At 72.6% G+C, this 112732-nt stretch carries 107 protein-coding genes and 1 pseudogene (1 of these 108 cut by a window edge); 42 read left to right on the top strand and 66 right to left on the bottom strand.

The features are described 5' to 3' along the window. The first annotated feature begins 1140 nt into the window (after positions 1-1140). From dhaK to HEK131_RS13835, 3 genes are read left to right on the top strand one after another with little or no spacing between them, the layout of a single operon-like run. Complete coding sequence (dhaK, locus tag HEK131_RS13845) at positions 1141-2133, top strand: dihydroxyacetone kinase subunit DhaK (RefSeq protein WP_244335326.1); 993 nt, start codon at positions 1141-1143, stop codon at positions 2131-2133. 46 nt (positions 2134-2179) lie between these two features. Continuing rightward, positions 2180-2791 (top strand): dihydroxyacetone kinase subunit DhaL, encoded by a 612-nt coding sequence (gene dhaL / locus HEK131_RS13840; protein ID WP_244335324.1) that lies wholly within the window; start codon positions 2180-2182, stop codon positions 2789-2791. Further along, a complete protein-coding gene (locus HEK131_RS13835) occupies positions 2784-3194 on the top strand; it encodes a PTS-dependent dihydroxyacetone kinase phosphotransferase subunit DhaM (RefSeq protein WP_217464203.1) in 411 nt (136 codons plus the stop codon). The genes dhaL and HEK131_RS13835 overlap by 8 nt, the downstream gene beginning before the upstream one ends. Before the next feature lie 42 nt (positions 3195-3236). Here HEK131_RS13835 and HEK131_RS13830 read toward each other — a convergent pair whose 3' ends face one another. Then, positions 3237-3938, bottom strand: a complete 702-nt coding sequence (locus tag HEK131_RS13830; RefSeq protein WP_244335322.1) for a glycoside hydrolase family 75 protein — start codon at positions 3936-3938, stop codon at positions 3237-3239. 373 nt (positions 3939-4311) lie between these two features. Here HEK131_RS13830 and HEK131_RS13825 point away from each other — a divergent pair, with 373 nt between their 5' ends. Both HEK131_RS13825 and HEK131_RS13820 read left to right on the top strand, forming a co-directional pair. Then, positions 4312-5286 carry a fibronectin type III domain-containing protein gene (locus HEK131_RS13825; protein WP_244335320.1) on the top strand — a complete coding sequence of 325 codons (975 nt, stop codon included), beginning with the start codon at positions 4312-4314 and terminating at the stop codon, positions 5284-5286. A 160-nt stretch (positions 5287-5446) separates the two neighbouring features. Continuing rightward, the gene (locus HEK131_RS13820) at positions 5447-5992 is read left to right on the top strand and encodes a hypothetical protein (protein WP_244335318.1); all 546 of its coding nucleotides are present in this window, start codon (positions 5447-5449) and stop codon (positions 5990-5992) included. Positions 5993-6004: 12 nt separating this feature from the next. On the opposite strand, the gene HEK131_RS13815 is transcribed toward HEK131_RS13820, so the two are convergent. From HEK131_RS13815 to HEK131_RS13795, 5 genes are all read right to left on the bottom strand, one after another. Beyond that, positions 6005-6556 carry a PadR family transcriptional regulator gene (locus HEK131_RS13815; protein WP_244335316.1) on the bottom strand — a complete coding sequence of 184 codons (552 nt, stop codon included), beginning with the start codon at positions 6554-6556 and terminating at the stop codon, positions 6005-6007. A gap of 25 nt (positions 6557-6581) precedes the next feature. Continuing rightward, positions 6582-8597, bottom strand: a complete 2016-nt coding sequence (locus HEK131_RS13810) for an NADPH-dependent 2,4-dienoyl-CoA reductase (protein WP_244335314.1) — start codon at positions 8595-8597, stop codon at positions 6582-6584. Between the two features lie 62 nt (positions 8598-8659). Next, positions 8660-8869 carry a hypothetical protein gene (locus HEK131_RS13805; RefSeq protein WP_244335312.1) on the bottom strand — a complete coding sequence of 70 codons (210 nt, stop codon included), beginning with the start codon at positions 8867-8869 and terminating at the stop codon, positions 8660-8662. Positions 8870-8960: 91 nt separating this feature from the next. After that, the gene (locus HEK131_RS13800; RefSeq protein WP_244335311.1) at positions 8961-9335 is read right to left on the bottom strand and encodes a hypothetical protein; all 375 of its coding nucleotides are present in this window, start codon (positions 9333-9335) and stop codon (positions 8961-8963) included. 85 nt (positions 9336-9420) lie between these two features. Next, on the bottom strand, positions 9421-10302 hold the full coding sequence (locus HEK131_RS13795) for a hypothetical protein (RefSeq protein ID WP_217464195.1): 882 nt from the start codon (positions 10300-10302) through the stop codon (positions 9421-9423). Between the two features lie 307 nt (positions 10303-10609). On the opposite strand from HEK131_RS13795, the gene HEK131_RS13790 reads away from it, so the two are divergent. Beyond that, complete coding sequence (locus HEK131_RS13790; RefSeq protein ID WP_244335310.1) at positions 10610-12691, top strand: SpoIIE family protein phosphatase; 2082 nt, start codon at positions 10610-10612, stop codon at positions 12689-12691. A 6-nt stretch (positions 12692-12697) separates the two neighbouring features. Here HEK131_RS13790 and HEK131_RS13785 read toward each other — a convergent pair whose 3' ends face one another. Together HEK131_RS13785 and HEK131_RS13780 are read right to left on the bottom strand one after the other, a co-directional pair. Then, positions 12698-13486, bottom strand: coding sequence for a putative protein N(5)-glutamine methyltransferase (locus HEK131_RS13785; RefSeq protein WP_244335308.1), 789 nt, complete (start codon positions 13484-13486; stop codon positions 12698-12700). 256 nt (positions 13487-13742) lie between these two features. After that, the gene (locus tag HEK131_RS13780; protein WP_244335306.1) at positions 13743-14804 is read right to left on the bottom strand and encodes a hypothetical protein; all 1062 of its coding nucleotides are present in this window, start codon (positions 14802-14804) and stop codon (positions 13743-13745) included. 137 nt (positions 14805-14941) lie between these two features. Between HEK131_RS13780 and HEK131_RS13775 the strand changes: the two genes are divergently transcribed. Further along, the gene (locus HEK131_RS13775) at positions 14942-15379 is read left to right on the top strand and encodes a MarR family winged helix-turn-helix transcriptional regulator (protein ID WP_244335305.1); all 438 of its coding nucleotides are present in this window, start codon (positions 14942-14944) and stop codon (positions 15377-15379) included. A gap of 13 nt (positions 15380-15392) precedes the next feature. On the opposite strand, the gene HEK131_RS13770 is transcribed toward HEK131_RS13775, so the two are convergent. Continuing rightward, entirely contained in the window at positions 15393-16160 is a 768-nt protein-coding gene (locus HEK131_RS13770; protein ID WP_432215701.1) for a GNAT family N-acetyltransferase, read from the bottom strand. 170 nt (positions 16161-16330) lie between these two features. Here HEK131_RS13770 and HEK131_RS13765 point away from each other — a divergent pair, with 170 nt between their 5' ends. From HEK131_RS13765 to HEK131_RS13755, 3 genes are all read left to right on the top strand, one after another. Then, on the top strand, positions 16331-16936 hold the full coding sequence (locus HEK131_RS13765; protein WP_244335302.1) for a sulfite oxidase-like oxidoreductase: 606 nt from the start codon (positions 16331-16333) through the stop codon (positions 16934-16936). 64 nt (positions 16937-17000) lie between these two features. Beyond that, positions 17001-17720, top strand: a complete 720-nt coding sequence (locus HEK131_RS13760) for a ferredoxin reductase (protein ID WP_244452013.1) — start codon at positions 17001-17003, stop codon at positions 17718-17720. 69 nt (positions 17721-17789) lie between these two features. Further along, complete coding sequence (locus HEK131_RS13755; protein WP_244335300.1) at positions 17790-18371, top strand: Rv1733c family protein; 582 nt, start codon at positions 17790-17792, stop codon at positions 18369-18371. Positions 18372-18395: 24 nt separating this feature from the next. On the opposite strand, the gene HEK131_RS13750 is transcribed toward HEK131_RS13755, so the two are convergent. From HEK131_RS13750 to HEK131_RS13740, 3 genes are all read right to left on the bottom strand, one after another. Further along, positions 18396-19115 (bottom strand): class I SAM-dependent DNA methyltransferase, encoded by a 720-nt coding sequence (locus HEK131_RS13750; protein ID WP_244335298.1) that lies wholly within the window; start codon positions 19113-19115, stop codon positions 18396-18398. 30 nt (positions 19116-19145) lie between these two features. After that, the gene (locus tag HEK131_RS13745; protein WP_244335296.1) at positions 19146-19985 is read right to left on the bottom strand and encodes an alpha/beta fold hydrolase; all 840 of its coding nucleotides are present in this window, start codon (positions 19983-19985) and stop codon (positions 19146-19148) included. 86 nt (positions 19986-20071) lie between these two features. Continuing rightward, positions 20072-20959 carry a hypothetical protein gene (locus HEK131_RS13740; protein WP_244335294.1) on the bottom strand — a complete coding sequence of 296 codons (888 nt, stop codon included), beginning with the start codon at positions 20957-20959 and terminating at the stop codon, positions 20072-20074. A 298-nt stretch (positions 20960-21257) separates the two neighbouring features. On the opposite strand from HEK131_RS13740, the gene HEK131_RS13735 reads away from it, so the two are divergent. Next, positions 21258-22442, top strand: coding sequence for a D-alanyl-D-alanine carboxypeptidase family protein (locus HEK131_RS13735; RefSeq protein WP_244335292.1), 1185 nt, complete (start codon positions 21258-21260; stop codon positions 22440-22442). A gap of 23 nt (positions 22443-22465) precedes the next feature. Here the strand turns inward: HEK131_RS13735 and HEK131_RS13730 are convergent, their stop codons facing one another. The 4 genes from HEK131_RS13730 to HEK131_RS13715 form a co-directional block, all read right to left on the bottom strand. Then, entirely contained in the window at positions 22466-23485 is a 1020-nt protein-coding gene (locus HEK131_RS13730; protein ID WP_244452012.1) for an asparaginase, read from the bottom strand. A gap of 38 nt (positions 23486-23523) precedes the next feature. Continuing rightward, entirely contained in the window at positions 23524-24279 is a 756-nt protein-coding gene (locus HEK131_RS13725; RefSeq protein WP_244335290.1) for a FadR/GntR family transcriptional regulator, read from the bottom strand. A 128-nt stretch (positions 24280-24407) separates the two neighbouring features. After that, on the bottom strand, positions 24408-25244 hold the full coding sequence (locus HEK131_RS13720; protein ID WP_244335288.1) for an undecaprenyl-diphosphate phosphatase: 837 nt from the start codon (positions 25242-25244) through the stop codon (positions 24408-24410). A gap of 304 nt (positions 25245-25548) precedes the next feature. Then, positions 25549-25857 carry an ArsR family transcriptional regulator gene (locus HEK131_RS13715; protein ID WP_244335286.1) on the bottom strand — a complete coding sequence of 103 codons (309 nt, stop codon included), beginning with the start codon at positions 25855-25857 and terminating at the stop codon, positions 25549-25551. Between the two features lie 232 nt (positions 25858-26089). On the opposite strand from HEK131_RS13715, the gene HEK131_RS13710 reads away from it, so the two are divergent. After that, the gene (locus HEK131_RS13710) at positions 26090-26491 is read left to right on the top strand and encodes a MarR family winged helix-turn-helix transcriptional regulator (RefSeq protein ID WP_217464182.1); all 402 of its coding nucleotides are present in this window, start codon (positions 26090-26092) and stop codon (positions 26489-26491) included. A 268-nt stretch (positions 26492-26759) separates the two neighbouring features. On the opposite strand, the gene HEK131_RS13705 is transcribed toward HEK131_RS13710, so the two are convergent. Together HEK131_RS13705 and HEK131_RS13700 are read right to left on the bottom strand one after the other, a co-directional pair. Next, the gene (locus HEK131_RS13705; protein WP_030804053.1) at positions 26760-27164 is read right to left on the bottom strand and encodes an SseB family protein; all 405 of its coding nucleotides are present in this window, start codon (positions 27162-27164) and stop codon (positions 26760-26762) included. A 588-nt stretch (positions 27165-27752) separates the two neighbouring features. Continuing rightward, positions 27753-29258: a purine-cytosine permease family protein gene (locus tag HEK131_RS13700; RefSeq protein ID WP_244335284.1), complete on the bottom strand. Its 1506-nt coding sequence runs from the start codon at positions 29256-29258 to the stop codon at positions 27753-27755. 147 nt (positions 29259-29405) lie between these two features. On the opposite strand from HEK131_RS13700, the gene HEK131_RS13695 reads away from it, so the two are divergent. Next, positions 29406-29876, top strand: a complete 471-nt coding sequence (locus tag HEK131_RS13695) for a MarR family winged helix-turn-helix transcriptional regulator (protein ID WP_244335282.1) — start codon at positions 29406-29408, stop codon at positions 29874-29876. 72 nt (positions 29877-29948) lie between these two features. Further along, positions 29949-31670, top strand: a complete 1722-nt coding sequence (locus HEK131_RS13690; RefSeq protein ID WP_244335280.1) for an MFS transporter — start codon at positions 29949-29951, stop codon at positions 31668-31670. Positions 31671-31731: 61 nt separating this feature from the next. On the opposite strand, the gene HEK131_RS13685 is transcribed toward HEK131_RS13690, so the two are convergent. Both HEK131_RS13685 and HEK131_RS13680 read right to left on the bottom strand, forming a co-directional pair. After that, complete coding sequence (locus tag HEK131_RS13685) at positions 31732-32439, bottom strand: FAD binding domain-containing protein (protein WP_244452011.1); 708 nt, start codon at positions 32437-32439, stop codon at positions 31732-31734. Between the two features lie 276 nt (positions 32440-32715). After that, positions 32716-33513 carry an SAM-dependent methyltransferase gene (locus HEK131_RS13680; RefSeq protein WP_217464177.1) on the bottom strand — a complete coding sequence of 266 codons (798 nt, stop codon included), beginning with the start codon at positions 33511-33513 and terminating at the stop codon, positions 32716-32718. A 379-nt stretch (positions 33514-33892) separates the two neighbouring features. On the opposite strand from HEK131_RS13680, the gene HEK131_RS13675 reads away from it, so the two are divergent. The 4 genes from HEK131_RS13675 (at position 33893) to HEK131_RS13660 (ending at position 39660) form a co-directional block, all read left to right on the top strand. Further along, the gene (locus HEK131_RS13675; RefSeq protein WP_432215628.1) at positions 33893-36232 is read left to right on the top strand and encodes a transglycosylase domain-containing protein; all 2340 of its coding nucleotides are present in this window, start codon (positions 33893-33895) and stop codon (positions 36230-36232) included. Between the two features lie 64 nt (positions 36233-36296). Further along, the gene (locus HEK131_RS13670) at positions 36297-37574 is read left to right on the top strand and encodes a hypothetical protein (protein WP_244335278.1); all 1278 of its coding nucleotides are present in this window, start codon (positions 36297-36299) and stop codon (positions 37572-37574) included. A gap of 196 nt (positions 37575-37770) precedes the next feature. Next, positions 37771-38883, top strand: coding sequence for an amidase domain-containing protein (locus HEK131_RS13665; RefSeq protein ID WP_244452009.1), 1113 nt, complete (start codon positions 37771-37773; stop codon positions 38881-38883). 150 nt (positions 38884-39033) lie between these two features. After that, complete coding sequence (locus tag HEK131_RS13660; protein ID WP_244335276.1) at positions 39034-39660, top strand: pyridoxamine 5'-phosphate oxidase family protein; 627 nt, start codon at positions 39034-39036, stop codon at positions 39658-39660. 79 nt (positions 39661-39739) lie between these two features. Here the strand turns inward: HEK131_RS13660 and HEK131_RS13655 are convergent, their stop codons facing one another. The 12 genes from HEK131_RS13655 to HEK131_RS13600 form a co-directional block, all read right to left on the bottom strand. Then, positions 39740-40564, bottom strand: coding sequence for a class I SAM-dependent methyltransferase (locus HEK131_RS13655; RefSeq protein WP_244335274.1), 825 nt, complete (start codon positions 40562-40564; stop codon positions 39740-39742). A 56-nt stretch (positions 40565-40620) separates the two neighbouring features. Then, complete coding sequence (locus HEK131_RS13650; protein WP_244335272.1) at positions 40621-42012, bottom strand: aldehyde dehydrogenase family protein; 1392 nt, start codon at positions 42010-42012, stop codon at positions 40621-40623. Beyond that, positions 42012-43121, bottom strand: a complete 1110-nt coding sequence (locus tag HEK131_RS13645) for a phenazine antibiotic biosynthesis protein (RefSeq protein ID WP_244335270.1) — start codon at positions 43119-43121, stop codon at positions 42012-42014. The genes HEK131_RS13650 and HEK131_RS13645 overlap by 1 nt, the downstream gene beginning before the upstream one ends. A 21-nt stretch (positions 43122-43142) precedes the next feature. Continuing rightward, the gene (locus HEK131_RS13640; protein WP_244335268.1) at positions 43143-43559 is read right to left on the bottom strand and encodes a VOC family protein; all 417 of its coding nucleotides are present in this window, start codon (positions 43557-43559) and stop codon (positions 43143-43145) included. Next, positions 43556-44194, bottom strand: a complete 639-nt coding sequence (gene phzG, locus HEK131_RS13635; protein WP_217464169.1) for a phenazine biosynthesis FMN-dependent oxidase PhzG — start codon at positions 44192-44194, stop codon at positions 43556-43558. Before phzG ends, HEK131_RS13640 begins: the two co-directional genes overlap by 4 nt. A gap of 25 nt (positions 44195-44219) precedes the next feature. Continuing rightward, positions 44220-45053, bottom strand: coding sequence for a PhzF family phenazine biosynthesis protein (locus HEK131_RS13630; protein ID WP_244335266.1), 834 nt, complete (start codon positions 45051-45053; stop codon positions 44220-44222). Then, positions 45053-45379 carry a hypothetical protein gene (locus tag HEK131_RS13625; RefSeq protein WP_217464167.1) on the bottom strand — a complete coding sequence of 109 codons (327 nt, stop codon included), beginning with the start codon at positions 45377-45379 and terminating at the stop codon, positions 45053-45055. The genes HEK131_RS13630 and HEK131_RS13625 overlap by 1 nt, the downstream gene beginning before the upstream one ends. Further along, positions 45376-47277: an anthranilate synthase family protein gene (locus HEK131_RS13620; protein ID WP_244335264.1), complete on the bottom strand. Its 1902-nt coding sequence runs from the start codon at positions 47275-47277 to the stop codon at positions 45376-45378. Before HEK131_RS13620 ends, HEK131_RS13625 begins: the two co-directional genes overlap by 4 nt. Continuing rightward, positions 47274-47897 (bottom strand): isochorismatase family protein, encoded by a 624-nt coding sequence (locus tag HEK131_RS13615; protein ID WP_217464165.1) that lies wholly within the window; start codon positions 47895-47897, stop codon positions 47274-47276. Before HEK131_RS13615 ends, HEK131_RS13620 begins: the two co-directional genes overlap by 4 nt. A 58-nt stretch (positions 47898-47955) precedes the next feature. Then, positions 47956-49116 carry a 3-deoxy-7-phosphoheptulonate synthase gene (locus tag HEK131_RS13610; protein WP_244335262.1) on the bottom strand — a complete coding sequence of 387 codons (1161 nt, stop codon included), beginning with the start codon at positions 49114-49116 and terminating at the stop codon, positions 47956-47958. Positions 49117-49178: 62 nt separating this feature from the next. Further along, positions 49179-49640, bottom strand: a complete 462-nt coding sequence (locus HEK131_RS13605; RefSeq protein ID WP_217464163.1) for a PhzA/PhzB family protein — start codon at positions 49638-49640, stop codon at positions 49179-49181. 114 nt (positions 49641-49754) lie between these two features. Further along, positions 49755-50951 (bottom strand): acyl-CoA dehydrogenase family protein, encoded by a 1197-nt coding sequence (locus HEK131_RS13600; RefSeq protein ID WP_244335260.1) that lies wholly within the window; start codon positions 50949-50951, stop codon positions 49755-49757. A 377-nt stretch (positions 50952-51328) separates the two neighbouring features. Between HEK131_RS13600 and HEK131_RS13595 the strand changes: the two genes are divergently transcribed. The 8 genes from HEK131_RS13595 to HEK131_RS13560 all read left to right on the top strand — a co-directional run bounded on the left by HEK131_RS13595 (position 51329) and on the right by HEK131_RS13560 (position 58761). After that, entirely contained in the window at positions 51329-52039 is a 711-nt protein-coding gene (locus HEK131_RS13595; protein ID WP_244335259.1) for a class I SAM-dependent methyltransferase, read from the top strand. A 48-nt stretch (positions 52040-52087) separates the two neighbouring features. Next, a complete protein-coding gene (locus HEK131_RS13590; RefSeq protein WP_217464160.1) occupies positions 52088-52966 on the top strand; it encodes a diiron oxygenase in 879 nt (292 codons plus the stop codon). Beyond that, entirely contained in the window at positions 52963-53211 is a 249-nt protein-coding gene (locus HEK131_RS13585) for an acyl carrier protein (RefSeq protein ID WP_244335257.1), read from the top strand. Before HEK131_RS13590 ends, HEK131_RS13585 begins: the two co-directional genes overlap by 4 nt. Beyond that, the gene (locus tag HEK131_RS13580) at positions 53211-54050 is read left to right on the top strand and encodes a hypothetical protein (protein WP_244335256.1); all 840 of its coding nucleotides are present in this window, start codon (positions 53211-53213) and stop codon (positions 54048-54050) included. The genes HEK131_RS13585 and HEK131_RS13580 overlap by 1 nt, the downstream gene beginning before the upstream one ends. A 31-nt stretch (positions 54051-54081) precedes the next feature. Beyond that, on the top strand, positions 54082-54933 hold the full coding sequence (locus HEK131_RS13575; RefSeq protein WP_217464158.1) for an alpha/beta fold hydrolase: 852 nt from the start codon (positions 54082-54084) through the stop codon (positions 54931-54933). Between the two features lie 10 nt (positions 54934-54943). Continuing rightward, the gene (locus HEK131_RS13570; protein WP_217464157.1) at positions 54944-55558 is read left to right on the top strand and encodes a 4'-phosphopantetheinyl transferase superfamily protein; all 615 of its coding nucleotides are present in this window, start codon (positions 54944-54946) and stop codon (positions 55556-55558) included. A gap of 174 nt (positions 55559-55732) precedes the next feature. Then, the gene (locus HEK131_RS13565; RefSeq protein WP_244335255.1) at positions 55733-57154 is read left to right on the top strand and encodes an FAD-binding oxidoreductase; all 1422 of its coding nucleotides are present in this window, start codon (positions 55733-55735) and stop codon (positions 57152-57154) included. 38 nt (positions 57155-57192) lie between these two features. Next, on the top strand, positions 57193-58761 hold the full coding sequence (locus HEK131_RS13560) for an MFS transporter (RefSeq protein ID WP_244335254.1): 1569 nt from the start codon (positions 57193-57195) through the stop codon (positions 58759-58761). A gap of 63 nt (positions 58762-58824) precedes the next feature. Here HEK131_RS13560 and HEK131_RS13555 read toward each other — a convergent pair whose 3' ends face one another. Next, on the bottom strand, positions 58825-59739 hold the full coding sequence (locus HEK131_RS13555; RefSeq protein ID WP_217464154.1) for a LysR family transcriptional regulator: 915 nt from the start codon (positions 59737-59739) through the stop codon (positions 58825-58827). A gap of 102 nt (positions 59740-59841) precedes the next feature. Between HEK131_RS13555 and HEK131_RS13550 the strand changes: the two genes are divergently transcribed. The 5 genes and pseudogenes from HEK131_RS13550 to metK all read left to right on the top strand — a co-directional run bounded on the left by HEK131_RS13550 (position 59842) and on the right by metK (position 65027). Further along, the gene (locus HEK131_RS13550) at positions 59842-60207 is read left to right on the top strand and encodes a YybH family protein (protein ID WP_161149662.1); all 366 of its coding nucleotides are present in this window, start codon (positions 59842-59844) and stop codon (positions 60205-60207) included. A gap of 534 nt (positions 60208-60741) precedes the next feature. Beyond that, a complete protein-coding gene (locus HEK131_RS13545) occupies positions 60742-61806 on the top strand; it encodes a ParB/RepB/Spo0J family partition protein (RefSeq protein ID WP_244335253.1) in 1065 nt (354 codons plus the stop codon). A 94-nt stretch (positions 61807-61900) separates the two neighbouring features. Further along, entirely contained in the window at positions 61901-62755 is an 855-nt protein-coding gene (locus tag HEK131_RS13540) for an NAD(P)H-binding protein (RefSeq protein WP_244335252.1), read from the top strand. Between the two features lie 44 nt (positions 62756-62799). Then, positions 62800-63771, top strand: a complete 972-nt coding sequence (locus HEK131_RS13535; RefSeq protein WP_217464151.1) for an aldo/keto reductase — start codon at positions 62800-62802, stop codon at positions 63769-63771. 69 nt (positions 63772-63840) lie between these two features. After that, a pseudogene (gene metK, locus HEK131_RS13530) lies at positions 63841-65027 on the top strand (methionine adenosyltransferase). A 57-nt stretch (positions 65028-65084) separates the two neighbouring features. On the opposite strand, the gene HEK131_RS13525 reads toward metK, so the two are convergent. The 4 genes from HEK131_RS13525 to HEK131_RS13510 all read right to left on the bottom strand — a co-directional run bounded on the left by HEK131_RS13525 (position 65085) and on the right by HEK131_RS13510 (position 70979). Beyond that, positions 65085-65819 (bottom strand): isocitrate lyase/PEP mutase family protein, encoded by a 735-nt coding sequence (locus HEK131_RS13525; protein ID WP_244335250.1) that lies wholly within the window; start codon positions 65817-65819, stop codon positions 65085-65087. Between the two features lie 78 nt (positions 65820-65897). Beyond that, a complete protein-coding gene (locus tag HEK131_RS13520; protein ID WP_244335248.1) occupies positions 65898-67289 on the bottom strand; it encodes a class-II fumarase/aspartase family protein in 1392 nt (463 codons plus the stop codon). Continuing rightward, a complete protein-coding gene (locus HEK131_RS13515) occupies positions 67286-69226 on the bottom strand; it encodes an FAD/NAD(P)-binding protein (protein ID WP_432215700.1) in 1941 nt (646 codons plus the stop codon). Before HEK131_RS13515 ends, HEK131_RS13520 begins: the two co-directional genes overlap by 4 nt. 7 nt (positions 69227-69233) lie before the next feature. Continuing rightward, positions 69234-70979 carry an AMP-binding protein gene (locus HEK131_RS13510; protein ID WP_244335244.1) on the bottom strand — a complete coding sequence of 582 codons (1746 nt, stop codon included), beginning with the start codon at positions 70977-70979 and terminating at the stop codon, positions 69234-69236. Positions 70980-71371: 392 nt separating this feature from the next. Between HEK131_RS13510 and HEK131_RS13505 the strand changes: the two genes are divergently transcribed. Both HEK131_RS13505 and HEK131_RS13500 read left to right on the top strand, forming a co-directional pair. After that, entirely contained in the window at positions 71372-72352 is a 981-nt protein-coding gene (locus HEK131_RS13505; protein ID WP_244335242.1) for a LuxR family transcriptional regulator, read from the top strand. Next, a complete protein-coding gene (locus HEK131_RS13500; protein ID WP_244335240.1) occupies positions 72349-73335 on the top strand; it encodes a histidinol-phosphate transaminase in 987 nt (328 codons plus the stop codon). The genes HEK131_RS13505 and HEK131_RS13500 overlap by 4 nt, the downstream gene beginning before the upstream one ends. A gap of 4 nt (positions 73336-73339) precedes the next feature. Here HEK131_RS13500 and HEK131_RS13495 read toward each other — a convergent pair whose 3' ends face one another. The 10 genes from HEK131_RS13495 to HEK131_RS13450 form a co-directional block, all read right to left on the bottom strand. Continuing rightward, positions 73340-74536 carry an MFS transporter gene (locus HEK131_RS13495; RefSeq protein ID WP_244335238.1) on the bottom strand — a complete coding sequence of 399 codons (1197 nt, stop codon included), beginning with the start codon at positions 74534-74536 and terminating at the stop codon, positions 73340-73342. Between the two features lie 133 nt (positions 74537-74669). Then, entirely contained in the window at positions 74670-75875 is a 1206-nt protein-coding gene (locus HEK131_RS13490; RefSeq protein WP_244335237.1) for an ATP-grasp domain-containing protein, read from the bottom strand. After that, positions 75872-77131 carry an MFS transporter gene (locus HEK131_RS13485; RefSeq protein WP_244335235.1) on the bottom strand — a complete coding sequence of 420 codons (1260 nt, stop codon included), beginning with the start codon at positions 77129-77131 and terminating at the stop codon, positions 75872-75874. The genes HEK131_RS13490 and HEK131_RS13485 overlap by 4 nt, the downstream gene beginning before the upstream one ends. Beyond that, on the bottom strand, positions 77128-79746 hold the full coding sequence (locus HEK131_RS13480) for an ATP-grasp domain-containing protein (RefSeq protein ID WP_244335233.1): 2619 nt from the start codon (positions 79744-79746) through the stop codon (positions 77128-77130). Before HEK131_RS13480 ends, HEK131_RS13485 begins: the two co-directional genes overlap by 4 nt. Positions 79747-79851: 105 nt before the next feature. After that, positions 79852-80502: a DsbA family protein gene (locus tag HEK131_RS13475; protein ID WP_244335231.1), complete on the bottom strand. Its 651-nt coding sequence runs from the start codon at positions 80500-80502 to the stop codon at positions 79852-79854. Continuing rightward, the gene (locus HEK131_RS13470) at positions 80499-82184 is read right to left on the bottom strand and encodes a class I adenylate-forming enzyme family protein (protein ID WP_244335229.1); all 1686 of its coding nucleotides are present in this window, start codon (positions 82182-82184) and stop codon (positions 80499-80501) included. The genes HEK131_RS13475 and HEK131_RS13470 overlap by 4 nt, the downstream gene beginning before the upstream one ends. A gap of 77 nt (positions 82185-82261) precedes the next feature. Then, positions 82262-83134 carry a prephenate dehydrogenase/arogenate dehydrogenase family protein gene (locus HEK131_RS13465; protein ID WP_217464138.1) on the bottom strand — a complete coding sequence of 291 codons (873 nt, stop codon included), beginning with the start codon at positions 83132-83134 and terminating at the stop codon, positions 82262-82264. Further along, entirely contained in the window at positions 83131-85218 is a 2088-nt protein-coding gene (pabB, locus tag HEK131_RS13460; protein WP_244335228.1) for an aminodeoxychorismate synthase component I, read from the bottom strand. The genes HEK131_RS13465 and pabB overlap by 4 nt, the downstream gene beginning before the upstream one ends. Continuing rightward, positions 85215-85517 carry a chorismate mutase family protein gene (locus HEK131_RS13455; protein WP_217464136.1) on the bottom strand — a complete coding sequence of 101 codons (303 nt, stop codon included), beginning with the start codon at positions 85515-85517 and terminating at the stop codon, positions 85215-85217. The genes pabB and HEK131_RS13455 overlap by 4 nt, the downstream gene beginning before the upstream one ends. 160 nt (positions 85518-85677) lie before the next feature. Then, on the bottom strand, positions 85678-86379 hold the full coding sequence (locus HEK131_RS13450) for an alpha/beta hydrolase (RefSeq protein ID WP_244335227.1): 702 nt from the start codon (positions 86377-86379) through the stop codon (positions 85678-85680). Positions 86380-86621: 242 nt separating this feature from the next. Between HEK131_RS13450 and HEK131_RS13445 the strand changes: the two genes are divergently transcribed. Then, on the top strand, positions 86622-87194 hold the full coding sequence (locus HEK131_RS13445; protein WP_217464134.1) for a Dps family protein: 573 nt from the start codon (positions 86622-86624) through the stop codon (positions 87192-87194). 79 nt (positions 87195-87273) lie between these two features. On the opposite strand, the gene HEK131_RS13440 is transcribed toward HEK131_RS13445, so the two are convergent. Then, positions 87274-88779, bottom strand: a complete 1506-nt coding sequence (locus HEK131_RS13440) for a cryptochrome/photolyase family protein (RefSeq protein WP_244335226.1) — start codon at positions 88777-88779, stop codon at positions 87274-87276. A gap of 249 nt (positions 88780-89028) precedes the next feature. Continuing rightward, entirely contained in the window at positions 89029-89514 is a 486-nt protein-coding gene (locus tag HEK131_RS13435; protein WP_217464132.1) for a MarR family winged helix-turn-helix transcriptional regulator, read from the bottom strand. Between the two features lie 161 nt (positions 89515-89675). Between HEK131_RS13435 and HEK131_RS13430 the strand changes: the two genes are divergently transcribed. After that, the gene (locus tag HEK131_RS13430) at positions 89676-90824 is read left to right on the top strand and encodes a PP2C family protein-serine/threonine phosphatase (RefSeq protein ID WP_217464131.1); all 1149 of its coding nucleotides are present in this window, start codon (positions 89676-89678) and stop codon (positions 90822-90824) included. Between the two features lie 62 nt (positions 90825-90886). Here HEK131_RS13430 and HEK131_RS13425 read toward each other — a convergent pair whose 3' ends face one another. Genes HEK131_RS13425 through HEK131_RS13415 form a run of 3 tightly spaced genes read right to left on the bottom strand, consistent with a single transcriptional unit; the run spans position 90887 to position 92870 of the window. Further along, a complete protein-coding gene (locus tag HEK131_RS13425) occupies positions 90887-91789 on the bottom strand; it encodes a MauE/DoxX family redox-associated membrane protein (protein WP_244335224.1) in 903 nt (300 codons plus the stop codon). 23 nt (positions 91790-91812) lie between these two features. Next, positions 91813-92436 (bottom strand): cell wall protein, encoded by a 624-nt coding sequence (locus HEK131_RS13420; RefSeq protein WP_244335221.1) that lies wholly within the window; start codon positions 92434-92436, stop codon positions 91813-91815. 11 nt (positions 92437-92447) lie between these two features. Further along, positions 92448-92870, bottom strand: a complete 423-nt coding sequence (locus HEK131_RS13415) for a septal ring lytic transglycosylase RlpA family protein (protein ID WP_217464128.1) — start codon at positions 92868-92870, stop codon at positions 92448-92450. A gap of 199 nt (positions 92871-93069) precedes the next feature. Between HEK131_RS13415 and HEK131_RS13410 the strand changes: the two genes are divergently transcribed. Next, a complete protein-coding gene (locus HEK131_RS13410; RefSeq protein ID WP_217464127.1) occupies positions 93070-93456 on the top strand; it encodes an STAS domain-containing protein in 387 nt (128 codons plus the stop codon). Between the two features lie 80 nt (positions 93457-93536). Further along, positions 93537-93938, top strand: a complete 402-nt coding sequence (locus tag HEK131_RS13405) for an ATP-binding protein (RefSeq protein WP_244335219.1) — start codon at positions 93537-93539, stop codon at positions 93936-93938. A 3-nt stretch (positions 93939-93941) separates the two neighbouring features. Here HEK131_RS13405 and HEK131_RS13400 read toward each other — a convergent pair whose 3' ends face one another. The 4 genes from HEK131_RS13400 to HEK131_RS13385 form a co-directional block, all read right to left on the bottom strand. Next, the gene (locus HEK131_RS13400) at positions 93942-94361 is read right to left on the bottom strand and encodes an STAS domain-containing protein (RefSeq protein WP_244335217.1); all 420 of its coding nucleotides are present in this window, start codon (positions 94359-94361) and stop codon (positions 93942-93944) included. Then, the gene (locus tag HEK131_RS13395) at positions 94358-95452 is read right to left on the bottom strand and encodes a cobalamin B12-binding domain-containing protein (RefSeq protein ID WP_244335215.1); all 1095 of its coding nucleotides are present in this window, start codon (positions 95450-95452) and stop codon (positions 94358-94360) included. Before HEK131_RS13395 ends, HEK131_RS13400 begins: the two co-directional genes overlap by 4 nt. Next, positions 95449-97122 carry a SpoIIE family protein phosphatase gene (locus tag HEK131_RS13390; RefSeq protein ID WP_432215699.1) on the bottom strand — a complete coding sequence of 558 codons (1674 nt, stop codon included), beginning with the start codon at positions 97120-97122 and terminating at the stop codon, positions 95449-95451. Before HEK131_RS13390 ends, HEK131_RS13395 begins: the two co-directional genes overlap by 4 nt. Positions 97123-97335: 213 nt before the next feature. After that, on the bottom strand, positions 97336-97563 hold the full coding sequence (locus HEK131_RS13385) for a DUF5133 domain-containing protein (RefSeq protein ID WP_217464122.1): 228 nt from the start codon (positions 97561-97563) through the stop codon (positions 97336-97338). Between the two features lie 119 nt (positions 97564-97682). Between HEK131_RS13385 and HEK131_RS13380 the strand changes: the two genes are divergently transcribed. After that, entirely contained in the window at positions 97683-98084 is a 402-nt protein-coding gene (locus tag HEK131_RS13380) for a PPOX class F420-dependent oxidoreductase (RefSeq protein ID WP_217464121.1), read from the top strand. 34 nt (positions 98085-98118) lie between these two features. Here the strand turns inward: HEK131_RS13380 and HEK131_RS13375 are convergent, their stop codons facing one another. Further along, positions 98119-98316: a hypothetical protein gene (locus HEK131_RS13375; protein WP_244335214.1), complete on the bottom strand. Its 198-nt coding sequence runs from the start codon at positions 98314-98316 to the stop codon at positions 98119-98121. A gap of 330 nt (positions 98317-98646) precedes the next feature. Between HEK131_RS13375 and HEK131_RS13370 the strand changes: the two genes are divergently transcribed. Then, the gene (locus HEK131_RS13370) at positions 98647-100317 is read left to right on the top strand and encodes a purine-cytosine permease family protein (protein WP_244335212.1); all 1671 of its coding nucleotides are present in this window, start codon (positions 98647-98649) and stop codon (positions 100315-100317) included. Here the strand turns inward: HEK131_RS13370 and HEK131_RS13365 are convergent. Continuing rightward, positions 100291-101154, bottom strand: coding sequence for an NAD(P)H-binding protein (locus HEK131_RS13365; RefSeq protein WP_244335210.1), 864 nt, complete (start codon positions 101152-101154; stop codon positions 100291-100293). The genes HEK131_RS13370 and HEK131_RS13365 overlap by 27 nt on opposite strands. An 89-nt stretch (positions 101155-101243) precedes the next feature. Here HEK131_RS13365 and HEK131_RS13360 point away from each other — a divergent pair, with 89 nt between their 5' ends. Then, positions 101244-101963: a TetR/AcrR family transcriptional regulator gene (locus HEK131_RS13360; RefSeq protein ID WP_244335208.1), complete on the top strand. Its 720-nt coding sequence runs from the start codon at positions 101244-101246 to the stop codon at positions 101961-101963. Between the two features lie 67 nt (positions 101964-102030). Here the strand turns inward: HEK131_RS13360 and HEK131_RS13355 are convergent, their stop codons facing one another. The 3 genes from HEK131_RS13355 to HEK131_RS13345 form a co-directional block, all read right to left on the bottom strand. After that, entirely contained in the window at positions 102031-102771 is a 741-nt protein-coding gene (locus HEK131_RS13355; RefSeq protein WP_244335207.1) for a class I SAM-dependent methyltransferase, read from the bottom strand. Positions 102772-103060: 289 nt separating this feature from the next. Next, positions 103061-103609, bottom strand: coding sequence for a pyridoxamine 5'-phosphate oxidase family protein (locus HEK131_RS13350; protein ID WP_217464115.1), 549 nt, complete (start codon positions 103607-103609; stop codon positions 103061-103063). Between the two features lie 94 nt (positions 103610-103703). Further along, positions 103704-104201, bottom strand: coding sequence for a MarR family winged helix-turn-helix transcriptional regulator (locus tag HEK131_RS13345; protein ID WP_244335205.1), 498 nt, complete (start codon positions 104199-104201; stop codon positions 103704-103706). Between the two features lie 127 nt (positions 104202-104328). Between HEK131_RS13345 and HEK131_RS13340 the strand changes: the two genes are divergently transcribed. Beyond that, positions 104329-105525, top strand: a complete 1197-nt coding sequence (locus HEK131_RS13340; RefSeq protein WP_244335204.1) for an FAD-dependent monooxygenase — start codon at positions 104329-104331, stop codon at positions 105523-105525. Positions 105526-105528: 3 nt separating this feature from the next. Here the strand turns inward: HEK131_RS13340 and HEK131_RS13335 are convergent, their stop codons facing one another. Genes HEK131_RS13335 through HEK131_RS13315 form a run of 5 tightly spaced genes read right to left on the bottom strand, consistent with a single transcriptional unit; the run spans position 105529 to position 111245 of the window. Further along, positions 105529-106551: a LacI family DNA-binding transcriptional regulator gene (locus tag HEK131_RS13335; RefSeq protein WP_244335203.1), complete on the bottom strand. Its 1023-nt coding sequence runs from the start codon at positions 106549-106551 to the stop codon at positions 105529-105531. 54 nt (positions 106552-106605) lie between these two features. After that, the gene (gene rhaS, locus HEK131_RS13330; RefSeq protein ID WP_244335201.1) at positions 106606-107691 is read right to left on the bottom strand and encodes a rhamnose ABC transporter substrate-binding protein; all 1086 of its coding nucleotides are present in this window, start codon (positions 107689-107691) and stop codon (positions 106606-106608) included. A 14-nt stretch (positions 107692-107705) separates the two neighbouring features. Beyond that, on the bottom strand, positions 107706-108701 hold the full coding sequence (locus tag HEK131_RS13325; RefSeq protein ID WP_244335199.1) for an ABC transporter permease: 996 nt from the start codon (positions 108699-108701) through the stop codon (positions 107706-107708). Next, positions 108694-109752, bottom strand: a complete 1059-nt coding sequence (locus HEK131_RS13320) for an ABC transporter permease (protein WP_244335197.1) — start codon at positions 109750-109752, stop codon at positions 108694-108696. The genes HEK131_RS13325 and HEK131_RS13320 overlap by 8 nt, the downstream gene beginning before the upstream one ends. After that, positions 109749-111245 (bottom strand): sugar ABC transporter ATP-binding protein, encoded by a 1497-nt coding sequence (locus HEK131_RS13315; RefSeq protein ID WP_244335195.1) that lies wholly within the window; start codon positions 111243-111245, stop codon positions 109749-109751. The genes HEK131_RS13320 and HEK131_RS13315 overlap by 4 nt, the downstream gene beginning before the upstream one ends. 189 nt (positions 111246-111434) lie before the next feature. Here HEK131_RS13315 and HEK131_RS13310 point away from each other — a divergent pair, with 189 nt between their 5' ends. Continuing rightward, positions 111435-112732, top strand: partial view of an alpha-L-rhamnosidase gene (locus HEK131_RS13310; protein WP_244335193.1) — the 5' end (the start) only. It continues 1891 nt past the right edge of the window; 1298 of the gene's 3189 nt are visible here — the first part of the coding sequence; its start codon is at positions 111435-111437; its stop codon lies beyond the right edge, outside the window.

Here is a 112732-nt window from a genome sequence, read left to right as displayed (position 1 = left end):
AAGGGATGATGGTCACCGTCCCTGGTCGCCGAGCAGACGACGCGCATCCACCGGGCTGCAGGGCCGATGCGCACACCGGCGGCCGCCTGGTCGTCGGAGAGCGAGGCTGGCTCAGCTTGCAGACGCCAGGAGGGCGCCGGGGCGAGGGCAGGCGTGGACCGGGCGGCCGAAGCGGGGCTGGTGCGAGCCAGCGGCCGCCGAGTACCACTGTGCAGCCAAGCTGAGCGAATGAGCGGGGGGGGCAGGATGGCCGCCGGGGCCAGGATCTACTCTTGACCGGGAATGTCGCGGTGAATCAGGCTGACTGTCTCCTGCTCTGGCACCCGAACCAACCTCATGGCCCGTCGCTGGTGTCGGTGGGCCGGACGTGAGAAGGCTATCCGCGCGAGCAGCAGAACCACTTCCCTTCAGCAAGACGACCGGCCGGTGGCCCCGCTCGTCCCTTATGCGGGGCTCGTAACGGGGTTGGTTGACCTGCATCGCACTACGCTGCGGTGCTGGTCGCATGGATGGGGAGCAGGTTCGGTGATGCTTCTTCAGCTCCTTCCCTGCCGGGGCCCCTACGCGGGGAGCAGGCCCCGTGAGCTGCCGCTTTACTCGGACTGGGGACCTATTTTTAGAACTTCCAATGAAACCGGCTTTTTCGTAACAAGGCCCGCCACACCGGCCATTTTCCGCATAGCGCCCACGCACTCACCGCCAAGATCACCCAAATGGCCGATGCGGAGTTTACTGGGGCAGAGAGCGATTCTGTCGGATCGGCGCACTCACTGCACGGCCCGCGCTTCTCGAATCCCCTGCAGGTCGAGCGCAGCAGGAGACACCACGCGATGCTTGAGCTGACCCTGCCCCACGCACGACGGAGACAAGCGGAGCGAGCACAAGCACCTGTCCCCCTCCACGTGACCTTCGCAGCCGCAAGGTCGATACTGCCGACAGTAGTACTGCGATCCCGACGTCACGGACCACCCACCGACACCTGACGACCCATCACGAAAGTCAGCACGAAGTCAGCATCAGGACCGCCGGAGCCCGCCTCAGGCCACCAAGGACCACCAAGATCAAAAAGCGAGCTCACCCAATCTGACCAGCGAAGACGCTGCTCAGAGGCCCGCCTGCTAGCCTCACCAGGAGACACCGATGAAGATGTTGATCAACGTCCCCGAGACCGTGGTGGCGGATGCGCTGCGGGGGATGGCTGCCGCGTATCCGGATCTGAACGTGGACGTGGAAAACCGGGTGATCGTCCGCCGGGACGCGCCCGTGGCCGGGCAGGTGGGGCTCGTCTCCGGGGGCGGGTCGGGGCATGAGCCGCTGCACGGCGGGTTCGTCGGGCCGGGCATGCTCGCGGCGGCCTGTCCGGGAGAGGTGTTCACCTCGCCGGTGCCGGACCAGATGGCGCGGGCCGCGGCCGCCGTGGACAGCGGGGCCGGGGTGCTGTTCATCGTGAAGAACTACACCGGCGACGTGCTCAACTTCGACATGGCCGCCGAACTCGCCGAGGACGAGGGCATCCAGATCGGCAAGGTCCTCGTCAACGACGATGTCGCGGTCACCGACAGCCTCTTCACCGCCGGCCGGCGCGGCACCGGTGCGACCCTGTTCGTGGAGAAGATCGCGGGCGCGGCGGCGGCCGAGGGGCAGCCGTTGGAGCGAGTGGAGGCCATCGGCCGCCAGGTCAACGACAGCTCGCGGAGCTTCGGCGTGGCCCTGAGCGCCGTCACCACCCCGGCCAAGGGCTCCCCCACCTTCGATCTTCCGCCCGGCGAGCTGGAGTTGGGCATCGGCATCCACGGTGAGCCGGGGCGGGAGCGGCGCCCGATGATGACCTCCGGGGAGATCGCGGACTTCGCGGTGAACGCCATCCTGGAGGACATGCCGCCGCGTGGCCCGGTGCTGGTCCTGGTCAACGGCATGGGGGCCACTCCGCTGCTGGAGCTGTTCGGCTTCAACGCCGAGGTGCAGCGGGTGCTGGCGGAGCGGGGTGTGGCCGTCGCCCGCACGCTCGTCGGCAACTACGTCACCTCCCTCGACATGGCGGGCGCCTCCGTCACGCTGTGCCAGGTCGACGAGGAACTCCTGCGGCTGTGGGACGCGCCGGTGCGGACCCCCGCACTGCGCTGGGGTATGTGATACGGCGGAGGCAGTGGTCAACATCCCTACCAGCCAAGGAGATCCAGTGCTCGACGCCGACTTCTTCCGCCGTTGGATCACGGCTGCCGCCGCGTCCGTGGACCGGGAGGCGCAGCGGCTCACCGCTCTCGACTCGGCCATCGGCGACGCCGACCACGGCAGCAACATGCAGCGCGGTTTCACGGCCGTGCTCGCCACCCTGGAGAAGGAGGCGCCGGACACTCCGGGTGCCGTGCTGACGCTTGCCGGGCGCCGGCTCATCTCCACGGTCGGCGGCGCGTCCGGACCGCTGTACGGCACGCTGCTGCGCCGGGCCGGGAAGGCGCTCGGGGAGGCGCCCGAGGTCAGTGAGGCGCAGTTGGCGGAGGCGTTGCGGGCCGGGGTGGACGGGGTGACGGCGCTCGGCGGGGCCGCGCCCGGCGACAAGACGATGCTGGACGCGCTGATCCCGGCCGTGGACGCGCTCGGCGACGGCTTCGACGCCGCGCGCCGGGCCGCCGAGTCCGGTGCGGTGGAGACGACCCCGATGCAGGCCCGCAAGGGCCGGGCGAGCTATCTCGGGGAGCGCAGCATCGGTCATCAGGACCCCGGTGCCACCTCGTCCGCCCTGCTGATCGCGGCGCTCGTGACGGCCGCGGAAGGAGCTTCCGATGAGTGAGGAACAGCGGGTCGGGATCGTGCTGGTGTCGCACAGCGCCGAGGTCGCCGAGTCGGTGGCCGGACTGGCGAAGGCCCTGGCAGGCGGTGCCACGGCCGTACCGGTCGCCGCGGCGGGCGGTACGGAGGGCGGCGGTTTCGGCACCAGCGCGGAGCTGATATCCGCGGCGGCCGCCGCCGTGGACCAGGGCGCGGGGGTCGCGGTACTCACCGACCTGGGCAGCGCGGTGCTGACGGTGAAGGCGCTGCTCGCCGAGGGCGACGAACTCCCCGACGCCACCCGTCTGGTGGACGCGCCGTTCGTCGAGGGCGCGGTGGCCGCCGTGGTGACGGCGGCCACGGGTGCCGATCTGGACGCGGTGGTGGCCGCCGCGACGGAGGCGTATGCCTACCGCAAGGTGTGAGCGCCGGGCCGGCTCCCATCACGGGGGCCGGCCCGCACACCGTCAGCCTGTGCGTCCGACGAACTTCCTGGCCAGTTCCTCCCCCTTGGCCACCGCGTCCCCGTGGTCCTCGATGGGACGCGCCCGCGCGTCACGGAAGACGATGTACGTGACGCCGGACGGGGTGCCGCCGTCGCGCGGGTCGGGGTCGATGCCGAGGGCGCGGGCGGCGGCGTAGGAGGCTTCGCCGATGAGGTCGCGGGGACCGGTGTCGCCGACGACCGCGTATGTCACCCGGTCGCGGTAGAGCACGGCGGCCACGGAACCGCCCCGGACGCCGTGGGCACTGTGGTCCCAGATGGCGCTGGTGGGCGGGATCACGATGTAGGGCAGCCGCTCGGCGTCGAGCGGGCGGCCGTCGGACTGCGGGAAGGCGGTGGCCGGGGAGAAGTAGGGGTCGGTGCGGCGGTTGCAGCGGGTGCCGGGCCGGCCGTCGCAGTCGATGTCCAGGTCCGCCTTCCAGAACACGGCGTCGCGGGTGCCGCACACCGGGATCTTGGCGGGGCCTCCCGCGTCCTCGCGGTAGCGGCCGTGGGAGACCTGTGCGCAGTCGCGCGTCCTGGCCCGTAGTTCGGCCGCGGTCACCGGTGTCTCTCGGCGGGCCGCCGGCCGTTCGCCGAGGGGTACGGCAGCGGCGGCGGGCGGCAGCGCCGGGGCGAGCAGGACGGCACCGGCCAGGACCGGCGTCAGCGACGGAACACGCACGCTGGAGAACCTCCCGTTGGGGACATTTCAGACACCATCACCCACGCGGGTGGCGCGAAGGGCGCACGGTTGCCGTCATGAGGCCGGACGGGGCATGTTCTGCGGCCGGATGGAGCAGTTCACGGGGGTCCGGAGGGCCGGACCGGCGAAGGCCCGCCCCCCGGCCGCCCGCGTCGGCGCGGGTTCGGCGACGACAGCGTTTCCGCGCCACGGGCATGAACTCGACCCCGTCTCGGGGCAGTTCACGCCTCAGGAAGACCACAGCATACGTAACGCCCGGACGCTTCCACCACCGCGACCCCCTTGCCACGAGAGCCTCGCGGGCGCCATATTGGTCCGGACCTTTGCCGCCGGGCCTCCGGGAGGCAGCGCCGTGCGACGTGTTCCCCTCCGCCCCGGCCGCCGGGTGCCGGTCTGCGCGGTCCTTCTCCTGGCCCTCTCCTGCGGTCCTGCCGACAGCGGGGCCGACGCCGGCCCGGCTCCTGGGGCGCCGACCGGGGTCACCGCCGACGCGGGGAGCGCCACCAGCATCCATGTGATGTGGAACGCGGCCGGATCAGGCGTCCACACCTACGAGGTATATCGGGGCACCACGAAAGTCAGCGAAGTACCGGCTGCGCAGCACATGGTGGATGTCACCAGGCTCAAGCCGTCCACCCCGTATGTCTTCACCGTACGGGCCCGGAGCGCGGACGGGCGGCTCGGGCCGCCGAGCCGTGAGGCGCGGGCCCGGACACCCGCTTCGGTGGCGGCGGACCACTCGGCGCCGAGCCGCCCCGAGCACGTGACCGGACGCGTGGTGGACGGCCGCGCGGTCCAGCTCTCCTGGGCGGCCGCGCACGACGACCGGGGCGTACGGTCGTACGCCGTCCAGCAGGACGGGGTGAAGATCCACGGCGTGGGCGGGGGCCAGACGGCGACCGTGGTCACCGGACTGCGCCCCGGCACCCGCTACACGTTCACCGTCCGGGCCCAGGACGCGGCGGGCAACCTCTCGCCCGTGAGCGCACCGGTCCGTCTCACCACGCCGGGCACCGGCGAGCGCCGGGGCACCGCGCCGACCGGCTTCACGGTGACCTCGCGCCGCTCCGCCGGGTCGTACTACCTCGATCTCGCCTGGGACCCGCCGGAGGTGGACGGAGTGATGACCGAGTACCAGATCCGGCTGGACGGGGGCACGGACAGTTCCCTCGTGTGGGGCGGCACGCCGCCGCGCGGCCGGGCGCACCACAGCCTGTACGCCGGGCGGGAGGCCGGGGAGGTCCACCGGGTACGCCTGCGGGCCCGGCTGCCCGACGGCACCTGGGGCGGCTTCTCGGCGGAACGGACGGTCACGACGGGCCGCTGACGGCGGCGAACGCCCGGACGGCGCAGTGCTTCACCTGTGCGGACGCCCTGCGCATGCGGCGCCTCACGGGGCCGCGTTGGCTGCTTCTGGGGCAGCACGGATGTTCCCGACCCCGGCGGCGCATGGGACGTACCGCCACCGTGCCGCCGGAGGCGAGCCCATGCGCTACTCCCGAATCATCTCCCGTTCCGCCGCACCCTTGGCCGCCCTCGCGCTGCCGCTCGTGCTCGCCGGGCCGTCCGCAGCCGTGTCCGGCATCTCCGTCAGCACCTCGGGCGCCAACGTGTCGGTCGTGACCAGCGCCTGCGCCCAGAACAACGGCAGTTGGGGCACCGCCTCGCTGCTGAGCAGCGGGCGGACGAGCTTCGCCCAGGGGCGGCAGGTGGCGCTGTCGGGGACGACGGTCAGTCAGTCGGCCGCCTGGTCGGGGGTGGCGCCGGGGACGTACACGGTGATGGTGGTGTGCTCCAACGGCGTGTCGGCGGGCACCCAGGTCGTCATCGTGTCCGCGGCGTCCACCCCGACCGCCGCGGCCAGCGCCGCGGTCAGGCCCGCGCCCTCCCGGGGCGTGCTGGGCGGTCTGGGCGGCTCCGCCCGCGACTACGGCGCGCTCACCCTGGGGGTGGGCGCTGCGCTGGTGGGGTCGGCGGTCATCACGGGCGCCTGGTTCCTGCGCCGCCGGCCGCGATCCCACCGGCGGTACTGAGTGGGGACCGCATCAGTGCTCCGGCTCACCGGGCGGTTCCGGGAGCTCCTTCAGCGCCTCGGTGAGCCACTGGGCCCAGAAGGTCTCCAGGTCGATCCCGGCCCGCAGGACCAGATGGCGCAGCCGGTCCTGCGGGGAGTCCCGGCCGGGTGGGAAGTCGCGCTTCTCGATCTCCCGGTACTCGGCCAACTGGCTTTGATGCAGGTCCAGATGGCGGCGCATGTCGGCGGCCAGGCCCTCCGTGCCGACCACTGCCGCCGCGCGCAGCCTGAGTAGCATCGCGTCCCGCATCGGCTTGGGGTCCTGGGGCACGGCGGTCCAGCGGGCCAGCTCGGCGCGGCCCGCGGGCAGAACCTCGTAACTCTTCTTCTGCCCACGGGCCGGCTGTGTGGACGCCAGCGCGCGGATGAACCCCTCGCCCTCCAGCTTCCCCAGCTCGCGGTAGATCTGCTGGTGGGTCGCCGACCAGAAGTAGCCGATCGACTTGTCGAACCGCCGGGTCAGTTCCAGACCCGAGGACGGCTTCTCCAGCAGGGCGGTGAGGATGGCGTGCGGGAGTGACATGGGGTCATCCTAGGGACGCTAGGGCCTAGAAGGACGCCGCGAGCTCGGTGCCCTGCTTGATGGCCCGCTTGGCGTCGAGCTCGGCCGCCACGTCGGCGCCACCGATCAGATGGGCGCTGTGTCCGGCCGCGATCAGCTCGTCGTACAGGTCGCGGCGCGACTCCTGGCCGGTGCACAGGACGACGGTGTCGACCTCCAGGACGCGGCTCTCCTCGCCCACGGTGATGTGGAGTCCGGCGTCGTCGATCCGGTCGTAGCGCACGCCGGGGACCATCGTGACGCCCCGGTGCTTCAGCTCGGTGCGGTGGATCCAGCCGGTGGTCTTGCCGAGTCCGGCGCCGACCTTGCTCGCCTTGCGCTGGAGGAGGTGGACGGAGCGCGGGGTCACCGGGCGGCTGGGCGCGGCGAGGCCGCCGGGGGCCGCGTAGCCGGTGTCGACGCCCCAGGCGCGGAAGTAGGTCTCGGGGTCCTCGCTGGCCTTGTCACCGCTGTCGGTGAGGAACTCGGCCACGTCGAAGCCGATGCCGCCCGCGCCGAGCACGGCGACCCTGTCGCCGACGGGGGCGCCGTCCCGCAGCACGTCGAGGTAGCCGACGACCCGCGGGTGGTCGATGCCGGGGATCTCGGGGGTGCGCGGGGTGACGCCGGTGGCGACGACGACCTCGTCGAACCCGGTGAGGTCGCCGGGGGTGATCCAGGTGTCCAGGCGTACGTCGACGCCATGGGCGTCGAGCTGGTGGCGGAAGTAGCGCAGGGTCTCGTCGAACTCCTGCTTGCCGGGGACCTTGCGGGCCACGTTGAGCTGGCCGCCGATCTCGCTCGCGGCGTCGAACAGGGTGACCTGGTGGCCGCGTTCGGCGGCGGAGACCGCGCAGGCCAGGCCGGCGGGTCCGGCACCGACGACGGCGACGCGCTTGCGCAGCCGGGTCGGGGTGAGCACGAGCTCGGTCTCGTGGCAGGCGCGGGGATTGACCAGGCAGGAGGTGATCTTGCCGCTGAAGGTGTGGTCCAGGCACGCCTGGTTGCAGCCGATGCAGGTGTTGATGGCCTCGGACCGGCCCTCGGCGGCCTTGGCGACGAAGTCGGGGTCGGCGAGCATCGGGCGGGCCATCGACACCATGTCGGCGCGGCCGTCCGCGAGCAACTCCTCCGCGAGTTCCGGGGTGTTGATGCGGTTGGTGGTCACCAGCGGCACGGACACCTCGCCCATGAGCTTCTTGGTGACCCAGGTGTAGGCGCCGCGCGGCACGGAGGTGGCGATGGTCGGGATACGGGCCTCGTGCCAGCCGATGCCGGTGTTGATGATGGTCGCGCCGGCCGCCTCGACGGCCTTGGCGAGGGTGATGACCTCGGGCAGCGAGGAGCCGCCGGGCACGAGGTCCAGCATCGAGAGCCGGTAGACGATGATGAAGTCCTCGCCGACGGCCTCGCGTACCCGGCGGACGATCTCGACCGGGAAGCGCATCCGGTTCTCGTACGAGCCGCCCCAGCGGTCGGTGCGCTGGTTGGTGCCGGAGGCGATGAACTCGTTGATGAGGTAGCCCTCGGAGCCCATGATCTCCACGCCGTCGTACCCGGCCTGGCGGGCGAGGCGGGCGGTGCGGACGTAGTCCTCGATGGTCCGCTCGATGTCGGCGTCGGTCAGCTCGCGGGGGACGAAGGGGCTGATCGGCGCCTGGAGCGCGCTCGGGGCGACCAGGTCGCGGTGGTAGGCGTAGCGGCCGAAGTGCAGGATCTGCAGCGCGATGCGGCCGCCCTCGCCGTGGACGGCGTCGGTGACGACGCGGTGCTGCTCCGCCTCGGCGTCGGTGGTGAGCTTGGCGCCGCCCTCGTAGGGGCGCCCCTCGTCGTTGGGGGCGATGCCGCCGGTGACGATGAGGCCCACTCCCCCTCGGGCGCGGGCCGCGTAGAAGGCCGCCATCCGCTCGAAGCCGCGCTCGGCCTCCTCCAGGCCCACGTGCATGGAGCCCATCAGGACGCGGTTGGGCAGGGTGGTGAATCCCAGGTCGAGCGGGGACAACAGGTGCGGGTAACGGCTCATCGGGCCCTCCGTGGGGGTGTGGTCGCCTCTTGTTTGTAGAGCAAGCGCTCACCTTTTTGCAACTAGTTGCATAAGGGTGGGACGGAGGGCACATGGGCTGGGGGTACATGGGCGTGGTGCACGTGGGCCGAGGGCACGTGGGCCTTGGCCACATAGGCGGTGGGCACATGGGCCTTGGCCACATGGGCGGTGGACACATGGGCCTTGGCCACATGGGCGGTGGGCACATGGGCCTTGGCCACATGGGCGGTGGGCACAGAGGTGGCGGGCACATGGGCGGAAGCCACGTGGGCCGGGCCCACACAGCAGAGCGCCCCGACCGACGGGGGTCGGCCGAGGCACCTCGTACAAGGGGGGGTTCGGTCAGCGGCTGCCCAGCAGCAGGTGGAGTTCCCGCTCCTGGTCGCCGGAGGCCTTGACGGTCTCCTGGACGGTGAACATCTCGTCCAGCGCCTCCCGGAACCGGTTGACCGCCCAGTACCCGCCCTGCACATCCGCCTGGACGGACGAGCTGAGCTTGGCCGGCGGGCACGTCCCGGTGTGGGACTCCGCGATGTCGTACGTACCGAGCCACACCATGGGGCGAGTCTCGTCCTGCTGCTGCGGGGTCTCGCCCGCGTCACGGTCCGACGCGAAGCAGGTGCTCAGCACATCGAAGACCACACGTGCGTCGTCCGGCGAACACCCGCTGATCTCCACCGAGACGGTTTCCGGGTGCGATGCCTCCGTATTCGTCATGTCCGCTCCTTTCCTGGCCGTGCGCGCTGGTCGGGTACCCCGGCCCACGCCGGCCATCCCCCTGGAAGTCGGCGGACCCGGGAAGTCAGCTCCGGGTGAACTTGTACGTCTTGCTGTCCGTGATCACACAGAACCCTGGCGAGACGACGATCACCCGCAGGACACCGCTGCGCCGGTCGTAGTCGATGCCCTCGGTCTCGAAGCTGCCCGAGCAGGAGCTGCGCAGCGGCAACTGGCGCAGGGCCGTCACATGACCGGAGACGTTCGAGGTGCCGTTCGGCGCCGCCGACAGGTCGATCTGGAGGAGCGGCTTGGTCATGCCGAACAGCGTGCCCTCCGGGTCGTCGGAGGAGCAGAGCAGCGTGGTGGGCCCGGAGAAGTCGCAGCCCTGCACATCGCGTACGGGGTGGTCCAGGGTGACGTTCGAGGCCAGCTTCAGGTCGGCCGAAGGCGAGGTGGCCGCGTTGACGCCGGGGGTGGGGAAGACCAGCAGGCGGTTCATGGTGCCCCACTCGCCGGAGAGCATCCACTGCCCGTCGGGCGAGATGGCGGACCAGGAGTTGTTCATGGCCTCGCCGGGGGCGAGCGTGTGCACGTACTCCGACCAGGCACCGCCGGGCGCCTGCACCCGGTACATCTTGGAGTTGCCCGAGTCCCGCTGGTAGGGCTCGATGTAGTAGCCGTTGTACGAGGCGTCGGGGTCGCCGACGTGGTTCCAGCCCCGGCTGGAGACGCCGACCGGGATGGTGCCGATGCCGGTGTAGCGGTTGGGGCTGTTGGCCGGGACCTCCACGGAGGTCAGGCCCTGGCTCTCGGTCAGCGGGTCGGCGCGGTCGGAACCGGTCTCGGTCCAGACGTCCGCCGCCGAGGCGGGGGCGGCGGAGCCCAGGGATACGACGGCGGCGGTGGCGAGGGTGACGAGTCCGGCGAGTAACGCGCGGCGGCGTTCTCGGGCAGGGGCGGGCATGGGCCGACTCCTCGGTGAGGGGGGTGGGGACACTCGGTCGGCGCACAGTCTGGCCCGCCCAGGTAGGCATGTACAGACCAACCAAGGAAGATGGCGGTGAACTCTCCCGGCTCAGTGGGCGACGGGCGCCGCACGCGTCGCACGGGTGCGGCGGCCGGGGAGTACGCGGGAGGCCGGAGTGAGAGATGGTGGACGCTGAGGCCGCGGAGGACCACGGCCTCGGCGAGGCAGGTGTGAGCGCGGTACGACAAGGGGAGTCGGCACGGGGGACGGCGTGCCGTGCGGACGGGCGAAGGCGGTGCGTGGCATGAGTGCAGCCGAGACTCAGGCGGCCGGGAACGGCGAGCCCGAGCGCGGCCCGGTGCGGCCCGGCGGCCTGCTCGACATGCTGGGCGTGGCCTCCGTGGTGCTGGACGACCGGGGCCGCATCGTGCTGTGGAGCCCCCAGGCCGAGGAGCTGTTCGGTTACACCGCCGGGGAGGCGCTCGGCCGGTACGCGGCCCGGCTGATGGTGCACGAACGGCACATCGAGCTGGTGGGTGAGCTGTTCGAGGACGTGATGCGGACCGGGCAGAGCTGGGCGGGCGGCTTCCCCATCCGCCGCAAGGACGGCACCACCCGACTGGTCGAATTCCGCAACATGCGCCTGCTGGACGAGCGGGGCGACGTCTACGCGCTGGGCCTGGCCGCCGACCAGTCGACGGTACGGCGGCTGGAACACGACGTGGCGCTCTCCGAGCGGATGGTGCACCAGTCCCCCATCGGGCTGGCCGTCCTGGACACGGCGCTGCGGTTCGTGTCGGTCAACCCGGCGCTGGAGCGGCTCAGCGGGGTCCCGGCCGAGCGGCACGAGGGGCGCATGCTGCGCGAGGTGCTGCCGCTGCTGGACGCCGACGTGATCGAGGAGGCGCTGCGGGAGGTGCTGGCCACCGGGGTCCCGGTGATCGACCGGATGGTGGTGGGTCGTACCCCGGCCGACCCGGACGCCGGGCACACCTGGTCGCTGTCCCTGTACCGCCTGGACGACACCCTGGGCAATGTGCTCGGCATCGCCCTGTCGCTGGTCGACATCACCGAGCAGCACCGGGCGGCGGTGGAGGCGGAGAACGCGCGGCGCAGGCTCGCCCTGATCGCGGACGCCTCGGCCCGTATCGGTACGACGCTGGAGCTGGAGCGCACCGCGTGCGAGCTGGCCGAGGTCGCCGTGCCGGCGCTGGCCGACGTGGCCGCCGTCGATCTGCTGGACGCGGTGGTGGAGGGCAGGCGCAGCACGCTCGGTCCGTCCGAGCCCGCCGTGATCCGGGCCCTCGCGATACGCCCGGACGACGGCGGCGACGCCGTACAGGCGGCGGACAGGCCCGGCGGGATCGCCTGGTACGGCCCGGACCGTCTGGTCACCGAGTGCGTGCGGACGGCCGAGGCGGTGCTCGTGTCCCGGGTGAAGGACGAGGACCTGCCGCGCATCGCCCGCTCCCCGGAGGCCGCGGTGATGCTGAGCCGGGCGGGCCTGCACTCGTATCTGGCGGTGCCGTTGATCGCGCGCGGGGAGGTGCTGGGCGCGCTGGACCTGAAGCGGACCCGGAATCCGGCGCCTTTCGACGAGGACGACGTGCTGCTGGCGCGGGAGCTGGCGGCGCGGGCGGCGGTGCAGATCGACAACGCGCGCTGGTACCAGAACGCCCGCAGCACCGCGCTGACCCTCCAGCGCAGCCTGCTGCCGAGCCATCCGCCGGTGACGGCGGGGCTGGAGGTCGCGTCCCGCTACCAGCCCGCGGGGTCGACCAGCGAGGTCGGCGGTGACTGGTTCGACGTCATCCCGCTGGACGGCGACAAGACCGCTCTGGTCGTCGGCGACGTGATGGGCAGCGGCATCAGCGCGGCCGCCACGATGGGCCTGCTGCGCACCGCCACCACCACGCTGGCCTCGCTCGACCTCGACCCGTCACTGCTGCTGCAGCAGTTGGACAAGGCCACGGCGGCGACGGAGCACTCCATCGCCACCTGTGTGTACGCCGTCCACGACCCCCGACAGCGCCGGTGCCTGATCGCCAACGCCGGGCACCTGCCGCCGGTCCGGATACGTCCGGGCCGGGAGCTGGAGCTGCTGGACCTGCCGACGGGGGTGCCGCTGGGGGTGGGCGGGGTGGGGTTCTCCACCGTGACCGTCGACTTCGAGCCCGGTGACGAGCTGGTGCTGTACACCGACGGTCTGGTGGAGACCCGCAGCCACTCGCTGGACGAGCGGCTGGAGCGGCTGTTGTCCCTGCTGGCGGGCGCCCCGGACCGCCCGCTGGAGGAGGTCTGCGAGCGGCTCCTGGACACGCTGTACCAGCCCGACAACCACGACGACGTGGCTGTGCTCATCGCCCGGGCCCGCGAGCTGTCGTAGGCCGCGTCACCGCACGCCGATCACCACGTGTGCGTCCCACTCATGTGAGACCGCCACATGTGTGGTCAGACCCGCCTGGGCGAAGACGTCCGTGGCGGCGGACGCCTGGCGTGCGCTGGTCTCGGAGAGCAGGCAGCCGCCGGGGGCCAGCCATTCGGCAGCTTGGGCGGCCACCCGGCGCAGTACGTCGAGGCCGTCCGGGCCGCCGTCGAGCGCGGCCGTGGGTTCGTGGTCGCGGGCCTCGGCGGGGAGCAGGGCCACCTCGGCGGTGGGCACGTAGGGCACGTTGGCCGTCAGGATGCCCACGCGACCGCGCAGATCGGCGGGGAGCGCCGCGTAGAGGTCGCCGGTGTGGGCGCGTCCCCTGTGGGGAGCGAGGTTGCGGCGGGCGCAGCGCACGGCGGCCGGGTCGATGTCCGCGGCGTGCACCTCGGCGCCGTCGAGGGCGACGGCCAGGGCCGCGCCGAGTGCGCCGGAGCCGCAGCACAGGTCCACGACCACGCGGGCGTGCGGCGCTCGGGCCAGGGCCTGGTCGACGAGGAACTCGGTGCGGCGGCGGGGTACGAACACGCCGGGCGCCACGGTGATGCGCAGGCCGTGGAACTCGGCCCAGCCGAGGACGTGTTCGAGCGGGAGTCCGCGGGCGCGGCGCTCGGCCATCGCGGTGGCCTCGTCGGGGGTGCGGGCGGTGGCGAGGATCAGTCGGGCCTCGTCCTCGGCGAAGACGCAGCCCGCTGCGCGCAGGGCTGCGACGAAGGCGGACGGGTCGGCGAGCGGGGAGGGTGATGCGGGCATGGCGGTCATGAGAGCCATGAGCCTTTCGGGACCTGGGGCCTCAGGGCGCTCCCGCGGTCACCGTCGCGTGGTTCCGTACCGTCACACGGCACGGGTGCGAGGGGAGAGCACCCTGGCTGACACAGCGTTGATGGGTCTCACCTCCTCGGTCGCGTCCGGCCGCGCACTGCGCGCGATCGGACGGCCACCATACCGTGCCGGGTCTCCGGGCGGCACCGGGTTCCCGGCCCGGTCGGGGCCGTGCGTCCGTGGCCGCTCAGACGGCCACGGACTCCTCGGTCTCTTCCTCGGCCGCGCGCTCGGCCTCGGCCGCGGGGGTGTCCGGGGCGTCCGTGGTGGCCGGCACCTCTTCCTGGGTGCGGCGGGCCGGGCGCTCCCACAGGGCGGCGATGCCGGTGACGGCGATGCCGACGACCAGCCAGGCGACGAGCGTCCACATGTTGCGGGCGATGCCGTCATCGCCGAAGTACAGCAGGGAGCGGATGCCCTCGACGAAGCCGGCGCCGTTCCAGAAGGCGTGCAGGGTGCCGAAGAAGCCGTTCTGGAGCTCGGGTCGGAACAAGCCGCCGGAGCTGGTGAAGTTCAGCATCACGAACAGCACCATCATGGCGAGCGTGGTCCAACGCTTGAGGAAGGTGTGCAGGCCGACGCCGATGAGCAGGATGCCCGCCGAGTAGAGCCACGCCATGGCCCACAGGGTGCCCAGGTCGTGGTGGGCGAGGTGGAAGATCGGCCCGGCGAGCAGGGCGCCGATGCCGCCGACCACGGCGGCCACGCCCACGGCGATCAGCGCCCGCAGCCGCACGGCGAGCGCGGCACCGGCGGCGCCGATGGCGGCGACGGAGGCGTAGGAACCGATGCTGATGGCGATCAGCAGGAAGAACAGGCCCTGTCCGGTGGGGTCGTCGGAGACCGGCTCGGCGATATCGGTGACCTTCAGCGGGGCGCCCTGGTGCGCGGCGACCGGCGTGAAGACCTTCTCCACGGCGGTGGCGCCCATGTCGGAGGCGGCGGTCGCCACGATCAGTTCGGGCTCATGTGCGCTGGGCACATAGGCGCCGGTGACATGCCGGTCCTTCAGCAGCTCGACGGCGGCGGCTCGGGTGGAGACGGTACGGACGTCGAGCTTGTCCCCCGCGGTGTCCTTCACCGTCTGCGCGAACACCTTCGCCTCGGGGCCGGCGCCGACCACGGCCACGGGCATGTGGTGGGGCTCCGGGGTGACGAAGGCTCCCATATAGGCGAGCCCCATACCTATGCACATCAGCAGCGGGGTGATCAGGTGCGTGAGCACATGACGCAGTGCCGGTGACTTCATCGGCCGGAACCTCCATTGGTTGTCTTATACAACTCACGTTCAAGTTGTACTATACAACCAGAATGGTTCGGGTGGGTCCGCGGAGTTCCGTGAGGGGGCTCTCATGGCGAAGGTGTTCTCATGACCAAGGTGTTCTCATGACGGCGGCGGAGTCGGCCGTCGAGACGATCCAGCGCGAGATGACGGCGTTCGCGCGCCGGGCCCGCGCCTCGGCGGGGCGCATGCACCCCGAACTGTCGCTGGTGTCGTACACGCTGCTCGGGCATCTGGAGGAGCGCGGCGGCTGCCGGGCGACCGACCTGGCCACGCACTACGCGCTGGACAAGTCGACGGTGAGCCGTCAGGTCGGCGCGTTGGAGCGGACCGGGCTGATCGAGCGGCGGCTCGCGCCGGACGACGCCCGCGTCCAGGTGCTGCATCTGACCGACGCGGGCCAGGAGATCCTGGCCCAGGTCACCCGCAGCCGCCGGGCCGCCTTCCGGGAACGGCTCGCCGACTGGCCCGAGGACGACCTGATCCGCTTCGCGGCTTACCTGGAGCGGTACAACGCGGGGGCCTCCGGCGGCACCGAGTAGAACGGCCGCGCCCTCACCCGAGGGGGACGCGGGCGCCGAGGAACCTCGTGTCCAGCCGGTGCCGGAAGCCCAGGGACTCGTAGAGACGGATGGCGCCGGTGTTGCCCGCGCCGGTGTGCAGGAACGGGCGCTCCCCGCGCTCGCGGACGCCGTGCGCGACGGCGAGGATCAGCCGGGTGGCGAGACCCTCGCCCCGGAAGGCCGGGTCGGTGCAGACAGCACTGATCTCGGTCCAGCCCGGCGGGTGCAGCCGCTCCCCCGCCATCGCGATCAGCGCACCCTCGCGGCGGATGCCGAGGTAGGTGCCCATCTCGATGGTGCGCGGCATGAACGGACCTGGCTGGGTGCGCGCGACGAGGTCCAGCATCTCGGGCACGTCGGCCGGGCCGAGCGGCACGGCTTCCGGCTCCGGCGCCGCGGTCACGCCGTCGTCCACCATCTGCACGCCCGCCACGTCGAAGGTGATCTCCCAGCCGTCCGGCACCCGGCCCCGGTGACCGAGCAGCGGTACCTCGGCGCCGGGCCCCGCCATGCGGGCGATGCCGGCCCAGTCGGCGGCCTCGACGTCGTCGGGCAGGGCCAGCCAGGGCGAGACCTCCACCGGGTACCGGAGCACCCGGCCGTACCGCTCGGCGAAGTGGGCGTGCGGGCCGGTGAGGGAGGCGCGCGCGGCGTTGTCGAGCGGGTGCGGGACGCTCGTCCCGGCCGGGCCGGTGTCAGCGCCGGCCGGGGTGTCGGCCTCCCGGCCCTCGTACCGCGTGGAGACGTACGCCTCGGGCATCCTCAAGTCCTCGCTTCCCTCGTCCTCCACCGGCGCTCCGGCGTCGGCTCTCCACCCAAGTCCGGCGGCGGGACGGCTATTCCCGACCCGGTCCGGAGTGTGGGCGATCTCGCCCGCCGGGGGCACTGACCAGGGACGGGGCGCCCGTGGCGAGAGCGTACGGTTGAGCCATGAACGTCACCCGAGGCTTCACGGGCCGTCGGCGCGTCTCCCGACCGGGACTGCCTCCGGGGCAGTACGACGCGGGCGACGACTGGCCCGTCCTGTCCGCCGAGGTCACCCCCGACCTCGCGCCCGCCGACTGGTCCTTCCGCGTCGACGGACTGGTGGAGCAGCCGCACACCTGGGGCTGGGACGAGGCGCACGCCCTGCCCGGTTCGGTGTACGAGGGTGACATCCACTGCGTGACCGGCTGGTCCAAGTTCGGTGTGCGCTTCGGCGGGGTCTCGCTGGACGCGTTCTTCGCCATGGCGCGGCCACATGTGTCCGCCACACATGTGCTGGCCCGCTCCCACACCGGGTACACCGCGAACCTGCCGCTCGCCGACCTCACCGGCGGCCGCGCCTGGATCACCTGGGACCACGACGGCGTGCCGCTGGCCCCGGAGCACGGCGGACCGGCCCGGCTGATCGTGCCGCACCTGTACTTCTGGAAGAGCGTGAAGTGGATCGCGGGGCTCACCCTCCTCGACCACGACGAGCCGGGCTTCTGGGAGGGCAACGGCTATCACGAGCGGGGCAACCCGTGGGAGGAACAGCGGTACCGAGGTGACTGAGCAGGCATACGAGACCCTGGCCGCGCGCGACTCCGCGCCCGCCGCTCCCCCGGCCCGCTTCGCGGTGCCCGGCCGGATCGCGGTGAGCGAGCAGGTGGCGGCGGCGTGGCAGACGGCGACGCTGACCGAGGTCCGGCGGGAGACGCCGCACGCGGCGACGTTCCGGCTGGCGGTGCCCGAGTGGGCGGGTCATCTGCCCGGCCAGCATCTGATGCTGCGGCTGACCGCCGAGGACGGCTATGTGGCTCAGCGCCACTACTCCATCGCTTCCGCGCCTGACGACTCCGGGCACATCGAGCTGACCCTGGACCGCGTCCCGGACGGCGAGGTCTCGGGCTGGTTCCACACCGTGGCCCGGCCCGGCGACCGGATCGACGTGCGCGGTCCGCTGAGCGGTTTCTTCGCCTGGCCGGGCGACCGTCCGGCGCTGCTGCTCGGCGCCGGTTCGGGGATCGTCCCGCTGATGTCGATGGTCCGGCACCACCGTGCGCGGGGCATGTCGGTGCCGCTGCGGATGCTGGTGTCGGCGCGCGGCCCCGAGGAGCTGATCTACGCCGGGGAGCTGGGCGCGGAGACGACGGCCGTGTTCACCCGCACCGCCCCGGCGGGTGTGCCCGTGGGCCGTATGTCGGCCGCACATGTGGCCCCACTCCTGGCCGAGCAGCCGCCTGGTGGGTGGGAAGCCTATGTGTGCGGCTCCAACGGCTTCGCCGAACATGCCTCCCGGCTCCTCGTCGCCGCCGGTCAGCCGGTGGACCGTATCCGCATCGAACGCTTCGGCTGAGCCCACGGGAGTTCGTGGCGCGCCGGACGCTCCAGGCCGGGGCGGGGTGGGTACCTGACCGGTGTGGACATGCGTACTCGGTCGCACCGTCGACGTCGGCGGCACAATCCGCTGCGGCGGCGGTCGGACGTGGTGGAGGCGTGGGTGGCGGTGGTCGTCGCCGTCCTGCTGTGCGTGGTCGCGCCGCTGGCCGGGACGGCGGCCGGGCTGTTCACCTACGACCGGGCACGGACGCATGCCACGGAGCAGCGGGCCGAGCGGCACGCGGTGCGGGCCGTGGTGCTCGGCCGTCCCGCGGCCCGGCCCACGGTGCAGGGGGACCGCGGGCACGGCTACCGGGCCGAGGTCCGCTGGACGGAGCCGGGACGGCGGACACATACCGCCGTCGCCGATGTTCCGGCCGGGACGCGCGCCGGGGACACGATCACCGTCTGGTTCGACAGCCGGGGACGCACGACGACGCCGCCTCCGAACGACGTGACGGTCTGGCAGCACACGGTCGCGGTCGGCCTGGGCACGGCGGGAGGCGCGGCCGCGATCGTGCTCCTGGCCCGCGCGGTGGAACGCCGGGTCGCGCTGCGGCACCGGCTGGACGAGTGGGAGCGGGCCTGGGCCCGCACGGGCCCGAGGTGGACGCGGCGGCGCGCGTGAGGTGGCCCGACATCCCCTGCCTGCCTACGAGTTGGAGCGCCGCGCCGTCACCAGCCGGGCGCGGGGGCTGCCGTCGGCGCGCAGGCCGAACTCGGGCAGGGGCCGCAGCTCCACCGTGAAGCCGGCACGTTCCAGTTCCCTGCGGACGTCACCGAGGCGGAACGCGCGGTAGTACATGACGAACGGTGGCCGCCACACGGCGTTGCGCACCCGCATCACCGCGTCGAAGCCGAGCAGCGCCCAGTACGCGGCGCTCGACGGCCGGGGCGGGGCCAGCACCGGGAAGGCGAACCGGCCGCCCGGCCGGAGCGCCGAGTGGACCTGGGTGAAGAGGCCGGGCAGTTCCCGTGGCAGGAAGTGACCGAACGCACCGAAGCTGACGACCAGGTCGAAGGCGGCCGTGAAGGGCAGCGCGCGGGCGTCCGCCCGAACCAGGGCGACCTCCTCGCCCTGCCCGCGCCGTGCCACGTCGAGCATGCCCGCGCTGAAGTCGACCCCGGTGACGCTCCGGCGGCACAGCCCGCCCAGTACGGACAGCCCGGCGCCGGTGCCGCAGCACAGGTCGAGCCCGTCCTCGAAGGGGCCGAGCGGCCCGAGTGCCTTCGCGACGGCGTCCAGCACCGAGCCGGGCGTCCGGAAGGGGGTGTGGTCGAACTTGGGCGCGAGCAGGTCGTAGCCCCGCTCGACGGACGACAGCGCCTGGACGGCCAGTTCGCGTGTGCTGGGACCCTCGGGGCTGAACATGGCTCCAGCGTAGGGCGTACGGGCGTCGGGTCAGGGCCGGCGCAGGAAGTCGCCGGTGACCGTCACGAATCGTTCGGGGTCGTCGAGCCAGGGGTAGTGCCCGGCCCCGCTCTGGACGACCAGCTCGGCGTCGGGGAAGAGGTCGGCGAGTCCGGCGACGACCTCGGGCGGGCTGTTCAGGTCGAACTCCCCGGTGAGCAGCAGCACGGGAGCCGTGACACCGGCGAGCGCCGCACGGGTGGCCGGCGGGTCGAAGGCGCCCTTCTCCCCGAAGCGGGCGACGGCTTCCGTGTCGGCCGGGCGGCTGTCCGCGTGGTGGCGCTCGGCGGCGTTGTCCCAACGGCCGTAGAAGAAGGGGCTGATGGCGTCCCAGTCCGTGCCGGTGCCCTCGGTGATCGCCTCCAGCGCGGCGAACGCCGCCGGGAACCATGGCTCGCCCTCGCGGAGCCGGGCGGCCCGGCGCCGGGTCTCGCCCGTGACGTCCAGGCCGACCGCTCGGGTGCCGGGCCCGATCAGGGCGAGGCGGCGCAGCCGGTGCGGGTGTCGGGCCGCGTACTGCGTGACGATGTTCGCGCCGGCGGAGTGGCCGAGCAGGTCGATCCGGTCCAGGCCGAGGTGGAGGCGCAGGGCCTCGATGTCGTCGACGAGCCGGTCGCAGCGGTAGGAGGCCGGGTCGTCGGGGATCGCGGACCGGCCGGTGCCGCGCAGGTCGGGGACGGCCAGCCGTCGGCGCCCGGACAGCCCGCCGAGGTCGCCCAGGTAGCGGGAGTCCGTCGGGCCGCCGGGGACGCAGACGACCGGGTCGCCGTCCCCTTCGCCGTGGACGCGCAAGGCCAGCCGGGTGCCGTCGGGCGCGGAGTAGGTGGACATGACAGGAAGTCTGCCCGAGCTCGGCGTCCGGCGCGGCGGAGGAGCGGTGACCGGCGCCCCCCTCAGTCCTTCAGTCCTTCAGCCTGTCAGTCCTTCAGCCGGTCCAGCGTGTTGCGGGTGTCCGTCTTCAGCCAGTCCGAGATCTCGTCGATCTTCGGCGGGTCCTTGTCCGGGTCGTAGGAGCTGAGGTAGGCGCTGTAGCTCATGGTGTAGGTGACCCAGCCGTCGCGGACCGCCAGGGTGGCGTAGCGGGAGCCGCTGGACGTGCCGCTGGTGGTGTCGCGGGTGACCAGGTAGGCCTCGTCGCCGATGTCCTCGACCGGGCCGACGTCGTAACCGGAGTGGCTCTCGTCGTAGTTCTTCCAGGTGGCCGTGAACTCGGGCCCCGGGTCCGTCTTCTTGTGCAGGTCGACCTGGAGGGAGAGGTAGGCGTCGGCGTAGGAGGAGCCGGACTTCTTCAGGCTCGCGCTGCAGTAACTCTCGTCCAGCGCAGCTTCCTTGAGGGAGCTGTGGGTCGGGGAGGAGTCACTGGCGGAGTACTCGTCCTTGAACGAGGTGTAGTCCGCGCGCGAGCAGAGATCGGACGGGGCCGCATAGCCGCCGAGGTCCGCCGCGCCCGCTGTCGCACCGATCAGGAAGATGCCGGCCGCCCAGGCAGCGGAGGCGACGACGGCTCCGACGACGGCCCACAGCACCGCCCGTCCGGCGGCACCGCTCCCGCCGGGCGCGGGCGGGAACGGCGGTGGTCCGTACTGCGGGGGCTGGGCGTAGGGGTTGCCCGGCTGGGGCCCGCTCGGCATCGTGGGCGACTGGAAGGGGCCCGGCGGCGCGGACCGCGGAACCGGCGGCGGGGACTGCGGGCTCGGGTAGGGATACGCGGTCGGCTGGGGCGGGACCGAGGGCGGCTGCGCGGGCGGTCCGGGCTGCGGCGGCCGGTCGGCGGGCTGCGCGGGCTGCTGCGGTGGCGTGGACATGTCGTGACGATAGGGCACAGTTGGCGCCCAAGTACCCTGCTCGTCAGGGATCGTTACGGCATCAGGACATGGGCCATGGGGCCGGGGTACACATGACGCCACACCATGTCGCCCCGCCCTACGCGGCAGTGCGCAGAGGTGTGGTCCCGGACCACCCGCAACCACCCCCCGACAAGGCCGCCCGCCCGCACAGGCGGCACCCCGCCGAACGGACCTCAGTGCGGCATCCGGGTTGCTCGGGTAAGCCGTCCGGCGCGGGCAGCTCGCCGCATCCGGCCGACCTTCCTACGTTGATCATATGAGCACCGGATTCTCACGTCGGGCGACCGTTTCCGTCTGTTCCCTGTGCGTGGCGGGAGCGCTGGCCCTCGCGCCCGCGGCCGCCGCCACCGGGACCGGCGGGGAACCCGCACCGCCCGCACCACGGGCGGCCGTCCCGCAGCCGTCCCTGCTCTACGGCTCCGGTGTCCAGGTGCGCCCGCGCGCCGGCGCCCCGGAGACACCTCAGCTCTCGGCGCTGTCCTGGCTGGTGGCCGACGCCGACAGCGGTGACGTGCTCGCCGCCGACGGGGCGCACCGCAAGCTGCCGCCCGCGAGCACCCTGAAGACCCTGTTCGCCCTGACCGTGCTGCCGACGCTGCCCGCGACACAGCAGCACAAGGTGAGTTACCAGGAACTGGCGGACGTCGGCGAGGGCAGCAGCCTGGTCGGTGTGGAGGAGGGCCACACCTATCAGGTGGCGGACCTGTGGCGCGGAGTGTTCCTCAGCTCGGGCAACGACGCCGTGCACGTACTGGCGGCCCTGGACGGCGGCGTGCCGAAGACGGTCACCCGGATGCAGACCAAGGCCCGCTCGCTCGGCGCGATGGACACCCATGTCATCTCCCCCGACGGCTACGACTCCCCCGGCCAGGTGTCCTCGGCGTTCGACCTGGCGGTGTTCGGCCGGGCCGGGCTGCACAACCCCGACTTCGCACGGTACTGCTCCACCGCGCAGGCCCAGTTCCCCGGCGACGGCTGGCCGTTCGCCATCGAGAACACCAACCGGCTGCTGAGCGGCGAGGACGGCGTCGCGCCGTATCCCGGGATCATCGGCATCAAGAACGGCTACACCAGCAACGCGGGCAACACGCTCGTGGCCGCTGCCCGCCGGGGCGGTCGCACCCTGGTCGTCACGGTGATGAACCCTCAGGAGGGCGGGGGGCTCGCCGTGTACGAGGAGGCCCGCCAGCTTCTGGACTGGGGCTTCGCCGCGGCGGGACGGGTGGACCCGGTCGGCTCGCTGGACGGACTGCGCGCCACGCCGGAGCCCACGCATTCCGCCGTCCCCGTGGCCGCGGCCACCTCACCGGCACCGGACGACGACACCGACTGGACGCGGACCGCGACCATCGCCGGGATCGTCGTCCTCGGCGCGGCCGGTGTGACCCTGGCCCTGCGAGGCAAGAGCGGCAAGGACACCGGGAACGGCACCGGAGCCTGACCCGGGACGACCTCCCCGGCCCGTCAGACGCAGGGCACCAGCGGAGCGGGCTCCAGCGCGCGTACCGTACGCACCGCTCCCACCGGCCTGCCGCCGCCCAGCAGGGGCGCGCCCGCGAACCCGGTGAGGAGGGCGGGGTCGACCCCGGCGTGGGCGAGCGCGGCCGCGGCGACGGGGACGCGGGCCCGGTCGGCGCCGTCGGCGATCTTCACGGCGATGGCGCGGCCGTCGGGCAGCGCGGCCACCTGGACGCCCTCGAAGCCGTCCTTGGCGAGCAGTCCGGGCACCGTCCGCATCAGCGCGGCCACGTCGCGCCGGACGCCGGAGGCCATCTCGGCGTGCTCGCGCATGGCGTCCGCCACGCGCGCCTCGGGCGTGCCGGGGGCGGCGGTGGTGATGCGGGCCAGGGCGCGGGCGAGACCGTGCAGGGAGACGGCGAAGAGGGGCGCGCCGCAGCCGTCCACGGTGACGTGGGCGACCCGCTGACCGGTGAGGTCCTCCACGGTCTCCGCGATGGCCTGCTGGAGGGCGTGGGCCGGGTCGAGGTAGTCGTCGAGGGACCAGCCGTTGAGCTCGGCCGTCCACAGCATGGCGGCGTGCTTGCCGGAGCAGTTCTGGGCGAGCCGCGAGGGACCCCTGCCGTCCCGTACCCAGGCGTCCCGGACGACGGGGTCGAACGGCATGTCGGGGGTGTTGCGCAGGTCGGTCTCGCCGAGCGAGGCGAGGTCGAGGATGCGCTTGGTGCCGTCGAGGTGGCGTTCCTCGCCGGAGTGGCTGGCGGCGGCCAGGGAGAGCAGCTCACCGTCCAGGGGCAGCCCGGCCCGCAGCATGGCGACGGCCTGCACGGGCTTGAGGGCCGAGCGCGGGTAGAAGGCGGCCTCGGTGTCACCGAGCTGGAACCGCACCTCGCCGTCGGTGCCGAGGACGACGACCGAGCCGTGGTGGACGCCTTCGACGACTCCGCCGCGCACCAGGTGGGCGACGGGGGCGTGGCGGGGTTCGCGGACGACGGGGGCGTCGAGGGGGAAGCTGTCGTGCGTCACTGCCTGCGTCACGGGGTCGGGGGTGGCCTGGGTGCGGGTCACGTGTCGGCTCCGGTGGTCTTGGGTCCGCCCTGTGCGGGCAGCGCCGGGGGTGTGGCGCCCGCGGTGCGGACGATGCGGGAGAGGGTCGTGGCGACCCGGTCCAGATGGTGGGTCATGGCCGCGACGGCGTCGTGTTCCGAGCCGGCGGCGAGCGCCTCGACGATGGCGCGGTGCTCGCGGTCGGACTGCTCGCGGCGGCCGCCCAGCTCGGTGAGGAACGCCGACTGGCGGGCGAGGGCGTCCCGGATCTCCTCGATCACCTTGCGGAAGACCGGGTTGCGGGCGGCCTCCGCGACGGCGAGGTGGAAGAGGGTGTCCATGGCGACCCACGCGGTGGTGTCCGTCTCGCGCTCCATGCGGCCCAGGAGACGGGTCAGCCGGTCGAGGTCCTCCGGGGTGTGGCGCCGTGCGGCGTACCCGGCGACGGGCACCTCGATGTGCCGGCGCACCTCCAGCAGGTCGCTGGCCGCGTAGTCGCCGAAGGTGGGGTCCTCCACGGCGTCGGCGACGACGAAGGTTCCCTTGCCGGTACGGGAGACCGTGAGCCCCATGGTGTGCAGGGCGCGCAGGGCCTCGCGCACGACGGGCCGGGAGACCTCGAGGGTGCGGCACAGCTCGGCCTCGGAGGGCAGCTTGCCGCCGATCGCGTACTCGCCGCGCTCGATGGCGCCGCGGAGGTGGCCGAGGACCGCTTCCATGGCGCTGACGCGTCGCGGGGCCGGACCACCTGTCTGGCTGTCTGACAGGTTCACGGAGCGATCGTGCGGGCTGAGGGCAGAAACTGTCAAGGCGTGACGATCCGGGACGCGCGCGCAGACGCAGACGGGGTGCGGACGCCCGTGTGCCGGAACGTCCGCACCCCGTGCGGTGGCGCGGTCTCTCAGTTGCTGAGCGTGCCGGTGGCCAGCAGGCCGATCAGGAGCGCGCCGACGACGATCCGGTAGATCACGAAGGCGTTGAAGGAGTGCTTGGCGACGAACTTCAGCAGCCAGGCGATGGAGGCGTAGGCGACGACGAAGGAGACGACGGTGCCGACCACCAGCGGGGCGGCGCTCACGCCCGCGCCGAGGGCGTCCTTCAGCTCGTAGACACCGGCGCCGGTGAGGGCCGGGATGCCGAGGAAGAAGGAGAGGCGGGTGGCGGCGACGCGGTCGAGGTCGAGGATGAGCGCCGTGGACATGGTGGCGCCGGAGCGGGAGAAGCCGGGGAAGAGCAGCGCGAGGATCTGCGAGCAGCCGACCAGCATCGCGTCCTTGAACGAGGTGTCGTCCTCGCCCCGCTTGTGGCGGCCCATCTGGTCCGCGGCCCACATGACGCCGGAGCCGGCGATCAGGGAGCCGGCGACCACCCAGAGCGAGGCGAGCGGGCCGTCGATCAGCGGCTTGGCGGCAAGGCCGACGACGACGATCGGGACGGTGGCCGCGATCACCCACCAGGCGAACTTGTAGTCGTGCCGGTAGCGCTTCTCCGGGTTGACCAGGCCCTGGAACCAGGCGGAGACGATCCGCTTGATGTCCTTGAAGAAGTACACGAGCACGGCCGCGATGGCGCCGACCTGGATGACCGCGGAGAACCCGACGACGGACTTGTCGTCCACGGGGATGTCCATGAGCCCCTCGGCGATCTTCAGGTGGCCGGTGGAGGACACCGGGAGGAACTCGGTCACCCCCTCCACTACTCCGAGGACGACGGCCTGACCGACAGAGATGGCGCTCATGGATTCCAGTTCTGGGGAGAGGGGGTCGACGGCGGTGCGGGCGAGTCTGACCACGCCCGTACGGCACCGGCGCGGACCGCTCCGGAGCGCGCCCGCGCGTACGGCAGCGTAGAGGCACCGCGGGTGTGGGACGGCACGGGGGCGCGCGGGTCCGGGCCGGACGCGCGGCGCCCGTACGGGGCCCGTGCGCCCCGGTCATGCGGTGGCCGCGTGCGAGCGGGCCGCGGCCGCGAAGGGGACGGAAGTCGGCTCGCTCACAACGATTTCTTACCGTCGGTGCCCGTATTGCCCCGAGAACGGAACGTCACCAGTTCTTCTCGAAGAGCTGGGCCACCTCGGCGATACGGGCCTCGTCGCGACGGTAGTAGGTGCGCAGGAACCGGCGGCGGGTGCGCAGCAGGCCGAGGCGGGTGAGGAAGTCGAGGTGGGCGGCGGCTGTGCGGCGGGGTACGCCGAGCTTGGCGGCGACGGCGCGCGCGGTGACGCCGGTGCCGGCGGGGTCGGCGGGGTCGGCGGGGTCGGGATGGAGGCTCGTCGGCGGGAAGTGGACCGCGGGATCTTTGAGCCAGTCCAGGACGCTCTGCCGTATGCGGCCCGAGGGGGTCCCCATCATGCGTACGCCTCCCCTCCCCCGGGCTCCTCGTGTGTCCCGTGGCCCCACTGTGGCGCAGGGGGCGGGGGCGCGTCGGGCTCTCCGCTCGTGTTGTCCGGTACCGGACGGCGGCGCGGGCGGGGGCCGTGAGGGGGCGGGGTGAGGCCGGAGGGCCGGGGTCGCCCGTACGGCGGCTTGCGCACGCACTAGTTGCACAGTCAACGATTGGCTGGATCGGTGCTACGGTGCGGGTATGGCAGTGAAGACGGGTGAGGGCACCCGGCTCGAAGAACGTTGGCGGGACATCCTCGCGGTGCACGCGCGCACGATGTGCGAGATAGACCGCGCCCTGCATCCGCATGGGCTGGGTGCCAGCGACTTCGAGGTGCTGGACATCCTGGCGGCGGAGACCCCCACAGAGGGAGATCACTGCCGGGTGCAGAACCTGGTCGGCCGGGTCCACCTCAGCCAGTCCGCGCTGTCGCGGCTGATCGGACGGCTGGAGAAGGAAGGTCTCGTCCAGCGCACGGTGTGCGCGGAGGACCGGCGCGGGGTGTGGGTGAACCTCACCCGCAAGGGCCGCGAACTGCACGCGGAGGTGCTGCCGCTTCAGCGGTCGGTGCTGGGGCGGATGCTGACGGAGTCCACGGACTGACGTCCGGCTCACATAGGTGCGGCACACGTAGGTGCGGCACACGTAGGTCCGGCTCACACAGGCGCGGCGCACACAGGTGCGGCCCACATAGGTCTGGCGCACGTAGGCGCATCACCCATGGACGCGACACCCGTGTGTGCGGTACACGTAGGAGCGCCGCACACGGGCGCGACACCCATGAGCGCGGCGCACACAGGTAGGAAACACAGGGCGGACACGCCCGTATGGCGGAGCCGCCCATGTGCGACTCCGCCATACGTGAGACCGCTCAGCGCGCCAGCAGTGAGCGCACGCCCTGCGAAGTGAGCGTCAGCCCGTGCTCCGAGCTGCCGTCGATCGTGAGCGAGAGCTCCTCCTCGGGCCACTGGGAAGCGAGGGCGCCGAGCTGGATCAGCCGGTAGCGGGAGACGGAGGGCAGCAGCCCTGCCATCTCCAGTTCCGAGGTGAAGACGGGAACCACCTGCTCGCCGCCGGGCTGCTCGAGCACCGGCAGGGCGACCATCGTGGAGTCGGCACCCTCCGCGTCCACTGCCTCGTCGGGCATCGGGACGAGCACATCACTGTGCGCGAGGGTCTCAAGGGCGGCCTGGTCGTCGGTGTTGACGGCCAGCACGTCCAGCGCCTGCTGCGCGGGCGTCGGCGTCGGAAGGTCGTCGTGTGCGGGTGTCTCCATGGCACATCCCCAGGTAGTGCGGTCGAACGGGCTCGCGCCGGGGCCGGGCCCCGAGCGCGCTCCCGGCCGCGTACCCCTCCGGGCCCGGAGCATGCGCACGGGTTTTCAGCGGCGCGGTACTCCAGCCCGGCCCCGGCCCCGGCCGTTCCTGAGGCCAGGGGGTGCGTGGGCCGGTGAGCGGTTCACCCGATCAGACGGCAGGCGCACGGTCGAGGCGGGCGCAGCCGACACCTTGTCAGCGGTGCTCAGTACGCGGCACTCGGTGCTGACCCCGGCCGGGACCAGGCGGGCGCCGGGGGCGAGACGGGCGGCAAGGCCGACGAAATCAAGGCTGCGAACTCCTCCGTAAGCCGCCACAGGGTCGGCGTCCGGGGGCCGGCGGGCGAAGGGCCACCACTCGTAACAGGCGCGCCAGGGGAAGGCCGGGCGGGGCAAGGAACCGGGTGAGGACGACACGGTCGCCGAAGTCGGGCACCAGCCGCGCCACCCCTGCGGCGGCCCCGGCACAGCGCGGCGTGGCCCAGGGGCTGTCGGGTTCGGCGAAGACGCGCTGCATCTCGGTGACCGCGAGCAGTCCCCGCGCCACCCTCACGCGCCGTACATCCCCGGGGCCGGGGCGGGGCTCGGCGGGAGTGCCTCCTGCGCGCGGACCCGGCCGCGGCCCAGCAGCAGGGTGCCGAGGAAGGTGAGGGCCAGGGCGACGAGGACGCCGAGGTTGGCGTAGGCCCACTGCCCGGACCGGCCGCCCAGGCCGAGTGGGCCGAGGAGGTAGCCCTGCCAGCTCAGCCAGGCCGCGGCGGTGTTGGTGACCAGGCCCCAGCCGATGACGGTGGCGCCGACGGTGAGGACGAGGGGCAGGACGGGGGCGTCGCCGTAGCGGCCGTCGGGGCGGTACAGGTCCCCCTCGTCGTAGTCGCGGTGGCGCAGGGCGAGGTCGGCGAGCATCACGCCGCACCAGGCACCGATGGGGACGCCGAGCGTGGTGAGGAAGCCCATGAACTCGCCCAGGAAGGCACCGCCGAAGAACACGATGTAGATCGACCCGGCGATCATCAGCAGGCCGTCGACGAGGGCGGCGAGGTACCGGGGGACGTGCAGTCCGGCGGAGAGCAGGGCGAGGCCGGAGGAATAGATGTCCAGCACGGCGCCCCCGACCAGGCCGAGCACGGCCACCAGCGCGAAGGGGACGAGGAACCAGGTCGGCAGGATGGTCGTCAGCGCCCCGATGGGGTCGGCCGCGATGGCCTCGCTCAGCCGCTCCGAGGACCCGGCGAGCAGCAGGCCGAACACGAGCAGGAGCAGCGGGGCGGCGGAGGCGCCGAAGGTGGTCCAGCCGATGACGCCGCGGCTGGAGGAGTCGCGCGGCAGGTAACGGGAGTAGTCGGCGGCCGCGTTGACCCAGCCGAGCCCGAAGCCGGTCATCATGAACACCAGCGCGCCGATGAACTGCTGGGTGGAGCCGGCCGGGACGGCGCTGACGGTGGGCCAGTGGATGTGGTCGGCGACGAGGGCGACGTAGACCAGGGTGAGCACGCCGGTGACGACGGTGATCACGGTCTGGATGCGCATGATCAGGTCGAAGCCCATGACGCCGCCGACCACGGTGAGCGCGGCGACGACGAGGAGGGCGACGGCCTTGGTCTCGGTCCCGCCGCCCCAGCCGAGGCGGCTGAAGACGGTGGCGGTGGCAAGGGTGGCGAGCGAGGCGAGGGCGGTCTCCCAGCCGACCGTGAGTATCCAGGAGACGGCCGAGGGCAGCCGGTTGCCGCGTACTCCGTAGGCGGCGCGGCTGAGCACCATGGTGGGGGCGGAGCCGCGTTTTCCGGCGACGGCGATGAGGCCGCAGAGCAGGAACGAGGCGACGATGCCGAGGACTCCGGCGGCAAGGGCCTGCCAGAAGGAGATGCCGAAGCCGAGCGCGAAGGCGCCGTAACTGAGGCCGAGGACGGCGACGTTGGCGCCGAACCAGGGCCAGAACAGGGTGCGGGGAGTGCCTTTGCGGTCCGCGTCCCCGATGACGTCGAGCCCGTGGGTCTCCAGTTGGATCTGGCGGCCGTCGGCTCCGCTGTCGTAGGGGTGCTGCGGCTGCGTCATCGGCGACCCACCTGTCCTGACGTGTCGCGTCGAGGCTAGGCCGGTGGGTTACGGGGTGCAAGGAACGACCCCGTGTCTTCGTCGGCTCTCCTGCAGGACAGCCGTCCAAAACTTGCTTCACCGTACACGCATCTACATAATGAGCTTATGCATAAGCGGGTTATGGACACTGGTCCCGCCGACACCACCACCGACGCCTCGGCCGAAGACCTGATGGCCGCCGTGGAGCAACTGGTGCGTCATGTACGGCGCAGCGCCACGGCCGGCGGGCTCAGCACCGCCGCGTCCTCGGCGCTCGGCAGGCTGGGCCGCGAGGGGCCGCAGCGGCTGACCGAGCTGGCGAGGGCGGAGAGCGCCACCCAGCCGAACATGACCCAGCTCGTCACCCGGATGGAGCGTGCGGGGCTGGTGCGGCGCGCTGCGGACCGCACGGACGGGCGGGGCGTGCTGGTGGAGGTCACCGAGCTGGGCCTCGAGGTGTTCCGGGAGCGCCGGGCCGAGCGGACCGAGGCGCTGGGACAGCTCGTCGAGGAACTGTCCGAGCCGGAACAGCGGGCCGTACGACTCGCCTTGCCGGCGCTGGCCCGCGCGATACAGGACCGTCAGGAGCGTTCCTGACCCACCCGTCGGATCTCTCCGGCGCCGCCATGGCAGGTCCGGGGAGGGCGACTTGACTGGAGAGAAGCGGTAATGAGTGCACCGCGTGGAAGGGCCGCGAGCCCGTTCCGGCAGCCGAAGGCCGTCTGGGCCGTGGCGTTCGCCTGCGTGATCTCGTTCATGGGCATCGGCCTGGTCGACCCGATCCTGCCCGCCCTGGCCGACAGCCTGCACGCCACGCCGAGCCAGGTGTCCCTGCTGTTCAGCAGCTACCTGATCGTGACGGCCGTCGCCATGCTGTTCGTCGGCTGGTTCTCCAGCCGGTTCGGCGCCAAGCGCACCCTGGTCGTCGGCCTGGCCGTCATCGTGGTCTTCGCGGCCCTGGCCGGGACCACCGACTCGATCAACGGCATCGTCGGGTTCCGGGCGGGCTGGGGCCTGGGCAACGCCCTGTTCATCGCCACCTCCCTGGCCGTGATCGTCGCCTCGGCCAGCGGCGGCTTCGGCGGCGCGATCATCCTGTACGAGACCGCGCTCGGCCTCGGTATCGCCGTGGGACCGCTGCTGGGCGGGGAGTTGGGGGCGATCAGTTGGCGCGGGCCGTTCTTCGGGGTGGCCGTGCTGATGGCCGTGGCCCTGCTCGCGACGCTGGCCTTCGTCCCCTCCATGCCGAAGCCGGCGCGGCCCACCTCACCCATCGCCCCGCTGAAGGCGCTCAGGCACCGCGGTCTGCTCACGATGGGCGTCATGGCGCTGCTCTACAACTGGGGCTTCTTCACCATGCTGGGCTACGCGCCCTATCCGATGAAGCTGAGCGCCCATGAACTCGGCCTGGTCTTCACCGGCTGGGGTCTGCTGGTGGCCGCGTTCAGCGTGTTCTTCGCCCCGCGCCTCCAGGCCCGCTTCGGCACCGCGCCGGTGCTGTACGCCAACCTGCTGGGCCTCGGCATCGTGATGGCGGTCATCGCCGCCGGGGTCGGCAGTCCCACGGTGGTGATCGTGGCGGTCATCGTCTCCGGCGCCTTCATCGGCATCAACAACACGCTGACCACGCAGGCCGTCATGCTCGTCTCCCCCGTCGAGCGCCCGGTGGCCTCCTCGGCCTACGGCTTCCTGCGCTTCATCGGCGGCGGTCTCGCGCCGTTCGTCGCGGGCAAGCTGGCCGATGCCACCGACCTGAGCGTGCCGTTCTACCTGGGCGCGGCGACCTTCGTGCTCGCCGTCCCGGTGCTCGCCAGCGGGCACGGGCTGCTGCGGAAGGCGGAGGAGCAGCCGGAGGAGGCCCCGGTGGCCCTGCCGTCGCTCACCGCTGTGGGTGAACCGGCCGAGCCGGACACGTCTCGGGTCATCGTGGCGGTCGGCGCGCACGGCGGGGCTCCGGCCACCGTGGACGCGGCGGCGCGGCTCGCGCGGGAGACCGGCAGCGCGCTGGAGGTCGTGCACGTCCGGGAGACGGTCGTGGTGGAGGAGCAGGCCGTGGAGCCGGAGGGCGCCGAGGAGGCGCGGGCGGCCGTGAGTGCCCATCTCGCCCGGCTGGCCGCGCACGGTGTGGCCGCCTCGGGGCAGGTCCTGACCAGCGTCGGCGACCACGCCGCCGCCGGGCGGGTGCTGGCCGAGCATGCGGCGCGGGTGGGCGCGCGGGCGGTGGCGGTGGGCCGTTCGCCGCGCGGGCCGCTGGCTCAGTTCGCGGACGGCAGCCTCACCTCCGCCCTCACCCACGGCGCGCCCTGCGATGTGCTGCTGGTGGACGCGGAGTCGGTGCCCAGGCAGCTCACCAAGGGCTCGCTGGCGGAGCTGCGGGACAGCGCGGTCTGATCCGGCGTACGACAGGAGGGGGGCCGCGGCGAGTGCCGTGGCCCCCTTCTCCGTGTCCGGGTCAGCGGGTCAGCAGTCCGGTGATCTGGTCGTGGACGGTCGTGCGGGCGGCCGGGATGTCGTTAAGGAGCGTTGCCCCCAGGGCGGACAGCGGTTCGTCGGGGTCGGTGCCGCATTCGACGGTCTCGCTGACCACTTCGTAGCCGTCGCGTACGGCGATGTTCAGCCGGTGGCGGCCCTCGCCGAGGGCGTGCAGGGCGGAGGCGACGACGAGGGGCGGCGGCCCGCCCGGCTCCCCCTCGTGCTTGCGGTAGGCGCTGGCGACGGGGGTGCGCCAGCGCAGGCTGAGCAGGACGGGGCTCTTGGCGACGACCTCGGCCAGGTCGGTGTCGTGGACGCCGGTGGAGGTCAGGATGGTGGCGCGGGTGTCCAGTACGAGGGCCGCCGGGAGCAGGCAGCGCAGGGTGCTGCCAGCTATGTTGCCGCCGACCGTGGCGGCGCGGCGCACGGCGCCGGTGCCGACCGCGCCCGCCGCTCGGCGCAGGACCTCGGGGACCCGGTCGTCGACGCGGTTGAGGACGACGGCGCCGCCCAGTTCCTCGCGGCCGAGGACATTGGCCTCGGGGAGTTCGCGCAGCGACATGGCCTGCGCAGGGAAGCCGTCGCGCTGCCAGGTGGCCCAGACCAGGGTGGCGCCGCCCACGGGGACGGCTCCCTCGGCCAGGTGGTCCCGCGCTTCGGAGACGGACGTGGGCAGACGCAGCAGCACGGTGGCCAACCTGCCTTCCTCGAAGGTCCGGCGAGCGGCCGCCGGCGCGGCCAGGGGCATTCTCGCCGCCTGCCGAGGGGCGCGTACAGGGCTCATGGGCGCGCTGCCCGTGCGCCCCTTCGCTCCCCCAGGTCGCCCCCGGTGGGAGCGCGCTCCGGGCCGTCGCACCGGGATGTGACGGCCCGAAGGGTCGAGAAGTCGCCGCAGGTCAGCGCCGGGCGGGCACCAGCAGGTGCAGGAAGCGAGGGCGTCGACAGTCAACCTCGATGGTGTCGCTCAGGGGAGACGGGCGACTCCCGCGTAGATCCCGCTCTCCTCGGCCGCCGGGACCTCGCCGTCCTCGCCGTCCTTGAACCACTCGGTGGCAGTGACGAGACCCGGCTCGACCAGCTCCAAGCCCTCGAAGAAGCGCTGGACGCCCGCGCGGTCGCGGAAGCCGAGCCGGATGCCGCCCTTGGCGTACTCGGCCGTGACCTGCGCCGACAGCTCCGGGAAGATGTCGGAGGAGGCGTGGGAGAGGACCAGGTAGCTGCCGGAGGGCAGGGTGGCGAGGAGGTTCGACACCAGGCCGTAGGGGTCCTGGTCGTCGTTGATGAAGTGCATCAGCGCGATCAGGGACAGGGCGATCGGCCGGTCGAAGTCGAGCGTCTGCCGGGCGTTCTTGATGATCGCGGCCGGGTCGCGGACGTCGGCCTCCACGTACTGGGTGGCACCCTCGGGACGGCCGACGAGCAGCGCCTCCGCGTGCCGCAGCACGATCGGGTCGTTGTCGGTGTAGACGATCCGGGCCGTCGGCACGATCCGCTGGACGATCTGGTGCAGATTCGGCTCGGTGGGTATGCCGGTGCCGATGTCGAGGAACTGGTCGACGCCCTGCGTGGCGAGCCAGGCGACCGCGCGGTTCATGAAGGCGCGGTTCTGCCGGGCGCCGTCGCGCGCCTCGGGAGGCAGCCGCTCCCCGACCGCCTCGTCTACGGGGTAGTTGTCCTTGCCGCCGAGCAGCCAGTCGTACACCCGCGCCGGGTGAGCCGTGCTGGTGTCGATCTGCCGGGGGCTGGGCGTGCCGGTGGTCATGGGCGGACTCCGTCATGATTCTGGCCGGTGCGAACACAGACGATCATCGAGTAGTGGTCGTCATTCTGCATGCGCCGTACGGGAGTTGACCAGGCCGGGGTACGTACGGACCCCGCCGGGAGCCGGATGCGCGGGCCGTCCGAGCGGGCCGTGGGCGTGGGGCGGGTGACCGGTGCGGATCACCTCGGGGACGGGGTGTGACCCATGACCGACCCTGACCACCGAGGTTCGAAAGTATTAGCTGATAATTTGTGAAGCTCGCGGGCAGACCCGGGGCCAGGGGGAAACAAATCGGCCACCGGTGCCGCCGTGATGGTCACCGATTCCGGCCGGTCCGTCTGCCCACGCGAGCAAGGCCGAGTGGGGAGGGAGACCTGTCGTGACCGAGGCAGGGCGGGGGGCGGACGCCAACGACGGCGGCCGGCGCGGGCGAGGCCGGCGCGCGGCGCCGAAACGGGCGTGGGGACGCCGTACACAGGATTCGGACCGGGAGGCCGGGCCCGAACCCGGGACCACCCCGGACGGCCCGGCGTTCGAGCCGGAGGCCACCATGCAGCTCCGGGTCGGCGAGATCCGCCCGGACGAGACGATGCAGCTCAAGATCGTCGCACTGGACGGCACCCGCCCCGGACCGGAGCCCGAGCCCGAGCCCGCGGTCGCCGACGAGCCGGGCGGCGCCCGCCGCACCGGTGTCCTGGCCCCGCTGCTCACCGTGCTCGCCGTACTGCGCCGCCTCCTCGCGCCGGTCACCGCCAAGCTCGCCCCCTACGCCGAACTCGCCGCCCCCTACGTGCGCAAGCTGCGCCCGGAGTACCCGCGTCCGGGCCGGGATGGCTGGCGGCGCTGGATGCCGTCCTGGCGCCAGTGGCTCGCGGGCTGGCTCGCGACGGCCGGCGTCACCGGCCTCTTCCTGACCGTGGCCTACGCGGCGACCGACGTGCCCACCAACCTCAACTCGTACGCCACCCAGCAGGACAACGTCTACTTCTGGTCCGACGGCACCCCGATGGCCCGCACCGGCTGGGTGCGCCGCCAGGCGATGCCGCTGAAGGACATCCCGGAGGGCGTGCGCTGGGCGGTGCTCGCGGCGGAGAACGAGAGCTTCTACTCCGACCCCGGCATCTCCGGCAAGGGCATCACCCGCGCCCTGTGGCGCACGGTCGGCCAGGGCGCCACCGAGGGCGGGTCCACGATCACCCAGCAGTACGTCAAGAACGTCTATCTGAACCAGGACCAGAACCTCGGCCGCAAGCTCACCGAGGCGATGATCGCCCTCAAACTCGACAACCGGATGAGCAAGGACAAGATCCTCGAGGGCTACCTCAACACCAGTTGGTTCGGGCGCGGCACCTACGGCATCCAGCGCGCCTCCCAGGCGTACTACGGCAAGGACGTCAGCAAGCTGAACCCCAGCGAGGCCGCCATGCTCGCCTCGCTGCTCAAGGGCGCCGGCCTGTACGACCCCACGCTCAGCGCGGCCAACCACCGCCGGGCGGTGGAGCGCTGGTCGTGGATCCTCGACCGCATGGTCAAGATCGGCAAGCTGTCCCCGGCCGAGCGCGCCAAGTACACCGAGTTCCCCGAGCCGCTCAAGACCCTCCAGATCTACGACACCGGCAAGCAGAGCGACTACCTGGTGGAGCTGGCCTCCCAGTACGCCAAGAAGAACGCCCACCTGTCGGACAAGGAGTTCGACCTCGGCGGCTACCAGATCTACACGACCTTCGACCGCAAGCGGGAGAGCGAGCTGACCGACGCGGTCACCAAGGCCCGCGAGGCCGCGCTGAAGAAGGACCCCAAGGCGGCGCGGAGCGCCCACTACGGGGCAGCGTCGGTCGCCACCGACGGCCGGATCGTCGCCGTCTACGGCGGTCCCGACCACCGCAAGCAGGGCTACAACGAGTCCAACGCGACCACCGTCCCCGCCGGTTCGGCCTTCACCCCCTTCGTCTACGCGGCGGGCCTGGAACACGGTGTGCACAAGACCCGCGAGGGTCCGGCCACCCCGGTCACCCCGGAGTCGGTCTACGACGGCGACGACGCGGTGCCCGTCACCACCCCCGAGGGCCCCTACTGGGACCGCAGCGGCAAGAAGGTCGCCGCGCACAACGACGGCAAGCGCTCCTACGGTCCGATCTCCCTGCGCCAGGCGCTCGCCCGCTCGGTGAACACGCCGTTCATGCAGCTCGGCATGGACACCGGGCTGGAGAGGGTCAAGTCCACCGCGCAGGCGGCCGGGCTGCTCCCCTCCAGCTTCGGCCCGGCGACGCCCGCGCTGTCCCTCGGCACCTCCACGCCCAGCACGATCCGCATGGCCAGCGGCTACGCCACCTTCTCCGCGGAGGGCCGGCACACCGAGCCCTATTCGGTGCGCCGTGTCACCCGCAACGGCGCCGGTGTCCGCCTCGACGCCCCCGACCGGCGCCGGGCGGTCAGCCCGCAGGTCGCCCGGCAGGTCAGCGAGGCGCTCGGGGACAACTTCCGCACCTCCCACCCCACCCCCGCCGCGACCACCCCGGCCGCCGGAAAGGACGGGACCACCGAGAAGGACACCGCGCTCTGGTACACGGGCACCCTCGAATCGGTGTCGACCGCGATCGTCGTCTACCGCATCGACCTGGGCAAGAGCCTGGAGCCGCTGCCCCTGGACGGCCTGGCCGGCACCCGCGAGAACAGCGTGCCGTACGGAATCTGGTCGCAGGCCGTGGGCGTCGGCTGACCCCGCCGCCCCGGCCCACCCCATCCGGCTCCACACCCGCAACCCGCACCGGAGATCGATCCGTATGAAGTCGTCGAGCACAGGAAGGCGCCGCAAGGCGCGCACCACCGAGACCCGCCGCGTGCCCCGCCCCGGCATCATCGCCCTGGCGCTGCTGCTGGTGCTCGTCTCCACGGTCACGGGGTATCTGCTGCTCGACCACGACGACGGGACCGCGTCGGCGGTCTCCCCCGCCAAGGAGCCCGGTGGCGCGGCCGCGGAGCCCGAGTGGGACGGGAAGACCAAGGTGCTCGGGGACGGCTCCACGTCCTACACCGGGCCCCAGAAGGGCACGCTGAAGCCCGTACGGCTCAAGCCGGGTGAGAAGCCGCCCCAGTTCGTCGTCTTCTCCTGGGACGGCGGACTGGAGGGCAGCGACCACCTCTTCTCGCACTACCGCGAGCTGGCCAAGCAGTACAACGCCCACATGACGTTCTTCCTCACCGGCATCTACCTGCTGCCGAAGGCGAAGAAGGACCTCTACCACCCGCCGCAGCACTCGCCCGGCGCCGCCGCCATCGACTACGCCACCGACGAGCACATCCGCGAGACCGTGGAGCAACTGCGCAAGGCGTACGAGGACGGCAACGAGATCGGCACCCACTTCAACGGCCACTTCTGCGGCGCCAAGGGCGGCGGCGACTGGAGCGTGACGGAGTGGAAGAGCGAGATCGACCAGTTCTTCTCGTTCGTGGAGCACTGGAAGAGCAACACCGGCTACAAGGACGTCGACCCGCTGCCCTTCGACTTCAAGAAGGAGGTCACCGGCGGCCGGGCGCCCTGTCTGGAGGGCCAGAAGAACCTGCTGAAGGCCATCAAGAGCTACGGCTGGCGCTACGACGCCAGCTCCGCGGGCGACTTCCAGATCTGGCCGGCGAAGAAGAACGGCGTCTGGGACTTCCCGCTCCAGATGCTGCCCTACGAGGCGGGCAAGTACCAGGGCCTGTCCATGGACTTCAACTTCCTGTACAACCAGTCCGACGGCGAGACGCAGGGCGACGCGGCCGAGTTCCCCAAGTGGGAGCAGCAGACGGTGGATTCGTACATGGCGGGCTTCAACCGCGTGTACTTCGGCAGCCGGGCGCCGCTGTTCGTGGGCAACCACTTCGAGGACTGGAACGGCGGCATCTACATGCGGGCCATCGACCAGGTGGTCAAGAACGTGTGCACCAAGAAGGGCGTGAAGTGCGTGTCCTTCAAGGAACTGGCGGACTGGATGGACGTGCAGACACCGCAGACGCTGGCCCGGCTGCGCACTCTGGACCCGGCTCAGTCGCCTGACTGGGCGTCGGTCGTCAAGTGACGTGTGAAACAGTCTGGTTCCACTTGTGCATCCCGTCTTCACACCTGCCGCACACGGCATGCGAAGATGCGTTCGCCCGGTCTCTGTCACCGGAGTCCCGGTCTGTGTACCGGCGTAGAGGGGAACATCATTGAAGTCAAGGAAATTTAGCCGTAAGCGGAGCCGCGCCACCATAATCTCGGCGGCGGCCGCCTCCGTGGTGGCGGGCGTCGCCCTGCTGCCGAACTGGAGCGCGGGCGCGGCGGTCACCGACGACCCGACCGTCGACACGGCGACCAAGGCGACCTTCCAGCGGCTGGCGGACGCGGTCTTCACCGACCGCACCCAGGCCCTGGTGGGCGGTGGCAAGGAGGGCCGTGACCAGCGGACCTCCGATTTCTCCGGCGATGTGCGCCTGTCCGGCACGCAGTCGCGCCAGGAGGACTCCGCGCTCAGCCAGCTTCGCGGCCGCAAGAGCCGCCTGGCCAAGCTGGGCGAGCAGTACAGCGCGGGGAGCACCAGCGTGAAGCTGGATGCCACGCAGGTCAAGGGACGGCGCGCCACGGTGGCCGTCACCGAGACGACGTCGCTCACGTACAAGAAGGTCACGGGCTCCCAGCCCGCGACCACGGGCTTCCAGGCCCACCACGAGCTGACGTTCAAGGCGGACCGCGGCGGCAACTGGCAGCTCACGCGCATCGAGGACACCGACGAGGGCTACCTCGCGGTGAACCAGGTGGCGAAGCCCGAGGTCGCCAAGCCCACGGTCAAGGCGGACGACGGCCCGCCGGACGCGCCCAGCGCGGCCACCTCGCGGCCCGCGCCGGCGAATCCGAAGAACTTCACCGCGTCCGGTTACGACTACCAGGCGATGACCGCGTACGCGACGAAGTACTGGAGCAAGTACAACACGGAGTACCCCGACTTCAACGGGGCCGGCGCTGGTGGTGACTGCACCAACTTCGTCAGCCAGGCGCTGAAGGCGGGTGGCTGGAAGCACGTTCCCGGTTACACGAACGACTTCCACAAGTGGTTCGGCAACGCCGACATCCAGTCGGACTCCTTCGTCGGTGTGAACGAGTTCTCCTGGTTCGCGCTGTCCTCGAAGCGGGTCACGAGCCTTGCCAACGTCTACCAGGCCGACATCGGTGATGTCATCCAGATGGACTTCAACAAGGACGGGTCCAAGGACCACACGATGATCGTCACGAAGCGCGACGCCCAGGGCGTGCCCTACGTGACGTACCACTCCACCAACACCTACAACCGGTCGGTGGCGAGCCTCGTCGCGTCCTACCCGACGGCGGCGTTCTTCGCCTACCGCACCTGAGGTGAGTGAAGGCCCCCGTACGGCGCGCAGGTCCGGCGTCGTACGGGGGCCTTCGCGCGTTCGGGCGCCGGTCCTTTGCGGTGGATCGCGGCCTGGCTATGGTCGTGCACCGACCAGGTTTCGGTGGGTGTGGCCTTGAAGGGGGAGTGGATGAGCCGGTACGCGCGGTTGGCGTTCACCAAGAACGTGCGGGGTGTGCAGGAGGAGCGGGGCAGCGCCGAGGCCATGGCGCGGCTGCTCGCGCGGGATGCGTCGGAGCCCGACCGGCTGGGACCCGACGAGGCGGACTTCATCACGGCCCGCGACGGGTTCTACCTGGCCAGCACCGGGGACGACGGCTGGCCCTACGTGCAGTTCCGGGGCGGCCCGCCCGGCTTCGTGCACGTGCTGGACAGCGGCACGCTGGGCTGGGTGGAGGTGCGGGGCAACCGGCAGTACATCACTACGGGCAACCTCCGCTCCGACGACCGGGTCTCGTTGTTCTTCATGGACTACGCGAACCCCACCCGGCTGAAGATCTTCGGCCGTGCGGAGACGCGTGATCCGGCCGAGTTCCCGGAGCTGCACGAGAAGCTGGCCGACACGCGGACGGACGGTCCGCTGGAGCAGCTCATGGTGATCCGGGTGGAGGGCCTGTTCTGGAACTGCCCCAAGCACATCACCCCGCGCTACTCGGAGGCCGAGCTGGCCGAGGCGCTGGATCCGGTGCGGGAGCGGCTGCGGATGCTGGCGGAGGAGAACGCGGCGCTGCGCGAGCGGCTCCAGCAGCGGGACTGATCCGCGCCGGCGGGCACGGCCCGCGGGCCGCGGCGGTACGGGCCTCCTCCCGGAGGGCCGTCCGCCGCGGGCCCCGGGGTCACCGTGCGGCGAGGCGGGCGCGGATCAGCCACAGGCGGTTGGCGAAGCGGCGGCCGCGCGGCTGCACGTCGTAGGGCCAGCGCCCCTCCCCCGCGCCGGGCTGTCCCGGCTCCTTCAGCGACTCGATGTCCCAGCCGTTGGCTTCCAGGAAGGGCTCCGGCTCGTCGGTGCCGAAGATCCACGGGGTGCCGTCCTCGGCGAGCCGGTCGAGGAACGGCTTGGAGAACGGGCTGCGCAGCAGGGTCCGGCCGAGGATGTCGAAGGCCAGGTGGCTGCCGGGGGCGGAGGCGGAGGCCAGCAGGCGCAGCAGCCCGGCGGCCTGCTCCTCGGTGAGGAAGAAGGTCAGCGCCTCGGCGACCCACAGGGTGGGCCGCGTCCGGTCGAACCCGGCCTCCTCCAGCTCGGGCAGCCACTCCTTGGTCAGGTCGGCGGAGACCTCGTGGCGCCGCACGGCGGGCTTGGCGCCGAGCGCGTCCAGCCGGCGCCGCTTCTCGGTGATGAGGGGGGCGTGGTCGACCTCGTAGACGTCGATGTCGTCGGGCCAGTCGAGCCGGAAGGCGCGGGTGTCCATACCGGCGGCGATCAGCACGACCTGGCCTATGGAGCCGTCGGCGAGCAGGTCGCGGATGGCGTCGTCGAGGAAGCGGGTGCGGATGGAGATGAACGGCAGCAGGCCGCCGCCGGCGTAGCGGTCGATCAGCTCGAAGCCCTTGGGCTCGGCGAGGGACCGGGCCAGCGGGTCGACGTAGAGGGCGTCCTCGCGCTCGGACTCCAGGGCGCGGGCCGCGGCCATCCACTGTGCGGTGTACGAAACGGCGTGCATGGGTGTGGTGGTCCCTTCGGGAAGTGCTCGGATCGGACAGGGCAACAGGTGGGCGGTCAGGTGCGGACGACCGCCTTGGTGCGCATCAGGAAGTCGCCGAGGAAGCCGTCGTGCGGCAGTCCGGGCGCGATGCGGTAGGTGGGTGTGTCGCCGACGTAGACGTTGCCGATGGTGGGCTCGGCCAGCAGCCGGTCGATCAGTTCCTCCTTCCGGGTCAGCGCGGTGACGACGAGGCTGTCCCGCAGGACGGCCGTGCCCGCCTCGGGGGTCCAGGGCGCCACCCAGACGCAGGGGAAGGGCAGTTCGACGCCGAGCTGCGGTGCGTCCGGCCGGTCAGCCTGGTGCACGGCCGGGCGCAACGCGGCGCTGCCGTCGCCGAGTTCGGCCACGACCCCCTCGGCGCCCAGCCAAGGCCGCGTTCCCGCCGCCCGGTTCGCCAGATGGGCGGCGAACGCGCGCGCGGTGGCGGACGGCTGGACGGGCAGTACGGCCTTGTCGTCCTCCGGTGCGAGGGCGGGGAGCGCGCCGAGGCGTTCGGCGAGGGCCGCGCACAGCGGTGCCGGGTCGCCCTCGACGAGGACGGCCGTGGCGTTGACGCAGCCGGTGCCGCCGTGATGGCTGACCGAGTCGACGATGGTGTCCAGGTGCTCGCGCCAGTCCGTGTCGGCGGTGACGAGGATCTTGGAGCGGCCGGGTCCCTGGGTCAGCACCGCGGGGTCGGTCCGGTGGCGCCGGACCGCGTCGTCGCCGCCGTAGACCATGCCGAGGTCGGCGCCGCGCAGCAGCTCGTCGGCGAGGTCGTGCCCGGTGGGCAGGAACGCCACCTGGTCCGCGCCGAGCCCGGCCTCGCGCAGCGCGGTGATCAGACGGTACGGGGTGAAGGGCTCCCGGCGCGAGGGGCGGACGGCGACGCGGAAGCCGAGCGCCAGCGCCTCGGGCCAGAGGCTGTGGGTGCCGGGGTGGTTCCCGGCCGCGTTCACCGCGAACACCTCGCCGCGCCGGGTCCACACCGCGCGTCCGGCGCGGGTGAGCGGGTCGCGCCAGTCGTCGCGGGCGTCCACCGGGCGGGCCCGGCGGGCGCTGTCGTAGGCGGCGGCCAGGCGCTCGCCGATCGCGCGGGTCGCGGTGCGTACGACGCCGAGGGGCACACCGCCGACCCGGCTGACGAGGTGCTCGTGCTCGCTGAGGGTCAGTCCGCCCACCGGGCCGCTGGTGAAGAGCTCGGCCGCGCGGGCCAGTACGGCTGCCCTCCGGTCCGGTGGCGGCGGGTCGGCGCGGCGCAGCGCGGTCAGCGTCCGGTGCACGAACACGGCGGGCAACAGGCTGAGTTGAGCGACGGGAGCACCGGAGACGTCGGTGACGGTCAGGCGGGCGCGGGCGCGGTAGGGGCCCCTGGGTCCGAGTGCGTCGAGCTGGGGCAGCTCCTCGCCGTCGGCTTCGGCCGGCATCAGTAGACCCCCTCGATGACCGTCTCGTTCTCGAAGACGCCGACCGGGGCGATGTCGGCCACGGAGTCCCCGGTCCCGCCCTCGGGCGGCCGGACTCGGGTGGCCAGGTCGCGTTCGAGGTTGTTGGGCAGCAGGAAGGACTTGCTGACGTGGTGGGCGACGACCCGCCCCCGCTCCCCGTAGGGGACGGGCCGGCCGGTGTCGGGGTCGACGACACCGAAGGTGACCCAGGGGTCGAGGGTGTCGAAGACGCAGGGCCCGTCGTCGGGCAGGCCCGGCCGCTCCCCCGCGAAGCCGAGGATCATCGTGCTGCCGTAGTTGCCGCTGATGACGGTGTCGGGGAAGACCTCGGTGCGGTACAGGTGGCGGGAGTCGGCGTCCATCTGGGTGCCGCCCCAGCGGATGGCCCGGACCTTGTCGTTGACGAGGTCGACCAGGTCGTCCCGGCGGGCCAGCCGCTCCAGCAGGGGCGGGGTGATGGTCATGACGCCGATGTCCTGGGTGCGCAGCACCTCGGCGGCCTGGTCGATGACGTGCTCGGCGTAGGCGCCCGCCTCGGGTCCGCGTCCTGCGGCGATGGCGCGTTTCACCCAGCGCGGGTCGAGGTCGACGCGGAACCCGTACCGGCCGTGGGCGGCGGCGGAGCGCTGGAAGTACTCGCCGACGATGTGCGGGCCGCCGGGCACCAGGCCGAGCCAGTCGGCGCCGCGTGGGAAGCCGTGGGCGTCCAGGGCCTGGTTGCTCCAGTGCAGGGTGCGCTCCAGCCAGTCCCGCAGCAGCACCACGCGCTTGGGGGCGCCGGTGGTGCCGCCGCTCTCGTAGACCCCGACCACGTCCGGGTGGTCGCCGTAGCCGCGCGGTACGAGGTCGGCGGCGGGCACGTGCCGCAGCTCGGCGGCGACGTCGGGGAAGCGGGCGAGGTCGGCGTGGGTGCGGATGTCGCGGCGCGGGTCGAAGTCGAAGGCGGTGGCCCGCTTGAGCCAGAAGGGCGATCCGGTGTCGGGGTCGAAGTGCCAGGCCATGGCGGCCTGCACGAAGGCGTCCGGGTCGGGGCGGGTGCCGTGCGGCGGTTCGAGGATGCGGTCGGTCTCGGCGATGTCCAGCGTCATGGCGCGTCCCAGGTCAGGTGGTCAGGAGTGGGGCCCGGCGGCGAGGGCCACGGGGTTGCCGTCGGGGTCGGTGACATAGGCGATCCGCTCGCCCCACGGCATCTCCACGGGGGCGCGCAGCAACGGGACGCCGGCTCCGGCGAGTTCCTTCAGCAGGGTGTCCAGGTCATCGACGAGGACGAACATCTCGAACCGGACCCCGGTGCCCGGTGGCCGGTCGTACCGGGTGGCGGGCCAGTCCGAGGAGACCACGGCCAGCTCCGCCGTGCCCCGCGCGAGGGCGATGTACGTGGGCTCGCCCTCGGGCGGGTTCTGCCGCAGCCGGGTGAAGCCGAGCCGTTCGTAGAAAGCGGCGGTCACCGGGACGCGCTCGGCGTGGATCAGGGGGAACGCGCGTTCCTGCACGGTCTGGTGGCTCCTGTCGTCGGGGGCGGTCATGGCTGGAGCCGGGTGACGTGCCAGTCGGCGCCGTCGCGTTCGTAGCGCAGCCGGTGGTGCATCCGGTCGGAGCGGGCGCACCAGAACTCCACCTCGTGCGGGACCAGCCGGTAGCCGGTGAACCGGGCGGGGCGGTCGAGGGCGGCGCCGGTGGCGGCGAGGGACTCGGCGGCCGCGCGCAGCGCCTCGGGGTCGGTGAGGGGTTCGCTCTGCTGGGACGCGGCGGACATGGCGTGCAGCGGGACGGGACGGGAGTGCCACAGGGCGTCCGCCTCGGCCTCGCCGATGGGGACGGCCGGGCCGCCGATGCTGATCTGCTGGGAGGTCTCGCGCCAGTAGAGCAGCCCGGACGCCCAGCCGGTCTCCTCGATGTCCCGGCTCTTGCGGCTGGTGCTGTGGGTGGTGAACAGCAGTCCCTCGTCGTCGATGCCGCCGAAGACCACGACGCGGGTGGAGGCGCGGCCGCGCTTGTCGGCGGTGGCCAGGGCGAGCGCCCTCGGCTCGCGCACCCCCTGCTCGACGGCCTGGGCCAGCCAGTCGCGCACGAGGCCCAGGGGCTCCTTCGGCGGGTCGTCGTACTCCGGGAACCGGCGGTCGGTCCGCCCGGTGAGGCTCTCGAACTTGCTGCTGTCCATGCCGTGCCTTCCTGGTGTCGGGCGCCTAGACGTAGAGGGTTCCGCGCCCCACCGGGACGCCGTGGCCGCCGACCTGGACGGAGGTGACGTGCTCGCCGGTGCCCTCGGCGGTGGCGAGCATCAGCGAGGGGCGGCCCATCTCCACGCCCTGGAGGATCTCCAGGGGCTGTCCCCAGCCGGCCAGGCCGTGCCGGGCGAGGTGGATGGCGAGGGGGCCCGCCGCCGATCCGGTCGCCGCGTCCTCGACGACGCCGTAGGCCGGGGAGAACATCCGCGTGCGCCAGTGCGAGCCCTCCCCGGCGAAGCAGTTGGCGGCCATGTCGGGGAAGCGGGACAGGGCGCGGTGGTCCGGGCGGAGCGCGGAGAGCGCGGCGACGCTCGGCAGGCCGACGAAGACGTGCCGGGGTCCGTTGCGGTAGATCTCCACCGGCGCCACGGACGCGGTGACGCCGAGCGCCTCCAGCAACTCCTCCGCGTGCTCGTACGGTTCCCAGACGGGGTGCGGCTGTGCCATGCGGACCGTGACGGCGCCGTCGTCGTCGCCGAGCTCGACGGGGATGGTGCCCATGGCGGTCTCCAGCCGCAGCCGGTCCCGCTTGAGGACCTCGCCGAGCGCGACCGCGGTGCCGAGCAACGGGTGCCCGGCGAAGGGCAGTTCGTTGACCGGGGTGAAGATGCGGATGCGCGCGTCGCCGCCGTCGCGGGCCGGGTGGACGAATGTGGTCTCGGAGAGGTTCATCTCGCGCGCGATCCGCTGCATCGTCTCGGCCGTGAGGTCGCCGGCGTCCAGGAAGACGGCGACCGGGTTGCCGTACAGCGGCTTGCGGGAGAAGGCGTCCACGAGCAGGTACTCGTGCATCAGCGGGGCTCCTGGGTGGCCTGGGGTGTCGGGAGGGCGGCGGGGTCGGCGAGGGCTTCGACGGCGAAGCCCATGCGGTGGTCCGGGGGGCGGCCGATCAGGTCGGCGGCCCGGTTGGGCGGCAGCGGGTGGCCGGCGGGCCGGTCGGTGTCCCACACCATGACGGCGCCCCAGCGGTTGTGCGCCGGGTCGGCGACCCAGTACTTCACCCTGAGGCCGGGGACCTCGGCCCAGTCGCCGGTCACCCCCTCCGACAGGTGCGCGTTGAGGGTGCGGATGCTCTGCGGCGAGTCGTCCAGGTCCCACCAGGCGATCTCCAGCCTCATCGGGCGAGCACCCCCCGCAGCGCGTCGCCCAGCAGCCGGGGGCCGTCGACGGTGAGCACGGACTCGGCGTGGAACTGGAAGGAGGCGAAGTGCGGGCCGCGCAGGGCGTCCACCTCGCCGGTGTCCGGGTCCCGGCTGACCGCGACCTCGCCGGTGCCGGGTACGTGGTGGTGGTCGGCGGGGCTGACGGCGGCGAACGTGTTGTAGTAGCCGACGCGTTCGGGCCGGCCGAACAGGTCGATGGTGCGCTGCAGCCCCTGGTTGGGTTCCGCGCGCCGGATCAGCGGGAGGCCGAGGCGGCGGCTGAGCACCTGGTGGCTGAGGCAGACCGCGAGGAACGGCAGCCGGTCGCGCAGGAGTTGGGCGACGGCCGCGTCTAGGGCGGCGATCTTCGGGTCGGCGGTATCCTGCGGGTCGCCGGGGCCGGGGCCCATGACGACCGCGTCGAACCCGTCGAGGCGGCCGTGCAGTTGGTCGTAGCGCAGCACCTCGGCGGTGGGTCCGAGTGCTTCGAGCTGCTGGACGATCATCGCGGTGAAGGCGTCCTCGGCGTCCACCACGAGGATCTTCAGCCCCTTGAGCTCCGGCACCCTGAGGGCGCCGGGGGGCGTGGCGGCGAGCCAGAAGTCGGCGATGTCGGCGTTGCGGCCGCGCAGGGCGTCGTGGATCTCGGGCCGGTCGGCGAACCGCGCGGCGGACGCCGGGGGTCCGGCGGGGCCGGCCGCGCCGCCCAGGGCGTGCAGCAGCCCGGCCGCCTTGGCGCGGGTCTCGGCGGCCTCCGCGCGCGGGGAGGAGTGGCGTACGAGGGTGGCGCCGACGGCGAGCCGCAGCCGTCCGTCGGCGGCGATGTCGGCGGTGCGGATCAGGATGGCGGAGTCCAGCGAGCGTCCGCCGTCGGGCTCGCGGCTGATCAGCGCGGCGACGCCGCTGTAGTAGCCGCGCCCCTGGGGTTCGTGGCGCTGGATGACGCGGGCCGCGCTCTCCACGGGGCTGCCGGTGACGGTCGGCGCGAACAGGGTCTCGCGGAGGATGTCGCGCAGGTCGCGGCGGGTGCGGCCCTCGATGAAGTACTCGGTGTGGGCGAGCCGGGCCATCTCCTTCAGCCGGGGGCCGGTGACGCGGACGCCGGGCTCGCAGACGCGGGACATCATCTTCAGTTCCTCGTCCAGCACCATGTACAGCTCGTCGGTCTCCTTGCGGTCCTCGAGGAACGCGGTGAGGCCGGCGAGGTCCGGGCCGCCGGGCGGGTAGCGGTAGGTGCCGCTGATGGGGTTCATCACGGCGTGGCCGTCCCGTACCGAGATGTGCCGCTCCGGGGTGGCGCCGACGAAGGCACGGCCGCCGACGTGGATGACGAAGGTCCAGTAGGCGCTGTGCTCGACCGCGGTCAGGCGGCGGAAGACGGCCAGCGCGGTGTGCGGGGTGTAGCCGTCGAGGTCGGCGAGCAGGGTGCGCCGCAGCACGAAGTTGGCGCCCTCGCCGGTGCCTATCTCGTCCGCGACGACGCGCCGCACCTTCTCGGCGTACTCCTCGTCGGACAGGTCGAAGCGGTGTCCGCTCATGCCGACCGGGGTGTCGGGCAGCCGGTGCAGCACGTCCGCGAGCGGCAGTTCGGCCTGGTCGGTGACGGTGAGCGCGACGAGGGGCGAGCCGTCGTCGGGGGCGGCGAAGTCCCGTTCGGCGAGCTGGCGGTAGGGCACGAGGACGAGTACCTCGTGGGCGGGCCCGGCCGTGCCGTCGGGCAACGGCAGCCCGGCGAGCGTGGCGGGGTGGGTGACGTCGCCGAGCAGTACGTCGACGCTGCCGGGGGTGCCGCTCTCCGGCCGGTGCAGCAGGGCGAAGTCGTGGTCGCCGGGGGCGGCCAGCAGGCGGTCCAGGAGATCGCTGGGCGGGCTCACCGGAACACCTCCGCGCTGGGCAGGACCACCCCGCAGCGCTCGGCCACGTAGTCGAGGGCCAGGCGGTGGCGCTCGGCGGAGAAGTCGGCGACGGCGTCGGCGGCCAGGAAGACCTGGATGTCGTTGCTGAACGCCTCGACGGCCGTGGCGAGGACGCCGATGTGGGCGTAGACCCCGCACAGCACGAGCTGGTCGCGTCCGGCGGCGCGCAGCCGGCGCAGCAGGCCGGAGCGGTGGAAGGCGCTGTAGCGGTACTTGGTGAGCACCCAGTCGCCGGGTTCCGGGGCGAGTTCGGGCACCACCTCGCGGTCCTCGGGGGCGGTGCGCATGCCCGGCCCCCAGAAGTCCTTGAGCAGGCCGCGGTCCTCGTCCGTCATGCCGCCCGGCTGCGCGGTGTACGCGACCGGCACCGCGAGGCTCGCGGCACGTTTGCGCAACCGGGCGGCGTTGTCGACGAGTTCGGAGCGCAGCGGGTCGGGGACGGAGCGCAGGAAGAAGTGCTGCATGTCGTGGACCAGCAGGGTCGCGCGCTGCGGGTCGGGCGTCCAGTGGGCCGTGTTCGCCGGGAGGCTGTCCGCCGCCGGCAGGGCGTAGGAAGCGATGCGGGGTATGCCGACCACCAGTCGGCTCCTTTCGGGGCGGGGCGGGATGTGTGGCCTGCCGGGGCGCGGCGGGGTCTCAGCGCAGGGTGTGCGCCCACCCGGTGACCATGCGCAGTGCCTGGCCGGGGTTGAGCCGGGGGTCGCAGAACGTGGTGTGCCGGTCCCCCACACCGCCGAGTTCGGAGACGTCGGCGGCGCACTCGGTGACGTCGTCCGGGGTGGTCTCCAGGTGCAGTCCGCCGTTGACGCCGCCGCTCTCGGCCAGGGCCGCGCCGAAGCCCTCGATCTCGGCGAGCATCGCGTCCACCAGGCGGGTCTTGTGTCCGGCGGGGCTGGTGATGGTGTTGCCGTGCATGGGGTCGCACAGCCAGATCGCGGGGTGTCCGGCGGCCCGTACGGCCTCCACCAGCGGGGGCAGCCTGCTGGTGACGAAGTCGGTGCCCATGCGGGCGACCAGGACGAGCCGGCCCGGTTCGCGGTGCGGGTCGAGACGGTCGGCCAGGGCGGTGACGTCCTCGGTGGTGGTACCGGAGCCGATCTTGCAGGCGACCGGGTTGAGCACCTCGGCGAGCAGCCGCACATGGGCGCCCTCGGGCTGTCGGGTGCGTTCCCCGATCCAGGGCAGGTGCGTGGAGCCCAGGTAACGGCGGGTCCCGGCCTGGCGCAGCATGGGCAGTTCGTAGTCGAGCAGCAGGGCCTCGTGGCTGGTCCACACCTGTTCGGCGGCGGGCCGGCCCGCGTTGACGGCGTCCAGTTCCCGGACGATGTCCGTCGCTGCCCGGTGGCAGGTGAGGATGCGCTCGGGGTCGGGGCGTCGGCTGACCGGATCGGGTTCGGGGCCGTTGACCATGTGGCCCCGGAAGACGGGCAGGGTGATGCCGCCGACCTGCTCCACCGGCTTGGAGCGGGGCTTGGCGAACTGCCCGGCGATCCGGCCGATCCGCAGCACGGGCTTGCCGGTGATGCCTCCGACGGTGTCGGCGAGCAGGTCCAGCAGGTCGGTCTTGCGCCGTACGTGACGGGGGGTCGACTCGGCCGGGTCCTCGGCGCAGTCCCCCGCCTGGAGCAGGAGGGAGCGACCGGCCGCGACGTCGGCGAGCAGGTGGCGCAGCCGCTCGGCGGCGTCGGCGGTGACCAGCGCCGGACAGGTGCCGAGGGTGTCGCGGACCCGCTCCACCGGGCGGGCGTCGTCCCACTGGGGCTGCTGCAGGGCGAGTGACGCTTGGATGTCCTTCACTGAGGGGCGCACGGCTTCCTCTTGCGGTGTCGGGTCGGGGACCGGGGGCCGGCCGTCCGGCGTCAGGTCGGGATTCCGTCGCGGCGGACCGCGGGGACGTCGATGCCGAGGGCCCTGAACTGCTGGCAGGGGTTCATGAACTCGCGCTGTTGCTTGATCTTCCCGTTCTCGAACGTGAAGGAGTGCAGGAAGTGGTTGCGGTAGAGGCCGGGCTCGTAGCCGGGGAAGAGGATCTGCCCCTCGCCGTCGCACTCGACCCAGAAGCGGTCGGGGTCCTGGGTGTCGAAGATCTCGACGTTGATCCACGCCCAGTCCGGGAAGCACTTGAGCGACCAGACGGCGTGGTCGCCGAGCCGGTCCCGGCCGCTGATGACGATGGGCTCACCGGTCTCGGTGGTCCACAGGCCGCCGGTGCCGTCCTCGGTGAACAGCAGGTGCCGCTCCAGGCGGTCCTGGCCGCGGGTGTTCATGTACTTGGCGACGATGGCCCGGTTCTGTTCGCGGATCTCGTGCTCGTCGGACATGTCTGGTCTCGCTTTCCGTGACTGGGAGGCGAAGGGCCTCTCCCGCGTCGGAGAAGGCGGGCGGGCCCGGAGCACATCGGAACGGAGGGGAGTTCGCGGTGGTCGTACGGTCCGTCAGACCAGCATGCTGATGGCGCGCGGGTCCTGCCCGACCAGGGCGCTGCCGTAGACCTGTTCGGGGACGCCCATGCCGAAGCCGGCGTGCCGGCTGCCGGTGTGGACGTCGCGCCACAGCCGCTGGAGCGGGTTGGACTCGTCCAGGGCGGAGGAGCCGTGGAGGGTGACGATGTCGTCGACGGCCTGGCGGCACTGCTGGACGACATGGGTGGCGTCCATGCGGGCGCGGGCCCGGGTCAGCAGGTCGGGGTTCTCGCCCGCCAGGGCGTGCTCGTCGACGCTGTCGGCGAGGCGGTGGGCGTGCAGTCGCGCGGTGTCCAGGCGGGTGGCGGAGGCCGCGAGGGCGAGCCGGGCGGTCGGCGACTCGGTCTGGTTGGCGAAGGTGGTGCCGGCGACGCGGCGGGTGCCGGCGTGGTCCAGGGCGTGGCGCAGGGCGGCGTCGGCGCCGCCGAGCATCGAGCCGATCAGGCCGACCATGAACACGCCGGTCAGGCTGTCTCGGTAGCGGCGGTCGGGCGGCACCAGGCCGTCGGTCTCGCCGTCGATCAGGGGCTTGTAGGGCAGCAGCCGGTGCGCGGGCACGAACACCTGGTCGGCGACGACGGTGTTGCTGCCGGTGCCGCGCATGCCGACGAAGTGCCAGGTGTCGCGGACGGTCACGTCGGCCGCGGGCATCAGCGCGAAGTGCGGCTGGAGTCCGGTTCCGGTGTCGGCGAGGAGCAGGCCGCCGATCCACTCCGCGTGCAGCGAGCCGGAGGCGTAGGGCCATTCGCCGCTGACGCGGACACCGCCTTCCACCGGCTCCACGGTGCGCACGGGCGCGCCGAGGATGAGCGCGGTACGGGCGTCGGGGTCGTCGCCCCAGACCTCGGCGCGGGTGCGCTCGGGGAAGAGCGAGACGACGAAGTTGCCGACGTTCAGCACGCCGGTGACCCAGGCGGCGGAGACGCAGCCGCGGCCCAGTTCGGTGCAGACCTCCAGCAGGGTGCGCACCGAGGTCTCGTGGCCGCCGTTGCTCTCCGGCACCAGCAGCCGGGTCAGTCCGGCGCCGGTGATCCGGGCCATGACCTCGTCGGGCAGGCGCCGGTCGCGGTCGCTGTCGGCCGCGCGTTTCCAGAGTTCCTCGCGGAGGCCGGCGGCCTGGTTCACCAGCTCCGCCGCACGCGCGTCGATGTCATTGCGTGAACCGCGCAATTTCTTTTTCCTTCCGGATTTTCGGGACGCGAAAGGGCCCCGGTGCGGATGGCGCTCCGGACGATTGGCGGTCCGTTTCCTCCGGCCGCCCCGGCATCGTACGTGGGCCGGTTCGGCGCAGCCACCCCCGTCGAATTCGCGGCCTCACATACGAAACTCTTCGTTCCGCTTGACGATCCCGGCGCCGTCGAGAGGAAAAGCGGAATACGCTCCTTCCCTCCACGCCGCTCACCTGCGGGCCGGCGTTCAACCGTGGAATCTCCTCGGTTGAACGGGCGCCGGAGCGCGACCGCGCGCCTTACGCGGGCCTCGGCGGCTGTGGTAATCCCTTTGGTTCGACAGGGCCTGACGCCGGATCTATTCCTCAGGAGACTGGCATGAGCAAAAGCGCCCAGAAGTCCTACGATTACGCGACCGCCGACTTCAACGCCGTATATCGCGGAGGTGAACTGCTGGGTGACGCCGGTATCACCCGGGTCCCCTGGGACATCGGTGAACCGCAGCCCGGTGTGCTTGAATTCGAGCGCCGCGGTCGAATTCGCGGTGATGTACTGGACGCGGGCTGCGGCCTGGGTGACAACGCCGTCTTCCTCGCCGCCCGCGGCTACCGGGTCACCGCGGTGGACGCCGCCTCCACGGCGATCGAGCGGGCCAGGGAGCGCGCGGCCGGGCAGGAGGGCGCGGCGGACATCGAGTTCGCCGTCGCCGACGCCACCAGCCTGGCCGGCTACGAGGGCCGCTTCGACACCGTGCTGGACAGCGCGCTGTTCCACACGCTCGACGCGGACGGGCGACGGCGCTACGCGGCCGCCCTCGGCCGGGCCGCCCGGCCCGGTGCCTGGCTGGACATGCTGTGCTTCGCGGCGGTCCCCGGCGGCATGCCCGAGCCGCTGTCCGTCTCCGAGCACACGGTGCGCGAGGTGCTCACCGAGGCCGGCTGGACGGTGACGGAGCTGACCCGGACCGTCTACTGGGGCGTCGCCGAGGCGACCCGCGTCTTCCTGGAGAGGACCGGCGTCCAGGTGGAGATCGACGACGAGGGACGCACCCAGCTTCCGGTCTGGTCCGTCCTGGCCGAGCGCGCCTGACCGGCACCGCCCGGCGCACCGCAACTCTTCTAGAAAGAAGGTCTGCCGATGCCGACGACCGTCAAACCCGTCAAGCTGGATCTGGCCCGGCTGGAAGCGATGGCGGAGTCCGACTACTACAACCCGTACACGATCTTCGACTGGCCCGAGTCCCTGGAGACGGACCGGCCGTGGATGAGCGAGGACCTGGTCACGCTCGCCGGCACCGAGGAGTGGGGCAGGCTGACGCGCGATCAGCAGCTCGCCCTGACCCGGTTCGAGGCGGTGAACTTCTTCAGCCTCAACGTGCACGGCATCCGCGAGCTGCTCAGCGAGGTGGTGCTGCGCATCCACACCAAGACCTACGCCGACGCCTCGGAGTTCCTCCACCACTTCATCGGGGAGGAGAACGAGCACATGTGGTTCTTCGGGACCTTCTGCCTGAAGTACGGCGGGAAGGTGTACCCGGCGGTGCCGCAGGTCGGTCCGGGCCGGATCGAGGGGGTGGGCGACGCCGCGACCGAACTGGTCATCTTCGCCCGCATCCTGATCTTCGAGGAGCTGGTCGACTACTTCAACGCGCGTATGGCGACGGACGATTCGCTGCCGCCGATCGCGCAGGAGATCAACCGGGTCCACCACCAGGACGAGAGCCGCCATGTCGCCTTCGGGCGGCACCTGTTCACCCAGTTGCTGGACCAGGTCAAGGAGAGCCGCCCGGAGGACATCCCGGTGCTCGCCAACTACCTGGAGACGTACCTGGAGTACAGCGTCCGCAGCCTGTACAACCCGGCCGTGTACCGCGACGCCGGTCTCGACCAGCCGCTGGAGCTGCGCCGCCGGCTGCTGGAGCACCCGGCGCGGCACGCCGCGCACGCCGCGATCCTCAACCGCACCCGCAAGTTCCTCGCCCGCAACGGCCTTCACGTCCAGGGAGCCACGGCATGAGTGACGACAAGATGACCAAGATCCTCACCTTCATCCACCAGCGCAACCCCGAGGTGGGCGAGCTGAAGCTGGACGACGACCTGATCGACCGCCGCGCGGTGGACTCGCTGGCCTTCGTCGAGTTCCTCTACCTGCTGGAGGAGCTGAGCGGGGAGACCATCGACCCCGAGGAGATCGACGTCGAGGACTTCCGCACCCTGCGCGCCATCGACAAGCGGTTCCTGCACGGCGCGGCGGCCCACTGATGGGCACCGCCACCGGGACGACGGACAACGGCCTCGGCGTACTCGGCCCGGACGAGCTGCGGCTGCTGCGCGCGTTCGACTCGCTGGTGCTGTCCTGGGCGCACCAGTGGGAGGCCGAGGAGCGGCGCTACCCGTTCCTGCTGCGCCCGGCGGACCTGGAGTCCATCGACTACTACGAGAACTTCCCGCACCTGGGTCTGGCCGCGGTGGCGGCCGACCCGGCCCGGCTGGCGGAGCTGCGCGCCGGAGCCGGGAGCCCCCTGGAGGAGCTCCCGGCGGCCGTCCTGAACGACGCGGCGCTGGCCCTGCCGTCGGCCGCCTGCTACTCGGTCTACTTCGACCTCGGGAAGCGGACCCTGCCGGCGACGGAGAACCGCTTCACCACGGTCGCCACCTGTTTCCGCAACGAGACGCGCTACGAGGGGCTGCGCAGGCTGCTCGGCTTCAGCATGCGCGAGATCGTGTTCGTCGGCTCCCCCGAGGGAGCGACCGAGCATCTGAAGCGGGCCAAGGAGCAGGTGCTGGGCCTCGCCGACCGGCTGGGCCTGGCGATGCGGACCGAGGTGGCCACCGACCCCTTCTTCGACCGCACCGGATCACGGGCCACGATGCAGCGCCTGTTCCCGGTGAAGGAGGAGTTCGTGGTGGACGGCCTGGCCATCGGGTCGGTGAACTACCACCGCAACTTCTTCGGGGAGCGCTGCGCGATCTCCCTGCCGGACGGCTCGCCCGCCTCCACCAGTTGCCTGGCCTTCGGCCTGGAGCGGTGGGTGCACGCGCTGACCGCCCGCTTCGGCGACGCCCGGTCCGCCGCCGAGGCGGTCCTCGAAGCCGTCTGAGCCCCGCCCGCCCCAGCCCGAAAGTGAGCCGATGACCGACACGACCGTCGACGACGCCCTGGAGACCGGCGAGATCCAGGTGAGCGACGACATCCGGATAGCGTACGAGCGACGCGGGTCCGGCCCCGACATCGTCCTCGTCAACAACTTCTTCATGGACCGCAAGTCCTGGCGGTCCTACACCGCGAACCTGGCCACCACGGCCCGGCTCACCTCCTACGACCTGCGCGGCCAGGGCGACTCCAGCCCGCACGCCGGGGAGCCGGTGTGGGAGGACCACATCAGCGACCTCAAGGCCCTGTTCGACGGCCTGGGGCTGGAGAAGGCGATCCTGGTGGGCACGTCGTTCTCGACGCTGATCTGCCGGGACTTCGCCGTGGCCCACCCGGAGCGGGTGCAGGGCCTGATCCTGGCCGGGCCGGCGATGAGCCCGCACGGCCCCCAGCGGCTGCGCCGGATCACCAAGTCCTGGCTGAAGACGCTGGACACCTCGGGACTCGGCGTGCTGTACGAGCAGTTGTACCCGCTCGTCTCCGGCGACCGGGCGGTGGAGGCGGCGGGGCCGATCGGGTTCATGGGCCGCAAGCAGAACTTCCTCGGCATCCACTCCGTGGAATCCCTGCGCGCCGGGCTCGCGGTGTCGGTGAAGGCGCCGCTGGACCCGGAGATCATGACCAAGGTGACGGCTCCGACGCTGCTGTTCGTCGGCGGGGACGACTTCTCGCTGAGCACGGACGCGGTGCGGGAGATGGTGGGGCTGTTCCCGGACGCCACCACCGTCACCGTCCCGGACGGCGGGCATCTGGCCTTCCTGGAGGAGCCCGAGTGGTTCCAGCGCGAGGTCGTCGCGTTCATCGACCGGGTGACCGGTACCGGCGCATGATCCGGTCCCGGTGACCGGGTCGGCGTATCCGTGGCTCCCGCGCACCTGGCTGCTCGGGAGCCACGGCCGTCCGCGGCGCGTGGTGGTGGAGTGCGCCGAGGTCGAGGCGCCGGGCACGGTCGCCGCGCAGCACCGGGCCGGCCGGCGTGCGGTGGGCGCGGCGCTGCGGCGTGCGGGCAGTCCGGTGACGGCGGTGGGCCGCGGTGCCGGCGGAGCGCCGGTCTGCCCGGACGGTTTCCCCGCCTCCGTCACGCACAGCGCCGAGCTGGCGGTGGCGGTCGTCGCACCCGGCGCCCCGGGTGTGGGCGTCGATCTGGAACCCCGCTGCCCCGAGCTGAGGCTGCACCGGTTCCTGCTGGACGACCGGGAGCGGGCCGACCTCTGGCCGGAGGGTGAACCACTGGGCCTGCGGCGGCTGTTCGCCGCGAAGGAGGCCGCGTTCAAGGCGCTGACCGACTGTGCCGACGCGCATGGCGGACTGTTCTGGCGGGTGCGGCTGTACGGGCACGAGGGACGGCTGTGGGCGCGGGCCGGTGACCGGTGGGCGGTCGTCGAGGAACTGGAGACGGCGGCGTTCTCCTTCGCGGTGGCGGTCGGCGCCGAGCCCCCCTCCGCGCCGGGGTGACACCGCGCTGACCTGCCGTGACCGACCGCACCCTGATCCATAACCAAAAGTTCGGCATCCCAGAAAAACTAGGTCTTGGACTTCTGATCGCATCGTCGGGACCATGACTGGGACGGCAGTGCCGCTGCGACCCCCGTCGGCGGCACTGTCGTCCCTCGACGAAAGGAACGGACCGTGCCCGCTCGCCCCGAACCGCCCACCGCGCGCGAGGATCTGAGTGCGGCCGCCGGGCAACTGGCCGAGAGCGTGAGCGGCCCGCTGTTCGCGGCGGGCCAGGACGGCTACGACGAGGAACGCGCCCGGTACCAGACCCACCGGCCGCACCGCCCGGCGTTCGTCGTCGGCGCGGCCGAGCCGAAGGACGTACAGCGGGCGGTGGAGTTCGCCGCCGCCCAGGATCTCCCCGTGGGCGTACAGGCCACCGGGCACTCCCCCGCGCTGCCCGCGGACACCGGGGTGCTCGTCAGCACCCGCCGGATGACCGAGGTGCGCGTCGACCCGGCCGCCCGCACGGCCTTCGTGGGCGCGGGCGGGCGGTGGAAGCAGGTCATCGAGGCGGCCGCGCCGCACGGCCTGGCCCCGCTCAGCGGCAGCGCCCCCGACGTGGGGGTGGTCGGCTACACCCTGGGCGGCGGAATCGGCCTGCTGGCGCGGAAGTTCGGGTACGCGGCCGACCACGTCCGGCGCATCGAGTGCGTCACCGCCGACGGCCGGCCGCGCGAGATCACCGCCGACGGCGAGCCCGACCTGTTCTGGGCGCTGCGCGGCGGCCGGGACAACTTCGGCCTGGTCACCGGCCTGGAGGTGGACCTGGTCCCGGTGACCCGGCTCTACGGCGGCGGGATGTACTTCGACGGCGCCTCGGCGGAGCGCGTCCTCGACGCCTACCTGCGCTGGACGGAGACGGTCCCGGAGGAGACGACCTCCTCCCTGGCCCTGGTCCCGCTGCCCGACGCGCCGACCCTGCCGCCACCGCTGCGGGGGCGGTACGTGGTGCACGTACGCGTCGCCCACCTCGGCGACCCGGCGTACGGGGAGCGGCTGGTCGCCCCGCTGCGGGCGCTCGGTCCGCGGCTGGCCGACTCGGTGCGCGAACTCCCGTACACCGACTCCGGGTCGATCCACAACGACCCGGTCCCGCCGGCCGCGTACGTCGGGACCAACGCGATGCTCAGCGGGCTCGACGCGTCGGCGGTGCGCACCGTGCTCGACCTCGCCGGACCGGACGCGCCCGTCACCAGCATCGTCGAGGTGCGCCACCTCGGCGGCGCCCTCGCGCGCCCGCCCCGCGTGCCGAACTCCGTCGGCAACCGCTCGGCCCGCTATCTGCTCGCGGTGCTCGACCGGGTCACCGACGAGACCGCCGACACCGTCCGCGCCGCGCACACCCGGCTGACCGACGCCCTGGCCCCGCTCACCACGGGCCGCAACCTGAACTTCCTGTACGGCGCGAACGCCACGCCGGAGCAGGTGCGGCTGGCGTACGCCCCCGACGATTACGCGCGCCTGCGCCGGATCAAGGCCGCGTACGACCCCGGAAACCTCTTCCGGCTGAACCACAACATCCCGCCGAACCCCTCCCCCGGCCCCCGCTGACGGGCCGCGGCCGACCGCTCAGGACAGCAGAAGGAACGATGATGGAAAAGAAATGGTGGACCCTGTTGGGGGTGTGCGGCGGGACGTTCATGCTCCTGCTGGACACCACCATCGTGTACGTCGTCATGCCCGATGTGCAGCGGGACCTGGAAGCCAGCTTCGCCGACCTCCAGTGGGTGATCGACGGCTACGCGCTGGCCCTGGCCTCCTTCCTGCTGACGAGCGGCACGCTCGCCGACCGGTTCGGGCGCAAACGCCTCTACGCGATCGGCGTGGCACTGTTCACGTTCGCCTCGCTGCTGTGCGGTGTGGCGCAGTCCCCGCTGATGCTGATCCTGTCCCGAGTGCTCCAGGGCGTCGGCGGATCGGTCATGTTCGCCACCGGTCTGGCGCTGCTCGCGGGCAGCTTCCAGGGCAAGGAACGCGGCATGGCGTTCGGTGTGTGGGGCATGGTGACCGGCCTCGCCTCCGCCGTCGGCCCGGTGGCCGGCGGTCTGATCTCCAGCGGCATCAGCTGGCGCGGCATCTTCCTGGTCAACGTGCCGATCGGTGTCATCGTGGCCCTGATCATCGCGCTGCGCGTGGACGAGTCGAAGTCGCCGTTCGCCCGCAAGCTGGACTGGCCCGGCTTCGTCCTGCTCACCGGCGGTCTTGCCACTCTCGTCTACGGTCTGATCCGCGCCGGTGAGACCGCGTGGAGCGACGGCCGCGCGGTGACCGGGCTGGTGGGCGGCGCGGTGCTGCTCATCGCCTTCCTGCTGGTGGAGGCCAGGTCCGAGCAGCCCATGTTCGACCTGCGGCTGTTCCGCATCCCCACGTTCGTCGGAGGCTCCATCGCCGCGTTCGCCATGAACGGCTCGCTGTTCGCGATGTTCCTGTTCCTGGCGATCTACTTCCAGGAGGCGCTGCACTACTCCTCGCTGGAGACCGGTCTGCGCCTGCTCACCGCCTCCCTCTCGATGCTGGTCGCCTCCCTGATCGCCGGGCGGCTCAGCGCCAAGGTCCAGCCCCGCTACATGATCGGGGTCGGGCTGCTGCTGGTCGGTGCCGCGTTGCTGCTGATGGGCGGGATCACCGAGTCCAGCGGCTGGGAGCACTTCATCCCCGGTCTGGTGCTGGGCGGCATCGGCGCCGGTCTGGTGAACCCCCCGCTGGCCTCCACGGCCGTGGGCGTCGTGGACTTCTCCCGCTCCGGCATGGCCTCGGGCGTGAACGGCACGTTCCGTCAGCTCGGTGTGAGCGCCGGTGTCGCGGTGCTCGGCTCGACCTTCGCCGGGGTCATCAGCGAGCGGTTCCGTGACGGGCTGCGCGGGGTGCCGGAACTGGCCGGGCGCAGTGACCAGTTGGCCGCGCTGACGCGGGGCGGCGAAGCGGATCAGGCGGTGCGGCTGGTGCCCGAGGCTTACGGGGACAAGGTGCAGCAGATCGCCACGACCGGTTTCGTGGACGGCCTGAACACCCTGCTCGCGGTGTCGGCCGGGCTGGCCCTGCTCGGCGGTGTGCTGGCCCTGGTGCTGATCCGGCCGGCCGACTTCCAGGCGGCGCAGCAGCCGAAGCCCGAGGCGAAGGACGCCCCCGGCCAGTCGCCGGTGGCCGCCGAGAGCTGAGCCTCACGTACGAAGCGGGCCCGCCGGCTGCCGGCGGGCCCGCTTCGTCGTCTCCGGGGCGGGTCACGCCCCGCTCATCGAGGCCACGGCCTGGCTGGCGGCCGGTTCACCGAAGGACTGGCGGCAGTGCAGCAGCAGTTCGCGCAGGGCGGGGCTCTTGGTGGGCGCGGAGATCAGGGCGAGCACGGCCGGTACGTCGGCGTCGGTGATGGCGATGGTCTTGAGCCCCTCCTGCTGGGCGGTCATGGACTCGGAGAGCACCGCGACGCCGAGTCCCCGCTCGGCCAGGTTCATCACCGCGCCGGGGGCGCTGGCCTGGAGGGCGATGGTGGGGGTCAGACCGAGCGCGGCGGACGCCTCGTCCAGCGTCGCCCGGATTCCGGTCCCCGCGGGCAGGCACACGATGGGGTAGGCGCTGAGTTCGGCGAGGGTGACCCCGTCCTTCTCGGCCAGCGGGTGCCCGTGCGGGACGGCGGCGACGATCGGCTCGCTGATGATCTGCCAGCCGTCGAGGTCCTCCGGTGCGCGGTGGGCGGCGCCGATCAGCGCCAGGTCGACGGTGCCCTCGCGGACGTACTCGACCAGCTTGACGGAATCGTCCTCGACCAGGCTGATCTCGACGCCGGGGTGGGCGAGGTGGAAGCCCGACAGGGCGTCGAAGAGCGGCTGGACGGTGCAGGCGGTGACCATGCCGACGACCAGCTTGCCCCGGACCAGGCCGTTCATCTCGTCCACGGCCTGCCGCAGCGAGTCCATCGAGGACAGCACGGACTTGGCGTGGGCCAGCACCACTTCACCGACGGCGGTGAGCTGCGCGCTGCGCCCGGAGCGGTCGATCAGGGTGGCCCCCAGGTCGTTCTCGAGCTGGCGGATCTGCGCGCTGATGCCAGGTTGGCTGATATGCACCAGCTCCGCGGCCCTGGTGAAATTGGCTTCCTGTGCCACGGCGATGAAGTACCTGAGCTGCCTGATCTCCATAACTCCAAATTATAACGTCGATCCGGATGATTGATTGGACTTGTTCTCGGCCAATGACGGAAAATTGCCACGTTGGTACCCGGACCGCAGGAAAGGATGATTGTGTCCGAGAACGAGAAGGCCCTGAAGCCGGAAGACCTCACCCGCCTCTTCGTGGAGCGCGCCAACGCGGGTGACGCCGCCGGCCTCGCCGCGCTGTACGACGAGGAGGCCGTCATGGCCTACCCGCCGGGCAGCACCACCGTGGGCCGGGAGGCGATCCGCCAGTTGTGGGAGAAGGTGCTGTCCAACGCGCCGCACTTCGAGCCGGAGGAGCCCCTGCCGACGCTGGTGTTCGGTGACATCGCGCTCACCTCCACGCCGCCCAAGGACGGTTCGGGTGCCCGCGCGCAGGTGGTCAAGCGACAGGCCGACGGCAGTTGGCTGCGCATCATCGACCAGCCGGAGTTCCGCCCGCCGACGAGCTGACGGCCTGTCGCTTTCTGGCCATCCTCGCCTGGGCGCCACCCGGCACTTCGCACGGCTGGCGCCCGGTGTGCGACGCAGGACCCCCGGCCGAAAAACCTGTTGCCTCCCGCGAGGCAGCGGTTCCCGTCCGGGCGTTTTCTGTCATCGCGCGTTGACGATTCACCGGCACCGGATATGGTGCACGGCAGCAGGTCCAGAGCCAAACGGGGGAGGCTCTTCACAGTGATACGCGATTCTCGGCGCCACTTTTCGGCGCGGCGGGCCCTTTTCCGGACCCGTCCATTCCAGCCCGGCCCACTCGGTCCACGCCGCCCATTCATCGCGGCGCAGCACCGTCGGCCGGGCTCTCGTGTATCCCCCGTCTGTAGTTCCGACCGGGTATTCGCGCGCGGCCGCTGACCGCCCGCGAAACACCGTCGTCGGCTTCTCCCGTCACCGTCCGGGGTGCCGCGTACCGGCGACAGGTGTGTAGGTACGCGCGTCAATCTCACATCTTTATGCCCCCTGTACGGACATATGAACAGGAGATTGAGAATGGCTGTGACTGGAACCAGAAGCATTCATCTCGCCGCCCCGGTGATCTGCGAGTCGGCGGAACTCTGGAACGCGCAGGCGGACAGTCTGCCGGTGACACGGGCGCCCATCGAGTCGTTGTCCACCGACGATTCCCCACGTATATCGGGCGAGAACGAGGAACACGTACGGCACCTGGCCCAGTGCGTCGCGCCGCTGCCACCGATCATCGTGCACCGCGCCACGCTCCGGGTCATCGACGGCGTCCACCGGCTGCGGGCCGCCCGGCTCAACGGGCAGACCCACATCGACGTGCAGTACTTCGACGGCACCGCCAAGGACGCCTTCCTGCTGGCGGTGGAGCGCAACGCCCACCACGGACTGCCCCTGACGCGCGCCGACCGCAACGCGGCCGCGCTGCGCATCATCCGCTCCCACCCGGACTGGTCGGACCGGATGATCGCGTCGGCCACCGGTCTCTCGCCCAAGACGGTGGGCTCGATCCGGCGTCGTTCGGGTGACGCAATTCCTCAGTTGAACGCCCGGATCGGCCGGGACGGCAGGTCGCGCCCGGTCGACAACTCCGAGCGGCGCCGGCTGGCCGGTGAGTACGCCCGCCGCCATCCGCAGGCCACGCTGCGCGAGATCGCCAGGGAGAGCGGCCTGTCGCTGGCGACCGCCCGGGACGTGCGCGAACGCGTGCAGAAGGGTGCCAGCCCGACCCTGGGCGGCCGGCCCTCCGGCGGTCCGGTGCCGAGGCCGGCGACCCCGGCAGGCACGTCGCGCGTCCCGGAGCCGTCCGGCCCGGTCACCGCCTTCGCGCTGGCGGAGACGCTGCTGCTGCTCAGGCGGGATCCGTCGATACGGCTCACCGAGCACGGCAGGTTCCTGCTGCGCCTGCTCGACACCCACGCCCTGGCGAACCGGCGGTGGGAGGAACTGGTGGACCGGATACCGCCGCACTGCGCGGCCAAGGTCGCGGCCGCGGCCCGCGAATGCGCGGCGTCCTGGCGGGACGCGGCACAGCAACTGGAGGAGCGGGCCCGTGCGGTCGACGGCCGCGGGGCGGTGAACACGATCGCCTGAACGCGAGAGTCCGGCCGATCCGGGGACCGCTGGATCAAGGGTCCCCGAATAACCGGCCCTCGTGGAATCCAGAAGATTTCCCTATGATCTCCGCATGACAATTCTGGTGACCGGAGCCACCGGTAAAACGGGCCGCCATGTGGTACGGGAACTGCTCGCCGAAGGCGAAGACGTACGTGTATTGACCCGCAGCCCGGAAAAGGCGGAAGTTCCTTCCGGGGCGAGTGTCGTACGCGGTGATCTGAGTGAACCGGAAAGCCTTTACCCGGCACTCGACGGGGTGTCCTCCGTTTTCCTCTTTCCGGTTCTCGACGCCATCCCGGCGTTCGCGGCGACGGCGAAGCGCGCCGGAGTGCGCAAGGTCGTACTGTTCACCGGCGCATGGGCCGCGGGGCACACCGCGCGGGACCGCGCGTCCTGGGTCTATCCGCGCTACCGGGCGGCCGAGGCGGCGCTCGCCGAGAACGGGCCGGAGCAGTGGACGGTGCTCCGGCCGGCCCCCTTCGCCACCAACGCGCTGTGGTGGGCACAGGGCGCGCGGGCGGACGGGACGGTACGGCTGCCCCATCCGGACGCCGTCTGCCCGGTGGTCCACGAGGCCGACCTCGCGGCGGCGGCCGTGGCCGCGCTGCTGACGGACGGCCACCACGGGCGGCGGTACACCGTCACCGGGCCCGCCCCCGTCTCGCAGGCGGAGCAGGTCGCCGCGATCGCGGAGGCGACCGGGCGGCCGCTGCGCGTGACCCGGATCGACCCCGAAGCCTGGCGGTCCGGGGCGGAGCGCTTCCTGCGGCCGGGCATCGTCGCCGACCTGCTGAAGGAGTGGTCCCAGACCGAGGCCGACCCCGCGACCGCCCTGCCGGTCACCTCGGCCGTCGAGGACCTGACCGGGCGGCCCGCGCGCACCTTCGCACGCTGGGCCGCCGACCACGCCGGCGACTTCTCCTGACCCTGCCCGCCCCCGAACCCGGCCACCGCCCCGAAAGGACGGTCATGGAGTACACCCAGCTCGGCCGCAGCGGTCTGCGCGTCTCCCGGCTCTGCCTCGGCACCATGAACTTCGGGGTGCACACCGAGGAGGCCGAGGCCCACCGCATCCTGGACGCCGCCCTGGACGCGGGCGTCAACTTCGTCGACACCGCCGACCTGTACGGCTGGCCCGAGCGGCCCGGCCTGACGGAGACGGTGATCGGCAACTGGCTCGCGCGGGGCGGCGGCCGCCGCGAACGGACCGTGCTGGCCACCAAGGTGTACTCGGACATGGGCGACTGGCCCAACGAGGGCGGGCTGTCGGCCCTGCACATCCGCCGGGCGGTCGAGGCCAGCCTGCGGCGGTTGCGCACCGACCACATCGACCTCTACCAGATGCACCACGTCGACCGGTCCACGCCGTGGGACGAGGTCTGGCAGGCCATGGACGTCCTGGTGACCCAGGGCAAGATCGTGTACGTCGGGTCGAGCAACTTCGCGGGCTGGCACCTGGCCGAGGCCCAGGAGTCCGCACGCGCCCGGCACCTGCCCGGCCTGGTCAGCGAGCAGTCCCACTACAACCTGCTGGAACGCACGGTGGAGCTGGAGGTGGTCCCGGCCGCCCGGCGCTACGGCATCGGCCTGCTCCCCTGGTCCCCGCTGCACAGCGGCCTCCTCGCCGGGGTGCTGCGGGACGAACGCCGAGGCGTGCGGCGCACGGTCGCACGGGCCGCCGCCGCGCTGGCTACCCGACGTCCGCAGATCCAGGAGTACGAGGACTTCGCCGCCGAACTGGGCCTGGAGCCGGGGCACATCGCGCTGGCCTGGCTGCTCGCCAACCCGGCCGTCACCGCGCCCGTGGTCGGCCCGCGCACGCTGGAGCAGTTCCACAGCGCCCTCGCGGCACTGGAGGTGGAGCTGGAGCCGAAGGCGCTGGCCCGGCTCGACGAGATCTTCCCCGGTCACCGGCCCGCCCCGGAGGCGTACGCCTGGTGACACCCGGCCGGGGCCCACTCGCCCCGGCCACCCCGCACCGTCAGCAGCCGCTGCAACCCGAGGAGTGTCATGCCCCGCCGTCTGTTCACTTCGGAGTCCGTCACCGAGGGCCATCCCGACAAGATGGCCGACCGGATCAGCGACACGGTCCTCGACGCGCTGCTGGCGCGTGACCCCGGCTCGCGTGTCGCCGTGGAGACCCTCATCACCACCGGCCAGGTGCACGTGGCCGGTGAAGTCACCACGCGGGCCTGGGCGGACGTGCCCGCGCTGGTCCGTGAGGCCGTGCTCGACATCGGCTACGACGCGTCGGCGAAGGGCTTCGACGGCGCCTCCTGCGGGGTGTCCGTCTCCATCGGCGCCCAGTCCCCCGACATCGCGCGCGGTGTCGACGCGGACAGCGAGGATCTCCTGGCCGCCCAGGGCGCCGGGGACCAGGGCCTGATGTTCGGGTACGCGACCGACGAGACACCGGAACTGATGCCGTTGCCGATCCGGCTCGCGCACCGGCTGGCCCAGCGGCTGACGGAGGTGCGCCGCTCGGGGAACATGCCGTACCTCAGGCCCGACGGGAAGACGCAGGTCACGGTCGAGTACGACGGGGACCGGGCGGTCCGCCTGGACACGGTCGTGGTCTCCGCGCAGCACGCGGCGGACGTCTCGCTGGAGGACCTGCTGGTGCCCGAGGTGCGCCGGAACGTGGTCGACGTGGAGCTGGCGCGGCTGGCCGGTGACGGCATCGAACTCGACACCGAGGGCTGCCGGTTGCTGGTCAATCCCACCGGCCGCTTCCACATCGGCGGACCGATGGGCGACGCCGGCCTGACCGGCCGGAAGATCATCATCGACACCTACGGGGGCATGGCCCGGCACGGCGGCGGCGCCTTCTCGGGCAAGGACCCCTCCAAGGTGGACCGTTCGGCCGCGTACGCGATGCGCTGGGTCGCCAAGAACGTGGTGGCGGCCGGCCTGGCGTCCCGCTGCGAGGTGCAGGTGGCCTACGCCATCGGGCGGGCGGAGCCGGTGGGCCTGTTCATCGAGACCTTCGGCACCCACCGGGTCGGTGTCGACGCGATCGGCAGGGCATCGACGAGGTCTTCGACCTGCGCCCGGCGGCCATCATCCGCGACCTCGACCTGCTGCGCCCGATCTACGCCCGGACGGCGGCCTACGGCCACTTCGGCCGCGAGCTCCCGGACTTCACCTGGGAGCGCACCGACCGGGCGGAGGCGCTCCGCGCGGTGGCCGGGCTCTAGCTCCAAAGGTGCGCCCCGCCCAGGACTCGGGCGGGGCGCACCTTCATGTGCCTGGGGTCATGCGGGCAGGGTGCGGGCGATCTCCGTGAGGGACGCCTTGGCCCGCTCGTGCAGTCCGCCGCCGAACGTGACGCGGGCGGCGCCCAGCCCGCCCAGCTCCGCCGGGGTCGGCCCGTTCGGCAGGTACAGGGCGTTCAGCGGGGCCGGGACGCCCTTGGACAGCTCGGGGAGCAGCTCGGCCGGGGCCAGGATCGGATAGACGACGTCCGCCCCGGCCTCGGTGTAGAGGCGGCCACGGACGATCGCCTCCTCCGCGTCGCTCGCGCCGTACAGGAACGTGTCCACGCGGGCGTTGAGCACCAGCCGGCCCCCGGCGGCCGCCGTGACCTCGGCCAGCCAGTCGGCGTGCTCCTGGGCGTCCTTGAGCTTGCCGGAGGCGTGGTCGGTGTCCTCCAGGTTGCAGCCCACCGCGCCGACGGCGAGCAGCCGTTCCGCGATCTCGGCGGGCGGCAGCCCGTAGCCGTCCTCGATGTCGGCGGTCACCGGGACGTCGACCGCGCGGACGATCCGGGCGAGCGCGTCGAACATCTCGTCGGCCGGGGTGGCTCCGCCGTCGGGGTGGCCGAGCACGGCGGCGACCGCGGCGCTGGAGGTGGCCAGCACCCGGTGCCCCGCGTCCGCGAACACCCGCGCGCTCACCGCGTCCCAGACGTTGGGGATCACCAGCGGGTCGCCGGGGTCGGGCCGTTGGTGCAGCGCGCGGAAGTCCTCGGTCCGGGTACGGCTGGGCACAGGTCGTCTCCTGAGGTCGGTCGGAACGGACGAGCCGCCGCCAGCGTAGGCAACGGAGGCCGCCCGCGTCCCGTTCCCTCAGCGTTTCAGCGCGCGGTCCACCAACGCGCCCGCCACGCCCGTGTAGTGCGCCGGGTCGAGCAGTTCCGTCAGCTCGTGCGCGTCCAGCACGCCCTTCAACTCCGGCAGCGACGAGAGGACTTCGGCCAGCGATGTTCCCTCGGCAGCCGCACGCGTCGACGCCCCGGTCAGCAGGCGCCGGGCCTCCGCCTTGCCCAGGCGTGGGGCGAGGACGGCGGCGACGCGCTCGGAGACGATCTGGCCCCCGGTCAGGCCGAGGTTGGCCCGCATCCGGTCGGCGTGGACGGTCAGTCCCCGGGCGAGGTCGAGCGCGGTGTGCGCGGCACCGCCGGTCAGGCGCAGTGCCTCGCGCAGCAGCGTCCATTCGGCGTGCCAGCCCCCGGCGGAGCGTTCGTCCTCGGTGGTGAGGCACTGGGTGAGCCCGGCGGCGAGCACGGGAACCTGGAGGGCGGCCGAGCGGATCAGGGTGGCGAGGACCGGGTTGCGTTTGTGCGGCATCGCGGAGGAGGCGCCCCGGCCGGCCGGGCCGGGTTCGGTCACCTCTCCGACCTCGGTACGGACCATGACCTGCACGTCGACCGCGATCTTGCCGAGCGCCGCCGCCGTGTGGGCGAGCGCGGCGCCGAGGTCGGCGACCGGGGTGCGCAGCGCGTGCCAGGGCAGCACCGGGCGGGCGAGGCCGGTCTCCTCGGCGTAGGCGGCGGTCAGGGCGTCGAGGTAGCCGCCCGGATCTCCGGCGCCGGTGGCTCCGTCGAGGCGCGCGTACTCGAGGTATCCGGCGAGGGTGCCCGCCGCGCCGCCGAGCGCCACCGGCAGGCCGTGGTCCAGGACGCGGCCGAGCCGGTCGGCGGAGTCCAGGACCAGGGACCGCCAGCCCGCCGCCTTCAGTCCGAAGGTGGTGGGCACGGCGTGCAGGGCGAGCGTGCGCCCGGCCATGGCGGTGTCCCGGTGTGCCTCGGCGAGCCGGGCCAGCTCCCCGGCGGTGGCGCGCAGGTCGGCGACGGTCAGGCGCAGCGCGCGGGCGGCCACCAGCATGGTGCCGGTGTCCAGGATGTCCTGGCTGGTGGAGCCCCGGTGGACGTACTCGGCGGCGGCCGGGTCGGCGGCGGCCACCACGGCGGTGAAGGCGCGGACCAGGCCGACCACCGGGTTGGCGGTCTCACGGGCTGCCAGCGCGAGGGCGCGCACGTCCAGCCGGTCCGCGTCGGCGGCCTCGGTGATGACGGCGGCGGCCGGGGCGGGGACGGCGCCGAGCCGGGCCTGGGCCCGCGCGAGCGCGGCCTCGGCGTCGAGCATGGCCTGGAGCCAGGCCATGTCCCCGGTCGCCTCCTCCACGGGCACCCCGGCGCGCACCGGGGACAGGAGGCCGAAGTCGAGTCCGGCGTTCATGCGGTCACCTCCGCCGGGCCGGTGGCGCCCCTCGGGTCGGACTCGGTGACGGGCAGGGACAGTACGGCGTGCGCGATGGAGTCGGAGTCCTCCAGCGTCACGGAACCCACGCCGGGCCGGATGCCCGCGGCGGTGACCCAGTGCACGGACTCGGTGGGGACGCCGTAGGCGAAGCGCCGGGGGTGGGGGTGGCCGGTGGCGTCGACGAGCCGGTACGGGCGGGTCGTCACGTCGAGCCCGCCGGTCTCGTACGCGCCGCCGTGGGCGTCCGGTATCCGGTGGGGGCGGCACCGGCCGGTGCTCAGCAGGTGGCGCAGCAGGGGGTCGGCGGTGCCGAGCAGGTCGGGCTCGGGCAGCCGGGCCTCGATGAGCGCGGTGAAGGGCGGGGCGACATCGGCTCCGCCGAGGGTGCGGGCGGTGAAGGCGGGGCCGTCGGTCCCGGTGGTGACGCGCAGGCCGGGCGGCAGGATCTCCACGACTCCGGCCTCGATGAGGGCGGCGAGTTCCTCGATGCGGGAGGCGGGCGGTCCGATGGAGAGGAAGGCGTTGAGCGGGGTGTACCAGCCGTGCAGTTCGTCGCGGTAGGAGGTGCCGTCGATGCCGTCGTGGTCGACCACGAGGCGGATCTCGTTGCGCAGGTCGCGCAGCACGTCGAGGCCGGCCTTGAGCGGGCCGGTGACGTTCCCCGCGCGGGCGTCGGTCACGTCCTGGCGGAGGTGGCCGAGCAGCCAGGCGCGGTACGCGGGCAGGTCGGTGAACTCCCGTTCGCCGTAAGGGCGGGCGATGCGGTCCCAGTCCCAGCGGTCGGCCGCGCCGATGCCGGCCGCGTCGAGGAACGCCTCCTCCTGGCCGTCCGGGACGTGCGGGTAGGCGTCGGCGAAGGCGGTCGCGTCCTGCCCGCGGGAGGTGAGCAGGGCCGCGTAGAAGACGCCCTGGACCTCGCGGGCGATCAGGGGCCACAGGTCGGCACGGAAGCTCAACCGCTCGCCCCGCCGGGCGCGTTCGCGCAGTGCGGCCACCCGTTCCGGGTCGAGCAGCCGTGGCTCGTGGCGGCCGTGGGCGCCCTTCTGGTTCTCCCCGCGGGCGTGGTAGGGCACTCCGCGCCGGGAGCCCGCGAACATGCGGGGTTCCTCGCCGGAGGGCGTGTAGACGAGCCGGTCGCCGACGCGGGTGAAGGAGCCGCCCCGGCCGAGCGTGAACAGCGCCACGTAGTCGAAGAAGTTGAGGCCGAGTCCCCGCAGCAGCACCGGCTGCCCGGCGGCGATGCCCGACAGGTCGTGGTCGGCGGGGTTGGCCGGTTGCAGATACGTCAGCCCGTGGGTGGCGGCGAAGTCGGCGAGCCTGCGTGTCTCGGGTGTGGGCCGGGCGGGGAGGTGGCCGAGGGCGAGGACGACGGCGTCGAGTCCGGTCAGCTTCGTGCCGTCGGCCAGGAGCACGCTCTGCGGGCCGTCCGGCCTGGGACCGGCGTCGTCCAGGGCGACCGCGCGCGAGGTGTGCACCCGGACGGTGATGTGCGCGGGGGCGGTGGCGAGGAGGCGCCGGAAGACCCAGCTCAGGTAGTGGCCGTAGAAGGCGCGGGTCGGGTAGGAGTCGGGGCCGAGGGCGCGGGCCTCGGCGGCGAGCGGCTCGTCCGCGCTGTCGGTGTCGGCGAGGCGGCGCGCCCACTCGTACAGGCTGGGGCCGTCCTCGACGGGGCCGGTGATGTCGACGCTGTGGTCGGTGAACAGGGTGACCTGTGAGGCGACGGTGTTCATGAGCAGGTGCGGGGACTGCGCGGTGCGCCAGACCCGGCCCGGTCCCGGGGGCGAGGGGTCGACGATGTGCACGGTGAGGCGTTCACGCGAGGGCGACTTGCGTTCCTGGGCGAGCAGCCGCTCCAGGACGGACACGCCGCGGGGTCCCGCCCCGACGATGCAGATCTCCGAGGGTGTGCTGATCAAAGGGTCACTCTCCGCTGGGCTGTGGGGTGGGCGTGACCGGTCCGGGGACCGGACGGGGAGCGGGTCGGGGGACGGCGGTGGCCGGGGTGAGCCGGATGGAGACCTCCGCTCCGGCGCCGACGGGCAGGGGCATCGACAGGTAGTCCGCGCCGTCGCGCACCCGGTCGAGGTAGGGGCCGGTGGGGGCGGAGCCCAGGGCGAGCACGATGGTGCCGGGGCGCATCCGCCCCTCCAGCGCGGTGAGCGCGGGCAGGGTCAGGTCGGGGCGGCAGTCGAGCAGGGCGAGGTCGACCGGGGCGGGGGCGCGGCCGAGGTCGTGCAGTCCGGCGTGGCGGACCTCCGCCCAGGGGGCCAGCCCGGCGGCGGTCAGCCGGGCCCGTGTGTCGGCGGCCCGGTGTGCGTCGGGCACATGGCCGACGACCTGTCCGGTGCCGTTGGCCCGCGCGCCCGCGGCGAGCTGGACGAGGGAGCCGTCGGCCGTGCCGTCGAACGTCACCACGCAGTCCGCGCGCAGGGAGCGGACCAGGGAGTAGAGCAGGCGGCCGATCTCGGGGGTCAGCGGTTCCCCGGCGCGCCGGGCGCGCTCCGGGCGGACCAGGTGGACGAACCCGTCGGCGTCGATGGCGGCCCGGACGCCGGTGTGGAGCCAGCCGTCGGTGTCGGCGTCCGGGTCCTTGGGGGTCAGCGATACGGCCAACCCGGCACCGCCGACGAGCAGTTCGCCATCGGGGCCGATCTCGGTGCGGACGTGGGACAGGGGCCGGCCGACCGTGCCGGACCTGCGGGCGGCGGGGGTGTTCCAACTGACGGCGCCGGTGTTCTCGGCCAGCCCGTACCCGGCGTACACCGGCAGCCCGAGGCCCTCGCACTCGCGGAGCAGGGGGTGGGGCACCTCCGTGCCGCACCACAGCAGCGGGACGCCGGGGGTGCCGAACAGGGCGGCCGGGACGGGCCTGCCCTCGCGGCGGGCGGTGCGGGCGGCGCCGATCAGCGCCACCGCGCCGGGCGGGGTGACGGCGAGCGCGGTGGGCCGGACGGCGGCCGTCCAACCGGGCAGCGCGGTGTCGGGGACGCCGGCCGGGGGCAGGACCAGGCAGCCCCGGTCGGCGATGGCCAGCGGTGTGGCGGCCACCTGGTGGGCGAGGGTGGCCAGCGGGACGGTGACCGCGCAGCGGGCGAAGGCCCCGGCGGGCAACTCCGCCCGTAGCGCGTCCAGATGAGCGGCGACGGCGTGGGCACGGATGCCGACCCGTGTGACCGGACCGGCCGAGGCGGGGAGGATCTTGCAGATCCAGTCCCGGTCGTCGTCGGGGACGCGGTAGGCGCCGCTCGCGGTCGCGGCGAGGTCGACGGGGACGACCGGGCAGTCCTCGGGCAGCACGGGGTGGTCGGCCCAGGCGGCCAGCAAGGCCAGCCCGTGGGTGTCGGCGAGCACGGCGGACACGTCCGCGAGCAGGGTCGCCGCGGTGGGCGCGGAGGCGCCGGGCGGTACCGGGCAGCCGGTCACCCGCAGCGCGAGCAGGGCGAGTTCGGCGACCACGGCCTCGGCGGAGTCGCCGCACAGGACACCCACGCGCGCCGCCCCTGCCCGGAGGACGCGCGCCGCCAGCCGCTCGCCCAGGGCGTGGGCGGCGCGGGTGATGTCGCGGTAGGAATGGACGACGGCGGTGCCGTCCTCGGCCGTCACCTCCACCAGCGGCCGGTCGCTGTCCTCGGCGTGCCGGCGCAGGACGGTCTCAACGGCCCTCACGCTCGTGTTCCTCCCGTCGGGCGCGCCGCCGGGCGCTGTGGTTGGCTGCGATGCGTCCGGGACCTCCCGCCCACACGGATCGGCGCGGACCATGGCGGTCCGCGCCGAGGCGGGGTGACGTCCGCTCAGGCGGGTGTGTGTGGCCGGTGGAGGCGGTTCCAGCCGACGTCGTCGCTTTCGAGGACCACTGTCGACTCACGGACACCGTCGATTCCGCCGTACATGTCTCCCCCTCTTCGGTGAAGCGCCGGAAAAAGGACCGGGAAATCGTGCGGACGGTGGTGCGCCTCGCGGATCGATCCTCCGGCAGAACAACCGTCGCCGTCGGCGAACGAAGACAAAAGACCTAACATGCTTCGGGTCGGCGCAGTGCCGTGAAGCGAAGGATTGAAATGGAAACAGCTCAGCGTAAAACGGGCACGGAGACGACCGGGACTCCCCTGGGGGAGCAGGCGGCCGGCCCGCTGCAGGAGGCGTTGGCCGCCTGCTCCGCCACGCTCACCGAGGACGTCCCGGACTATCGCACGACCATGCGCAACGTCGCCGAGGCGCTGAGCGGTCTCTCGCGCGCGGTCGCCGAGCAGGCCGACTGGGAGCCCTCGGACCGGCACAGCACGTCAGGGACCCGTCCGGACTCCGGGGAGAACGGCGGCGCGAACTCCGCTTTCCGGTACCTGAACGGCCTTCCGGACATCAACCTGGCCATTCAGAATGAGCTGGCGGGGGCCCGCGAGGAGATCCTCACCGCCCAGCCGGACGGCTCGCGCCCGCCCGCCGTGCTGCGGGACGCGCTGGCCTCGGTGCGCCGGCAGCTGGCCGCCGGTGTGGCCATGCGGACGCTCTACCAGCACAGCACGCGGTTCGACGAACCGACGAAGCAGTACGTCAAGGTGGTGACGGAGTTAGGTGCCCAGGTACGCACGCTGCCGGAGTTCTGCGAGCGGCTCATCATCATCGACCGTTCGGCCGCGTTCCTCCCGGGCAGCCGGGACCGCCGGACCGCGGTCCTGGTCAGGGAACCGGCCGTGGTCGGCTTCCTCACCGATGTGTTCACCCGGCAGTGGGACCGTGCCGAACCGTTTCCCTTCGTTCCGGTGCGGGCCGCCGAGGCCGCCGGTGAGGTCATCCCGGACATGCGGGAATCCATCCGGAAACTACTGATCGAGGGCCGCTCGGACAAGGAGATCGCGCGGCGTCTTGGATTGAGCCTGCGTTCACTGCAAAGCCATGTGGCGCGCCTGAAAGAGGATTACGGAGCGCAGCACCGGCTCCAGCTCGGATATCTCATGGCATTGAGCGATCATTTCCCGGCCGATTCGAATTCCGCTATTTCCGATCGCCCCCGAGCGACCCCAGGAGAAACGCGCCCATGACCCGTCACGCGCTGGCCGCGAACGAGAATCCCTACCCGCCGCTGCCCTCGGTACGCGCCGCGCTCTCGGCCGCGGGCGGCGACCTCAACCGCTACCCCGACCGCACGGTCACGGAGCTGGGCGAGGCGCTCGCCGCCCGCCACGCGGTGCCGCGCTCGCACATCGTGACCGGCGCCGGATCGGTGGGCGTCACCCTCCATCTGCTGCACGCCGTGCTCCGCGAGGGCGACGAAGTGGTGTACGCCTGGCCGTCGTTCGAGGCGTATCCGCATCTCACCGGGATATGCCGGGGCACCTCGGTGCGGGTGCCGCTGCGCGAGGAGCGGCACGACCTGGCGGCGATGGCCGACGCGATCACCCCGCGCACCGCGCTGGTCATCGTCTGCAGCCCCAACAACCCCACCGGCACGGCCGTCACCCGTGCCGAGCTGGAAGCCTTCCTGGACCGGGTGCCGCGGGGTGTCCTGGTGCTGCTGGACGAGGCGTACCGGGAGTTCGTGCGCGACCCGGAGGCGCCCGACGGCATCGAGCTGTACCGGAGCCGGCCGAACCTGATCGTGCTGCGGACCTTCTCCAAGGCGTACGGCCTGGCCGCGCTGCGCGTCGGTTACGCCGTGGCGCACGAGGAGGTGGCCGCCCGGATCAGGCACGCCGTCATCCCGTTCGGGGTGAACGCGCTCGCCCAGTCCGCCGCCCTGGCCTCCCTTGCGGCGGAGGACGAGCTGCTGGAGCGGGTGGAGGCCGTGGTCAAGGAACGCGACCGGCTGACCGACGCGCTGAGGCCGATCGTGCCCGTGACCGCCTCCGAGGCGAACTTCCTGTGGCTGCCGCTCGGTGAGGGCACCACGGCGTTCGCCGAGGCGTGCGCCCGGGCCGGGGTCGCCGTACGGGCCTTCCCCGGCGAGGGCGTCCGCGTCACGGTCGGCACGCCGGAGGCGAACGACGCCGTCCTGCGGGTCGCGGCGGCACTCCCGGCCCCCTGAGGTCTCAGTCCCGTACGGGCGCCGACTCCCGCATCTCGGCCGGGCGTCGCGCCTGCGCCCACCGCACGGCGGGTTCCATCGCGATGCCCGCCCCCAGGAACAGCGCGCCCACGACCAGCCAGCCCCCGGTGCCCCAGGCCAGGATGAGCGTGGTCAGCAGCAGCGGGCCGATGAGCCGCGCCACGGCGGTCCCGGCGCCGTAGAAGCCCTGGTACTGGCCCTGCTTGCCGGCCGGGGCGAGGGCGAAGCCGATCTCCCAGGAGCCGGAGCCGAGCAGCATCTCGCCGAAGACCTGCACACAGGCGGCGAGCAGCAGCACGAGTACCGGCAGCCAGACCGAGGTGCCGGCCGCCGACACCGCGAAGCACACACAGGCCAGCAGCAGCACGATCCCGGCCTGCCGCACGGCACGCGCGGCGGACCGCAGCCCGGTCACCCGCGCGGCCATTCGCACCTGGAACAGCACCACACTGAGCGTGTTGAGGACCAGCAGCGCGGAGACCGTCCAGCCCGGTGCCTCGGTCCGCTGCACGATCCACAGCGGCAGCACCACGCTCAGCAGCGGCATGTACAGCAGCATGACCATGTTGAGCAGCGCGACCACGGCGTAGGGGCGGTCGCCGAGGACGGTGAGGGAGCGTCTTGCCGGGCGGTCCGCCGAGGGGAGCTGTCGGGCAGGCGCGGGCAGCCGCCCCAGCACCCAGGCCGCCAGCACGAAGGTGACCGCGTCCATCGCCAGCGCCGTCAGGTACGACGCCTCACTGTCGAGCTGGAGGGCGATGCCGCCGAGCGCGGCGCCGAGGGCGAGGCCCGCGTTGACGGTGGACTGGAGGTACGCCCGTGTCTCGGTGCGCCGGGCGGGTTCCACCAGCCCGGCCAGCAGGGCCTGCCGGGCCGCCGCAAGTCCGCACTGGCAGCAGGTGTAGAGGCAGACCGCGGCCAGGAACGCCGGGTAGGTGCGCACGAGGAGGAGGGAGGCGATGGCGACGCCGGTCGCCAGCGACATCAGGACGGCGATGCCGCGCGGCCCGCGCCGGTCGGCGAGGTGACCGAGGGGCACACCGACGACGGCACCCAGCGCCCAGCCCACGGTGAGCGCGGCGCCGATCTGGGTCGGCGACAGCCCGATGATCCGGCTGAAGTACAGCACCGAACACACGTAATAGGCGCCGTCGCCCACGGAGTTGGTCAGTTGCGCCAAGGCCAGGGTCCGTGGCGGACCCGGTGGGGGGACGATCCGGCTGACGCGCATTCAGTTCCTTCCGTACGGGCCCGTGCCGGGAGGAGTCTTCCCGGCACGCGGTGGGGCGCGCCACCGGAGACGACCGTCGCGCCTAGGACTCCGGGTGTGCGACGGTGACGCGCAGGGTCTCGCGGACGAACTTCACGGCGTCCTCCCGCTCGGTGGGCGAGGCGGCGTCGACGAGCACGTGCCCCAGCCGCCGGCCCGACGAGGTGAGCGGCAGGACCGTGTCCCCGACCCCTTTGCGCAGCCGTACGCGTACGACCGCCGGATGCGCCAGTACGTCCTCCGTTCCCCTGATCCCCGTGATGGTGCCGGGCTCCGCCGTCGGGAAGACGGTGGCCGCGAAGGACACCGGCCGCCGGGGCAGGACCGGCAGGGGCAGCCCGACCGACAGCAGGACCATGGCCTCGTACAGGTCGAACCCGTAGGTCAGGCCGATCGCGTCGGGCAGGTAGTCGCCGGGGGTGCGGACCGCGACCTCCATCAGCACCGGGCCGTCCGCGCTCATCCGGAACTCCAGATGCACCAGGCCGGTGTCCATGCCGAGGGCGCGGAGCACGCCCCAGGTCAGTTCCCGTACCCGCGCGGCGGCCTCGGGGGCGAAGTCGTGGCCGCAGCGGTGGACGAGTTCGACGAAGTACGGCGGTGGCGTCGTCTCTTTGGCGGTGACGTTCTCGAAGAGGACCTCGCCCTCGCGGACCAGGGCCTCCCAACTGTATTCGGGGCCCTCCACGGCCCTCTCCACGAGCAGTCGCCCCTCGCCGTCGCGGCGGGCGAGGACCTCCTCGACGGCCTCCGGGGTGCGGACCAGTTCCACGCCCATGCTGCCGGAGAGCGTCAGCGGTTTGACCACCACGGGCAGCCGCCGGAGCATCCACGCGCGTGCCTCGCCGAGCCGGCCGACGTGCAGGTGCTCCGGCTGCGGGACGCCGTGCGCGCCGAACAGGGCGCGTTGCAGGGCCTTGTTGCGGGAGACGACCGCCGCGTGCAGCGACGGTCCGCGCAGTCCGTGCCGCTGCTGGGCCAGGGCCGCCGCGACGACGTGGGGCTCGGCGAAGCCGATCAGACCGTCCGGCACCCGCTCGGCGACGGCGGACGCGACCGCGCCGGCCCAGGTCTCCTCGTGGTCGCCGGACACCCGGTAGAAGCGCTCGGCGAGGGCGGTCGGCCGGCCGGCCCAGGTCGCCGCCGACTCCAGCGCGCGCGCCCGTACGCCCAGCCGGGCGGCGGCCTCCAGGTACGGGCGGCCCATCGTGCCGACGCCGGCCAGCAGGAGTTCCCTCGGCGCGGTCATGACGCGGTCCTCTCGACGGGGGCCGCCACGTCCGCCGGGGGCGGGGTGCGGAGCAGGCGGGTGACGGGGGTGACGAGCAGGGCCGCCAGGGCGAACGCGGCCGCGAGGCCGACCCAGCCGACCGGGCCGCCGGCGATCACCACGGAGGTGATCAGCGCGGGGCCCACGATGCGCTGGCCGGTGCCGCCGAGGCTGAACACCGAGAGGTAGACGCCCTTCTGGTCCTCGGGGGCCCACGCGTAGCTCAGTTCCCAGCCGCCGGTGGCCTGCCACATCTCGCCGAAGGTCAGCAGCACACAGGCCAGTCCGAGCACGGCGGCCGCCGCCCAGGCCGAGTCGGGGGCGCCGGACACCGCGAGGGCGGCGCAGCACAGGGTGAGCGCCACCCCGCCGAGCCTGAGCGAACGCGCCGCGCCGTCCGGGCGTTCGGCGATCCGGGCGACGGGGACCTGGAGCACGATCGACATCAGGGTGTTGACGAGCACCAGGAAGGGCAGCGCGCCGGCGGGCATCTCGGTGGCCTGCAGCGCCCACAGCGGCAGGCCCACGGCCAGGATCGTGACATGCAGGTTGAGGAACCCGTTGAGGACGGTCAGCAGCCCGTACCGCCAGTCACGGAAGCGCCGGACCGCGTCGAGCGGGCCGACCTTGCGCTGGACGGTGTCGGCCCCGTCGAGCCGGAGCCGGGTCAGCATGAGCGCCGACACGACGAAGGCGGCGGCGGTGCCGAGCACGATGGCCCGGTACGGCCACACGCTGTCCGCGGTCAGCAGGGGCGCGGCGAGCAGCGCACCGACCGAGAAACCGGCGTTGCGCACGGTGCGGATGATGGCCATGGTGCGGGTGCGGTCGGTGCCGGCGACCGTCGCGGAGGCCACCGCCTGGGTCATCGGCTGGGTGGCCGCCTCGGCGGCGGCCAGCGCGCAGGAGACGAGCGTGAAGCCGAGGAGTCCGTGCACGAGGCAGAGCAGCGCGAACCCGCCCGCCCGCCAGAGCTGGAGGGCGATCAGGGTGCGCCGGGCGCCGAACCGGTCCCCCGCCGCGCCGATCGGGACCGTGGTGAGGAAGCCGACGACGCCCGAGACGGCGAGCCCGGTGCCGACCTCGGCCGGGCTCAGCCCTACGGAGCGGACGAAGAACACCGCGGAGGCGGCGAGATACAGACCGGTGCCGATCGCGTTGACCAGCGAGATGACCGCGAAGGCACGCCCGTTGGCGGTGGCGGGTATGTAGGCGCGCCAGAAGGAGCGGCTCATCCCTCCTCCCCGGGCGCGGACTCGGGCACGGTGACGATGTCGATCAGGGCGGCCGCGCGCTCGGCGAGGCGGGCCGCGGCGGCCGGTCCGTCCCCGTCGGTGGCGATGACGAACCCGGCGCGCTCCCAGGAACTGGTGACGGCCCGCACCTCGGACCCCGGCTCGACGGCGAGATGCACCTCGCACACCCCGTCGGCCGCCCGCGCCCGCTCCGCGCCCGACACCCGCGCGACCCGGCCGGGCGGCGGGGTGAGGAAGCGCACGGCGGCGCCTCTCAGGGCGGGCAGCGGCTCGACGGGCCCGCGCCCCTCCAGCACCCGGAGCAGGAGGCCGAGAATGTCGGTGCCGTACGCCTCGTCGATGAGGATGGTGATGCCGCCGCCCGGCATCCGCCCCGCGCACTCGATCAGGTGCGGGCGCCCGTCCGGCTCGGCGAGCAGCCACTCGGAGTGCAGGATGCCGGAGCGGAAGCCGACGCTCTCGGCGAGCCGCACCAGGCACCGGCGCAGCTCGGCCCCGGTGTCCTCGGGGAGCGGGGCGGGCACGGTGTGGCCGGTCTCGACGGGGTGCCGGGAGTCCAGCACGGTCTTGGCGGTGATGTTGAGGAAGCCGACCACGCCTTCGTGGACGACGGCCTCCACACTCACCTCCGGTCCGTGCAGCCGCTGTTCGACCAGATAGCGGGCCGGTTCGGGGTGGCGGGCGCGCAGGGCCGGTTCGTCGGCGCCGGTGGTGTGCGCCCAGGCCGCCGTCACGTCGTCGTCCGGGCCGAGGAGCTGCACGCCGAGGCTGGCCTGCCGGCCCGCGGGCTTGAGGACGGCCTCGCCGCCGTGGGCGGCGCGGAACGCGGCCACCGTCTCCGGGCCGGTGGCGGGCGCCCAGTCGGGCTGGGCTGTGCCGCTGCTGGTCAGCGCGGCCCGCAGCAGGCCCTTGTCCCGCAGCAGGTGGGCGGCCTTGACGCCCGCGCCGGGCAGCCCCCACTCCTCGGCGAGCGCGGCGGCGGTGACCACCCCGTACTCGACGACGGGGACGACCGCGCGGACCTGGGGCGGGCGGGGTACGGCCCGGACCAGGCGCTCGGGGTGTGCCTCGTCCTGGGTGGGCGCGGGCAGCAGCGCGGCCACGCAGGCGTGGCGGTCGGCGAGACCGGTGAGCCCGCGTGCCTCGATGACGTCGGGTTCCTCCAGCACCAGCACGGAGCCGGCCGGGAGGAGGCCGTCGAGCTTGCCGAGCATGACGGGGCTGTAGCCGACCAGGACGTGGGTGACTCCGGGCGTCCCGGGCAGGTCCTCGGGTCCGGTGTCGACGGTGACCGCGGCGCGCACCTCGGCCTCCAGCGCGTCGAGCCCGCCGATGTCGGGGGCGTCGACGAGGAAGGAGACGGCACGGTCCTCGGAGCTGCGCAGTTCGCCGAGACGGGTACCGCGGTCCTGGTGGACGAGGACCGCGCGCAGGGTGGGCGGGTCGTCCGGAGCGCCGGGTGCGGTACGGGGCCAGAGTCCGCGTTCCCCGACCCAGGCGGGCGCGACCGCGAAGCCCTCCACGGTCACGTCGCGCAGGATGCCCGGCGTGTGCTCCAGGTAGACCTGCCGGGCGAACCTGGCGGGCGCCGGGTAGGTGACGGGTTCGCCGAGGGCGATCCGGATGATCTGCCGTTCCAGCGAGGCCCCGGTGGCCAGTTCGTACAGCACGCACAGTCCGTCGCCGGGCGGGCGGGCGGCGATCTCCATCAGGACGGGCCGTCCCCCGGCGCCGATCCGCCATTCGGCGTGGGAGACGCCGTCGCGGAAGGCGAGGGTGTCCAGGATGGCCGCGTTGGCGGCGAGCAGCGCCGTCTCGTGGTCGGGGCGGTCGCCGGGGACGGTGTGGGACAGCTCGACGAAGGTGGTGGCGTGGCTGTCGGTGGTGTCCTTGCGGGTGACGGAGGCGAAGACGATCCGGCCGTCCTGGACGAGGGACTCGACGGAGAACTCCTGCCCGGTGACCTTCTCCTCGATGAGCACGGTCTCGTGCGGGGCGTGCGCGGCCAGCAGTTCGCGCAGCCGGCCGGGTCCGCCGACGCTCTCCACCCCGGAACTGGAGTGCCGTCCGGCGGGCTTGAACACCACCGGGTAGGTCAGGGCGTCGGTGTCGACGAGTTCGCGTTCGCCGGGCGGGACGACCAGGGCGGGCGGGCTGAACTCGGGCAGGTACCAGCGCTGGAGGTACTTGCTGCGGCAGGCGCGGCTGGCGCGCAGGCCGGGGCCGGGCACGCCGAGGGCGTCGGCGAGCAGCCCGACGGGTTCGACCTGGGTCTCGCCGACGGCACAGGCGCCGACGATGTCGTACTCCTCGCGCCAGCGCAGGGCGGCGGCCACCGCGCCGGGGAGGAAGGAGTTGTCGCGGCCCGGATCACCGTCGACGAAGGCGAAGTCGTGGATGGCGGACGCCGGATGGGCGGGGTCACCGGCCCGTGCCAGTGCCTCGTCGCGGGCGCCGGCGGGGGTGATGAGGAGGATCTTCAGGCCGCGCCGGGTGAGTTCGTCCAGGTAGGCCGGGGAGCGGCACACCACCAGGAACGATCCCGCCAGTACGAAGGCGGGCGGGCGCTGTTCTCTTCGCTGCGGCTCGTCCATCTCCCGTTCCCCCCGAATGTCGTTGCCGGTATGGATGCGGCGGTGCGGGGCGGCCGGGCCGCTCCCCGTCGGCGGGAGTCGGCCCGGTCGCCGTCGGGACGCGTCTCAGTCGAAGCGGAGACTGCCCGTCCGGGTCCTCTTCAGTTCGAAGAAGTCCGGGTAGTTGGCCAGGGCGCGGGCTCCGTCGAAGATCCGGGCGGCTTCCTCGCCGCGCGGGATGGAGTTCAGCACCGGGCCGAAGAAGGCGACGCCGTCGATGTGGATGGTGGGCGTGCCCACGTCCTCGCCGACCGGGTCCATGCCCTCGTGGTGGCTCTTGCGCAGTTCCTCGTCGTAGGCGTCGCTGTCGGCGGCGGCCAGCAGCGAGTCGGGCAGTCCGCGTGCGGCCAGGGCCTCGGCCGCGACCGACAGGTAGTCCTTGTCGCCGCCGTTGTGGATGCGGGTGCCCAGCTCCTCGTACAGGCCCGGCAGCACCTCGTCGCCGTGGTGGTGGGCGGCGGCGGTGACGATCCGGATCAGGGCGAGGGAGTTGTCGACCAGTTCGCGGTACCAGTCGGGCAGTTCACGCCCCTCGTTGAGGACGTACAGGCTCATCACCCGGAAATTGAGGTCCAGTTGACGGTGCTGCTGGACCTCGAGAATCCAGCGGGAGGTGATCCAGGCGAAGGGGCATGCCGGGTCGAAGTAGAAGTCGACCTTGGCGGTGTCCGTACCGGCGCCGGAGGCCGGCGCGGTGGCGGGCGTGTCTGCGGTCATGCGGTGGGCTCCTCGTGGACGGCGATGAGCGCGCCGTCGCGGTCACGGACGTAGGCGGTCAGCTCGGCGTACCGCTCGCGCAGCCGCCGCTTGAGGACCTTACCGGTGACCCCCACGGGCAGACCGGTCTCTTCCGGGACGATCTCCAGCAGGCCCAGCAGCGGGTGACCGGCGGCCCGGAGCGCCTCGTTGGCCTGCCGGAGCAGCTTCTCCGGCTCGGGGTCGGCGACCGACTGGCCCACGGTGACGACGGCGACCGGCACCGTCCGTCCGTCGCGGCGACCGGCGACCACGGCGACGTCGCCGGTGTCGGGGACGTCGTTGAGGATGACCTCCTCCATGAACACCGAGTAGCCGGTGCCCTGTTCGGTCTCGATGGCGTCGGCGGCGCGGTCGACGAGGAAGAAGTCGCCCTCGGTGTCGCGGTAGGCCATGTCGCCGGGCAGCCAGTAGCCGGACAGCTTGAAGCGGTAGGTGAGGTCGGAGTCGCCCCAGTAACCGGGCGTGATGGCGGGGCCCTTGGCGGCGAGGTAGCCGACCTCGCCGTCGTCGGCGTGGCTGCCGTCCTCGCGCAGGATGCTGACCTCGGCGACGCCGACCGGCTTGCCCGCACAGCGGTCGTTGCGCTCGCTGTCCAGGGTGCGGGCCTTCAGCAGGACGCCCCAGCCGAGTTCGGTCGTGCCGAGCCGGTCCAGGAAGGCGGCGGGCTCCAGACCGGGGCTGCGCATCGAGAGCACCTTGGTGATGTGGGCCTGGTGCACGGCGTCGCCGATGGACACCCACGCCTGCACGGAGTCCAGCGCGCCAACCTCCGGTTCGGTGTTGGCGAGTTCGGCGTAGGCGTGCGCGAAGGACATCACGGAGGTCGGCCGGTGGCTGCCGACGGCGGCGGCGAGCGAGGGGCCGCTGCGGTCGCTGAGCGCCACGATCGGGGTGCCGCCGAGGACCGCGTAGACGGTGTACGCGATGCAGCCCAGGTGGGACTGCGGCAGCGCGGTCATCATCAGGGCGCCGGGCTGCTCGGTGTGGTCGACCAGGCGGAACTTGGGCCCGGACACGATGGACTTGTGGGTGTGGATGGTCGGCTTGGGGCGGCCCGTGGTGCCGGAGGAGTGCAGGATCGCCACCGGGTCGTCGTCGTGGTGGTGCCAGTAGGCGGAGTCCGGGAGCGGCGCGGCCGGCGGGGCGGGCAGGTCCTCGACGGACGCGGTGAAGCGCAGGCCGAGGCCCTCCACGGCGGAGCCGAGCCGGTCGAGGCGTGCCCGGTCGGCGTAGAGGCCCACCGGCGCGGTCTGCTCGATCAGCGAAGTGGCGATGGCCTGCGGGGCGTTGGAGTTGATCAGCAGGGCCACGGCGCCGATCTGGGCGAGGGCGTAGAGGTGCAGCGAGTAGGCGAGGGAGTCCTCGAACCAGACGGCGACCCGGTCGCGGGTCCCCACGCCCTGCGCGAGGTACCAGGCGGACCAGCTCTGGGCGAGCGCGTCGAACTCGGTGAGGCTGAACTCCTCGCGCTCCTCGCCCGAGGAGACGGGTATCGGGCGGCTGGAGCGCAGGAACGGCAGGTCGGGGTGGGGACTGGTGGCCAGCGCGGCGCGCAGCAGGTTGCCGCCGCCGACGGCGGGGTCGGCGGCGAGCGCGGACCGCTGCTCGGGGGTCAGGACGGTGGGGGCGAACGTGGTCATGGACAACCTCTCGGACAGGGGTCGGGCAGGGTGCGGCGAGGTCCTCGCCGTCGTGCCGTGCGGCCGCGGGTGATCCCTCAGGGCTGTGCGAAGAGCCGGGCGCAGGTGTCGCGGTGGTGGGCGAGGTCGTCGCCCAGGTAGGCGCGCAGTTCGCCGAGGAGGGCGGCGAAGTCGGCCTCGGTGCCGTGCTCCACAGTGTCGGCGACCCGGTGCACGGCCTCCGCCAGCGCCTTGCGGGCCGCCCCCGCCTCGGCGTTGGCGTGCTGGACGTCCCAGTACACCTCGGGTGTGCCGGAGGCGACGCGGGCCAGCAGGGCGAGCAGGGTGGTCGCGGGCGGCGGGGCGATCGGCCGCAGGTCGGCGGCGGACACCCCCGTTCCGGCCAGCGCCAGCCCGAAGCCGAGGACGGCGGCGTGCGTGAGCGCCTGGGAGGCGGCGGCGAGCCGGTCGTGTTCGGCGGCGTCGACGCGTACGACGGTGGCGCCCCAGCCCTCGACCAGCGCCAGCAGCGCGGCGACGGCGGGGCCGTCGTGGACGACGACGGCGGCCACCGGCCGTCCGGCGAAGCCCAGGGCGGGCGCGAACATCGGGTTGAGGCCGACCGCCTGGACGCCGGGGGCGTGTTCGCGTACGGCACGGGTGACGGCCTGCTTCACGGACAGCGTGTCGGCGAGCACCGCGCCGGTGCCGAGCATCCCGGCCACGGCGGGCAGCGCGGCGAGCGCCACCGGCTCGGGCACGGCGAGCACGACGAGGTCGGCCCGGCCGAGTTCGGCGGTGAGCGCCGGGCCGGGGTCGGTGATGTCGCCGCGCACGAGACGCGCCGCTCCGGCCGCAGGCGTGCCGGCGGGGTCGACGACGCTCACCTCGGCACCCGCCTCCAGCAGCCGCTCGGTGAACAGCCTCCCCACGGCCCCGGCTCCGCCGACGACGACGGCCCGCCGGATCACGACCGGCTCCCGGCCGCCGGGGCGGCGTGGTCCGCGTCGAGCGCGGTGGCGAGCACGGCGGTGACCATCGCGCGGGATTTGACGACGGTCTCCTCGAACTCCTCCTCGGGGTCCGACAGGGCCACGATCGCCCCGCCCACGCCGAAGGCGACCCGGTCGGGGGTGGCCACGAGGGTGCGGATGACGATGTTGAGGTCGGCGGCCCCGCTGAGCGCGAACCAGCCGAGCGAGCCGGAGTAGACGCCGCGCGGTCCCTCCTCCAGCCGGTCGATGATCTCCATGGTGCGCAGCTTGGGCGCCCCGGTCATCGAGCCGCCGGGGAAGGCCGCCCGGACGCAGGTGACGGCCGTCTCCTCGGGGCGCAGCGTGCCCCGGATGGTGGAGACGAGCTGGTGGACGGGCGCGTAGGTCTCCACGTGGAACAGGCGGGGCACGTGCACGGACCCGACCTCGGAGACGGAGTTGAGGTCGTTGCGGATCAGGTCGACGATCATCAGGTTCTCGGCGCGGTCCTTCTCCTGGCTGAGCAGGTCCCGGCGCAGTTCCTCGTCCTCGGCGGCGGTCGCGCCGCGCGGGCGGGTGCCCTTGATGGGCTTGGACTCGGTGACCCGGTCGGTCCCGACCGTGACGAACCGCTCGGGCGAGGCGCTGAGCACGGCGACGCCCTGGAAGTCGAGCAGCGCGCCGTACGGCACCGGGCTCAGCCGGCGCAGGTGCGCGTAGGTGGTGAGCGGGTCGATGCGGACGTCCATGACGACGGAGTTGGTCAGGCAGACCTCGTACGTCTCGCCCTGCCGGATCTCCTCCAGGCTCTGCCGGACCCGGTCGAGGTAGGCGTCCTTGCCGTGGCGGAGCCGGAGGAGGCCGTCGGCGTCCGGGTCGGTCATGCCGGTGCCCGTGAAGCGGGACGGGGTGTGCGCTCCGGTTCCGGCGGGCAGGGCGCGCAGCCGGGCCTCGGTCTCGTCCAGCCAGCGCAGGGCGTCGTGGTCGTCGCCGTCGGCGGAGAGGGCGAGCAGGTGGCTGACGCCCTCGGCGTGGTCGACGGCGAGCATCCGGTCGGTGAAGAGCATCGCCGCGTCCGGGGTGGCCGACTTGTGCACGGCCTGGCCGCCGGTCTCGGCCTTCAGCTCGTAGCCGAGGTAGCCGACGTAGCCGAGGTTGAACTCGAAGGGCAGGCCGTCGGGGACGGGCACGGCCCTGGTGCGGATCTGTTCGTCGAGGTACTCGAAGAAGCCCTGTTCGACGATCTCGCCCTCGTCGTCGGCGCGGCCGGGGCTGCGCACGGTGACGCCGCCGTCGGAGACCCGGTAGCTCACGTACTCGGCGAGGGGGCCGCGCCCGTCACCGAGGAAGGAGAAGCGGGACAGGCCCTCGATGACGGCGCCGCTGTCCAGCCAGAAGCTGTGGGCGTCCCCCGCGAACAGGGCGCGGTAGGCGGCCTCGGTGTCGGGCTGGAGGGCGACCCGGCGGGTGTGCACGGTGTAGCGGGAGCGGTTGGCGCCGGTGGCCGCGTGGGCCAGGGCCAGGCGGCGGAAGTTGCGCAGCAGGTCGCGTCCGTACTCGCTGCTGATGGACTCGGGGTGGAACTGCACGCCCCAGATGGGCCGGGACACGTGCCGTACGCCCATGATCACGCCGTCGCCGGTCCAGGCGACGGCCTCGAGTTCGGCGGGCAGCTCGGTGGCGGCCAGCGAGTGGTAGCGGACCACGTCGAACGGGCTCGGGAGTCCGGCGAAGAGGTCGGTGCCGTTGTGGTGGACGGCGGAGACCCGGCCGTGCATGGGCTCGGGCGCGAGGGCGACCGTGCCGCCGAACAGGTGGGCGATGCCCTGGTGGCCGAGGCAGACGCCGAGGACGGGCAGTCCGCTGTCGAGGATGGCGCGGGCGCTGATGCCGAAGTCGCGCTCCCGGTCGGGCCTGCCGGGGCCGGGCGAGACGACGATCGCGTCGAACTCGTCCAGCCGCAGCGCGGACCAGTCGGCGCCGTTGCGGACGACGACCGGTGGCCGTCCGTTGACCTCGCCGAGCAGTTGGTAGAGGTTGTAGGTGAACGAGTCGTAGTTGTCGATGAGCAGGGTTCTCAACGCGAACCTCCGATCACCCGGTCCTCGACGCGGCAGGTCTCCTCGATCACGAGGTCGTACAGCCTGCGCAGGAAGTCCCGGTCGATGCCGTGCCGTTCGCCGTAGCGGGCGGCGCGTTCCTGGACCACGCCGATGCGGTGCGGCTGCATCATCGGCACGTCGTGCTCGCGCTTGAAGTGCCCGATCTCCACGCACTTCTCGATCCGGGCGCGCAGTTGTTCCAGGAACCGTTCGTCGATCGCGTCGAGTTCCGCCCGAAGGCCCTCGATGGTGACGCCGGCTGTCGGCCTCTCCCCCATGGCTGCCCCTCCCGCCTGTCCACGGTCCGAATGTGCCCGCCGCCGGGCTCGGGCCGCCACCGGCCCGATAGCTCGGATCACCGCAGTGCACACAGTGCGGGGATAGATAAGCGGACAAGAGGGACATGTCGGCGTGCGTGCGGACGTCGTGGGAGGGGGTTCAGCGGCGCAGGAAGGCCGGGGCTCCGGGTGCGGTGGCCTCGGCGACCGTGCCGTCCTCGGCGGGGTGCTCGCGCAGCAGGTCGGCCACGATCTCGGCGCAGAGCCGGTTCCACACGGGCAGGCGGCGCAGCATCGCGTGCTCCGCGCCGGTGAGCATGACCATCCCGGCGTGGGCGCCGGCCGTGCGGGCCCGCAGCACGAATTTCACGGAGTCGTCCGCGCCGGTGATCCGGTCGGCGTCGCCGTGCAGCACCACGATCCGCTGTCCGCGCAGGTGGACGGCGGGTTCGCCGGCGGGCAGCCAGGGCGCGAGGGCGAGCACGCCGCGCACGGCGGGGTGGGCGCCCACGTGCACGGCGGCACGGCCGCCCATCGAGTGGCCGACCAGGACGACGGGCAGCGGGCCGTACCGGTCGTGCAGCTCGGCCAGGGCGCGCAGCACGTCGTCGGCGGCGGCTCCGCCGTTCCAGCCGCGCTGCCGGTAGCGGACCTCGCCGAGCAGGACGCCGTCCGGCGGCAGGCCGGTGGCGACGGCGCGCAGGATGGGCCGCATGCGCAGCGCGGCGAGGTGCCAGGGCCGGGTGGCGGAGGCGTCGTTCGCCCGTCCGCCGTGCAGGGTGAGCACGGCGGCCACGGGTGACTCCGGGGCGTGCCGGACGACCAGGGCGCCTTCGGTGCCCTGCGGTGTGTACGCGGTCATGCCTACCGCTCCCCCGTCGCCTTCGTACCGCGCCGTCTCGTCCGGACCGTCGCTGTCGACTCTCACCTGGTGCGCCTTCCCTCCGGGCTGTCGTACGGGATCGTCACAGGGAATCCGTAGCCGCTCGGCGGGCGGCTTGGTCGGAGCAGCAGGACGGGCGGCGCACCGGCACGTCTGAGAGGGTCGGACCGGGGCACATGTGCTCAGGCAAGGACTTCTCACCGTTACGACAGAGGTGAATCATGACCAGCCAGACCAAGGACCTGACCCCGGAGTACACCGTTCCGGGCCTCGAACGCGAGGCGGCGGGCAAGCTCATCGGTCTGCTCCGCCTCCGTCTGCACGCGCTCAACGACCTGCACCTCACCCTGAAGCACGTGCACTGGAACGTGGTCGGACCGCACTTCATCGCCGTGCACGAGATGATCGACCCGCAGGTCGACCAGGTCCGCGACATGGCCGACGACGTGGCCGAGCGGATCGCCGCCCTCGGCGGTGTCGCCCAGGGCACGCCGGGCGCCCTGGTGTCCGAGCGGACCTGGGACGACTACTCCATCGGCCGGGGCGACGCCATCGCGCACCTCGCCGCGCTCGACATGGTCTACACCGGCGTGAACGAGGGCGTGCGTGCCGCGGTCAAGGAGGCGGGCGAGATCGACCCCGCCACCGAGGACCTGCTGATCGGGCAGCTCCGCGACCTGGAGCAGTTCCAGTGGTTCGTGCGGGCGCACCTGGAGAGCGCGCGCGGCACGCTCGCCACCGGTGACGTGCACTCCGAGAAGGAGGCGGCCGCCAAGGGCGCCGAGGTGAGCTGACCCCCGCATACCCCCCCGGCACACACCGCCGCGCGCCGCTGCCCTCGTGGGCGGCGGCGCGCGGCGGTGCCGCCTGCCGTCAGGGCGGTGCGTCACCCCGGTCCCGTTCGGTGCGCAGCACGTCTTCCAGGTCGCCGAGCCGGTCCAGGCCCTGGACGGCGCGGGAGGTGCGGTTGTTCGCGGCGAGCAGGTCGCGGTGACGGTGCACGAAGGACCAGTAGCCGGTGGTGTAGGGGCAGGCCCGTTCGCCGGTGCGGTCGCCGGGCTTGTAGGCGCAGCCACCACAGAAGTCGCTCATGCGGTGGATGTAGGCCCCACCGGAGGTGTACGGCTTGGTGGTCATCCGGCCGCCGTCGGCGTACTGGGACATGCCGACGACGTTGGGCAGCATCACCCAGTCGTAGCCGTCGACGAAGCAGCGGTGGAACCAGTCGGTGACCGCGCGTGGCTCCCAGCCCTGCTGCAGCGCGTGACTGCCGAGCAGCATCAGGCGCGGGATGTGGTGGGTCCAGCCGGTGTCGCGCACCTGCGCGAGGGTGGTGGAGAGGCAGCGCGCGGTGACGGCGTCCGCGTCGAGTTCGAGGAACCAGTCGGGCAGCGGCGCGTGGGCGCGCAGGGCGTTGCGGTCCCGGTACTCCTCGCCGAAGTACCAGTAGAGCTGCCACACGTACTCGCGCCAGCCCGCGACCTGGCGGATGAACCCCTCGGCGCTGTGCACGGGCGCGTCGCCGGAGCGCCAGGCGTCCTCGGCGGCGTGGACCACCTCGGCCGGGTCGAGCAGGCCGAGGTTGAGAGAGGAGGAGAGGAGGCTGTGGCTCATCACCGGGTCGGCGGCGAGCATCGCGTCCTCGTGCGGGCCGAACCCGGCGAGCCGGTGCCCGGTGAAGCGGCGCAGCGCGGCCAGCGCCTCGCGGCGGGTGGCGGGGAAGCGGCGCGGGCCGTCCCGGCCGACGAAGCGGATGCCGTCGTCCCGCTCCCAGCGGTCGAGGTCGGCGCGCACCTCGTCGTCGATGTCGTCCTCGCGGGGCCGGTAGGGCCTCGGCGCGTCGAGGGTGCGGGCGCCCTTGGGCGGGGGTTCGCGGTTGTCGTGGTCGTGGTTCCAGCGGCCGCCCGCGGGTTCGCCGCCGTCCATGAGGAGGTCCAGCTCGCGGCGTACCCAGTGGTAGAAGTCCTCCTGGCGCAGTCGCCGCCCGCCGCGTCCGTCGGCCCAGGCGCGGAAGGCGTCGTGCGGGAACAGGAAGCCCCTGGCGGGCAGCACGCTCACCTGCTCCAGCGAGCGGACCAGGCCGAGGGCGGCGCGCGAGGTGGGGTGGTGGACGGTGACGGGGGCGTCGCCGACCGCCTCGCGCAGGCCCTCGCGGTAGGTCTCGGCGCGGACGAGGCGGGCGCGGTCGCCGAGTTCGGCGGCCCGGTGGCGCATCGCGGAGAGGATCAGATGGGCCTTGGCCCGGTGGAATCGCCGGCGGCGGAACACCGAGCGCGCTTCGATCAGCACCACGGGGGCGTCCTGGGCGGGTCCGTCGGGGCCGGGCGTGAGGAAGTGGGGACCGAGCTGGTCGCCGAACAGCCAGTGCCGGTCGGTCATCGCGGCCACTCCTCGATCGGTGCTACGCGCGGCGGACGGTGCAGGTGGGGGTGTATCCATGTGCTGTCGGCCCGATGGCCGTCACGGAAAACACTTGCCGTTTGACAACTATGACCATGAGGCAAGAAAGTATCCGGAGTCATCGCAGGAGGGGAAGGATCTGGGATGTTCCGGTCGGCGGAGGCCGCTCCGCTCGCCAGTCACCGGCCACCATCCATGGCAGCCCTTGGCGGAGACGGCTCGGCTGGGTCAGGCGGTCCGGGTGCCGGAGGACTCGTCGAACCCGTGTATCTGCTCCGACGCCACCGCGCAGAACGCCTCGAGCCCGGTGAGCAGGGCACTGCGGTCGCCGGACGACATCCGCTCCAGTACCGAGCGCAGCGTCTCCTCGCGCCGGGCGCGCAGGTCCGTGAGGAAGGCCCGGCCCCGGCTGCTGAGGTACAGGCGCACCTCGCGCCGGTCCGTGCGGCTCAGCTCGCGCTCGACGAACCCCGCCGCCTGGAGCCGGTCGCACAGGCGGCTGGTCGAGGGCGGGGTGGACGCGAGATGGTCGGCGAGGGTGCGCAGGTTGATGCCCTCCTGGTGCTCCAGGATGAGCAGCACGCGCAACTGGGACGCCGAAGCGGGTGCCGTGGACGCGCGGCCCCACAGGACTTCCAGCAGTTCCGCGGCGGTCGAGGTCACACGTGCGACTTCGACCGGTTCTGGGCGGGGGTGGAAGTTCGTCACAGTCACACTCTCGCAGGTACGGGGACGACCCACAGCCTACTAGCAGGGAAGACGGTCCGGAATATGGATGAAGACGGCATGCGGCGTCCGCCACTCGGCCCATCGCGGGGCGGACGCGGCGTTCTTACGGGTGAGAGATTGGCATACCTACGATCGTGAACAGATTCATGGCTGTCGAGCGGGCGCTGCGCACGGCGGCTCCCTACGCCCTGGCCGACGTCGTCCGCCGGGAGCTGGTCGAGCGCTACGCGGCCGAGGCCGTGGAGTTCCTCCTGGCGGACTACAGCCTCACCGTGCTCCAGCCCGTGACCACACCGGCCCACGCGCTGCCCCCCGTCTCCCTGCGCAACAGCCCCGCGGGCCGTGCCTTCGGCGCGCAGGAACCCTTCCTGGAGGGCCTCGCGGACGGCAGGACACGGGTCCAGTTGCCCGTCACCGTGCACGGCGACCGCCTGGGGGTGCTCTCGGTGACGCTCCCCGACACCGAGGACAGCCGCGCGGCGCTGCCCGAGCTGGCCGAGCTCGCCCAGGTGCTGGGGCACGAGGTGCTGGTCGCCGACCGCGAGACGGACCTGTATCTCCAGGCCCGGCGGCGCGACCGGCTCACCCTGGCGGCCGAGATGCAGTGGCACCTGCTGCCCGGCCGCTCCTGCTCCCTGGCCGAGTTCGATCTCGGCGCGCAACTGGAGCCCGCGTACGCGATACACGGCGACAACTACGACTGGTCGTCCACCGAGGACCACCTGACCCTGTACGTGTCCAACGGCATGGGCGAGGGCATAGACGCGGCGCTGCTCACGAACCTCGCGGTCAACGCGCTGCGCAACGCCCGCCGGGCCGGCATCCCGCTCGCCGACCAGGCGGCCCTGGCCGACCAGGCGGTCTACGCCCAGTACCGGGGACAGCGCTATCTGTCGGTGCTGATGCTGGACTTCGACTTCGCCACCGGCCGCACCCGGGTGGTGGACGCGGGGTGCCCGCAACTGCGGCGGCTGCGCGACGGCGCCGTGGAGCGCATCGACTTCGAGGCGCAGCTTCCGCTGGGCATGTTCGAGGAGACCGACTACGTCACCCAGGAACTCCAGGTCGAGCCCGGCGACCGGCTGGTGTTCGTCAGCGATGGCGTGTACTCGGTCGCCTCGGCCAAGGGTGAGGCGTACGGGGACGCCGCGCTGACACGGGCCATCCAGTCCACCCGGCTGCTGCCCGCCTCGGAGGTCCCGGGAGCGATCCTGCGCGAGCTGGCCGAGCATCGCGGCACGCCGGCCCCGGACGACGACGCGCTGGTGGTGTGCCTGGACTGGCGCGGCCGCTGACCCGCGCACCGGCCCGGCGTGACCGCCGTAACCGCACGGCGGCCGCACCGGGCCGGTGCGTTTCAGTCGACGAGGCGCAGCGCGCGGCGGGGTGGGACCGCGCCCAGTTCCCCGGCGGCCACCGGCGCCCCTGTGTCCGCGTCGACGTAGCTGACGCGGATCACCGGGTCGCCGGGTGTGTCACGGCCGGCGGTGGCGTCCAGGGCGAACAGCACCGCCACCGGGCGGGCCTCCTCGCCCTCGCCGTGGACGCCGGAGTAGTGCAGGATGCGCCAGCCGTCCGTCTCCCAGTGGTCCAGCAGCGCGGAGCGCACCACGGGTGAAGTGGCTTGCCAGGCCAGGGAGTTCTCCAGCAGTTCGACGCTGGCGGCCACCGGGACCCGCTCCGCCCCGCGCCCGCCGGTCAGCGGGTGGCCGAACACCCGCAGCCGGGTGCGGCGCAGCGGCAGCAGCCACCACCGGTCCAGGTCCGCCGAGAGCGCGAACAGCACCAGGGTGCCCATGGCCAGCAGGACGGCCGAGGCGAGAGGCCGCTCCCCGAGCGCACCCCACCAGGTGCGCCGCGCGAGAGCGGCCGTGACCCCGCCGGCCAGGACGAGCGCGGCGCGGGCGAAGGCACGCCAGGTGACCGGCGTGTCCTCGCTCGCCGAGCAGCCGCAGGAGGATTCCGGGGCCCGCGCCCGGCCGTGGCCGAGATAGCCGAGGAATCCCGCCCCGAGGACCGCGGTGGCCGACCCCGGCAAGGCGCTGCCGGGTACCGCCAGCAGGGCCCCGGCCAGGAGCAGTTCGGCCCACCCGGTGACGCGGAGCACCAGGACGGCCCGCTCGCTGCTGCTCAGCATGCGGGCCAGCGCGGTCTTCGGCGCCGTACGGGCGACGTTCGCTCCGAAGGCCTTCGCCGCGCCGGTCCAGCCGAGCAGTCCGGCGAGGAGGAGGGGGACGAGCCCCGTGGTCAGTGACAGCATCTGCGCCTCTCCCGACGTCGCGTTCAGTGCCCGACGGAGATACGGACGACGTCCACGGAGTCGTCGGACGGCCGCCAGGCGCCGAGCACTTGAGCGCTCTGCCCGATCCGCAGCCGGGACAGGTCCGAGGTCAGCCCGCGTCCGGCGTACGAGGCGCCGGTGTCGGCGAGGATGTTGCCGACCACCTCGTGCTGTCCGTGGGCCAGGTGGACGCGGTTCCTGGCGATGCCCCGGATCCGGGTGTCGAGGTTGACGATGTTCACCCAGACCGCGTCGGCGGCCACCGTGCCGTCGGGCATCGGCACTCCGCGCGCGTAGAGGCCGTCGCCGACCTCGATGACCTCGGCGGTGGTGGGACGTACCTTCCACACGCTGGTGACGTTGGTCATCCGCACCCGTGAGTGACCGCCGGTGGAGCCGGCGACCTCCAGCACGCTGCCGGTGATGCCGACGATTCTGCCTTCCACGAAGGAGGACTTGGCGATGGCCGGGTCGAGGGAGGGCTCGGCGGCGAAGGCCGCGTCGGCGTCGAGTCCGCCCAGCGCGCTCGCGCCGACGATGGTGGCGCCGCCCAGGGCGGCGGTGGTGAGGAAGCGGCGGCGGCGCAGCCCCTCGGACGGCACACCCGCGTTGTTCCGTGCGCTCATGTCGGGCCTCCTCACTCGTAGATGTAGACGGGGAGCTTGCCGGAGCTGAGGTTGCCGATCGCCGAGAAGGCGGCCGGGGTCAGGTCGAGCACCCGGTTGGTGCGGCAGGCGCCGTTGCAGCAGGTCGCCTCGCCGCACCAGTCCTTGGTGCGGGGGCCGCAGTCGGTGATGGTGATGCACACCGTGGCGCCGGAGCACTGGTGGCGGACGTTCATCACCGAACCGCAGCCGCGCCGGGGGATGTTCTCGCCGCAGAGGTCGGGCCGGGTGATGTTGAAACACGCCGCCGACGCGTTCGGCCAGGCGCCGTGATGCGCGCTGGACTGGCAGTTGCCGCAGGCGCCGCCGCCGGCGCTGCCGCAGGGCCCCCATGAGTTGCCGCAGCAGAACCAACTGGTCTCACCGGCCCAGAGGCTGGTCGATCCGCAAGCCATCGTGCGTCCTCCTTATTTGCAGGTACATGACAAACCTGAGATGGAGTGGTGCGGATGGAGCGCTCCCATGATGCGCGCGTCTACGCGGGTTGCATAGAGCACGCGCACGGCGCCGGATCGTGACCTTCGGCCAGGCGGCAGCCCCTGCCCGACCCCCTGGACTGTGACTCGACGGACGGGGTACGGCACCATGGGAGGCATGGTGAAGCACGGTCAGACCTTCGAGGAAGCGATCCCCCCGGCGGTGGCGTACTCACGGGCCGACGGGGAGCTGTGGGTCATCGGGCTGCGAGGACACCTCGACCCCGACGAGCTCGCCGCGGTGGAGGACGCCACCGAGGACGCCCTGCTGCGCTGCTCCGGTCCGCTCGTGTTCGACCTGCGCGAAGTCGGCTTCTGCGACTCGTCCTTGCTCAACCATCTGCTGCGCACCGCCCGGCGCCGGAGCGTCGGCATCTTCGGCGGCGACGGCACCGTACGGCGCCTGCTCGACCTCACCGGTGCCGACCGTCTGCTGCACCCGCACCCCGATCTGGAGTCGGTCCGGGCCGCCCTGTCCGCCCGGCAGCGTCAGGCGCGGCCGTGAGCGGTACCGTCACGGTCGTCGGCGTGTACCGTCCGGGCGGGGGCACGCGCAGGGAAAGCACGCCCGCGCGAAAGGGACTCATGTTCACCGCACACTCCCAGGCCTCGTCGCCTGCCGACGCCCGACGGCTGGCGGTGGCCTATCTGGACGCGCACTGTCCCGGCGCGGACACGGAGGCGGTGCAGATCGTCGTGAGCGAGCTGGTCACCAACGCCGTCCGGCACACCCCCGAGGGCACCTGGTCGCTCTCCCTCAGGATCGAGGAGGGGCAGTTGATCCTGGAGATCGCCGACGACAGCCCCGCGCTGCCCTCCGCGCGCCGGGATCCGGCCCTCGACGGCAGGGGCGGTCTGGGGCTCGGGCTGGTGGAGAGGCTCAGCGACCACACCGCCGTCGTCCCGACCACGCGGGGCAAGACGATCACCGCCTGGTGGAAACTGCCCACCGGCCACCTGACGGACCGGCCGGCGCCGGAATCCTGAGACTCAGGACGAGGTGGAACCGGCCTCGTCGGTCAGCTCCCCGCCGGACGCCACGGATCCGGCGGTGCCGTCCGCGCGGGCGGTGAGGTAGTCGGCGGTGCCGGTGAGCGCGAGCATCCGGACCAACTGGAGCGGCTCGTGCCGCAGTCGCAGGGTGACGCCCGCCGGGTGGGTCCGGCGCCGCAGTGTGAGCAGGGCGGACAGCCCGCTGGAGTCGAGCAGGATCAGCCCCGCGCAGTTCAGGTGCAGCTCCCGCAGGACCGGGCCGTGCCGCTGGGTGTGCGCGTCGAGCGCCGCGCCGACGAAGCGGAGGAACTCGTCGCCGGACTCGTAGTCGAGGACTCCCCGCAGCGTCAGCCTTATGGCGTGCGGGTCGGCGGCCTCGGTGATGACGGAGAAGTCGACGGGCTGGTGGAGGGTCATGCGGTCTTTCCTGGGCCGGGGCTGGGTCGGGTGGGCGTGACGGGGAGGACTTCGGCCGCCGCCGCGAGGAAGCCGAGGGCGCGGGGGAAGTCACGCAGCTCCCCCGCCAGGATGTCCAGTCCCATGCGCAGGCTGTGCGCGGGCACGCTGCGGGCCTGGAGGATCTCCGCGCTCCAGGCGACGAAGTCGGTGAACAGCACGCTGTCGTCGACATAGAGGGCGGTGGCCAGGAAGTCCACGATGTGCGCGAGGTCCTCGGCGGTGCGCTCGCGCTGGGCCTCGGTGTACGCGCGCATGCCGGGCCAGCGCTCGTCCAGGGCCGCGAGGGACTGCCGGACCAGGGCGGGGCGGTTGCCCTTGATCAGGGTGTACTCCTGGTCCGCGAGGTGGGGCAGGTCGTCGACCTGCTGCCGCGGGACCGGCTCGGGCCGCACCAGGCCCTCGGCCAGCAGTCCGGCGGCGGCGCGGGCGTCGGGAGCCCAGGCGTCGGCCCCGATCTGACGCGCGTAGCGGCCGTCCGCGCCGAAGGCCGGGCCGCCGACCATGACGGGGATGCCGAGCGACTGCACGGCCGTCACCGCGGTGTGCGCGCTGGGCAGGTGCAGGGGCAGCGAGGCCGAGAGCAGCGTGGCCGCGGGGTTGGTCGCGTGCAGGTGCGCGATCAGGTGCGGGGTGGTGGTGTGGGCGCCGAGGAAGTCCACCTGCCAGCCGCGCCCGGTGAGGACCTCGGCGAGCAGCCGGGCGGGCAGCACATGCCATTCGCCGTCGACGCAGGCGACCGTGATCCGGGGCCGGGCAGACGCGCGGGCGGGTGCCGGGACCCGGTGGGCGAGGGCGGCGATGACCCGGTCGATGATCGCGGTGGCCGCGTGCTCCTCGGCGACGCTGATCCGGTCGGCGGCCCACTCGGTACCGACCCGGCGCTGCACTCCGCCGAGGACGTCCAGCAGGAGGGCCTCTCTGCTCGCTCCCGCGTCGGCCGCGGCGAACACCTCTCGCACGGCGGCCGACTCGTCCTTGCCGATCACGGCGGCCCACAGCCGCTCCGGCAGTTCCGCGCGCGTCTCCACCGCCGCGCCGGTCGCGGTCATCGGCAGCCCGCCCCGGTCCGGGCCGACGCGCCGTGGTGGCCGTTCACGGCGTGCAGGGCGCCGTGGCCGCCCGCCGGGTTGGTGATGGCGAGGCTGGCCATGTCGTCGTGGCGGCCGCCGCCCAGCCACTGCGCGGCCAGCATCTGCACCCGCTCCACCACCGCCTCCGCGGGCATCCGGGCGCACGGGCCGAGGGCCGCCCGCAGCCGCTCCTCGCCGAAGAACTGGTCGCCCAGCGGACCGCCGGAGGCTTCGGTGATCCCGTCCGTGTAGAGCAGGCAGGTCTCCCCCGGCGCCAGTGACACATGGGCGCTGCGGGCGGTGATGTCGGGCATCGCGCCGACCAACTGCCCCTGGGTGGCAGCCTCTTCCACCCGGCCGTCGCTTCTGATGATCAGTGGCGGCAGATGTCCCGCACTGGTCAGCCGCAGCCGGACCTGGCCGGAGCGGCGGGTGACGGAGGCCAGCACCAGCGTGGCGAACCGGGTGTGGTGGGAGTTCAGCAGTGCGCCGTTGAGCAGGGAAAGCACCTGCTGGTGGTCGCCGGACAGCGGCAGCAGCGCCTGCAGGACGCTGCGGATCTTGCCGGTCAGCACGGCGGCCTCGAGCCCCTTGCCCGCCACGTCACCGAGGACGACGAAGGTCTCCTCGGCGGCGTCCGCGCCGGGGTGCACGTCGTAGAAGTCGCCGCCCACCCGCTCGTGGTCGCGAGCCGCCCGGTAGGCGCCGGCGTACTCCACGCCGTGGACGCGCTCCAGGCGTGGGGGCAGCAGCTCGCGCATCAGGGTCGTGGTGATCGAGCGCTGTTCGGCGTAGAGGCGCGCGGCCGAGAGCGCCACACCGGCGCGGGCGGCGAACAGCCGGGCGAAGACCTCCTCGCCCTCCGTGAACGCCTGGTGCGTGCTGGAGCGCAGCAGGATCAGCACACCGGCGGGTACGCCGTGTCCGGGCAGCGGCGTGACTATCACCGAGCCGATCGGGCCGTCGAAGCCCTCGGGCACCGCCCAGTCGGGCAGCTCGGCCGGGTCGATCCAGCGCGCGGGCACCGGCGGGAAGCCCTGGAGGGCCTCCGCGAGCCCGACGACCGATCGCGGATCGATCTGGACCATGGTCTGGGTGACCTCGCCGTCGGCCCCCGCGTACGTCAGCGGGTGACGGCGGCCCTGGGCGGGGGCGACGATGATCGCCGCGTCCGCGAGGTGACCCGCTGCCATCCGCGCCGTGACCGTCATGCACCGCTCGACGTTCAGTGAGGACAGCAAGGCGCTGGACACCTCCGCGAGCAGGGCCGCGCGTTCACGTTCGCCGCGCAGCGCCCGCTCGGCCAGCCGGCGGTCGGTGTCGTCCAGCAGCCACCACACCACGGAGCCGTCGTCGCAGGGCGAGGGATGCGCCTCGAAGCTGCGGCCGGCCACGTCCCCCGACACCGCTTCCGCCGGGGCGCCGGCCCTCCGCAGGCGTCGGTGCGCGTCGGCCAGCCAGGCCGGCATGGCCGACGACGTGATGTCGTCTCCGGCGGAGAGCGGTATGAGGCGGCGTGCCGCCTCATTGGTCTCGACGAGAGCCCCGTCGGCCCCGATGACGAGCACGGGACAGGGGGCACCGTCCCAGGCGGTGTCGAGGACGACACCACCGGCGTGCGGACTGTCGGGTGTACCAGGAGAAGAAATCACGTTCGGGGAACGCAGGGCGCGCGCCCCACCACCTCTCTGCCGATCGAGAACGTTTACCGACGACAACGGTCTCGCATCCACCGGCCACGTGCAACGCCCGACAGAATTCCACACATATTCACCACACGCAGCGCAAATCGTCCCCTTGACGGGCCGACCGCGGTGCGTGCGGAGGTTTTTCGGGCCGGGCCTCCTCGGTCCGGCGTTCCTTCAGGCGGGCAGGAGGGAGTCGTCCTGGGGGCGTGCGCCGGGCAGCCGGTGCCGGGCGGCGATCAGTGCCGCGTCGATGTCACGGGTACCGGTGGCCACGCACAGGGTGTAGGCGATGTCGTCCATCCGCCGCCGGACCTCGGCGCCGCCCTCCTGCGCGTCGAGGATGCGCAGAGCGTCGTACTGCTCGATCAGGTTCTGAAGGACGGCGGGGTGGGCCATCAGCATCTGGGGTCTCCCTCTGACCAGCGATCACATGGGTCGTACACCGGCCCGGTTACCCTGGGCCCGCCCCGTCATGCCTGTGGGTCTTCACCCGATCACCCCCGACTCCCGGAGATCTCCCCGTGCCCGTTCCTCTCGGCGAGGACCTGCTGGCGCTGCTGCGCCGCGCCAGCACCTGCTACATCGCCACGACGATGCCCGACGGCTCGCCCCAGCTCACCCAGACCTGGGTCGACACCGACGGCGAGCACGTCCTGATCAACAGCGTGGAGTCCCATCAGAAGACCCGGAACATCGCGCGCGACCCGCGGGTGGCCGTCGCGGTCTCCGACCCCGCCGACCCCTCGTCCTACGTCCAGATCCGCGGCCGGGTGGTGAAGGTGACCACCGAGGGTGCGGTCGATCACATCGAGGAGCTCGCGCACAAGTACCTGGGCGGTCCGTACCCGTGGTTCGGCGGCCGGGACCAGGTCCGCGTGATCTATGTCATCGAGCCGGAGCGCATCAGCGGCCCGCGCGGCTGAGGCGCGTACGCCCCGGTCCCGGACCCGCTCGGTGTCAGGCGGCCTCGGAGCCGCCCTGGCCGGTCCGGTCCGCCGGGGCTTCCGGCTGCCTGCCGCCGTGGATCAGGCGCAGATGACGGGCCCGCGCGTGGCGGGGCGGGCCGGGCGCCCGCGTCAGCCAGTCCTCGGTACGGTCCATCCCGTACAGCAGCATGGTCACGACCGGCAGCAGCAGAATTGCGACGATGGCCACGGTGGGGGCTCCTCCCCGGCAGACAGCTCTGTACGGATGCCCGCCGCCCACGCGGCCAGCGGGCGGCCGCTGTGAAGGTGCGGTGCCTTTCCGGTGACCCGGGGCGACGGACGGCGGGACCCGCGCGGCGGCGTTCCGCGCACGCCGTCGGGCGCGCGTCCTCGGGCCGGGTAGCGCTGTTGGGCCTGCCTCCTCCCCCGTAACGGGCCGTTCACCCGAGGCGGGACCTCAGGGAAACAAGCGCTTCGTAACCTGGCCCGCCGGCCCCCGTCCCGGCAGCTACGCAGGACGGGGGTCTCGACCCGGCACCCGCACCGAGGGAGGCGTGACATGAGCGCAACAGAGTCACGGCTGACGGCAGAAGGCCCCGCGACACCCGCCACGAGCCAGGCGACCAAGGAGACGCTGGAGGACTACACCCTTCGCTACGCGCCCCGCAGCTACCGCCGCTGGACCCCGATGGTCGTGGCCACCACGGCGCTCGGCGGCATCGCGTACATGGCCGACTTCTCGATCGGCGCCGGCATCGGCCTGGCCCACGGCACCGGCAACGCGCTGGTGGCGATCGCCGTGGCCGCCGTCGTCATCTTCGTCACCGGCTTCCCGCTCGCCTACTACGGCGCCCGCTACAACATCGACCTGGACCTCATCACGCGCGGCTCCGGATTCGGCTACTACGGCTCGGTCCTCACCAGCGTCATCTTCGCCAGCTTCACCTTCATCTTCTTCGCCCTCGAAGGCTCGATCATGGCCCAGGGCCTGCGGCTCGGCCTCGGACTCCCCCTGTGGCTGGGCTACTTGGTGTCCACCCTGATGGTGATCCCGCTGGTGATCTACGGCATGAAGGCGCTCAGCAAGCTCCAGGTGTGGACGACGCCGGTGTGGCTGGTGCTGATGGTCGGGCCGCTGGTGTACCTCGTCGCCACCGACCCGGGCACGGTCGACCGCTTCCTCTCCTACGCGGGCACCGAAGGCGACGGCGGGGTGAACACCGCGTCCGTGCTGCTCGGCGCCGGCGTCTGCCTCTCCCTCATCGCGCAGATCGGCGAGCAGATCGACTATCTGCGCTTCATGCCGCCCAAGACCGAGGCGAACAAGCGCCGTTGGTGGACCGCCGTGGTCATGGCCGGGCCCGGCTGGGTGGTGCTCGGCGCGCTGAAGCAGGCGATCGGTGTCTTCCTCGCCGTCTACATCCTGGCCTCGGTGGGCCCGTCCGTCGCGCCCGAGCCCATCCAGCAGTTCAAGGGCGCCTTCGACGCGATGATGCCGTCCTGGATGGTGGTGCCGCTGGCCGTGGTGCTGGTCGTGATCAGCCAGATCAAGATCAACGTGACGAACGCCTACTCCGGCTCGCTAGCCTGGACCAACTCCTTCACCCGCGTCACCGGGCGCTATCCCGGCCGCATGGTGTTCGTCCTGGTCAACCTGGGCTTCGCGCTCGCCCTGATGGAGGCCGACATGTTCAGCTTCCTCAACGGCATCCTGGGCTTCTACTCCAACTGCGCGATCGCCTGGGTCGTCACCGTCGCGACCGACATCGGCGTCAACAAGTACCTCCTCAAATTGTCCCCGCTCGTACCGGAGTTCCGCCGGGGCATGCTCCACCCGGTCAACCCCGTGGGCGTGGTCTCCTTCGTCGCCGCCTCCGGGCTGTCCATCGCCATGTACTTCCACGCCTTCGGCGACACCCTCCAGCCGTACTCCCCCGTCGCCGCCGCGGTCATCGCCTTCGTCCTCACCCCGCTGATGGCCGTGGCCACCAAGGGCGCGTACTACCTGCGGCGCGCGGACGACGGCATCCCCGAGCCCCTTCTGGACGCCGCCGGAAACCCGAGCGCGACGCCGTACGACTGCCATGTCTGCCACCAGGCTTACGAGCGGCCGGATGTGACGGCCTGCACCACGCACGACGCGGTGGTCTGCTCCCTGTGCCTGAGCACGGACCGGGTGGGCGACCATGTGCTGCCCGCCGGGTCAGCCGGAGCCGAGCTGATCGCGTAGCACCGCCTCCATCCGGACGGGCGCCCGGCCGATCAGGGTCGTGAGGGCCGGGTCCTGCGCGGAGAACTCGCCGGTGCGGGCCGCGGTGAAGACGCCCATCAGGCCCTCCACCCGGCCGGCCGGGACACCGGCCCCCGCGAGGTGCCCGCGGAACACGTCGTCCGGGACGGTGGTGCGGGTGAAGGGGCGGCCGGTGACGCCGGCGGCGAGGGGAGCCAGGTCCGCGAAGGTCAGGGCCTCCGGGGCGGTGAGCGGCGGGGTGGGGCCGTCATAGCGGCCCTCGTGGGCCAGGATCGCGGCCGCGGCCTCGGCGAGGTCGGCGTGGGCGGTCCAGTTGACGGGGCCGTCCTCGGGGAGCGCGATCCGGCCCGAGTCGAGGGCGGGACCGAGGAACTGCAGGGCGCTGGAGGCGTAGAAGCCGTTGCGCAGCGAGGTGTACGGCACGCCGCAGGCCCGAAGGATGTCCTCGGTGGCGGCGTGGTCGCGGCACGCCTGGAAGCGGGAGGCGGGGCTCGCGCCCATGTGGCTGGTGTAGAGGACGCGCCGGGCCCCCGCCTTCACCGCCGCCTCGATCGCGGTCCGGTGCAGGCGCACCGCTTCCTCGCCGAACTCGTCGACGGAGACGACGAGTACCTGGGTCGCACCCTCGAAGGCGTGCGCCAGGCCGTCGGGGTCGGTGAAGCCGCCCGCCCGGACGCGGACGCCCCGGGCCGCGAGGCCCTCGGCCTTACCCGGGTCACGGACGCTGACGCCGACACGCTCGGCGGGTACGCGGTCCAGCAACCGCTCGACGGTCAGGCGGCCGAGCTGTCCGGTGGCTCCGGTCACGATGATCACGGGGTCTCCCCATCATTGGTTCCAGTGGAATCATTGCAACGGTAACACTGATATTTTCGGGGTTATCGCTCAGCCGGTATCGTTGGAACATGCAGAGTGGCGCCCCTGAGGAACCGGTGACCGGCGAGGCCGTGGGCCGGGAGAAGACCCGGCAGCGGGTGATCGAGGCAGCGATCGGCCTGCTGGAGCGGGAGGGCCGGGAGGCGGTGACGACCCGCGCCGTCGCGGCTGCCGCGGGCTTGCAGCCACCGGCGATCTACCGCCTCTTCGGCGACAAGGACGGCCTGCTGGACGCGGTCGCCGAGTACGGCTTCGACGCGTTCCTCGCCACCAAGCACGTGGCGCCCGAGCCGGCGGACCCGCTCGACGGGCTGCGCGCCGGCTGGGACCTGGCGGTGGAGTTCGCCCTGGACAACCCCGCGCTCTACACGCTGATGTACAGCGAACCCGGCCGGGCCGCGTCGACCGCCTTCCGGACCGGGATGCGGATGCTGAGGGAGCGGGTGCACCGCTTGGCCCTCGGCGGCTGGCTGCGTGTAGACGAGGACCTCGCGGTGATGATCATCCACGCCACGGCGCGGGGCGCCGCCCTCACCTGGCTGTCCCTCCCCGAGGAAGCACGGGACCCCGCCCTGCTGAGCACCCTGCGGGAGGCCATGACCAACGCCGTGACCGAACCGGAGCCGGCGGTACGGGACGCAGGCCCGGCGGGAGCGGCCCGCGCCCTGCGCGCCGCCCTCCCCGGGCAGACCACGCTCAGCGCGGCGGAACAGCGGCTCCTGCGGGAGTGGCTCGACCGTCTGGCGTGACGGCGGAGCGGCAGCCGTGGGCCGGTGGGCCGGTCAGCGCAGGATCATCGACGGAATTCGGCGGTGCCTACGGTTTGTGGGTCACCCAGAGCATCTCCGCCGGCCACCGGTGTGCCCAGTCGGGCGGGTCGGTCCGGTTGTAGCCGTTGGCCGTTCCGGGATCGGGCCGCGGCTCGATGAGGTCGTCGATGACGAGACCTGCGCCGCGCAGGACCCTGACCCAGTCGCCGTAGGTGTGCTGATAGCTGACCGCGCCCTGGCCTTCGGCGATGGCGTTTAGCCCGAAGTAGTCCTGGTGCAGCGTCGTGGTCGCGCGGGCGGCGGCTTCGTCGTAGCAGGCTTCGAACCATGGGCTGGCGACGTTGAACACCAAGCGGCCACCGGGGCGCAGGACACGTGCGGCCTGGGGGACGGCCAGGTGCGGGGGCGCCCAACTGAGCCCGCCGTAGTCGCAGAACACCAGGTCGAAGCTGTCGGCGGCGAACGGGAGTTGTTCGGCGGCGCCCTGCACCAGCGGGTAGCGGGCCGCTCCCATCGCGCGAGCCGCCGCGGCGAGCTGGGCTTCGGACAGGTCGACCCCGACCACGGTGGCGCCCTCGGCGGCGAGCGCCCTGGACCACTGGCCGGCGCCGCAGCCGAGTTCGAGGACGCGCTTGCCGGTGACGTCGCCCAGGGCGTGCAGGTGCGCGTCGGGGATGGCGTATGTGCCCCACAGCCGGGGCGCCGCGCCGATCTGCGGGTCGTGCTCGTGCTGGTAGGCGCCGCTGATCCGGTTCCAGAAGCGCCGGTTGGCAGGAATGCTGTCCACGCGCCGACCCAAGCACCACCCGCCGGGGCGGTCAACACGATTGTGCCGCGACCGGGAAGGTTCACCGGTTCACGGGGGGGGGCTGTCCGGCTGCCGATCCGGCGGGCCGAAGCTCACATCGCCTAGGGCTTGTTGACGCGGATCAGCGCCTGCTGCCCGCCCGCGACGAGCTTCCGCTCCCCATCGCCGCGCACGGCGAAGACCTCCACCCCCGGCCGAACAGGCGCTCCACCGGCGGAATCTTCCGATGCCGATCATCGTGACACCGGAAGCCCGGCGGTGCGGTGCCTCAGAAGACCCAGCGCGTGTGGGTGTAGGCCCCGTCGTCCCGGCCGAAGCCGTACGCCGTGTCCGGGGCCACCGCGAACACCACCGCGGCGCCGGTCCGGAACGCGTCCCCGATCCCGTGGAAGGTGCCCTCGGGCGAGGTGATGTGCGCCCCGTACTTCGCCTCGTACGCCGCGATCACCTCCTCCACCTTCGCCGGATCCACGACCCGCTCCGCCCTGCCCTCCACCACGAGGTCGAGCCCCTCGGTGAGCGAGTTCCGTCCGGTGGTCACCGCGCAGTGGGCGTCATGGGCGAGGTTCCTCGCCTTCTGCTCTTCCGGCCCGGTGGAGAAGTACAGCACCCCGTCACGCCAGGCGGCGATCACAGGCGTCACGTGCAGCCTCCCGTCGGGACGCACCGTGGACACCCAGAAGATCTCAGCCTCCTCCAACTGCCGCTGGGCTTCGGGCCAGGGGGTGGGGGTGGCGTCCGTGGCATCGGGGCGGGGGTTGAGCGCGGAGCTGTACCGGGGGTCGAGTTCGGTCGCGGGGTGGTCGTTCGTCGGCATGACAGGGGTCTCCTTCCCTCTCCCCCGGTAACGACCTTCGCCCTGATCGGTCGCGTTCCGCCCGGCCGGAGTCTGCCCCCTCGAACTCGAGGGCTCACCCCTCCCCCGGAGCCTCCTCCTCGTCCAGCCGTCCCAGGTGCGCGGTGACGTCGTCCACCAGTCGTCCCAAGAGGCGGCCGAGGTCGGTGCGGTCCCGGTCGGACCAGTCAGCGATGGCCTCGGAGAACCAGCCGACGAGGGAGGTCGCGTAGCGGTTCGCCGCCTGGGCGCCCTCGGCGGTCGGCTCGATGAGGCTGGCGCGGCGGTCGTACGGGTCGGCCACCCGCCGCACCAGGCCGCGCCGCTCCAGGCCCTGCACCTGGCGGGTCACATGCGGACCCACGACCTGCATGCGCTCCGCGATCTCACCGATGCGCAGCGGGCGGTCCGCCATGTGCAGTGTCATCAGCACCGCCAGTGCCGGGCGCTCCAGCGCCAGCCCGGCCGCCTCGGCCGCGCGCTCGGTCAGCCGGCCGCGATTGACGGCGTTGCTCAGTTGCGCCAGCCGGGGCACCACGGCCAGCACGTCCGCCGACGGTGACTCTGCGTTCACATCAACTCCATTTGCATACCTGAGTTAGGTATCTATATCCTCCAGCAGGAAGGACCCCGGGAGTCTCCCATGCCTCCCAAAAGGATACCTAAGGTACGCATCTTTGCCTGTCCGGAAGGAACCCGCGATGAACCACTCCGCGCACCGCACCGTCCTCGTCTCCGGCGCCAGCATCGCCGGCCCCGCCCTCGCCTACTGGCTCGACCGCTACGGCTTCGAGGTCACCGTGGTCGAGAAGGCCCCCGCCGTCCGGGGCGGCGGCTACGCCATCGACATCCGTGGCACGGCCCGTGAGGTCGTCGAGCGCATGGGCCTGCTGCAGCGGCTGCGCGAGGCCCATGTCGACTCCCGCCTGATCTCCTTCGTGGACACCGAGGGCGCCCTGATCGCCGCCATCCGCCCCGAGTCCATCACCGGCGGCACCGAGGGCCACGACCTCGAAGTGCGCCGGGGCGACCTGGCCGACGCCCTGCAGACGGCCGTCCACGACCGCGTCGAGTTCCTGTTCAACGACTCCATCGCCACCCTGGACGACCGCGCGGACCGGGTGGACGTCGTCTTCGCCAGCGGCACCCGCCGCTCCTTCGACCTCGTCATAGGCGCCGACGGACTGCACTCCAACACCCGCCGCCTGGTCTTCGGACCCGAGGAGAAGTTCCACAGGTACCTCGGCCACACCTTCGCCGGCTTCACCCTCGACAACGACTTCGGCCTGGAGCGCGAGGGCGTCATCTGGAACGCACCGGGCCGGGCCGCCGTGCTGTACGCCCACGAGCCGAGCGACCGTATGCACGGCTTCCTCACCTTCACCCAGGAGGTGCCGCCCTACGACGCCTTCCGGAACCCCGAGGCGCAGCGGGAGCTGGTCGCCTCCCGGTTCCCCGAGCGGAGCTGGCACGTCCCCCGGCTGGTGACCGCGATGCGCGAGGCGCGGGACCTGTTCTTCGACGTGGTCAGCCAGATCCACATGCCCGCCTGGTCGTCAGGCCGTGTGGCACTCGCGGGCGACGCGGCCCACGCCACCTCGTTCCTGTCCGGCCAGGGCTCCAGCGTCTCCCTGGTCGGCGCCTACGTGCTGGCCGGCGAGCTGGCCGCGCGGGCGGACCACACCGAGGCGTTCGCCGCGTACGAGCGCCTCACCCGCGACTTCGTGGAGACCAATCAGGCCCTCGCCACCAGCGGCGGCACCTTCGTGACCCCCACCACCCAGGAGATGCTGGACGCCCGCGACGCGGCTCTGCGCGACGCCTCCGCGCTCACCGGGGACGAGGGCCGCGCCGCCAACACCGGTATGACACTGCCGGATTACCGCCACCTGGGATAGGACTCAGCGGGAGACCAGGCTCGACCCCCGTACGACCAGCTCCGGTTGGAGCACGACCCGTCGGTGCGCATGGCTGTCGGCGTTCTCGGACTCCGTCTCCTCCAGCAGGAGTTCGGTGGCCAGCGCGCCCATGGTGACGGCGGGCTGGCGTACCGAGGTGAGCGGGACAGCAGAGGCGGCGGCGAACTCGATGTCGTCGTAGCCGACGATCGCCATGTCCTCCGGCACCTTGACGCCCGCCGCGTACAGGGCCTGGAGGACGCCGAGGGCCAGCAGGTCGTTGGCGCAGAACACCGCCGTAGGGCGCTCGGCGAGGCCGAGCAGACGGGCGCCCGCGTCGCGGCCGGCGGCCACGTCCAGGCGCTCGGTGGGCAGTTCGCGGAGCACCTCGGGGGGCAGCCCGGCCTGGGCGAGGGCGAGGTGGGCGCCTTCCCTGCGGTCCCTGACCTGCTTGAGCTGGGCCGGCCCGCTGACGTAGGCGATCGAGCGGTGGCCGGTGTCCACGAGGTGGCGCACGGCGAGGGTTCCGCCCGCCACGTCGTCCACGGAGACCGAGCACTCGGTGGTGCCCTCGGCGACCCGGTCGACCAGGACGAACGGGATGCGGTGGCGGCGGAATGCCTCGATGTTGCGGCCCGTGGCGTCGGCCGGGGTCAACAGGACCCCGCGCACGCGGTGTTCGGCGAAGAGGGAGAGGTAGTCGGCCTCCTCGGCGGGGCTCTGGCCGCTGTTGCAGACCATGACGCCGATCCCCGCCTCCCGCGCCGCCCGTTCGGCGCCGCGCGCCACGTCCACGAAGAAGGGATTGCCCATGTCGAGGACGAGCAGCGAGATGATGCGGCTGCGCCCAGCCCGGAGTTGGCGGGCGCTCTCGCTGCGTACGTAGCCGAGCAGGTCGATCACCGCCTGGACCCGCAGCCGGGTCTCCTCGGTGACCGTCTCGGGGCGGTTGATGACGTTGGAGACGGTGCCTACGGAGACCCCCGCGTGCCGGGCCACGTCCTTGATGCCGACTCTGCCTGCCATGCGCGCCTGTACTCCGTTCCGCCGTCCCCCGCCCCGCGCCCAGCCTATGCCGGGTCAGAACCTGTACCGGTCGATGTTGCCCTTGTCGAAGACGGTGGGTGCGCCGAGGTCGATGACGCCCTTCTCACCGATGGTGAAACTGCCGAGGCCGCCGGCCTTGAACGTCTCGCCGCGCTGCCCGGTGATCTGCCCGGAGGAGAGGGCGACGGCGGCGTGCGCGGCGAGGGCGCCGAGCTTGGCGGGGTCCCAGAGCTCGAAGGCGTCGATGGTGCCGTTCTTCACGTACCGGCGCAGGTCGTTGGGGGTGCCGAGGCCGGTCAGCCGGACCTTGCCCTTGTACTTGGAGCCGGAGAGGTACTGGGCGGCGGCCTTGATGCCGACGGTGGTCGGGGAGATGATCCCGGCCAGCCTCGGGTGCTCCTGGAGGAGGCCCTGGGTCTGCTGGAAGGACTGCTGGGCGTCGTCGTTGCCGTAGGCCGTCCCGACCAGCTTCATGTTCTTGTACCGGGGTTTCTTCAGCTCGTCCTTCATGAAGCCGATCCAGGTGTTCTGGTTGGTGGCGGTCTGCGCGGCGGAGAGGATCGCTATCTCGCCCTTGTAGCCGAGCTGCTTGCCGAGGAGCTGGACCTGGGAGCGGCCGAGGGCCTCGGCGCTCGCCTGGGAGACGAAGACGTCCCGGCAGCCGGGGTTGGTGTCGGAGTCGTAGGTGACGACCTTGATGCCATTGCTCATCGCCTGCTTGAGCGCGGTGCACAGGGCGCCGGGGTCCTGGGCGGACACGGCGATGCCGTCGACCTGCTGCTGGGTGAGGGTGTTGACGTAGGAGACCTGGCCGGAGGTGTCGGTGGCGCTGCTCGGGCCGACCTCCTTGTAGGAGGAGCCGAGTTCCCCGAGGGCCTGCCGGCCGCCCTTGTCGGCGACGGTGAAGTAGGGGTTGTTGACCTGCTTGGGCAGGAAGGCGACGGTGAGGCCCTTCTTGGTGGGGGCGTTCGGGTCGGCCTTGCCGTGGGTCCGCTTCGCGCCGCCGTCGTCGTCCGCCACGGACTTCTTGGTGGTGCCGCCGCAGGCGGTCAGGGCGAGGGCGAGCGAGAGGGTGGCGGCGAGCGCGGCGCACGCCTGGCGGATTCCGGGAGTGGACATCGGGGTGGGTCCCTTCAGAAGGCGTGCGGCAGGGCGGAGTTGGCGCGGACGGCCCGTGCGGCGGCGATCCGGCGGGCGATGCGCGGGGCGAGCACGGAGACGACGAGCAGGACGCCGGTGACGACGATCTGCGACTGGGCGGAGACGTTCAGCAGGCTCATCACGTTCTGCAGGGCGCCGAGCAGGAAGACCCCGGCGACGGCTCCGCCGAGCGTGCCCCGGCCGCCGTCGAAGCTGATCCCGCCGAGCAGCACGGCGGCGACGACGGAGAGTTCGAGCCCGGTGGCGTTGTCGTAGCGGGCGCTGGCGTAGTGCAGGGCCCAGAAGATCCCGGTGGCGGACGCCAGCAGACCGGTGGCGGTGAACAGCCACAGCTTGTGCCGCCTGACCCGGATTCCCGCGAACCGGGCCGCCTCCTCGTTGGCGCCGATGGCGAAGAGGGACCGTCCGAAGGGGGTCGCGTGCAGGAGGAGGACGGCGACGGCCAGCAGGACCAGGAAGGGCGGCAGGGCGTACGGGACGAAGGTGGCGCCGATGCGGCCCGCGGCGAAGTCGAGGTACCGGGCCGGGAAGTCGGTGACCGCGTCGGAGCCGAGGACGATCTGCGCGATGCCGCGATAGGCGGCCATGGTGCCGATGGTGACGGCCAGGGACGGCAGCCCGAGCCGGGTCACCAGGAGGCCGTTGACCAGCCCGCAGACCACGCCGAGCAGCAGGCACAGCGGGATGATCGTCTCGATGGCCGCACCGGCGTTCCACAGGGCGCCCATCACCGCGCCGGACAGCCCGGCCGTGGAGGCCACCGAGAGGTCGATCTCGCCGGAGACCACCAGCAGCGTCATCGGCAGGGCGATGAGCGCGACCGGCAGGGTGTTGCCGATCAGGAACGACAGGTTGAGGGCGTTGCCGAAGCCGTCCACGAAGGAGAAGGACAGCAGGAGCAGGACGAGCAGGAGGGCGCCGACGACGGTGTCCCAGCGGACGGCGCGCGCGAGGGGCGAGTCAGTCATGGCGGATGTCCCTCCGGTTCGGCGCGGACCTCTTCTTGAGGGCGCGGGCCACGCGCAGCGCCACGATCCGGTCGACGGCGATGGCGAGGACGAGCAGGACGCCGTTGATGGCCAGGACCCACACGGAGCTGACGCCGAGGGCGGGCAGCACGCTGCCCACGGTGGTGAGCAGCAGGGCTCCGAGCGCCGCGCCGTACACGCTGCCCGAGCCGCCGGTGAAGGCGACGCCGCCGACGACCACGGCGCTGACGACGGTGAGTTCGTAGCCGCTGCCGGTGGAGCTGTCGACGTTGCCGAAGCGGGCCAGGTAGAGCGCGCCGGCGAGTCCGGTGAGGGCCCCGCAGGCGACGTAGGCGGCCAGGACGCGCCGTCGTACGGGGATGCCGGCGAGCCGTGCCGCCTCCGGGTGGGAGCCGAGCGCGTACAGCTCACGGCCGCCGCCGAAGTTGCGCAGGTAGTAGGCGGTGGCGACGAGCACGGCGAGGGCGATCAGGGCGAGGTACGGCACGGCGGACAGGCCGCCGGAGCCGAAGTCGGTGAAGCCGTCGGGCAGGTCGGAGGCGGTGATCTGGCGTGAGCCGACCCAGATGGAGTCGACGCCCCGGACGATGTACAGGGTGCCGAGGGTGACGACGAGGGCCGGGACCCGGCCGAGGCTGACGAGGGCGCCGTTCAGCAGCCCGCAGCCCACACCGAGGGCGACGGCGAGCAGCACCGCGACCGGGGCGCTGCCGCCCCCTTGCAGCACGTCCCCGGCGGTGAAGGCGGTCAGGCCCAGCACGGAGCCGACGGACAGGTCGACGTTGCGGGTGATGACCACCAGTGCCTGGCCGGAGGCGACGAGCACCAGGATCGTCGCGTTGAGCAGGAGGTCCTTGACGCCCTGCTCGGAGAGGAACTCCCGGTTGTCCGCCTGGGTGACCGCGATCATCACCAGGAGGACGAGGAGGATGGCGAGTTCGCGGAGCTTGAACACGCGGTCCAGCAGCCGGGTCTCGTCCGCCGTGCCCGGCTCCACGGCGGGGGCCGGGGTGTGTCCGGTGACGGTCATCGCGCCCTCCCGGTGGCCGCGGCGAGCACGGATTCCTCGGTGGCGTCCGCGCGGGGCAGCTCGGCGGTGAGCCGCCCCTCGTGCATGACGAGGACGCGGTCGGCCATGCCGAGGATCTCCGGCAGGTCGGAGGAGATCATCAGTACGGCGACGCCGTCGGCGGCGAGCCCGGACAGCAGCCGGTGCACCTCGGCCTTGGTGCCGATGTCGATGCCCCGGGTCGGTTCGTCCACGATCAGCACCCTGGGTCCGGTGGCGAGCCACTTGGCGAGGACGACCTTCTGCTGGTTGCCGCCGGACAGGGTGCCCACGGCGTCGGCGATCCGGGCGTACTTGACCTTCAGCCGCACCGCCCAGTCCAGGGCCCGGCTCCGCTCGGCACGCCGGTCCATCAGCCCGGCCCGTACGGTCGTGCGCAGCCCGGTCAGGCCGATGTTGCGCTCGATGGACATGTCCATCACCAGACCCTGGGCGCGCCGGTCCTCGGGTACCAGGACGAGCCCGGCGGCCATGGCGGCGCTCGGGGAGCCGTTGGTGAGCGGCCGGCCGCAGACCTCGGCCGTCCCGGCGTCCCACTTGTCGACGCCGAAGACGGCTCGCGCGACCTCGCTGCGCCCGGCCCCGACCAGACCGGCGAGGCCCACGATCTCGCCGCTGCGGACCTCGAAGGACACGTCGGTGAAGACGCCTTCGCGGGTCAACCGCTGCACGTCGAGCGCCACTTCACCCGGCTCGGCGGGTTCCTTCGGGTACAGCTCGCCGAGGTCCCGGCCCACCATGCGGCGCACGAGGGCGTCCTCGGTGAGGTCCCCGGCCGGCTCCCCGGCGACGACCTCGCCGTCCCTGAGGGTGGTGACGTACTGGCAGAGGTCGAAGATCTCCTCCAGCCGGTGCGAGACGAACAGGATGGCGCAGCCCTGGTCGCGCAGGGCGCGTACGACGCCGAAGAGGCGGGCCGTCTCGCTGCCGGTGAGGGCGGCGGTCGGCTCGTCCATGATGAGGACGCGGGCGTCGAAGGAGAGCGCCTTGGCCGTCTCGACGAGCTGCTGGTCGGCGATGGACAGGCCGCGCGCGGGGCGCTCGGGGTCGAGGTCCACGGCGAGGCGGGTGAAGAGGTCACCGGCGGCCGCGTTCATGGCGCGGTGGTCGACGCGCCGCAGGGAGCGGCGGGGCTGGCGGCCCATGAAGATGTTCTCGGCCACGGACAGGTCGGGAAAGAGCGTCGGTTCCTGGTGGATGACGGCCACCCCGGCGTCGCGGGCGTCGGCCGGGCCGTGCAGGACGACCGGCTCGCCGTGGAGCTTCAGGACGCCGGTGTCGGGGCGGTGGACCCCGGCGAGCGTCTTGATCAGGGTGGACTTTCCGGCGCCGTTCTCGCCCGCGAGGGCGTGGATCTGACCGCCGTACAGCTCGAGGGAGACGTTCCGCAGTGCGCGCACGGCGCCGAAGGACTTGCTCAGGCCCTGCGCGGCCAGGACGGGGGGCTCTGGCATGGGTCACACCGATCGGTCGTGAAAGGTTTCAGGCAATGTGCAGGGAAGCTAAACCCCGGTCAACTACCCAGTCAATGGGCGGGACTTGAAAACGCCGAAGAACGCGCTGCACCCTTGACGAGCCCGGCAGACGCCCCTAGCTTCGCCTCTCGTGAAACGATTCATCGCCGAGTCGTGACGGAGCCGAACGTGATCAGCAGAAGACGACTGTTGGGCACCACCGCAGGTACCGCCCTTGCCGCCACCATGGCCACAGGGACCACCGACGCCCAGGCCGCACCACGCGCCGACCATCGCACCCTCCGCGTCTCCCGGCCCACCGTGGAATACGTGAGCAACCCGCTGGGCCTCGACACGCCCCGGCCAAGGCTCAGTTGGCCGCTGGCGCCCGAGGGGCACGACCAGACGCAGAGCGCCTATCAGATCAGGGTGGCCACCCGGCCGGCCCGCCTGACCGCGCCGGACGTGTGGGACAGCGGCAAGGTCACGTCACCGGATTCGGTCCTCGTGCCCTACGCGGGACCGGAGTTGAAGGCCCGCACGCGCTACCACTGGCAGGTCCGGGTGTGGGACGGCGCGGGCCGCGTCGGCGCCTGGAGCGAGCCCGCCTGGTGGGAGACGGGCCTCACCGCGGCCTCCGACTGGACGGCACGCTGGATCGCCGCACCGGCGGCACTGGTCGGGGCGCCTTCCCTGGAGCGCGCTTCCTGGATCTGGTTCCCCGAGGGCGACCCCGCGAGCAGCGCCCCGGCCGCGACGCGCTGGTTCCGGGCCCGCGTCGAGGTCCCCTCCGGGGTGACACGGGCCCGCCTGGTCATGACGGCCGACGACGGGTTCACCGCCCACGTGAACGGCGTGCCCCTCGCCCATGCCGAGCCGGACGGGCCCGCGGAGAACTGGAAGCGCCCGGTCGTCGTGGAGACCCGGCTGGAGCCCGGAGTCGCGGTGATCGCCGTCGCCGCGACCAACGCGAGCGAGGGGCCGGCCGGCCTGCTCGGCCTGGTCGAGCTGACCACCCCGTCCGGTGTGCGCACCGTCGTGACCGACGCGTCCTGGAGGACCGTGGACGAGGAGCCTTCGGGCGACTGGCGTTCGGCCGGCTACGACGACGGCGCGTGGAAGCCGGCCAAGGTCCTCGCGCCCTGGGGCCAGGGCCCTTGGGGCAAGGTGGCGGCCGCCTGGTCCCCCGCCGCGCAGTTGCGCCGCGAGTTCCGCGTCCCGGCCGGGAAGACCGTCGTGCGGGCACGCCTGTACTCCTCGGCCCTCGGCCTCTACGACGCCCACCTCAACGGCGCCCGCGTGGGCGAGGACCGGCTCGCGCCCGGCTGGACCGACTACCGCGACCGGGTCCAGTACCAGACGTACGACGTGACGGACCGGCTCACCTCCGGCGCCAACGCACTCGCCGTGACGCTGGCGGCGGGCTGGTACGCGGGCAACGTCGCCTGGTTCGGGCCCCATCAGTACGGCGAACGCCCGGCCTTCAT

Source organism: Streptomyces seoulensis, from assembly GCF_022846655.1.
Lineage (GTDB): Bacteria > Actinomycetota > Actinomycetes > Streptomycetales > Streptomycetaceae > Streptomyces.
The sequence above is the reverse complement of the archived record's forward strand: the minus strand, read 5'-3'. Positions and strand labels throughout refer to the sequence as shown.

Coding starts and splice junctions, on each gene's coding strand:
- dhaK (WP_244335326.1), top strand. CDS start 1,141: ATGAAGATGTTGATCAACGTCCCCGAGACCGTGGTGGCGGATGCGCTG.
- HEK131_RS13835 (WP_217464203.1), top strand. CDS start 2,784: ATGAGTGAGGAACAGCGGGTCGGGATCGTGCTGGTGTCGCACAGCGCC.
- HEK131_RS13820 (WP_244335318.1), top strand. CDS start 5,447: ATGCGCTACTCCCGAATCATCTCCCGTTCCGCCGCACCCTTGGCCGCC.
- HEK131_RS13815 (WP_244335316.1), bottom strand. CDS start 6,556: ATGTCACTCCCGCACGCCATCCTCACCGCCCTGCTGGAGAAGCCGTCC.
- HEK131_RS13810 (WP_244335314.1), bottom strand. CDS start 8,597: ATGAGCCGTTACCCGCACCTGTTGTCCCCGCTCGACCTGGGATTCACC.
- HEK131_RS13800 (WP_244335311.1), bottom strand. CDS start 9,335: ATGACGAATACGGAGGCATCGCACCCGGAAACCGTCTCGGTGGAGATC.
- HEK131_RS13795 (WP_217464195.1), bottom strand. CDS start 10,302: ATGCCCGCCCCTGCCCGAGAACGCCGCCGCGCGTTACTCGCCGGACTC.
- HEK131_RS13790 (WP_244335310.1), top strand. CDS start 10,610: ATGAGTGCAGCCGAGACTCAGGCGGCCGGGAACGGCGAGCCCGAGCGC.
- HEK131_RS13785 (WP_244335308.1), bottom strand. CDS start 13,486: ATGCCCGCATCACCCTCCCCGCTCGCCGACCCGTCCGCCTTCGTCGCA.
- HEK131_RS13780 (WP_244335306.1), bottom strand. CDS start 14,804: ATGAAGTCACCGGCACTGCGTCATGTGCTCACGCACCTGATCACCCCG.
- HEK131_RS13775 (WP_244335305.1), top strand. CDS start 14,942: ATGACGGCGGCGGAGTCGGCCGTCGAGACGATCCAGCGCGAGATGACG.
- HEK131_RS13770 (WP_432215701.1), bottom strand. CDS start 16,160: ATGCCCGAGGCGTACGTCTCCACGCGGTACGAGGGCCGGGAGGCCGAC.
- HEK131_RS13765 (WP_244335302.1), top strand. CDS start 16,331: ATGAACGTCACCCGAGGCTTCACGGGCCGTCGGCGCGTCTCCCGACCG.
- HEK131_RS13755 (WP_244335300.1), top strand. CDS start 17,790: ATGCGTACTCGGTCGCACCGTCGACGTCGGCGGCACAATCCGCTGCGG.
- HEK131_RS13750 (WP_244335298.1), bottom strand. CDS start 19,115: ATGTTCAGCCCCGAGGGTCCCAGCACACGCGAACTGGCCGTCCAGGCG.
- HEK131_RS13745 (WP_244335296.1), bottom strand. CDS start 19,985: ATGTCCACCTACTCCGCGCCCGACGGCACCCGGCTGGCCTTGCGCGTC.
- HEK131_RS13740 (WP_244335294.1), bottom strand. CDS start 20,959: ATGTCCACGCCACCGCAGCAGCCCGCGCAGCCCGCCGACCGGCCGCCG.
- HEK131_RS13735 (WP_244335292.1), top strand. CDS start 21,258: ATGAGCACCGGATTCTCACGTCGGGCGACCGTTTCCGTCTGTTCCCTG.
- HEK131_RS13720 (WP_244335288.1), bottom strand. CDS start 25,244: ATGAGCGCCATCTCTGTCGGTCAGGCCGTCGTCCTCGGAGTAGTGGAG.
- HEK131_RS13715 (WP_244335286.1), bottom strand. CDS start 25,857: ATGATGGGGACCCCCTCGGGCCGCATACGGCAGAGCGTCCTGGACTGG.
- HEK131_RS13710 (WP_217464182.1), top strand. CDS start 26,090: ATGGCAGTGAAGACGGGTGAGGGCACCCGGCTCGAAGAACGTTGGCGG.
- HEK131_RS13705 (WP_030804053.1), bottom strand. CDS start 27,164: ATGGAGACACCCGCACACGACGACCTTCCGACGCCGACGCCCGCGCAG.
- HEK131_RS13700 (WP_244335284.1), bottom strand. CDS start 29,258: ATGACGCAGCCGCAGCACCCCTACGACAGCGGAGCCGACGGCCGCCAG.
- HEK131_RS13695 (WP_244335282.1), top strand. CDS start 29,406: ATGCATAAGCGGGTTATGGACACTGGTCCCGCCGACACCACCACCGAC.
- HEK131_RS13690 (WP_244335280.1), top strand. CDS start 29,949: ATGAGTGCACCGCGTGGAAGGGCCGCGAGCCCGTTCCGGCAGCCGAAG.
- HEK131_RS13680 (WP_217464177.1), bottom strand. CDS start 33,513: ATGACCACCGGCACGCCCAGCCCCCGGCAGATCGACACCAGCACGGCT.
- HEK131_RS13670 (WP_244335278.1), top strand. CDS start 36,297: ATGAAGTCGTCGAGCACAGGAAGGCGCCGCAAGGCGCGCACCACCGAG.
- HEK131_RS13660 (WP_244335276.1), top strand. CDS start 39,034: ATGAGCCGGTACGCGCGGTTGGCGTTCACCAAGAACGTGCGGGGTGTG.
- HEK131_RS13655 (WP_244335274.1), bottom strand. CDS start 40,564: ATGCACGCCGTTTCGTACACCGCACAGTGGATGGCCGCGGCCCGCGCC.
- HEK131_RS13650 (WP_244335272.1), bottom strand. CDS start 42,012: ATGCCGGCCGAAGCCGACGGCGAGGAGCTGCCCCAGCTCGACGCACTC.
- HEK131_RS13645 (WP_244335270.1), bottom strand. CDS start 43,121: ATGACGCTGGACATCGCCGAGACCGACCGCATCCTCGAACCGCCGCAC.
- HEK131_RS13640 (WP_244335268.1), bottom strand. CDS start 43,559: ATGACCGCCCCCGACGACAGGAGCCACCAGACCGTGCAGGAACGCGCG.
- phzG (WP_217464169.1), bottom strand. CDS start 44,194: ATGGACAGCAGCAAGTTCGAGAGCCTCACCGGGCGGACCGACCGCCGG.
- HEK131_RS13630 (WP_244335266.1), bottom strand. CDS start 45,053: ATGCACGAGTACCTGCTCGTGGACGCCTTCTCCCGCAAGCCGCTGTAC.
- HEK131_RS13625 (WP_217464167.1), bottom strand. CDS start 45,379: ATGAGGCTGGAGATCGCCTGGTGGGACCTGGACGACTCGCCGCAGAGC.
- HEK131_RS13605 (WP_217464163.1), bottom strand. CDS start 49,640: ATGTCCGACGAGCACGAGATCCGCGAACAGAACCGGGCCATCGTCGCC.
- HEK131_RS13595 (WP_244335259.1), top strand. CDS start 51,329: ATGAGCAAAAGCGCCCAGAAGTCCTACGATTACGCGACCGCCGACTTC.
- HEK131_RS13590 (WP_217464160.1), top strand. CDS start 52,088: ATGCCGACGACCGTCAAACCCGTCAAGCTGGATCTGGCCCGGCTGGAA.
- HEK131_RS13585 (WP_244335257.1), top strand. CDS start 52,963: ATGAGTGACGACAAGATGACCAAGATCCTCACCTTCATCCACCAGCGC.
- HEK131_RS13580 (WP_244335256.1), top strand. CDS start 53,211: ATGGGCACCGCCACCGGGACGACGGACAACGGCCTCGGCGTACTCGGC.
- HEK131_RS13575 (WP_217464158.1), top strand. CDS start 54,082: ATGACCGACACGACCGTCGACGACGCCCTGGAGACCGGCGAGATCCAG.
- HEK131_RS13560 (WP_244335254.1), top strand. CDS start 57,193: ATGATGGAAAAGAAATGGTGGACCCTGTTGGGGGTGTGCGGCGGGACG.
- HEK131_RS13555 (WP_217464154.1), bottom strand. CDS start 59,739: ATGGAGATCAGGCAGCTCAGGTACTTCATCGCCGTGGCACAGGAAGCC.
- HEK131_RS13545 (WP_244335253.1), top strand. CDS start 60,742: ATGGCTGTGACTGGAACCAGAAGCATTCATCTCGCCGCCCCGGTGATC.
- HEK131_RS13540 (WP_244335252.1), top strand. CDS start 61,901: ATGACAATTCTGGTGACCGGAGCCACCGGTAAAACGGGCCGCCATGTG.
- HEK131_RS13535 (WP_217464151.1), top strand. CDS start 62,800: ATGGAGTACACCCAGCTCGGCCGCAGCGGTCTGCGCGTCTCCCGGCTC.
- HEK131_RS13520 (WP_244335248.1), bottom strand. CDS start 67,289: ATGAACGCCGGACTCGACTTCGGCCTCCTGTCCCCGGTGCGCGCCGGG.
- HEK131_RS13505 (WP_244335242.1), top strand. CDS start 71,372: ATGGAAACAGCTCAGCGTAAAACGGGCACGGAGACGACCGGGACTCCC.
- HEK131_RS13500 (WP_244335240.1), top strand. CDS start 72,349: ATGACCCGTCACGCGCTGGCCGCGAACGAGAATCCCTACCCGCCGCTG.
- HEK131_RS13490 (WP_244335237.1), bottom strand. CDS start 75,875: ATGACCGCGCCGAGGGAACTCCTGCTGGCCGGCGTCGGCACGATGGGC.
- HEK131_RS13485 (WP_244335235.1), bottom strand. CDS start 77,131: ATGAGCCGCTCCTTCTGGCGCGCCTACATACCCGCCACCGCCAACGGG.
- HEK131_RS13480 (WP_244335233.1), bottom strand. CDS start 79,746: ATGGACGAGCCGCAGCGAAGAGAACAGCGCCCGCCCGCCTTCGTACTG.
- HEK131_RS13475 (WP_244335231.1), bottom strand. CDS start 80,502: ATGACCGCAGACACGCCCGCCACCGCGCCGGCCTCCGGCGCCGGTACG.
- HEK131_RS13470 (WP_244335229.1), bottom strand. CDS start 82,184: ATGACCACGTTCGCCCCCACCGTCCTGACCCCCGAGCAGCGGTCCGCG.
- HEK131_RS13455 (WP_217464136.1), bottom strand. CDS start 85,517: ATGGGGGAGAGGCCGACAGCCGGCGTCACCATCGAGGGCCTTCGGGCG.
- HEK131_RS13450 (WP_244335227.1), bottom strand. CDS start 86,379: ATGACCGCGTACACACCGCAGGGCACCGAAGGCGCCCTGGTCGTCCGG.
- HEK131_RS13445 (WP_217464134.1), top strand. CDS start 86,622: ATGACCAGCCAGACCAAGGACCTGACCCCGGAGTACACCGTTCCGGGC.
- HEK131_RS13440 (WP_244335226.1), bottom strand. CDS start 88,779: ATGACCGACCGGCACTGGCTGTTCGGCGACCAGCTCGGTCCCCACTTC.
- HEK131_RS13430 (WP_217464131.1), top strand. CDS start 89,676: ATGGCTGTCGAGCGGGCGCTGCGCACGGCGGCTCCCTACGCCCTGGCC.
- HEK131_RS13425 (WP_244335224.1), bottom strand. CDS start 91,789: ATGCTGTCACTGACCACGGGGCTCGTCCCCCTCCTCCTCGCCGGACTG.
- HEK131_RS13420 (WP_244335221.1), bottom strand. CDS start 92,436: ATGAGCGCACGGAACAACGCGGGTGTGCCGTCCGAGGGGCTGCGCCGC.
- HEK131_RS13415 (WP_217464128.1), bottom strand. CDS start 92,870: ATGGCTTGCGGATCGACCAGCCTCTGGGCCGGTGAGACCAGTTGGTTC.
- HEK131_RS13410 (WP_217464127.1), top strand. CDS start 93,070: ATGGTGAAGCACGGTCAGACCTTCGAGGAAGCGATCCCCCCGGCGGTG.
- HEK131_RS13405 (WP_244335219.1), top strand. CDS start 93,537: ATGTTCACCGCACACTCCCAGGCCTCGTCGCCTGCCGACGCCCGACGG.
- HEK131_RS13400 (WP_244335217.1), bottom strand. CDS start 94,361: ATGACCCTCCACCAGCCCGTCGACTTCTCCGTCATCACCGAGGCCGCC.
- HEK131_RS13395 (WP_244335215.1), bottom strand. CDS start 95,452: ATGACCGCGACCGGCGCGGCGGTGGAGACGCGCGCGGAACTGCCGGAG.
- HEK131_RS13385 (WP_217464122.1), bottom strand. CDS start 97,563: ATGCTGATGGCCCACCCCGCCGTCCTTCAGAACCTGATCGAGCAGTAC.
- HEK131_RS13370 (WP_244335212.1), top strand. CDS start 98,647: ATGAGCGCAACAGAGTCACGGCTGACGGCAGAAGGCCCCGCGACACCC.
- HEK131_RS13360 (WP_244335208.1), top strand. CDS start 101,244: ATGCAGAGTGGCGCCCCTGAGGAACCGGTGACCGGCGAGGCCGTGGGC.
- HEK131_RS13350 (WP_217464115.1), bottom strand. CDS start 103,609: ATGCCGACGAACGACCACCCCGCGACCGAACTCGACCCCCGGTACAGC.
- HEK131_RS13340 (WP_244335204.1), top strand. CDS start 104,329: ATGAACCACTCCGCGCACCGCACCGTCCTCGTCTCCGGCGCCAGCATC.
- HEK131_RS13335 (WP_244335203.1), bottom strand. CDS start 106,551: ATGGCAGGCAGAGTCGGCATCAAGGACGTGGCCCGGCACGCGGGGGTC.
- rhaS (WP_244335201.1), bottom strand. CDS start 107,691: ATGTCCACTCCCGGAATCCGCCAGGCGTGCGCCGCGCTCGCCGCCACC.
- HEK131_RS13325 (WP_244335199.1), bottom strand. CDS start 108,701: ATGACTGACTCGCCCCTCGCGCGCGCCGTCCGCTGGGACACCGTCGTC.
- HEK131_RS13320 (WP_244335197.1), bottom strand. CDS start 109,752: ATGACCGTCACCGGACACACCCCGGCCCCCGCCGTGGAGCCGGGCACG.
- HEK131_RS13315 (WP_244335195.1), bottom strand. CDS start 111,245: ATGCCAGAGCCCCCCGTCCTGGCCGCGCAGGGCCTGAGCAAGTCCTTC.